Source organism: Promicromonospora noduliphila (genome assembly GCF_056951025.1).
On sequence record NZ_CM167806.1, the window covers coordinates 1,604,319 to 1,717,780 of the forward strand.

Below are 113,462 nucleotides of genomic sequence, written 5' to 3' on the forward strand. Positions count from 1 at the left end.
CCGCACCTTCCACTGCGTCTCCTCCCAGATCTCCCGAGCCACGCATTCCTCGGGCGTCTCGCCGATCTCAATACGCCCGCCAGGCAGCTCCCACTCCTCACGCTCATTCTTCAGGAGCAGCACTCGTTGGGCGGTGTCCACGACAACACCCTTGACTGAGATCGGAAACATGGACGGAGACAGAGACACCAGATCATCCTCTCGTGTGGCTACCGTTCGATCGCAGCGAGCGTAGCAACGGCACGCAGTACTTGATCCCAGATCAGGGTTGACAATCCGTCAGTAGACGCCATTCACCGCAGGCGGTGTAGTTCATGCATCGGAACCTGGAGGTGAACTCATGCACACGGACCTACCTATCCGCAGCAGCTCGGCATCAGCTGATGTGCTCGCGGACATCGCATCGGTTGGTGTGGCGCTGATCGATGACGTGCCCGGACGATCTGCACTCGTCGCGCTCGCCCGCTCGATCGGGACCGTGGTGCCGCACAGAGACAGCGACCCGGACGGCGCCACCGCGATCGAAGACCGCGGCGACCGTGACGCCACCATGGTGGGATTCACTCGCGGACCGCTGGCACCTCACACCGACCGTTCGGGCATCGAGAACCCGCCCGGACTGCTCCTGACGGTCTGCGGCCGCGAGCCAGTCGCCGGCGGCGAGTCGCTGATCGTCGACGGCCAGGCCGTCTACGACGATCTCGCACAGACCATGCCGGACGCGCTCGATGCGCTGTGTGCGCCGCGCTCAGCCCTGTTCGGCGGCGCCGACGGCTACCTCGGATCGGTCTTCACACCCGGACCGGACGGTGTGGTCTCCGTACGACTCAGGCTCGACAGCCTCGTGCGGTTCGCACCGGCCGTCACACCGCACATTCCCGCTCTGCGCGCCGCGATCGATCGACACCTCGTCACGTTGCCCGTCCGCACTGGCGCCGGCTACGTGCTGAACAACCGCCGGTGGCTTCATGGACGCCTCGGCTTCGCCGGACCACGGCTCATGTACCGGGTGACGGCGGATCCGCGCCCTCACACCATGGCTGCGGGCTTCCGGCCGGAAACCACCACGACCGTGGCCCCTGGGGATCACTCATGAGACCGACGACAGCACCGATCCCGACCGCCCCGCCCGCACACCCCGCCGATCCGAACAGGCCGGTGATGATCGCGTTGGATATCGATGGGACCTTGACCACCAGCGGCGGCCTGGTGGTGCCCGCCGAGACTGTCGTGGCCGTGGCTGAGACGCGAGCGGCCGGGCACCACGTCGTCCTTGCCTCGGGCCCATCCCTGGCCGGAGTCATGCCCATCGGCCGGGCACTGGGCCTCGATACCGGCTGGGTCGTCGCCTCCAACGGTGCCGTGATCGCATCCCTGACCCCAGACGGGTACGAGCTGGACGTCAGCACCGACGTCCGGACCATCGACGCCCGCGCCGTGATCACCGCGGCCCTGAACGCCCGGATCGCGGGACTGCGGATCGCCGTCGAAGAGATCGGCATCGGCTACTACGTGGACGCCGTCTTTCCTCCTGGCCTGCTGCGAGGTGAGCAGACCGTGGTCCCCCTGCACGAGCTACAGGCCCTGGCCTCACCACGCATCGTGCTGCGCGCCCCGGACGTACACGCCCTGATCGGCCCGTTGCGGGCGGCCGGGCTGACCGCCACGCCGGGTGCAGAGGCCGACCTGATCGACGTCACCGGACCCGACTTGTCCAAGGCCACCGCCCTGGAGACCGTCCGGCGCCGCCTCGGCGTCCCACCTGAGCGCACCGTGGCCGTGGGCGACTCCACCAACGACATCGAAGCCCTGACCTGGGCCGCCCGCGGCATCGCCATGGGCGATGCGCCCGAACACGTCCGCGCCGCCGCCGACGAAGTGACCGGAACGCTCCACCAGCACGGCGTGGTCGACGTACTGCGCTCCGTGGCGGTCGCGCCGTGAGCCCCGCCGTCGTCGGGCAGCAGGCGCAGGAGGACTTCGCCTCCGAAGCCCTCACCACCGTGACTCCACCGCCGCTTCCATCGGCAACCGAACCCTCGGCGGCACTGGAACCGGCAATATCACCGACCCCGCACGGAATCTGTGTGAACTGCGGGCGCCCGGTCACGCTGCGCCGCGTCGACACCGACCAGACCCGCCACACCTACCAATGGGTACCCGACGACGAACCCGCCCGACCAGGCCGCCACTGCTACGAAGGGTTCCTCCCCGCCTACCACTGGGCCGCTGATGCGACGGCCGCCGTCTACCACCTCGCCACCTGACCCGACGACAGCAAGTCCAACGACAGCAGAGCCGCGGGCGGAAGGTAGGGGCGGCCAGCCGTAAAGCCGTAGCGGAGCGCCCCCTGGGGGCGCGTGAGCGAGGCCGGCCGCCCCTACCTTCCGCCCGCGGCGGCGGAGGAACAGATCAGAACGCCCGAGTGATCATCGCGCGCTTGACCTCCTGGATGGCCTTGGTCACCTCGATGCCGCGCGGGCACGCCTCGGTGCAGTTGAAGGTCGTGCGGCAGCGCCACACGCCCTCCTTGTCGTTGAGGATCTCCAGGCGCTGCGAGCCACCCTCGTCACGGCTGTCGAAGATGAACCGGTGCGCGTTCACGATCGCGGCCGGGCCGAAGTACTGGCCGTCCGTCCAGAACACCGGGCAGGACGACGTGCACGCGGCGCACAGGATGCACTTGGTGGTGTCGTCGAACCGGGCGCGGTCCTCGGGGGACTGGTAGCGCTCCTTGGACGGCTCGTTCCCGGTGGTGATGAGGAACGGCATGATCTCGCGGTAGGACGCGAAGAACGGCTCCATGTCCACGACGAGGTCCTTCACGACCGGCAGGCCCTTGATGGGCTCGACCGTGATGGGCTTGGTCGGGTCGACGTCCTTGAGCAGCGTCTTGCAGGCCAGGCGGTTGCGGCCGTTGATCCGCATGGCGTCCGAGCCGCACACGCCGTGCGCGCAGGACCGGCGGAACGTGAGCGAGCCGTCGATGTCCCACTTGATCTTGTGCAGGGCGTCGAGCACACGGTCGGTGCCGTGCGCCTCGACGGTGAAGTCCTGCCAGGTGGGCTCGTCGGACACCTCGGGGTTGAACCGCCGGATCCGCAGCGTGACCGTGAACGAGGGGATCTCGCCCGCGGCGGGGGACGGTGCGGCGGCTTCGAGTGTGGCAGTCATCAGTACTTACGCTCCATCGGCTCGTACCGGGTCTGGACGACGGGCTTGGAGCCCAGGACGACCTTGTAGCCGTCGAACTCCTCGACGTGGTCGAAGTAGCCCTCGACGTGGCCCTCGGCCTTGTCGGACGCCGCGGTCGGACGGCGGTAGGCCATCGTGTGCAGCATGTAGTGGACGTCGTCGCGCTGCGGGTAGTCCTCGCGGTAGTGGCCGCCGCGCGACTCCTTGCGGTTGATCGCCGCGACCACGGTGACCTCCGCGATGTCGAGCAGGAAGCCCAGCTCGATGGCCTCCAGCAGGTCCGTGTTGAACAGCTTGCCCTTGTCCTGCACCGACGCGTTGCGGTAGCGCTTCTGCAGCTCGCGGATGTCGACAAGGGCCTGGTTCAGCGAGTCGCCGGTACGGAACACCTGGGCATTGAGGTCCATCGTGTCCTGGAGCGCCTTGCGGATGTCCGCGATGCGCTCGCCGTCGGGCCGGTTGCGCATCTCGTCGAGCTGCTCGACGACGCGGGCGGCCGGGTTCTCCGGGAGCTCGTGGAACGACGCCGTCTTGGCGTACGCGGCGGCCGCACGGCCCGAGCGCTTGCCGAAGACGTTGATGTCGAGCAGCGAGTTGGTGCCGAGCCGGTTGGAGCCGTGCACGGACACGCACGCGACCTCGCCGGCGGCATAGAGGCCCTTGACCACGTTGACGCCGTCGCGCAGCACCTCGCCCTGCACGTTGGTCGGCACGCCACCCATCGCGTAGTGCGCCGTCGGGTAGACGGGCACGGGCTCGGTGTAGGGCTCGATGCCGAGGTACGTGCGCGCGAACTCGGTGATGTCCGGGAGCTTGGCGTCGATGTGCGCGGGCTCCAGGTGCGTCAGGTCGAGCAGCACGTAGTCCTTGTTCGGGCCGGCGCCGCGGCCTTCGCGCACCTCGTTGGCCATGGACCGGGCCACGATGTCGCGGGGGGCGAGGTCCTTGATGGTGGGGGCGTACCGCTCCATGAAGCGCTCGCCCTCGGCGTTGCGCAGGATGCCGCCCTCGCCGCGGGCCGCCTCCGACAGGAGGATGCCCAGGCCCGCGAGGCCCGTCGGGTGGAACTGGAAGAACTCCATGTCCTCCAGCGGCAGGCCGCGGCGGTAGGCGAGCGCCATGCCGTCACCGGTCAGGGTGTGCGCGTTCGAGGTGGTCTTGAAGATCTTCCCGGCGCCGCCCGTGGCGAAGATGATCGCCTTGGCCTGGAACACGTGGATCTCGCCGGTCGCCAGGTCGTAGGCGACGACGCCGGTCGCGTTGACCTCCTCGCCGGGCGCGATCTCCTCGGTGGTGAGGTCGTGGTCGGTGATCAGGTCCAGCACGTAGAACTCGTTGAAGAACTCCACCTCCTGCTTGACGCAGTTCTGGTAGAGCGTCTGGAGGATCATGTGGCCGGTGCGGTCGGCGGCGTAGCACGCGCGGCGGACGGCGGACTGGCCGTGCTCGCGGGTGTGCCCGCCGAACCGGCGCTGGTCGATCTTGCCCTCGGGGGTGCGGTTGAACGGGAGGCCCATCCGCTCCAGGTCGAGGACGGACTCGATCGCCTCCTTGGCCAGGATCTCGGCCGCGTCCTGGTCGACGAGGTAGTCACCGCCCTTGACGGTGTCGAACGTGTGCCACTCCCAGTTGTCGTCCTCGACGTTGGCGAGGGCTGCCGCCATGCCGCCCTGGGCGGCACCGGTGTGGGATCGGGTGGGGTACAGCTTGGAGATCACCGCGGTGCGGGCCTCCTTCGACGACTCGAGAGCTGCGCGCATGCCTGCGCCACCCGCGCCGACGATCACGACGTCGTACTGATGGGTCTGCATCGGGCTCGATGCCTCCTGCTGATGAGGTTCGGAGTGTGGGGCTGGGGGGAGATGCCGCCGGCTGGGCCGGGCTCGGCCCGGCGCGGCGGCCGAGCGCGGCTCAGGCCGTGCAGAAGGACGGCAGCAGCTCGGCCGGCGAGCCGGCCGGGCACGGGTCGAACGTGAAGATCACCAGGGTGCCCAGCACGACCACCACGGTGAACGCCAGGTAGAGCAGACCCTTGAGGATGCCGCGCGTCAGGTCCCTCGTGGCGTAGTCGTTGATGATGGTGCGCACGCCGTTGGTGCCGTGGATCATCGCGAGCCAGAGCATGAGCAGGTCCCAGACCTGCCACAGCGGGCTGGCCCACTTGCCGGCGACGAAGCCGAAGTCGATGGCGTGCACGCCGTCGCCCACCATGAGGTTGACGAACAGGTGGCCGAAGATGAGGACGAGCAGCACCACGCCGGAGGCTCGCATGAAGACCCAGGAGTAGAGCTCGTAGTTGCCGCGCGTGGTCCGGCGGCGCACGTACGGGGAACGCGGGGAGTCGACCTTGGCCACCGCTGCGGTTCCGTGTGCCATCAGTGACCCCCGCTGAAGACGTTGATGAGGTGACGCGGCAGGAAGCCCGCCATCGTCACGACGAACAGGCCGACCACCACCCAGAGCATGACCCGCTGGTAGTTGGGCCCCTTGGCCCAGAAGTCCACCAGCAGGATGCGGATGCCGTTGAAGGCGTGGAACACGATCGCCGCCACGAGCCCGGCCTCGCCGAGCCCCATGATCGGGGTCTGGTACGTGCCGATCGCGGCGTTGTACGCCTCGGGGGACACGCGTACCAGCGCTGTGTCGAGCACGTGCACGAGCAAGAAGAAGAAGATCAGCACGCCGGTCACGCGGTGCGCGACCCACGACCACATGCCTTCGCGGCCGCGGTACAACGTGCCTGCTGGTGCGGTGGGCACTTCGGGAGCCTCCTATGGCTTTCCGGCTGGGGGTGGCTGGTCCCCACACTGTAATGACAAAGGGTCGCCTCGATCGCCGCCCGGCAGCCCTCACGGGCATCAAGGCACGGCATTTGTGACTGATCCCACAGGGGAGATGTCGCGGCTTCGGGCACCCGTCAGGTTGCTCGTGCGTTGCTGCCGGACCGGGCCAGAGACCTGGCACCGAACCGGAGCCGGTCCGGCGGGTAATGGCTGCGAGAACGCCGTCCGGCTGACATCCTGCGGGGCATGACTTCGGCCGCGGTCCCATCGTCCCCGATCGACGACTTCTTCGCAGTGGTACCAGCCGGTGGATCCGGCACCAGGCTCTGGCCCCTCTCCCGGGGCGGCGAACCCAAGTTCCTGCACGACCTCGTGGGCACGGGGGAGTCGCTGCTCCAGGCCACCGAGCGCCGCCTGCGCCCGCTCGCCGGGCCGGACGGCGTCATCCTGGTCACCGGTGAGCAGCACGTCGCGGCGTGCCGCGCGCAGCTTCCCCAGCTGTCCGACGGCGCGGTGCTGGCCGAGCCCTCGCCGCGCGAGTCCATGGCGGCGATCGGCCTGGCCGCCGCCGTCCTGGAGAAGCGGCACGGCGACGTCGTGATCGGGTCGTTCGCCGCCGACCACGTGATCAACGGGACGCGGGCGTTCGAGGTGGCGGTCCGCCAGGCCGTCGCGGCGGCGCGCGCCGGCTACGTGACCACCGTCGGGATCGCCGCGTCCCGGCCGTCCGTCGCGTTCGGGTACGTGCGCTCGGGCGATCCCCTCGGCGTGGAGGGCGCCCCCCACGCGCTGCACGCGCGCGGGTTCACGGAGAAGCCGGACGCCGCCACCGCGCGCGCCTACCTCGCCTCGGGCGAGTACCGGTGGAACGCCGGCATGTTCGTCTCGCGCACCTCGGTGCTGCTGGGGCACCTCGCCGAGCAGCGGCCCCAACTGCACGACGGCCTGCGGACCGTCGCCGACGCCTGGGACACCCCGCGGCGCGCGGACGTGCTCGCCGAGGTGTGGCCGGGCCTGGAGAAGATTGCCATCGACCACGCGGTGGCCGAGCCGGTCGCGGCAGCGGGCGGCGTCGCCGTCGTGCCGGGCACGTTCGGCTGGGACGACGTCGGGGACTACAACTCGCTCGCCGTGCTCCTGCCGTCCGACGACGAGCGGGGCGCCAAGGTGCTGGGCGACCCCGCCGACGTGCTGCGCATCGAGAGCGCCGGCTCGGTGGTGGTCCCGGCGTCGGGCCGCCTGGTGACGGTGCTGGGGCTGGACGACGTCGTCGTCGTGGACACGCCCGACGCCCTGCTCGTGACGACGCGCGCGCGGGCGCAGCAGGTCAAGGAGGTCGTTGCCGCGGTCCGCGAGCGGGGGCGCGCCGACCTGCTCTGACAGGGGCCGTCTCGGGCGCGTCCGTATGGTGGGACGGATCCGCCACCACCGTGTCTCGCGGGGCGGACAGCGCTACCGTGGTCCCGTGAACCCGACCCAGCAGCCCGTCAGTCTCGCCGATTTCGATCAGATCGTTTCGAACGATCAGATGCCGGTCGGGGACGTGCCGGGTGGGAACGCGACCGACGTCGTCGCCGGCCTGGCCGCCCGGGTGGGCGAGCTGGCCGACGGCCTGGACGCCGAGCTGATCGCGTTCCGCCGCGACGTGCACAGCCACCCCGAGCTGTCCCGCAAGGAGACGCGCACCACCGCACTGGTGGCCGACCGCCTGCGGGCGGCCGGGCTGGAGCCGCGGCTCCTGCCGATCGGCACGGGGCTGGTCTGCGACATCGGCCCGGACCACGGTCCGGACGGCGAGGGCAGGGTCGGCCTGCGCGCCGACCTCGACGCGCTCCCGCTGCACGACACCAGTGGCGTCGAGTTCGCCTCGACCCAGCCGGGCGCGGCCCACGCGTGCGGGCACGACGTACACACCACGGTGGTGCTCGGCGCGGGCCTCGTGCTCGCGCGGCTGCAGGAGGAGGGGCGGCTGCGCCGGGGCGTCCGGCTGTTCTTCCAGCCCGCCGAGGAGGTCTTCCCCGGCGGTGCGGAGGACATCATCAGCAAGACCTCCGAGCTCGACGGCGTCGACCGCATCGCCGCGCTGCACTGCGACCCGAAGTTCGACGTCGGGCAGGTCGGTACCCGCATCGGGCCCATCACGTCGGCGAGCGACTCCGTGATGGTGACCATCTCGTCGCCGGGCGGCCACACCTCCCGCCCGCACCTGACCGGCGACGTCGTGTTCGCGCTGGGCCAGGTCATCACCCAGACGCCGGCGGTGCTCGGCCGGCGCCTCGATCCGCGCTCGGGCGTGAACCTCACGTGGGGTGCCGTCCAGGCCGGCTCGACGCCCAACGCGATCCCGTCCACCGGCATCCTGAAGGGCACGCTGCGCTGCCTCGACGTGCGCGCGTGGGAGAAGGCGGGCGAGCTGGTGCGCGAGGCGGTGGAGCAGGTGGTCGCCCCGTACCAGGTCGACATCTCGGTGACCGTGACGCACGGCGTGCCGCCGGTCGAGAACGAGGCGGAGGCGACCGGAGACCTCGAGGCGGCGGTCCGGGACGCCGTCGGGCCCGACGCCGTGCAGCTCACCGAGCAGTCGATGGGCGGGGAAGACTTCGCCTGGTACCTGCGCAAGGTGCCCGGCACGATGGCGCGCCTCGGCGTGCGCACGCCCGGCGGCCGCACCTACGACCTGCACCAGGGCGACCTCGTCGTGGACGAGCGCGCGATCGGCGTCGGCGTACGCACCCTGGCCCAGTTCGCGGCGCGCTGACACCGGAACTGTTGCTGTCGATGACGCTTCGGTAACGACTTATGCCGGTTACCGTCTCGAAACGCGAAATGCGGGATGCGCTAGCTACCCTCGGTGCGATATAGGGTCTGCCAGGCCCGGTTGGACCATCGAAGGAGCACCAGTGAAGAAGGTTGTTCGGCTTACCGCCCTTGCGGGAGCAACGGCGCTCGCGCTCGCGGCGTGCGGCGCCCCGCCGGAGGAGGGCACTGGTGGCGAGACCACTGGCGCCGCCAGTGACTTCAAGCCCTGCATCGTGTCGGATGCCGGCGGGTTCGACGACAAGAGCTTCAACCAGCTCAGCTTCGAGGGTGCGACGGCGGCGGCCGAGCAGCTCGGCACCGAGCTGGTCGACGTCCAGTCGGCGTCGGAGAGCGACTACAAGGGCAACGTCGAGTCCCTCGTCGCCGAGGGCTGCAACGCCATCGTCACCGTGGGCTTCGCGCTGTCCGCCACCACCGTCGAGTCGGCGACGGCCAACCCGGACATCGACTACATCCTGGTCGACGACGCCGCGGACGCCGACTTCGACGGCCAGGCCGACGCCGAGAACATCAAGCCGCTGCTGTACGACACGGCGCAGGCCGCGTTCCTCGCGGGTTACCTGGCTGCCGGTTACTCGGAGGCGGGCAAGGTCGGCACCTTCGGCGGCATGGACTTCCCGACGGTCACGATCTTCATGGACGGCTTCAAGCAGGGCGTCGACTACTACAACGAGACCAAGGGCACCAACGTCGAGCTGGTGGGCTGGGACGGCGAGAAGGGCTCCTTCACCGGCGGTTTCGCGGCCGACCCTGCAGCGAAGACCACTGCGCAGAACGTGCTGGACCAGGGGGTTGACGTGATCCTCCCGGTCGGTGGCCCGATCTACCAGTCCGCGATGGACGCGATCGCCGACTCGGGCGAGGACGTCGCCCTGATCGGCGTGGACGCCGACTTCTACGAGACGGACCCGGCCACCCAGGACATCGTCCTCACGTCGATCCTCAAGGGCATGGACGTCTCCACCGAGGAAGCCGTCCTCGCCTCCGGCAACGGCGAGTTCGACCCCACGCCGTACGTCGGTACCCTCGAGAACGGCGGCGTGGACATCGCTCCGCTGCACAACTTCGAGGACAAGGTCGACCCGGCCCTGTGGGAAGAGGTCCAGGCCCTCAGGGAGTCGATCATCGCCGGCGACGTCGAGGTGGAGTCCTACCTGGCCCAGTGACGAGTCGGTCGCCGGGTGAAGAGACGGCGGCGGACCGGTCGACGACCGAGACGTGACGCAAGATGGTCCCGGGGGGTACGGCACGCGCCGTGCGCCCCGGGACCTGTTATGAGCAGGACCCCCGTCGGGAAGGACATCCATGCGGCTCGAGCTGCGCGGCATCACCAAGCGCTTCGGCGCGCTCGTCGCGAACGACCACATCGACCTGGTGGTGCAGCCAGGCGAGATCCACTCGCTGCTGGGCGAGAACGGGGCGGGCAAGTCCACCCTGATGAACGTGCTCTACGGCCTGTACGACGCGGACGAGGGCGAGATCCTGCTGGACGACGAGGTCCAGAGCTTCTCCGGCCCCGGCGACGCGATGGCGGCGGGCATCGGCATGGTGCACCAGCACTTCATGCTCGTGCCCGTCTTCACCGTGGCGGAGAACGTCATGCTCGGCCACGAGCAGACCCGCGGCGGCGGCCGGCTCGACCTGGAGGCGGCGCGCGCCCAGGTGCGGGAGGTCTCGGCGCGGTTCGGGTTCCACGTGGATCCCGACGCCGTGGTCGAGGACCTGCCGGTGGGCGTGCAGCAGCGGGTCGAGATCATCAAGGCGCTCTCCCGGAACGCCGACGTGCTGGTCTTCGACGAGCCGACGGCGGTGCTCACCCCGCAGGAGACCGACGAGCTGATGGCGATCATGCGCCAGCTCCGCGACGAGGGCTCCGCCATCGTGTTCATCACGCACAAGCTGCGCGAGGTGCGCGAGGTGGCGGACCGGATCACCGTGATCCGCCACGGCAAGGTCGTGGGCGAGGCGCTGCCCTCGGCGTCGGACGCCGAGCTCGCCTCGCTGATGGTGGGCCGCTCCGTGGAGCTGACGGTGCACAAGGAGCCGCCCACCCCGCGCGACAACGGGCTCAAGGTCACCGACCTGGTGGTCACCAGCGAGTCCGGCGCCGTGGTGGTGGACGGCGTCAGCTTCGAGGTGCGGGGCGGCGAGGTGCTCGTCGTCGCCGGCGTGCAGGGCAACGGGCAGACCGAGCTGACCGAGGCCCTCCTCGGCCTGGAGCACGACGTGTCCGGGAGCATCACGCTCGACGGCAAGGAGCTGGTCGGCCGCTCGGTGCGCCGGATCCTCTCCGACGGGGTCGGCTTCGTGCCGGAGGACCGGACGCTCGACGGCCTGGTCGGCGAGTTCACGATCGCCGAGAACCTCATGCTCGACCGCTCCGACGGGCCGCCGTTCGTCAAGGCCGGCGCGCTGCAGCTCGCCTTCCGCGACGCGTTCGCCGAGGAGAAGGTCGCCGAGTTCGACGTCCGCACGCAGGGCATCACCACGCCGGTGGGGCGCCTGTCGGGCGGTAACCAGCAGAAGGTCGTGCTCGCGCGCGAGCTGTCGCGCGACCTGCGCCTGTTCGTCGCGGCGCAGCCGACGCGCGGCGTGGACGTGGGCTCCATCGAGTTCATCCACAAGCGCATCGTCGCCACGCGCGACGCCGGCGTGCCGGTCGTGGTGGTCTCCACCGAGCTCGACGAGGCCGTGGCCCTGGCCGACCGCATCATGGTGATGTACCGCGGCACGGTGGTCGGCATCGTGCCTGCGGACACTCCGCGCGACGTGCTGGGCCTGATGATGGCGGGGATCTCCCCGGAGGACGCGAAGGGAGAGGTCGCGTGAGCGCGCCGGAGTCGAGCCAGGGACCGAACCCTGAGCAGGAGCCGGGCCTCGAGCCCGGCGCCGCGGAGGAGCTGGAGCAGGAGCTGGCGCGCCAGGCCGGCGCACCGGTGGGCGACGACGCCGTCGACACCGAGAGCCGCCTGGCCAAGGCCCTGCAGCAGACGATGAGCAGCCCGTGGACCGTGTCGGTGGGCGCCGTGCTGCTCGCCGTCGTGGCGGGCTCGATCATGATCGCCTTCACCGACGAGGAGGTGAAGGCGGCCTCCGCGTACTTCTTCGCACGGCCCGCCGACACCTTCGTGGCGCTGAGCCAGGCGATCGGCGGCGCGTACTCCGCGCTGTTCCGCGGTTCGGTGGTCAACCTCCAGGCGCCGGACTTCGTCACCGCGATCCGGCCCCTCACGGAGACCTTCACCTACGCCACCCCGCTCATCGCGGCGGGCCTCGGCGTGGCGCTCGCGTTCCGCGCCGGCCTGTTCAACATCGGCGGCCAGGGGCAGATGCTCGTCGCGGCAGCGGCGGCCGGCTGGGTCGGCTTCGGCGTCAGCGGCGTGCCCTTCCCGCTGCACCTGCTGCTGGCGCTGGTCGCGGGCATGGCGGCGGGTGCGCTGTGGGCCGGGCTCGCCGGCCTGCTCAAGGCCCGCACCGGCGCCCACGAGGTGATCGTCACGATCATGCTCAACTACGTGGCGTTCTACCTGCTCGCCTATCTCCTGGCGACGCCGGGTCTGCTCCAGGCGCCCGGCTCGTCGAACCCGAAGACCCCGCCGACGCCCGAGTCGGCCCAGCTCCCGCCGCTCCTGGGCGAGCGGTTCAACCTGACCTGGGGCTTCGTGCTGGCGCTGCTCGCCGTCGTCGGCGTGTGGTGGCTGCTCAACCGGTCCGCTGCGGGCTTCTCGTTCCGGGCCGTCGGCGAGAACCCGCGCGCCGCGCGCGTGGCGGGCATCGACACCGGCCGCGCCACCATCAGCTCGATGCTCGTGGCCGGCGGGCTCGTCGGGCTCGCGGGCGCCTCGCAGGTGCTGGGCGGCGTGACCACCGGCTTCAGCTCCGACATCGATGCGGGCATCGGGTTCGACGCCATCACCGTCGCCCTGCTCGGCGGGTCCAGCCCGTGGGGCGTGCTCGCGGCGGGCATCCTGTTCGGCGCGTTCAAGGCGGGCGGCAGCACCATGCAGGCCGCAGAGGGCGTCCCGAGCGACATCGTGCTCGTGGTCCAGTCGCTCATCGTGCTGTTCATCGCGGCGCCGCCGCTGGTCCGGGCCATCTTCCGGCTGCCGGACCCGAACCGCCGTCGGACGGCGCGGAAGCCCAAGGCGACCCGGAAGGAGGCGGCCGCGTGAGCGCCGACCACAAGACCACCCAGCTCGACGTGCCGCTGTCGGAGACGACGCGGACCGTCACGCTCGTGTCGTGGAAGACGGCGGGTGTGCTGCTTACCGTGACCGTGCTGTACGCGCTGCTGCTCGTCGCGGTCCCGCACTCGGGCGACGTGCGGTTCCTGCTGTCGCAGCGCGGCGACTTCTTCCAGGTCCCGGTGATCGTGCTGCCGGCGGCGCCCCTCGCGTGGGCGTGCGGGGCGGTCCTGCTCGTGGTGACGGCGCTCGCGGTCGTCCTCACGGCGCGCGGGACCAGGACGCCGCTGTGGCTCGTCGTGGTGTTCGTCTTCGCGGGCCTGGCCGGCTTCCTGGCCTGGGCCGGTGCGGGCAGCCCGCGCGACCTGTCGGTCGTCGGCCTGCTCGGCGGCGCCGTGCTGTGGTCGGTGCCGTTCGTGTACGGCGCACTGGGCGGCGTGATCGGCGAGCGCGCGGGCGTGGTCAACATCGCCATCGAGGCGCAGCTCCTCGGCGCCGCGTTCACGGCCGCCATCGTCTCCTCGGTCACCAACAGCGCCCTGATCGGCCTGGCCGCCGCCGTCCTGGCGGGCGCGCTCGTGTCGCTCGTGCTCGGCCTGTTCGCCATCACGTACCACGTGAACCAGGTGATCGTCGGTGTGGTGCTCAACGTGCTGGTCGTGGGCCTGACGAGCTTCCTGTACTCCCAGGTGCTCGTGCCCGGCGCGGAGCAGCTCAACGCGACCGCGCGGTTCGCGTCCATCCCGATCCCCGTGCTGTCGGATATCCCGGTCCTCGGGCCCGTGCTGTTCGACCAGCCGCTGCTCATCTACCTGATGTTCCTGGCCGTGCCCGCCGTCTGGTACGCGCTCAACCGGACCCGGTGGGGCCTGCGGCTGCGCGCGGTGGGTGAGCACCCGAAGGCAGCCGACACCGTCGGCATCGACGTCGTGCGCACCCGGTACAACGCCGTGCTCGTCGCGGGCGCGGTGGCGGGGCTCGGCGGCGCGTTCTACACCACCGTCTACCTGAGCCAGTTCGGCGAGAACATGACCGGCGGCGCGGGCTACATCGCGCTCGCCGCCGTGATCTTCGGCAAGTGGGACCCGGTGCGGTCGGCGTTCGCCGGCCTGCTGTTCGGGTTCGCGTCCAACCTGCAGAACGTGCTGTCCGTGGTGGGATCGCCGGTGCCGAGCCAGTTCATGCTCATGGTGCCGTACGTGGTCACCCTGCTCGCCGTCGCGGGCCTGGTCGGGCGGTCGCGCCCGCCGGCCGCGTCGGGCGAGCCGTACGTCAAGGGTTGAGGATGGTGGCCGTGGACTCTCTGGATGCTGTGGACGGCGCGGACCCTGCCGATCCGGCCGGGTCGGTGGACTGGGCGGGCCTGCGGGCGGCGGCCCGGGAGGCGCTCGACAAGGCGTACGCGCCGTACTCGAACTACCCCGTGGGGGCTGCGGCCATCGCTGCCCCGGGGTCCCCGAGGGCTCCCCGGGTGGAGTCGCCGGGGGAGGGCCGCCTGCTCACCGGCGCGAACGTCGAGAACGCCGCGTACGGGGTCACCCTGTGCGCCGAGTGCTCGCTGGTCAGCGCGCTGGTGATGTCGGGCGGCGGGCGGCTGACCGCGTTCACCTGCGTGAACGCGCTCGGCGAGACGATCATGCCCTGCGGCCGGTGCCGCCAGCTCCTCTGGGAGCACGGCGGGCCGGAGCTGCTGGTGGACACCCCGCGGGGCATCGCGCCCATGTCCGAGGTGCTGCCGCAGGCCTTCGGCGCGGGCGACCTGGAGCACGTGCGGGAGGCACGATGACCGAACCCTTCGACGCCGTCGACGTCATCCGCGCCAAGCGCGACAAGGAGCCCCTGACCGATGCGCAGATCGACTGGCTCGTCGACGCCTACACCCGCGGCGTAGTGGCCGACGAGCAGATGTCGGCCATGGCCATGGCGATCCTGCTCAACGGCATGTCGCGCGCCGAGATCTCCCGGTGGACGAGCGCGATGATCGCGTCGGGCGAGCGCATGTCCTTCTCCGGCCTCTCGCGGCCGACGGCGGACAAGCACTCCACCGGCGGCGTCGGCGACAAGATCACCCTGCCGCTGGCCCCGCTGGTCGCGTCGTTCGACGTCGCCGTGCCGCAGCTCTCCGGCCGCGGGCTGGGGCACACGGGCGGCACGCTCGACAAGCTGGAGGCTATCCCGGGCTGGCGGGCCTCGCTGACGAACGACGAGCTGATGTCCCAGCTCGAGTCCGTGGGCGCGGTGGTCTGCGCCGCGGGCGCGGGGCTGGCGCCGGCCGACAAGAAGCTGTACGCGCTGCGCGACGTCACCGGCACGGTCGAGGCGATCCCGCTCATCGCGAGCTCGATCATGTCCAAGAAGATCGCCGAGGGCACCGGCGCGCTGGTGCTCGACGTGAAGGTCGGCTCCGGCGCGTTCATGAAGACCCTGGACAGCGCGCGCGAGCTCGCCCGCACCATGGTCGACCTTGGCACCGACGCCGGCGTGCGCACCGTCGCCCTGGTCACGGACATGTCGGTGCCGCTCGGCCGCACGGCGGGCAACGCCCTGGAGGTCCGCGAGTCGCTGGAGGTGCTCGCGGGCGGCGGGCCGTCCGACGTCGTGGACCTCACCGTCGCGCTCGCCGTGGAGATGCTCGCCGCGGCGGACCGGCCGCGCTCGGCGGACGACGTCCGCGCCGCCCTGGCCGACGGCCGGGCCATGAACAAGTGGCGCGCCATGATCGCGGCGCAGGGCGGCGACGTCGACGCTCCGCTGCCGGTCGCCAAGGAGTCCGAGACCGTGGTTGCCCCGGAGTCCGGCGTGCTGACCTCGCTCGACGCGTACGCGGTGGGCGTGGCGGTCCGGCGCCTGGGCGCGGGCAGGGCGCGCAAGGAGGACGCGGTCCAGGCGGCGGCAGGCATAGAGATCCACGTGAAACCGGGGGAGCGGGTCGCCGCGGGGCAGCCGGTGCTCACCCTGCACACCGACACCCCCGAGCGCTTCGCCCGCGCCCGCGAGGCCCTCGACGGCGCCTGGGCCGTCGAGCCGGCCGAAGGCCCGGCTTCCGACGCCGGGCCGGCGCCCAGCCGACCGGTAGTGCTGGACCGCATAGCCTGAGCTCGGCAGTTTGCAGCGCGAAGTCGGCAGCTTGCATCGAGATCGGTCCAGGCCTGTGCCGATTTCGATGCAAACTGCCGACCGTGTGGGAGCGCCGCCCCAGCGTGGCGGACCGGCGAGTCGGACAAGGGCGGCTTAGCCTGACCAGCGTGCAGCCGACATTGCGCCTTTCGTCCCTGCTCGGCGCCATGCGGGCATTCGCCGGGCCGGTACCGCCGCCGCCACCGCGGGGCCGCTTCGAGCGCCCGGCGGTGCCCGACGACGTCGAACGTCACCTCGAGTCGGTGCCGCCCCGCGCCCGGCGGTCGGTGCTCGACCCGCTGGCGCGTGAGCGCGGCACCGGGACGGTCGGCTTCCCGCGACGGCTGAACCTGCCCTCGCTCGACGGCGCGACCGCCGCGGCCGTCCAGGTGGACGAGACCACGTGCGGCTCCGCGGTGCTGGCGATGCTCGGGCTGGCGGGCGATCCACGGGCCGCCCTGCGGATCGCCACCGACGACCCGGCCGGACGGTTCGCGCGGCTGCAGCACGCCATCCAGGCGGCGACCAACCGCCGTGGGCTGGTCGTGGCGCGCTGGCCGCGCGCCTACGGCACGCCGCCCTGGGGCGCCGCGCGGTTCGCGAGCTACGGCGGCGTGCGCTACACGCACCGCGTGGCCGGCTCGCGCGCGGTGCTGGAGGCCGCCGTCGCCGCCGCCCGCGCGGGCGTCCCCGTGCCCCTGTACACGGGCGGCGACCTCACGGGCGGCTGGGACTCCGCGGTACCGCGTCACGTGGTGCTGCTCACGCTGGCCGACGGCGAGGGTGCCGAGGGCAACGCCGTCCTGTACGAGCCGTCGGGCGCCGGGCTGCACACGGTCCCGGTCGCCGCGCTGCTCGACCCGCCGCCGACCGCCTCGGGGGAGGCCGAGGCGCCCCAGCCTGCGGGTGACCGGACGGCCGCGCGGGTGCGCAAGGCGCTGACGGCGGCGCTCGGCGGCTGGCCGCACGTGGCCTGGGTGCTGCTGCCGGAGCGGGCAGGGCGCTGGCATGCGGGCGGCAGCCGGGCGACGATGGAGGTCTACTGACACCGAGGCCCGCTGACGAGGAGGCCCTGATGAGCACTCTCCCCGGTCCTGACTCCTGGCGTGATGCCGGCCTGGACCCTCCGGAGGACGCGGAGGTCGACACCACGCACGAGCCCGACGAGTACGTGCCGGACGCCCCGCGCCCGGACAACAGCGGCGAGGCGAACGAGGCCGACGTCGTCGAGCAGGCCCTCGAGGCCTCGGCGGACGAGGACGACGAGGTCCCGGAGGCCGGCACCGCCTGAGCGCCGAGTGTCGGTGCCGGACGGTAGGTTGTCACCATGACCACGCAAGACCCGGGGGCACGTCCCGGCGAGGCACTGCTGCGCGCGCTGCCGAAGGTCGTGCTGCACGACCACCTCGACGGCGGCCTGCGGCCGCAGACCGTCCTCGACCTCGCGGACGCCGCGGGGCACGAGCTGCCCGCGCACGACGCGGAGTCGCTCGCCACCTGGTTCCACGACGCCGCCGACTCGGGCTCGCTGGTCCGGTACCTCGAGACCTTCGAGCACACCGTCGCCGTCATGCAGACGGCCGACAACCTGGCCCGGGTCGCCCGGGAGGCCGTGCTGGACCTCGCCGCCGACGGCGTCGTGTACGCCGAGCTGCGGTGGGCGCCCGAGCAGCACCAGGCCGGCGGGTTGTCGCTCGCCGAGGCCGTCGAGGCGGTGCAGGCGGGGATCGACGACGGGATCGCCGCGGCCGCCGCCGACGGCCACCTCATCCGGGTCGGCCAGCTCGTCACCGCGCTGCGGCAGGCGGACCGCTGGTACGAGCTGGCGGAGCTCGCCGTCGCCCACCGGGACCGCGGAGTGGTCGGGTTCGACCTCGCGGGCCCTGAGGCGGGGTACCCGCCGTCGCGCCACCTCGCGGTGTGGCGCTACCTCGCCGAGTACGACATGCCCACGACGATCCACGCGGGCGAGGCCGCGGGCCTCGACTCCATCGCGCAGGCCGTGCACCTGGGGCAGGCGGACCGCCTGGGCCACGGCGCGCGCATCATCGACGACATCGCCTTCGTGCCCGGCGGCGACCCGGCCGGCGGAGACCTCGCGGCCGACGGGCGCGGCGGCGCAGCGGACCTGGGCCGCCTCGCGCACTGGGTGCGCGACCACCAGATCCCCCTCGAACTGTGCCCCGTCTCCAACCTGCAGACGGGGGCCGCCGAGTCGATAGCGCAGCACCCGATCACCCGGCTCAAGGAGCTGGACTTCGCGGTCACGCTCAACACCGACAACCGCCTGATGTCCCGCACGTCGATGACGCACGAGATGAAGCTGCTCGTCGACGAGGCGGGCTGGACGCTCGACGACCTCGCCGACGTGACCGTGACCGCCGCCTGGGGTGCGTTCATGCACCACGACGAGCGGCGCGACCTCGTGGAGCAGGTCATCCTGCCCGGATTCCAGAAAGTGGAAGGTGCCCTCGTATGACCGCGCAGACCCCGGCGGCCCGCCCCGTTCAGCCGCCGCGCGACAAGGCGGCGCTCGCCGCGTTCGTCGACCACACGCTGCTCAAGCCCGAGGCGACGGCGGCAGACATCGCCGCCCTCGTCGAGGAGGGCGCGGAGCTCGGGGTGTTCTCCGTGTGCGTGTCGCCGTCCTTCGTGTCGCTCGCCGTCGAGATGGCGGCCGGCCGGCTCGCCGTCGCGACCGTGTGCGGGTTCCCCTCGGGTAAGCACATGAGCGACGTGAAGGCCTTCGAGGCGGCCCGCTCCGTGGCCGACGACGTCGACGAGGTCGACATGGTGATCGACGTCGGCACGGCGCGCGCCGGCCGGTTCGACGCCGTGCAGGCCGACATCGTGGCCGTCCGCGCCGCCGTGCCCGCCGACCGGGTGCTCAAGGTGATCATCGAGTCGGCGGCCCTCACCGACGAGCAGATCGTCGGCGCGTGCAAGGCGGCCGAGGCCGCGGGCGCCGACTTCGTGAAGACGTCGACGGGCTTCCACCCGGCGGGCGGCGCCTCCGTGCACGCCGTGTCGCTGATGGCGCAGACCGTCGGCGCCGCAGGCGGCGGCAAGCTCGGCGTCAAGGCCTCCGGCGGGATCCGGGACCTGGACACGGCGCTCGCGATGATCGAGGCGGGCGCCACCCGCCTCGGCCTGTCGGGCACGGCGTCGGTGCTGGCCGGGTTCGACGCCGGGACGGCGGCACCCGCCCCGGCGTCGGACACGTACTGACGCCTACGCGCGCCGGCTGACGCCTACCCGCGCCGGGGGGCGAGCCAGGCCTCCGCTGCCGTCCAGTGCTCCTTGAGCAGGACGTACCGGTCGTCGTGCCACGGCTTGACCGGGCCGGCCCAGTGGATCAGGCCCGGCTCGGCGACGATCTCCTGCGTCGGCCACGCGTTCCAGCGTGCGTCGAGCACGCGGTAGCGCGACCCGGCGTAGGCGTTGAGCACGTCCTGGTCGTTGAGCCCGTACCGCTCGGCGTAGGGCACGAACTCGGCGGTGAACCCGTCGGCGCGCATCACGGCCAGGTCGAGCAGCAGGATGCCCGCGTTGAAGCCCTGGTACCCGTGCCGGTGCCGCTGCATCATCGTGCGCAGCAGGTCCCGCGCCGCGTCGGGGGCGTGCCCGAGCAGGCGGGTGGACCGGATGACGTTCCCGACGCCGTGCCGGTAGTTGTACGAGATCGACGGGCGGGCCGCCAGGGGAGCGCCGCCGAGGTCGGTGTCGTACAGCTCGGCGAGGTCCACCACGGACAGCGCGTCCAGGTCGTGGTAGAGCACGCGGTCGAGGTGCGGCAAGAGCTCGGGCAGCAGCAGGCGGTCCATCGTGGCTACCGTGATGTGCTTGAGCATGCCGAGCACGGTCCCGTAGCCGATGCCGTCGCAGGCGTACCACTCGAACGTGACCTCGGGGAACAGCCGCGCCAGCCGCTCGTGGTCGGCGGGCGTGTGGTCCCGCGTGAGCGCGACGACCCGCACCGGCCGGCCGGTGTGCCGCACCACTCCAGCGACGACCACCTCCATCTGGGAGCGCAGGTTCCCGTCGAGGGCGACGGCGACGTTGAGGGGCGCGCCCGACCCGGCCGGGCGGGGTAGGGCCGCCTCCACCAGGACCCGCGTCGCGCGTACCCGCTCCACCACGTCGGCGACCGAGCAGGTGGTGGACGGCGCCGCAGGTACAGGGGCGTCGTGGACGGCCAGCGCCCGCTCCACCTCGTGGGCGACGGTGGCCCGCCAGGTGGCGTAGACCTCGTCCCGCGAGGCCCCGGCGAGGATCCGCGCCATCGCGGGCGCCACGAGGTCTCGGATCCGCTGCTGCATGGCGCGGCGGCCGGCCTCGTCGGCGTCGAGGAGGCCGGCGAACCGGATGTCGGCGGTGTTCCGGGGCCGGAAGTCGACGTCGGCGCCGATGGCCCAGGACGGCAGGAAGGCGTGCAGGCGCGACGTGACGACGCGCGAGAACCGGGTCCGGTAGGCATCCAGCAGGTCGACGGCGGTGCGCACGTTGCGGCCCAGCTCGTGGCGGCGCACCGAGGGGTGCAGGTGGGTGACCAGCTCGCTGCGGGTGTCGTGCTCCGGGACGGGCGTGTCCACGTACACGGCCGGCGCTCCGGCGGGCGCCGGCTCGAAGTCGGGGGGAAAGACCGTGTCGATGGTGGTGGTGAGGCAGCCGCTGAAGAACGCGGGCACTCCCGCGTTGAGCAGCAGGTGCACGGTGGTCCAGTCGCGGCACCCGATCGGCCCGTGGGCCTTGAGGTAGTCGACGGCGGTGGGGGTCAGGATGGCGTGCTTGTTGACGTGGAACGACACGAACAGCGGCTGCAGGTTCTCGTGGAAGGGAAAGTCGAACCGCAGGTCGAACTGGCTGTGCATGTACCAGCCGAACGCGAGCATCCAGGTGTGCTCCGGCACCGCGTCCAGGCGGGACATGTCGCGCTGCACGACCGTCAGGTGCACGTCGGCGCCCGGCCCCGGCACCATGTGGTCGGGCCGCACCCGGCCGGCCAGGAACCGCACGGGCTCGGTGACGGCGTCGTCGCCGTGCAGGCGCAGGCCCTCGTGCCGCAGCAGGTGGCCGAGGCTCGCGATGGTCTGCACGGTGTCGCCGATGTTGCTGGAGGCGACGTTCTCGTCCGGCGCCTTGTAGTCGATGACGGCGAACGACACGTGCCCGGCCGGCACCTTCGCCGGCGCGGCGGGGCGCAGCGCCTTGTCGATCCAGGGCGCCAGGTGGTCGATGGACTCCTGGACCCGTTCGGTCAGGCCGGTGCCGCGCCGGGCGGCGTCGAGCGCCTCGGCCGCCGCGGCGGGCTCGTCGGCGATGAACAGGAGCTTCGCGAGGTCCAGGAGCACGGCGGCGTCGGCCACGACACCGTGCCGCACCCAGGTGAGGGCCGTCCGGGCGACGTCGGGGCTGGCCATGGCGATGCCGGCGCGGAGGTACTCCGCGGGGGCGAGCCGGGCGGCGTCGTCCGGCCCGAGCTGGCGGAGCAGGTCCCAGGCGAGCTCGCGGAGGCCCACGCGCTGCGCGATCAGCGCGGTCCCGGCGACCCCGGCGCGGCGCGTCTCCGGATGCGCCATGAGCGAGTGGCACAGCGACCGCCACAGCGCGGTGTCCAGGCTGCGGGTACCGCGGACGGAGGTGGTGACGGCCTCGTCGAGGGGCAGGCCACGGCGCAGGGCGGCGGTCAGCACGGCGTCGCCCGACGGGGGCTCCGGGCGCTCCTGGAAGGGGCGGTCGGCGGCGCGGTCCGGGGCGGACCACACCTCCAGCGGCTGTCGGTTGGCCTCCTTGGCGGCGGCCCAGGTCTCCTGGTCGGGGGTCGGCAGCGGCCGGGGATCAGGTGCAGGATCCGGCCGGTCGGGATGCGGGTTGTGGAGGGTCTCGGCGGCGGTGAGCAGCGCCTCGGCGATCATCTCGTCAGCGGCCGGGACCTGGTGCGCAGTCTCACCGGACGCGGCGAGACGGCGGCTTGCAGGGGACATGAAGACTCCTCGTGGGGTCGACGGGCAGGTGGGTACCGTCGCCCCGGCGAGCGTTCCTGCGTGCGCGAGCAGCCGACGGTGGCCAGAGCGTAGTGCTGCTGGGTTACGGCCCGACGACGTCTCGGTAGGCTCCTGGACATGTCTGCGCAACAACCTGCTGACCAGGCCTTTTCACTGCCGGCGGACCCGGCCCGCCGTCCGCTCAGCGCGCGCTGAGCACCAGGTCGTCCTGCTCCACCGCTGCCTTCCACTCGGCCTTCTCCGCGCGCCAGTGCTCGTCGTCGCGGCCGCGCCGCCAGTAGCCCGACGCCGAGAGCAGCTCGCGCGGGACACCGAGCGTCCCGCGCGCCCAGCGGCGCAGGTCACGCACGCAGCCGGCCTCGCCGTGCAGGAACGTGTGCGGCACGCCGTCCGGCAGCTCGGCGGCCGGCACGACGTCGGCCAGGCTCGCGCCCGCGGACCGGTGCACCCACGTGAGGTGGAGGTTCGCGGCGCTCGCGATCTCCTGCTCCTCCGACGCGTCGGACACCTCGACAAAGACGTGCGCCACGGCGCCGTCGGGCAGCGCCTCGCAGGCGGCGGCGATGGCGGGCAGGGCGGACTCGTCGCCGGCCAGGAGGTGCCACGGGGCGTCGCCGGACGGCGCGTAGTCGCCGCCCGGGCCGACGAAGTCGACCTCGTCGCCCGGCCTGACCCGCTGCGCCCAGGGGCCGCCGTAGCCGACGTCGCCGTGCGTGACGATGTCGATGTCCCAGCCGGACTCGGTCACGGCGCGGATCGTGTAGGTGCGCAGCACCGGGCGGCCGTCGGGCTCGGCCGGCTCGGCCATGACGAGCTTGAGGTAGCGGTCGGTGAACGGTGTCGGATCGACGTCGGCCAGCGCCCGCCCGCCGATCGTCACCCGGATCATGTGCGGCGTCAGGTGCCGGACTGCGGTCACGGTCGCCGTGGTGCGCCTGCGGGCCTTGCCTGTCGGTGCGTTCGTGGTCTGCGACATGGTGAGGTAAGCCTAACCATGGCGTCGTGCGGTCGCCGGTGTGGCGTGCGTCACTGGCTGGCGGTGGGTTCATCCACAGGCACGCGCCACCGGCACCCCTGGCGCGCCTACCATGGGCGCATCATCGAACTCTTCCCCGAGGGAGTCCCGTCGTGAAGATCGCTGTCGTCGGCACCGGATACGTCGGCCTGTCCAACGCGGTCCTGCTCGCCCAGAACCACGAGGTGTGGGCGCTGGACGTGGACCCGGCCAAGGTGGCGCAGGTGAACGACCGGATCTCGCCGATCGTCGATGCCGAGCTCGAGGAGTACCTCGCCCACAAGGACCTGAACCTGACCGCCACGCTCGACAAGGACGCGGCCTACGCGGGTGCGGGCATGGTGGTCATCGCGACCCCGACGAACTACGACGAGGTCACCAACTTCTTCGACACCTCCTCGGTGGAGACCGTGGTCGGCGACGTGCTGGCCCGGGTGCCCGACGCGACGATCGTCATCAAGTCGACCATCCCCGTCGGGTTCACCGAGCGGATCCGCGCGGAGCACGCGGGCGCCGCGGTCATCTTCTCGCCGGAGTTCCTGCGTGAGGGCCGGGCGCTGTACGACAACCTGCACCCGTCGCGGATCGTCGTGGGCGACCGCTCCGAGCGGGGCAAGCAGTTCGCCGACCTGCTCCTGGAGGGCGCACTCACGAAGGATGCGCCCGTGCTGCTGACCGATCCGACGGAGGCCGAGGCGATCAAGCTCTTCGCCAACACCTACCTCGCCCTGCGGGTCGCGTACTTCAACGAGCTCGACACCTACGCCGCGACGCACGGGCTGGACACGGCGCAGATCATCGAGGGCGTCGGCCTGGACCCGCGCATCGGGTCGCACTACAACAACCCGTCGTTCGGGTACGGCGGGTACTGCCTGCCCAAGGACACCAAGCAGCTCCTGGCCAACTACGCCGACGTGCCGCAGAACCTCATCAACGCCGTCGTCGAGGCCAACACCACCCGCAAGGACTTCGTGGCCGCCGACATCCTGCGCCGCAACCCCAAGACCGTCGGTGTGTACCGGCTGGTGATGAAGGCCGGCTCGGACAACTTCCGGGCCTCCAGCATCCAGGGCATCATGAAGCGCATCAAGGCGAAGGGTGTCGAGGTCATCGTGTACGAGCCCACCCTGGAGGACGACGAGTTCTTCCGCTCCGAGGTGGTCCGGGACCTCGACGAGCTCAAGTCCCGCGCCGACGTCATCATCGCGAACCGCCGCACCGAGGCGCTCGACGACGTCGCCGACAAGGTCTACACGCGCGACATCTACGGCCGCGACTGACCGGCCGCGACGGAGAGGAACCCATGAAGGTCCTTGTCACCGGCGGTGCCGGCTTCATCGGCGCGAACTTCGTGCTCCAGACGGTGCGCGAGCGCCCGGACGCGCGGGTCACCGTGCTCGACGCCCTGACGTACGCGGGCGACCGCACCTCGCTCGACGAGGTGGCGGACCAGATCGAGCTCGTCGAGGGCTCGATCACCGACGCGCCGCTCGTCGACCGGCTCGTGCGGGAGTCCGACCTGGTGGTGCACTTCGCGGCGGAGTCGCACAACGACAACTCGCTCAACGACCCGACGCCGTTCGTACAGACCAACCTGGTGGGCACTTTCACGCTGCTGGAGGCGGTGCGCAGGCACGAGGTACGGTTCCACCACATCTCGACGGACGAGGTCTACGGCGATCTCCCGCTCGACTCCCCGGAACGGTTCACGCCCCAGACCCCGTACAACCCGTCGTCGCCGTACTCCTCCACGAAGGCGGGCTCCGACCTGATGGTCCGGGCCTGGGTGCGGTCCTTCGGCGTGCGGGCGACGATCTCGAACTGCTCCAACAACTACGGGCCGTTCCAGCACATCGAGAAGTTCATCCCCCGGCAGATCACCAACCTGATCGACGGCGTCCGCCCGCGCCTGTATGGCGCGGGCGCGAACGTGCGCGACTGGATCCACGTCGCCGACCACAACGCGGCCGTGTGGACGATCATCGAGAAGGGCAACGTCGGCGAGACGTACCTGATCGGGGCCGACGGCGAGACGAGCAACCTCGAGGTCGTGCGTACGCTGCTGGACATCTTCGGGCGCGATCCCGACGACTTCGACCACGTGACCGACCGGCCGGGGCACGACCTGCGGTACGCGATCGACGCTAGCCGGCTGCGGGACGAGCTGGGCTGGTCGCCGCGGTACACGGACTTCCGGGAGGGGCTGGAGGCTACCGTGCGGTGGTACCGGGAGCACGAGTCCTGGTGGAGGGGGGCGAAGGCTTCTACCGAGGCGAAGTACGCGGCCTCGGGACAGTAGGCCGTTGTGGCTGGGTCCGGTCGGGGGCGAGGGTGGTGGGTGCGCCGCCTCGCTCACGGGCCCCAGGGGGCCCTCCGCTACGGTTTTACGGCGGCGCACCCACCACCCTCGCCCCCGACCTCGCAGTTCGGCGTCTGTCCCGAGGCCGCGTACTTCGCCTCAGTCAGCGCCTGGTCGCCAGGTAGCTGGTGACGTCGGCCAGGGTGGGGAGCAGGCCCTGGTCGCGGGCCTCGGACAGGGTTGGGGCCGACTCGTCCTTCTCCGACAGGAGGGGTTTGAGCGGGCTGCCGTCGCGGGCTGTGGTCGGCCAGTCGATGGCGAGGGCCGGGTCCAGCGGGTGTATGCCGTGTTCGCGGCCTGGGGCATAGCCGGCGGAGCAGAGGTAGAGGACTGTCGAGCCGTCCTCCAGCGACATGAAGGCGTGCCCCAGTCCCTCCGAGAGGTAGATCGCCTTTCGGTCGACGTCGTCCAGCAGGACGGCGTCCCACGTGCCGAAGGTGGGCGAACCGACGCGGATGTCCACGACGACGTCCAGCACGGCGCCCCGCACGCACATGACGTACTTGGCCTGGCTGGGCGGCACGTCGGCGAAGTGGACGCCGCGCAGCACGCCCGCCGCCGACACCGAGCAGTTGGCCTGCGCCAGGTCGAACGGGTGCCCGACGGCGTCCGTGAACGCCTCGGCCTTGAACGCCTCCAGGAAGACGCCGCGGGGGTCGCCGAACTGCTTCGGGGTGATCTCGAACGCGCCGGGCACGGCCAGCTCGCGGTATTCCATGGGGCTCCTGGTGTGGTTCGTGGGTGGCGCTGCGTGGTTCGTCGGTGGCACGGCGTGTGGCACGGCGGCCCTGGCTAGGATCCTAGGGTGACCAGCACACACAGCACGACGCAGCGGTGGGTGGTGTTCGGCGCCGCCGGCATGCTCGGCCAGGACATGACGGCGGCCGCGGAGGCCGCGGGGTACGAGGTGACCGGGCTGGACCGGTCCGCCGTCGACCTCACCGACGCCGACGCGGTGCACCGCGCGGTGACCGGCCACGACGTCGTCGTCAACTGCGCGGGCTGGACCGCCGTCGACGACGCCGAGACGCACGAGGCCGAGGCCTTCGCCGTGAACGCGACGGGCGCCGCGCACCTGGCGCGCGCCGCCGCGTCGTCGGGCGCCCGCCTGGTGCACGTGTCCACCGACTACGTGTTCGACGGCGCCGCCACCCGGCCGTACGCCGAGGACGCGCTGGTCGCGCCCCGCTCCGCCTACGGGCGCACCAAGGCCGCCGGCGAGTGGGCGGTCCGGGCGCTCGCGCCCGACGCCCTGGTGGTGCGCACCGCGTGGCTCTACGGGGCGGGCGGGAAGTGCTTCCCGCGCACCATCGCGCGGGTGGCGGGGGAGCGGGACCGGTTGAGCGTCGTGGCCGACCAGACCGGGCAGCCCACCTGGACCGCCGACCTCGCGGACCTGATCGTCCGGCTCGTGGGCGCAGGGGCGCCGGGCGGGCTGTACCACGGGACGGCGTCGGGCCAGGTGACCTGGCACGGGTTCGCGCGCGAGGTGGTGGCGGCCGCAGGCCGGACGACGCCGGTGGACCCGACCACGAGCGCCGCCTACCGGCTCCCGGCGCCGCGGCCGGCGTACTCCGTGCTGGGCCACGACCGGCTCCGCGCCGTCGGCGTCGAGCCGATCGGCGACTGGGCCGACCGCTGGAAGACGGCGGCGGCGACGGTTCTCGGTGCCTTCTAGAAACGTGCTCACGATTGGCGTAACGTTCATGCAGCGAGGGACAGGAGCCCCGAGAAGTGAGCCCGGTAGCCATCCGGACGGTTGGTGAGCCGGGCTTCGCGCTGCCTATTCCTCCAGCAGGCGCAGCAGGTAGTCGCCGTAGCCCGACTTGGTGAGCTTCTCCGCGCGGGTGCGCAGGTCGTCGTCGGACAGGAAGCCGCGGCGCCAGGCGACCTCCTCCGGGGCGCCGATCTTCAGGCCCTGGCGGCGTTCGATGGTGCGCACGTAGTCGGACGCCTCGAGCAGCGAGTCGAAGGTGCCGGTGTCGAGCCAGGCGGTGCCGCGCGGCAGCACCTCGACCTGGAGCCTGCCCTGGCGCAGGTACTCGGCGTTGACGTCGGTGATCTCGTACTCGCCGCGCGCCGAGGGCTCGAGACCCTTGGCGATGTCGACGACGTCGTTGTCGTAGAAGTACAGCCCGGGCACGGCGTACCGCGACCTGGGCCGCGCCGGCTTCTCCTCCAAGGAGAGCGCCTTGCCGTGCTCGTCGAACTCGACCACCCCGTACGCCGTGGGGTCGGCGACGCGGTAGGCGAAGACCGCGCCGCCGTCGATGCCGGCGAACCGGGTGAGCTGGGCGCCGAGGCCGGGGCCGTAGAAGATGTTGTCGCCCAGCACGAGCGCCACGGAGTCGCCACCGACGAATTCCTCGCCGAGCACGAAGGCCTGCGCGAGGCCGTCGGGGGAGGGCTGCGTCGTGTAGCTGATCGAGATGCCGAACTGCGCGCCGTCGCCCAGCAGCCGCTGGAACTGGTCGGCGTCGTGCGGGGTGGTGATGACCAGCACGTCGCTGATCCCGGCCAGGATCAGGGTCGACAGCGGGTAGTAGATCATCGGCTTGTCGTAGACGGGGACGAGCTGCTTGCTGATGCCCTGCGTGATCGGGTGCAGGCGGGTGCCCGAACCGCCGGCGAGAATGATTCCGCGCATGGGCCGGATCGTCTCACGTCCGCGCACCTCGGGTGCTGGCCGGGCCGCGGGTGAATGAGGGGTGATCTCCTGCCGAGGGTGATGCGGCGCGGACCGTCCGAACTGTAGTCACATGGGTATGCATGGATCTGACGGGATCAGGGACCTCCTCACGGCGCCGAACCCGGCCGACCGCGAGCCGTCTCCCCCGGCGCGCCCCCGCCGCTCCAAGGGGTTCGTGGCGGCGGTCATCGCCGGCGCCCTCGTGCTGGTCACCACCAGCGGGGTCACCGCGTACCTCGCCTACCGGACGTCGCTGGACGAGAGCATCGAGCGCATCGAGGACCCGTTCGCCGACCTCGACCCGGAGACGCGCCCCGCCCCGGCGCCCGAGGAGGGCGCCAACGCGCCCGTGAACATCCTGGCCCTCGGCTCCGACAGCCGGATCTCGGCGGGCGACCCGTCCGCGTGGGAGTTCGGCGCCCAGCGCACCGACGCGATCCTGCTGCTCCACCTGTCCGGCGACCGGAAGTCGGCCGCTGCCATCTCGATCCCGCGCGACTCCTGGGTGCCCATCCCGGACTACGGCGAGGCCAAGATCAACGCCGCGTTCTCCTACGGCGGCCCCGGCCTGATGATCCGGACCGTCGAGGACCTGACGGGCGTCCGCATCGACCACTTCGCCGTGACCGACTTCGAGTCCTTCACGACGCTCACCGACACCCTCGGCGGCGTCGAGATCGCGGTGCCCGACGGCGCGGGTGGTTCCGTGCAGCGCACGATGACCGGCGAGGAGGCGCTCGAGTTCACGCGCGAGCGGTACGCCCTCGCGAACGGCGACTTCGGCCGCGTGCAGCGGCAGCAGGCCTGGATGCGGGCGATCGCCGCCAAGGCGTCGGAGAACCGGGGTGACCTGCTCACGATGTCCCGGTTCCTCGAAGCGGGGGTCAAGTCCGTGGCGGTGGACGAGGGACTCACCATCGACAAGATGCTGGAGCTGGCCGTCAGCGCCAAGGACATCTCGACGAGCGACATCGCGTACCTGACCGTGCCGTACGCGGGTACGGGGCGCAGCGCCGACGGGCAGTCGATCGTGCGGCTCGACCACGCCGAGCTCGACCCGCTCATGCGGGCCGTGGCGGAGGACGAGCTGCCGGCCTACCTGGCCGCACACCCGGACAGCATGGACCGGCTGCCCGAGGTGGTGCAGTAGCGAGGTCGTCCGGACAGGACAATGGCGTGAGAAAGGCACGGCTGATGCCTTCTGCCGGTATGGGGACAATCGCCCGGAATGTACCTGGGTGAACTTCATCGATTTCACCCTCTGATCGATTTCACCCGGTTGATCCATAGTCTTCAGAATGTCACCCGGGTGAACCGAACTGTCTTTCACCCGTAAACGTCACGAGCACGACTTTGCCCGCTTGTAGCATGGGGAAATCAATGGCGCATCTTTTACGTCCGGTCCTGTGTTTTTCGCCCGGTAGGTGCCCTTCCTCGTGACGGCTCTCGGGCAGACAAGGACATTCTCGCGGTGACGGATCGTGCTTCTGGCCGGGTGCGCAGACTCCGCCGCGCCGTATGGCACCTCCGGCACGGCGGCATCTACCAGCTCCGCACCTATCTACGCAGGCAGCGGCTCCCCATGGCCGGGCAGGTGGGCGGTTCGCGGCTGACGAGGACCGGTCTGACGTTCGACCCGTGGCCGGGCCGCCCAGCGTCCGGCCTGGTGGCCCGCGGTACGGCAGCGCGGCGCCACGCCGTCGGTGGGCCGCGTGACCTGCGCGTGGGCGTCATCCTGGACGACTTCTCGCGGCTCGCGTTCGCGCCCGAGTGGGACCAGGTGGCCCTCACTCCTTCGACCTGGCGCGACGAGCTCGCCACGGGTCTGGACCTGCTGTTCGTGGAGTCCGCGTGGAACGGCAACGGCGGCGCGTGGCAGTACCACCTGACCGGGACGTCGGCCCCGCGTCCGGCGTTCGTGGACCTCGTCGGGGCCTGCCGGGCGGCGGACGTGCCCACCGTGTTCTGGAACAAGGAGGACCCGGTCCACTTCGAGGACTTCCTCGGCGCGGCCCGGCTGTTCGACCGCGTGTACACCACCGACGTCGATCGTCTGCCGGCCTACGCCGAGGCGCTCGGGCATGATCGGGTCGGCGTGCTGGAGTTCGCGGCGCAGCCCGCGATCCACAACCCGGTGCGTCTGCACAGCCGAGGACCGGAGCGGGACGTCGCGTTCGCGGGGATGTACTTCGCGCACAAGTACCCGGAGCGGCGCGAGCAGATGGACGTGCTGCTCGGTGCCGCCCTGGACGTGTCGCCCACGATGGAGCACGGCCTGGAGATCTTCAGCCGGTTCCGCGGCAAGGACCAGAAGTACCAGTTCCCGCCGCCGCTGGACGGCCGCGTCGTCGGCTCGCTCGACTACGACCGGATGCTGACCGCCTACCGCGAGTACAAGGTCTTCCTGAACGTGAACTCGGTGGTCGGCTCGCCGTCGATGTGTGCGCGCCGGATCTTCGAGATCACGGCCAGCGGTACCCCCGTCGTGTCCACGCCGAGCGCGGCCGTGGGGAAGTACTTCCCGCCCGACGAGGTCTTCGTCGCGCCGACCCGCGAGGCCGGAGTCCACGCGGTCCGCGCGCTGGTGCGGTCGCCCGAGCTGCGCGACCGCGCGGTGCACAAGGGCCAGCGCCGCATCTGGCGGGAGCACACGTACGCCGCCCGGGTGCAGAGGGTGCTGCACGACGTGGGGCGGGCCGTCTCGCCCGTCGTCGCGCGGCCGACCGTGACCGCCCTGGTCTCCACGAACCGCCCGGCCCAGCTCGACCACGTCCTGGGTGTCCTCGGCGCCCAGGAGGGCGTTGACCTCCAGGTCGCGCTGCTGACGCACGGCTTCGAGGTGGGCGACGCCGAGCTGCGCGCCCGCGCCAAGGAGGCCGGCGTCGCCGCGCTCGAGCTGCTGTCGGCGGGGGCGGACGTGCCGCTGGGCACGTGCCTGAACCTGCTGCTGGAGGCGGCCGACGGCGACGTCGTGGCGAAGATCGACGACGACGACCTGTACGGGACCCGGTACCTGTCCGACCAGCTCTTCGCGCTGGCTTACTCGGGTGCGGACGTGGTGGGCAAGCAGGCCCACTACATGTACCTGGAGGGCACCGACGCCACGATCCTGCGGTTCGCGGACCGGGAGCACAGGTACACCGACCGCGTGATGGGACCCACGATCGTCGCTGCGCGTGAGACCGCTTCCACGGTCCGGTTCCGCCCGCTGGGCCGCGGCGAGGACACGGCGTTCCTGGCCGATCTCGTCGAGGCCGGCGGATTGGTCTACTCCGCCGACCGGTTCAACTTCGTCCAGGTGCGGTCGGCACCGGGCGGGCACTCGTGGCCGGTCAGCGAGGCCGAGCTGCTCGCCAGCGGCGAGGTCAAGCACTACGGACGTGCGGTGACGCACGTCATGTTCTGAACGCAAGAAAGAGAGAACCCATGGGAATCAGCACCGTCGCGGTGGTCGGGCTCGGGTACATCGGCCTGCCGACGGCAGCGATCCTTGCCGCCAACGGGGTTCCGGTGACGGGCGTCGACGTGAGTTCCGCGACGGTGAGCGCGGTCAACCGGGGCCAGGTGCCCTTCGTCGAACCGGGCCTGGCCGGATACGTATCAGACGCCGTGTCCGCCGGCCGACTGCGCGCGGTGTCCGCGCCCGAACCGGCCGACGCGTACATCGTGGCCGTGCCCACGCCGTTCGCGGATGACCACAAGCCGGATCTCTCGTACATCAGGTCGGCTGCCGAGTCGCTCGCGCCGGTGTTGCGCGGCGGCGAGCTGGTCGTCCTCGAGTCCACCTCCCCGCCGGGGACCACGCAGCGCATGGCGGACTGGGTCCTGGACCTCCGGCCCGACCTCAGCCTCGACGGTTCGGGCGGCCGCCCCGCCGTCCACTTCGCGCACTGCCCGGAGCGGGTGCTGCCCGGCCGGGCCATGGTGGAGCTGGTCACGAACGACCGCATCGTGGGCGGGCTCACCCCGGAGGCGGCGCAGCGGGCGCGGGAACTCTACCAGGTGTTCTGCCAGGGCGAGATCCTGCTGACCGACGCCGTGACCGCGGAGACGGCCAAGCTCGCCGAGAACTCGTTCCGCGACGTGAACATCGCGTTCGCGAACGAGCTGTCGCTCGTCGCCGACCGCCTCGACCTCGACGTCTGGGAGCTCATCCGGCTCGCTAACCACCACCCGCGGGTGAACATCCTGCAGCCGGGGCCTGGTGTGGGTGGGCACTGCATCGCCGTCGACCCGTGGTTCATCGTGGACGCGGCGCCCGAGGAGGCGCGGCTGATCCGGACGGCGCGCGAGGTCAACGACGCCAAGCCGCGCTGGGTGCTGCACAAGGTGCTCGACGCCGTGGCCGGTATCGAGTCCCCGGTGATCGCGGCCTACGGGTTGGCGTTCAAGCCGAACATCGACGACCTGCGGGAGTCTCCCGCCGTCGAGGTCGTTCGCGACCTGGCGACGACGTTCCCGCAGGCGAGAGTGATCGCCGTCGAGCCGAACGTCGACGAGCTGCCCCCCGCGCTCGCCGGGCTGCCCAACGTGCACCTCGTCGGCGTGGAGGAGGCGCTCGCCGGAGCCGACGCGTCCGTGCTGCTCGTGGATCACACGGTGTTCCGGCCGGTGGCGGAGCGGCTCGCGGGGAAGAACGTCATCGACACGCGCGGGATGACGGCGAGCGTGCACTGAAGCAGCGGCGCCCCCGACCCGTGAGCGAACCTCGAAAGGAAGCACAGCAATCGTGACCACCCGTGCCGCAGGCTCCGAGCCGGCCCTCTCCGTGGTGATCCCTACCTACAACGTGGAGCCGTGGCTGGACGACTGCTTGAACAGCCTCCTGGCCCAGGATCTCGAACAGGAGATCATCGTGGTCCTCGACGGGCCGACCGACGGTTCGGCGCACATCGCACGAGAGTTCCGGGACCGCTATCCGAGCGTCTCTCTCGTCGAGAACGAGAGCAACCTGGGTCCGGGGGCGGCCCGCAACGCGGGGTTGCGCCGAGCGCGTGGGCGATACATCACGTTCCCCGACAGCGACGACGTGGTGCCCCCGGGGGCGTACCCGGCGATGGTCGCCTCGCTCGAGCGAACGGGTTCGGACTTCGTCACGGCCCGGGCGGACGAGTTCGGCCGGAAGAACGGGCGTACGCGCTACTGGACCCTGCAGCACGACGTCTACGACACGGGCGCCGAGCGCACGACGCTGGCCGAGCATCCCGAGCTGATCTACGACCACACGGTGTGGACAAAGGTCTACCGCACGGACTTCCTGCGCGAGCAGGGGATCACGTGGCCGGAGGGCACCCTGTGCGAGGACGTGGTGCCGTGCACGACGTCGTACACCCGCGCGAGCTCGATCGACGTGCTGCCTCGTACCGTCTACCTCTACCGCCGTAGGCCGGGCTCCATCACGACGACCCTCGACGCGCAGGACGTGCTCGCCGACTGGGCGCGGCAGACGGCCGAGGCGCTCCGGATCGTGCGCGAGTCGGGCAACGTCGCGGCGCTGCAGGTGTTCGTCGAGAAGATCATGGTCTACGAGGTGAGCAACCGGGTCGGCCCGCTGCGGGAGGCGACCGACGGCGCGGTCCGGGAGCTGGCGCTTGCGGTGATCCGCGACGTGGTCGGACTTGCCGAGGCGAGCACCCTGAGGCGGGTTCCCGGCACGATCCTTCAGACGACGTGCCGGGTCCTCGCGGGCGGCGGCGAGGTCGCCGGCGGCGCCGAGGTCGTCGGCGGCGCCGAGGACGAGGCAGGCGACCTCTCGACGGTGCCGGAGGTGCTGCTCCGTGCGCTGGGCCGGCTCGGCGGATCCGCAGAGGCGGCGGGCCGGGAATCGGGTCCCGCACCGGCGCTGTCCGTGATCCTTCCGACGCACGACGTGGCTCCCTGGGTCGACGAGTGCATCCGGTCGGTCCTCGTGCAGGACATGGCTGACTTCGAGCTGATCTGCGTCGACGACCACTCGACGGACGGCACCTGGGAGAAGCTGCGGGCCTGGGCCGCCCGCGACCCTCGCGTGGTCGTCACGCGCAACCCCGGGCAGGGTGGCGCCCAGGCCCGCAACGCAGGCATCGAGCTCGCCACGGGAACCTACCTCGCCTTCTGCGACGGGGACGACCTCGTGCCTCGCGGCGCGTACGGCACCATGCTCGCCACGGCGACGTCGAGCGGCGCGGACGTGACCATCGGCGGCTTCCAGAAGTTCTACGCGTCGACCACCTGGAGCAACCTGCGCGAGTACGGTCTCGACCGGCCGCACCGGCGGACCACCATCGACCTGGTTCCTCGGCTCGTGCGCAACCGGACGTGCTGGAACCGCCTCGTCCGGCGCGACTTCTGGACGCGCCACCGGCTGCACTTCCCCACCACCCCGCGGGGCAACGACATCGCGCCGATGTCGATGGCATTGCGGCGGGCCGGGCACCTGGCGATCACCCCCGAGATCGTCTACCACTATCGCGCTCGTCCCGGCTCGTCGTCGATGACGGCGTCGCTGGGCAGCGTCGCCTCCGCCGTGGGCTATCTCGCCCAGGAGCGGGTGTGCGCCGTCGTGCTGGCAGAGGACCCCGCGTCGGACCTCGCCCGCGAGTACTGGCACATGGCCCTCGGGGTGGACGGCTGGTCGACGGTGGGCAAGCTGCTCGGTGCCGACGTGGATCGCTTCACCCCGCTGGAGCGAGAGGCCGTGGCCTCCGCGATCACCGACCTGCTCGTGCTCGCCCCGCCGCAGGCGCTCCGGCGGATCGGAGCACGCAGGGCGCTGATCTACCACCTGATGTCCCTGGGTGACCTCGAGAGTGCGCGGCGGGTGTGGCTCCGTGAGACCAAGGCCGTCGACAAGCACGCGACGGAGACGATCGCGGGGGTGGTGGCAGCTCTGACGACGGGCCTGGACTCCGCCCTCGACCGCGAGACCGCTGCCCGGGTGTTCCACGCCGATGTGCTGCGTCCGTTCATGGACCGGAGCGTGCCGTGGGAGGACGACCTGGCCGACCTCGTCCTCCGCCTCGTCGTCCGCTCCGGGCTGGGCGTGGCGGACGTGGTGACTCCTGGGGCCAAGGAGGAGCGGGTCTTCCGCGCCATGATGACTGGTGACCGTGACACGCTGTGGCGCCAGGTCACCCACGACTCGTGGCGGTTCCTGCCCCGGTTCAGGGCCGAGGTCACCGGCGTGAAGGGCCGTACCGTCACGCTGCGCGGGGAAGCGGTCCCCGACGAGGTCGTGCTCCACCGGCTCGAGGCCGTGGGCAGGCGGGGGCGGCAGGGCGACCGGCGCGTCCGCGTCATCGGCGACCTGGTGACCGGGGCCCGCGGCTGGCGGATGGACGCGGACCTGTCGCGGCTGGAGGCGGGCTGGGACTGGCAGGCGCGCGTGATTGCGGAGGACGCCCTGGGCCGGGTGGATGTGCCGCTGCACCTCACGTGGTCCTCCGGCTCCGCGACCAGTGCGGTCCGGCCGCTCTCTCCGGACGGCGCCGTCGGTGGGTTCCGGACGTACAAGAGCGGCGTGGCGCGCCTCGCGCGCGCCGTCGAGTGGCGCGTGGAACGGGCACGCAAGGCGGGCTCCAAGGGGGTACGACGGTGACGGTCGAGCAGAGCGCGCCGACCAGGGGTGCGACGACCTTGGTCTCCGGTGTGCCCGTGGTCCACTGGAACCCCGTGCGGGACGGCGCGCCGGTGGCGAACTTCGGCGACCTGCTCGGACCGGCCCTGGTGGCGCGGATCGTCGCGGGCGCCGACCCGCTGCCCGATGGCGAGCCGCCCCGGACGCTGGTCTCCGTCGGATCCATCGCGCACCTGGCGCCGCAGGACTCCGTGATCTGGGGTACCGGCGTGAACGGCAAGGTGCTGCCGGACCGTGGCACGCTCCCCGCGTCGCTCGACGTGCGGTCCGTGCGAGGCCCGTGGACCCGCCGTTATCTGCGCTGGCTCGGCCACGACGTGCCGGAGGTCTACGGCGATCCCGCGCTGCTCGTCGCGTACCTGATGCCGGAGCTGGTCCAGGCCGCTCGGGTGCCGCGACACGATACGCTGTTCGTGCCGAACATCAACGACCTGGACGAGCTCTCGGCACAGGCCCGGACGCTTGGGGTGCTCGTGCAGGAACCGTGCGAGCAGCTCTACTCGGTGCTCGCACGGATCGCGACGAGCCGGTTCGTCATCGGGTCCTCCCTGCACGCGGTGGTCGTCGCCGAGTCGCTGGGTGTCTCGGCACGGTTCGTACGGTCGGTGCACGAGCACCCGTTCAAGTACCGCGACTACCTCGCCGGCACCGGCCGCTGGACCGAGCCCGTGGCGGCGACGGTCGCCGAGGCGCTGGCGATGGGCCCCATGCCGGAGCCCCGGTACGACGCCGAGGCGATCCTGGACGCGTTCCCGTACGACCTCTGGTCACCGAGGCCGGTCGGCGCTGCCCGGCGCGCCGCGGTGCCGGCCGCGCGGCAGGCACCGGACACGGCGCCTGCCGAAGAGGCGTCCCCGGACCGCGGCCTCGGCGACGCCGAGTGGGTCGCGGCGCTCGCCGACGGCGTCACGACGGAGCTGAGAGCCGCCAGGTACGAGACCCACCTGCGGGAGGCGGTCGGCTCGGCTGCGGCCGGCGGTTCGACTGCCGGCGTACGCCGCTTGATCGATCTGCGCCGATGGGTCAGCTCAGAGGTGCGGTCCGAACAGCTCGCTGCCGACGTCCGCGATGCCGACCGGGCCGCGTTCGCCGGCTCCGTCGACCGCTTTCTCGCTGCGTCACGTCGCGCCGGAGAGGGGCTGACGGCTCGGGCCTACGCCGTGTTCCGGCAGCCCAGCTCCTCGGTGGTCAGCCTGGCCGTACGTCTGGTGGACTCGGCCCGCGCCATCGACGAGGTCCGCCTGCTCAACGGCGGCGAGGCCGTCGTCGTCCCCGGTCTGCTCCTGCCGGACGGCGGTGCTCAGATCGACCTCGATGTCGTGGTGCCGGGCGCCTGGGGGGACCCGGCAGCGGCGGACCTCCGGCTCGACGTCGTGTTCGGCGACGGCGCGACGGAGTCGACGAGGCTGAGCTGGGTGGACGAGGTGCCGCGCCTGGGAGCGGTACGAGCGCAGAACACGATCCCCGCCGGCCAGGAAGGTGCCTGATCGATGCCGCAGATCTACCCGTTCCCGTACTGGACGACGAACCCCTACCTCAACATGCTCTACCTGGAGGCACGAGCCACGGGCTGGCAGGTCCGAGGGCGCTGGCGCTACGGCGAGCTGATCGACGACCTGGGAAAGCTCGAACCCGGTGACATCGCCCACGTGCACTGGACGGGGCCCATCTCGGACGGTGTGCGGAACGCCGCCGACTTCCGGGCTCGCATCCGCTCCCTCGACGCGGCGCTCGCCCGGGCTGTCGCGCGCGGTGTGCGCGTCTTCTGGACGGTGCACAACACCGTTGCCCACGATGCCAAGTACCTCGCCGAGGAGGTCGAGCTCGCCGAGGTCCTGGCCCACCGCGCTGAGAAGATCGTCATCCTCAACTCGCAGACGGTGGCCGTGGCGGCCGAGCACTACGCGCTCCCCGTCGAGAAGGTGCATCGCCTCCGCCACGCGAGCTACCAGGGGCTCTATCCGGAAGCAACCGGTCGGCGCGTGGCGCGGCGGGCGCTGGGCATACCGTGGGGAGCCAAGGTCGTCGGTATCGTCGGCGGGCTGCGTCCCTACAAGGGCGTCGGCACGCTGCTCCGCGCGGCAGACCTGCTCGCCGCGCGGCACGCGCAGGTGGCGGTGCTCCTGGCGGGCAAGACGGAACCCGCCGCGATGCGCGAGATCGAGGGTGCGCTTCCGAGGGAGGTCGCCGTGTACCGCCGGCACACCGAGCTCAGCGACGCCGAGGTGGTGCAGTGGTCGTCCGCGTGCGACGTCCTCGCCTTCCCCTACACCCGCATCCTCAACTCGGGCAGCATGCTGCTCGCGTCGACGGTCGGTGTGCCGAGCGTCGTGCCTGCCGAGCCCCACCTCGTGGCCGACTACGGGGACCAGGCGTGGGTCGAGTTCTTCGAGCCCGACGCCGAGGACCGGCCGGCAGCGCTGGCCGAGGCGATCGAGCGGTCCTTCGACGGGGACGGCGGAGCCCGGGCGCGGGCGGCACGGGAGTACGCGGAGTCCTACACGATGTACGACATGGCCTCGGACTTCGTCGACCTGCTCGCCTCCTGAGCCGCCCGGCGGACGCCGTCGTCCGGTCACCGTGCCGGCGGGCCGCCGTCCTCAGCGGTGTCCACCGCGACGGGTCCGTCGTCGGCGGGCGCCTCCAGCGGGAGCTCGCGGACCACTCTCGCCGGCACGCCGGCGACGACGGTGTTCGCTGGCACGTCCTTGGTGACGACCGAACCGGCGGCGACCACGGCGCCGTCCCCGATGGTGACGCCCGCGAGGATGGTCACCGACGCGCCGATCCAGCACCCGGAACCGATGGTGATCCCGTCCCAGCGCACGGGTCCGGCTCGGCGCCACGCCGGGCCGATCGAGTGGGTGTCGGACACGATGCGGGTGAACGGGCCGATGGCGGTCCGGGGTCCGATCACCGTGTTCGGGCGGATGTACACGCCGCGGTTGAGGTAGACGTCATGGCCGATCGTCACCGGGCCGGTGATGTCCACGTCCCTGGTGATACGGGTCATCGCCCCCACGGTGATGGTGCGCTCACCGGAGTGCGCGAGGGTGGCGGAACCGTCGATCTTGACGTCGTTCCCGAGGACGAGTGCCATGTCAGGCGAACGCCCGCGCCGCGCCGGGCCGGAGGAAGGCCGCCGGCGTGAGCTGGTCGAGAGGCGGCCTGCCCTCCTGCTCGATCGCCCGCCGCGCCTTCTGGATCGCGGTTACCAGCTTCTTGATCACGGTGTCGTCGACCACCTCGTCGACCATTCCCGCACGGGTGTAGAACACCCGGTCGGCCTTGTCGGGGATCTCCTTGAACGGGATGTCTCCCGCTGCCAGCAGCGCCCTGAGGTAGGGCAGGTACTGACTGTCCCGCACGACGAGGTTCACCTCGCACGTGTTGTTCCTGGCGTAGATGTCGAAGCCGAAGGTGATGCCCTGCGCGACGAAGTCGTGGGCAGAGGTGTAGTTCCGCCAGACCGCATGCTTCGTCCACCCGCCGGGAAGCTCCGTGCGGAGCGCCGCGCACACGGCCGCGAGCTGGTTCGCCCGCAGCTTGTCCAAGGGAACGCCATCACGGGACGCCGCCTGGCTGCCGGCCGCCTGCGCGGGCAGGTCTGCCGTACGCGTCCGGGTCGCACCGGCGCCCCAGACCACCCGCCCCTCGCTGCCGGTCAGGCGCCGCACCACCTCCAGGTACACCTTCTCCGCGTAGTGGAACGGGGCGTCCCCCCACGGGTGGTGCGGTCCGGAGACGACCTCGGACGGCTCCATCGAGACGACGTGCGCGCCCAGCGCCTGCGCGGCCACCTGGACGTAGGGCCGGAAGACCGAGTTGGCGTCCGCTGCCCGCATCCCGAAGCTGTCCGGCGTCTGCGCGCCGCTCTCCGACCACTCGGCCCACGCGATGTCGAGCAGCACGGTCGTGGCCTGTGGCGCGTAGTGCTGGATGCGCTCGCCGATGTACTTCACCGCGGTGCTCCAGTACTCGAAGTGCTGCTGGGTGCCGAACGCGATGTGCTGGGTGCCCTGGGGCAGGTACTGCTCCGCACCGGACTCGATGAGCTCCACCGAGCGGGTCACCATGGAGCCGTCAGGCAGCAGGTACACCCCGAGCCGCTCGTCCGTCAGGTCCACGAGCACCAGGTCCGTGGCCGAGCCGTGCGTCGCCAGCAGCGAGCGGAGGCTGGACGAGAAGTCGCCGGCCACCATCCGCTGCTGGAACCGGGACTCCAGCGTGGGCGGGGCCACCAGCTCCACCGGTTTCGTGTACGCGCTGAGCACGGACTGCCGGGCCACGTACTCGACCAGCTCGAACTCCTCGGGACCGAAGTGCTCGAACGTGTCCCGCGACACGCACGAACCGTAGATAAACACCCTGGTCTTGCTCATGCTCCACCCTCTGCCGTCACGGCGGTCAGTTCTTCGTCCAGGTCGAGGTCCGGCAGCATGCCGGCCACCTCGAGCGCCAGCAGACGCGCCGTCGCGTCCAGCACCCGGCCCGCGCTGCGTCCGTCGCCGTACGGGTTGACGGCCTGCGCCATGGCTGCGTAGGCCGCTTCGTTGGTCAGGAGCCGGTTCACCTCGGCGACTATGCGGTCCTCGTCCGTGCCGATCAGCCGGGCGGTGCCGGCCTCGACCGCCTCGGGACGCTCGGTGTTCTCGCGCATGACGAGCACGGGCTTGCCCAGGCTCGGCGCCTCCTCCTGGAGCCCGCCCGAGTCGGTGAGCACCAGCGTGGACAGCGACAGCAGGTGCGTGAACTCGCCGTAGCCGAGCGGCTCGGTCACCGTCACGTTCGCCAGCCCGTCGAGGTACGGCAGAACGGCGTCGCGCACCACGGGGTTCCGGTGCACCGGCAGCACGACCTCGACGTCGGGGAACCGCCGGGCGATCCGTGCCACGGCACGGCCCACGCGCTCCGTCGCGGCACCCCAGTTCTCCCGGCGGTGGGTGGTGACCAGCAGGGTGCGGCGCCCCGACGCCGCGACCCGCTCGACGGCGGGGTCGGTGAACGCCGTGCGGCGCTCGACGGCGAGGTGCAGGGCGTCGATCACGGTGTTCCCGGTGACGACGATGTTCTCCAGCGGCACGCCCTCCGCCACCAGGTTGGCCAGGCTGCGCAGGGTTGGCGCGAGGTGCAGCGCGGCGATCTGCGAGGTGATCTTGCGGTTCGCCTCCTCAGGGAACGGCGACGTGATGTCGCCGCTGCGCAGCCCAGCCTCCAGGTGCACCACCGGGATCCGCCGGAAGAACGCGGCCAGGGCGGCGGCAGTCGACGTCGAGGTGTCACCCTGCACGATGACGACGTCCGGCCGGCGCGCCTCCAGGATCGGGTCGAGCCGGGACATGACCCGCGCGAAGATCTGACCGAGCGTCTGGCCGGGGCTCATCACGTCGAGGTCGTGGTCCGGCACGATCCCGAAGACCTCGTTGACCTGGTCCAGCATCTCCCGGTGCTGGCCGGTCACCACGGTCACGGACTCGAACCGGTCGTCGGCCTCCAGCGCCGTGATGACGGGCGCCACCTTGACGGCCTCGGGGCGTGTCCCGTAGACCGTCATGACGAGCGGGCGGCTCACAGGTCGCCCCGTTCCGCGCGCAGGGCCGCTGCTCGCGCCGCGGCGGCCCTGGCCTGCCTGGCGTCGCGCCCTGTCGGCCGCGCATGCCGCTCCCGCACGCGCCCCTTGGCGGGTTCGGGCGCGTCGAACCGCACCTGCGTCTCCCGGCGCTCCGCGAACGCTTCCTCCAGGACCCGCCTGGCCTCGTCGGGCTTGTCCTTGGCGAAGGCCCAGGCCCACTTGCGGTAGCGGACGGCGACGTCCTGCGCCTCGCCGTCGAGCACCAGGCGGCCGTGGTGCAGCCAGAGGGCGCGGGTGCAGGACTCCTCGATGGTCTGGGCGGCGTGGCTCACCAGGAACACCGTTCCGGCCTGCTCGCGCAGCCTGGCCATCCGCGCCTCGCTGCGCTCCTTGAAGGCGGCGTCGCCGGTCGCCAGGGCCTCGTCGATGAGCAGGATGTGCGGGCGTGCCGCCGTCGCGATGGCGAAGCGCAGGCGCGCCGCCATGCCCGAGGAGTAGGTGCGCATGGGCAGGTAGATCGACTTGCCCAGGCCCGCCAGCTCGATGACGTCGGGGATCGCGGCCTGTGCCTCGGCGGGGGACAGCCCCATGGCCAGGCAGCCGAGGCGCACGTTCTCCTCGCCGGGCAGGTCGGGGACCAGGGCGGCGTTCACGCCGATGAGCACGGGGGTGCTCTCGGCCAGCACCTGGCCCTTGGTGGGCTTCTCCAGGCCGGCGATGATCCGCAGGAGCGTGCTCTTGCCGGAGCCGTTCTGGCCCACGAGGCCGATCTGCTCGCCGGAGTGGGCGACGAACGAGATGTCCGTGAGCGCGCGGACCGTCACCTTGGGCTCCTGACCCAGGACATTGAGCGCCGCGCGCCTCACCTTGGCGCGGCGGCCGCTGGCCGTGTCCGTCGACGGCGTCCGGTAGAACATCCGCAGGTCCTGGACGGCCACGGTGGGCCACAGCACGGGGGTGCCCCCGGACCGCGGTGCGACGGCGGTGAGCTGGCCGGTGTGCGGCGGCGCCTGCACCGACATGGGGATCGCCCCGGAGACGGGACCCTGGGCGGGCAGCGGGGCGGACGTGGGGCGGCTGGGACCGAGCGACGAGGGCGGCATGGGGTAGTCGAGGTCAGCGGCCATAGCTCTCCTCCGCCCGCCAGAAGACGACGAACCCGACCAGCAGCGTGCCGACGGCCCAGCCGCCGAGCACCGCCCAGCGCGCCGGGTCGGGTGTGTTCGCGTACAGGACGCAGTCCCGCACGATGTCGAGCACGATGAACATCGGGTTCGACTCGAGCCAGACCTGCAGCTCGGGGTTGTCGGCCAGCAGATGGTCGAACGAGAAGAAGACCGCCGACCCGTACAGCCAGACCCGCATCGCCATGCCGATGAGGTTGGTGATGTCCGGCAGCGCCGCGGCCCAGCGGGCCACCAGGAGCGCGAGGCCCGTGGTGAACATGACCTGGAGCGCCAGGGCGGCCACCACGAGTGCGATGCGCCAGGTGTACTCCTCGGCCGGCGGCACGAGGTAGATCAGCGCGGCGAGCGTCAGCAGCGTGGGGCCGAGGTTGAGGAGGTTGCGCAGCACCACGGAGATCGGCAGCGCAGCGCGCGGGAACGTGAACGCCCGGATCAGGTTCTTGCCCTGCTGCACGGAGCGTGCGCCGCCGTTGATCGACTGGGTGGTGAACTGGAACAGGAACACGCCGATCAGCAGGTATCCGACGAAGTTGTCGACGCTGCGCTCGTTCTTCATGAGCAGCCCGAACACCAGGTAGTAGACGGCGCCGTCGATCAGGGGGTTCAGCACCAGCCAGGCCTTGCCCAGCAGGCTCTGCCGCGTCCCGCTGGCCACCTTGGCGCGCGCGTCCGCCCACAGGAAGTGCCGGCGTGCCCACAGGAGCCGCACGTACTGCCCCAGCGGCGGCCGTGCTCCCACGCGCGACAGGTTGCCGAGCGTCACCAGCTTGGTCGTCGTCGGCGAGGCGTCGAACAGGGCCGCGTACGAACCGGTCTCCGGTCCCGCGCTCATGCCGTCACCCCCAGGCACTTCCGGTAGACGCCCAGGTAGATCTCCGCGTTGCGCACCCATGTCCTCTCGGTAGCCACCCCGTGGCCGAGCGTCACCAGATCGGTCCGTCGGCCGACGTCGGCCAGGAGAGCGCCGACGGTGTCGGCCCAGCCCTCCAGGTCGTCGGCCTCGACGTGCAGTCCCGCACCACCCGCCGCCTCGACGAGCGCGGGCAGCGCGCTCGCGACCACCGGCCGGCCCACCGCCATCGCCTCGACGGGCTTCAGGGGCGTCACCAGCCGCGTCACCTCGTGGTCGCGCCGGGGCACCAGCACGACGTCGAGGGCGGCCAGCCAGGTCAGTGCGACGTCGGGCGGCACCCGGCCGGGGAGTACCACGTGGTCGGCAACGCCTAGCTCGCGGGCGAGCCGGGCCAGGCCCGGCCGCGAGACGCCGTCGCCCACCAGGAGCCCCGTCACGTCGTGACCGCGCGCACGGAGCGTGGCGACCGTGCGGACCACGGTCTCCAGGCCCTCGTAGTCGACGAGGCTGCTCACGGTCCCGATGGCGGGGCCGGAGGGCAGACCCAGGGCCGCGCGCGCCGCCTCTGGCGTGGGGTGGTGCGCCGTGAGCAGGGCGTCCGGCACGGCGTTCGGTACCACGGTGATGTGCCCGGCGGGCACGCCGCGCGCCACGAGCGCGTCGCGCATGGTGCCGCTGAGCGTCACCACCGCGTCGGCGGTCAGCGCCAGCTCGGTCTCCTTCGCCTGCATCAGGGTCCGACGGCGGGACGCCGCCGCCCGCGCCCGCGCCTCCGCCGTACCGTGCGCGGCGACCCAGGTCTCCTCCGGCAGCCCGCGGACCTCGTAGACCCACGGGATCCCGGCGCGCCGTGCCGCCGCCCGGGCCAGCGACCCGACCGCGGACGGCGTGGTGGTGTGCAGCACGTCCGCCCCGGCCTCGCGCGCGGCCTCGACCAGGAGGTCGGTCTCCTGCACGGCGCGGCGTGCGGCGTCCCGCTCCGCGCGCGCCGGCACCAGGCGGCGGTAGGCGATGCCGTCCACGACGTCAGTACCGCGCGCCGCGAGCGACCCGATGGTCAGCGGGTAGCCGGGTCGCGTCGTCGCAGACACGGTTAGGCCGCCGGCGCGCTGCGCCACGAGGATCGCGTGCGAGCGCAGCGTGTAGCCGCTCTGCGTGTGCGGCAGCGAGTTGGTCAGGTGGTGCAGCACGGTGACGACGCCGGCGCGGCCACCTGCGGGAGCGTTCCCATCGCCGGGCCGTGCCCGGTCGCCGGCCGTGGTGTCGCGGCCGGCGGCCTGCCGGGGAGGTGTGTCCCGGCTGTCCGGCCGCAGCTCGGCCACCTGGGCGCGGAGCCCGGCCGGAGCGTCCGGCCCGATCGCGTCGACGTCGCCGAGCAGCCAGGCGGCGCGGTCGCGCGCCGGACCGGCCCCCGCGGCGCCGTCGACCAGCTCGGGGCGGCTCACCGCCACGGCGACCTCGGCCGCCAGGCGACGGCCGCGGCCGTCGGAACGGGCCAGGAGCTGTTCGGCCTCGCGTGCCGCGCCCGCGGTGTCGCCCGCGAGCATTCGACCGAGCGCATGTCCCGCCGACGGTGCCGGTGCGAGGCCCAGCGCCCCGACCAGCGGCCGGCGGAGGCGCTCCGGAGCCCGCCGGGCGGCCTGCACGGCGAGCCACAGCGGATCCTCGACGGCGGTGCGGGCCACGAACGACGTGGTGTAGCGAAGGTTGCGCGCGAGCTCGCCCGCGCGCTGGAACGGACGTGCCATCAGTACCGCGCCCCCGGGTCGGCGGCCTCGGGCAGCAGCGGGTGGGGGAGCAGCTCGTCGAGCAGCCCGGCGTAGCGGTGGCCCAGGACGTCGTCGCTCGCATGCTCCGCCACCCAGGCGGCGGCGTCGGGAGAGGCGGCGGGCACCACGCCGTCGGACAGCCAGCCGCACCACAGGTCGGCGAGGCCGTCGACGTCGCCGGGGCGGACGACGGCGCCCGCGCCGTTCGCCGAGACGAGGCTGGCCGCCTCGCCCGCGAGGCATGCTGAGGCGACCACGCCGGAGGCCATGACCTCGTACAGCTTGGACGGCACGGTCCACCTGAACGGGGCCCAGTCGCGCAGCGAGACGATCACAGTGTCGGCCCAGGCGTAGAGGTCGCGCACCTGTGTGGACGGGACGGACGGCTCGACCCGGACCGGCGCGCCGAGCTCGGCCGCCAGGTCCCGGAGCGGGGCCAGCTCGTTGCCGTGACCCACGATCCGCACGTCGATCGCGTGCCCGCGCTCCTGCACCAGCGCGGCGGCACGGACCACGACGTCCAGGCCCTGCGACCGGCCGACGGTGCCCGCGTACACGACGCGCAGCGGACGATCGCCCAGGACGACCGGACCGTGCTCGCGGACCGGCTCGAATGCCGTGCCGTTACGTACCACCGCGACATTCCGGACGCCGCGTGAGCGGAGCACCTCCGCGAAGGCGGCTGTGGTCGTGACCACGAGGTCGGCCCGAGCCTGCAGCCGCGTGACGGTGCGGTGGACCGTGCGGGCGGCGAGGTCGCGGAGCACACGGCGTACGCCGCCCGCGCGGCCCCGGCGCAGGAGGATGCCGCTGGGCTCGATGAGATCGGGCCAGGCGTCCCGCATCTCCACGACCAGCCGGGCGTGGTGCCAGCGGGCCAGCGCCCAGCCGGCGACGATGCTCGGGATCCCGGGGACGGTGGCGATCACGACGGCGGGCTGGCCGGCCGACGGCCGCGCGCCGCGCAGCACCGAGCTCACCGCGGCGACCACCTGGTCGGAGACGCGGGAACCGAGCGCGTGAGAATGCTCTCGGAAGTTCACCCGGATGATCTTTTCTCCATGGTCCCCCCGAGTCACCGAACCGGGCAGGAAATGGGGTGAATAATGGGTGATCTTTCCCGATGGGTAGTGCGGTGGAGGGGCGAGCACCGTGAGGGGATAACCGGCGGGTACGAGGTGCCCGGCCAGAGCGGACCACCGCCTCTGCGGGGCTCCCGTCTCGGGTGCGTAGTGGTGTGTCACGAGGAGAATCGCGCGGTTCTGCTGCCGTCTGACGCGTGCGACCACGCTGACTCCCCTCTCTGTTCGGCTGTTGGCCGAGGCATATCGAAATTCACCCGGAAGGCCATTCTCCGGTTGCGGTGCATCCATAAGAGTAGTAGTCGAAATCGATACTAAGATCACCGGCCATGGCCGCACCCGACCGAATGAACGACTTTCTCTCCGCCGCCAATCCCGTGGACGGAGGCCTCCGCCACGCGCGACGTGGCAGGCGGAGCAAGGGATTTGTCGCGGCGCTCGTCGTCGGAGCGCTCCTGCTGGTCGGCGGCGGGGGGACCGCTGCGTACTTCGGCTACCGGGCGTCGCTCGACGACAACCTGGAGCGGCTCGACGCGTTCGAGGGGATCGACCCCGCGACGCGCCCCAGTGCGGCCCCCGGAGGGCCCACCGCACCCGTGAACATCCTGGTGCTCGGCTCCGACAGCCGGATCTCCGCCGGCGACCCGTCAGCCTGGGAGGCCGGTGCGCAGCGTACCGACGCGATCATGCTGGTGCACCTGTCCGCCGACCGGCAGACGGCGGCCGCGATCTCCATCCCGCGCGACTCGTGGGTGCCGATCCCCGGCTACGGCGAGGCCAAGATCAACGCCGCGTTCTCCTACGGCGGCCCGAGCCTCATGATCCAGACGGTGGAGGACCTCACCGGGGTCCGGATCGACCACTTCGCGGTGACTGACTTCGAGTCCTTCACGAGCCTCACCGACGCCCTCGACGGCGTCCAGATCACGATGTCCGACGGCGCCGGGGGCTCCGTGCGCCAGGTGATGACGGGCGAGGAGGCTCTCGCCTTCACCCGGGAGCGTCATGCCCTGGTCAACGGCGACTTCGGCCGCGTGCAGCGACAGCAGGCGTGGATGCGGGCGATCGTCGCGAAGGTCAACAACAGCCGGCGGGACCCGGTGCTGATGACGCGCTTCTTCGAGGCCGTGACCAGCTCGGTGGCGGTGGACGAGGGGTTGACGCTTGACCGGATGCAGGAGCTGTTCGACAGCGCGCGGGACATCTCGACGAACGACATCACGTTCATGACCGCCCCCTACACGGGCACGGGACGGAGCGCCGACGGGCAGTCGATCGTCGTGCTCGACCGCGCGACGTTCGACCCGCTCATGCGGGCCGTCGCGGCGGACGGGCTGCCGGACTTCCTGGCCGCCAACGAGGGGGCCATGGACGTCCTGCCCGCTGTGGTGAAGTAGCCGGTCAGAGCCCCAGCACCGCGCGGAGGTCCGCCTGCACGTGGCCCAGCCGCTCGCGCGCGGCCACCCGGGCTGCGGACAGCGCACCGGCGGAGGCGTCCGGGTCGACCGGCGCCATCACCTCGATGTAGCACTTGACCTTGGGCTCCGTGCCGCTGGGCCGCACGATCACCCGGGTGTCGTCGGCCGTGAGCAGCACCACACCGTCGGTCGGCGGCAGGCCGTCCATGCCCTCGGCGAGGTCGCGCACCGAGTCCACGGGCGAGCCAGCGAGGACCGACGGCGGCGCCTTGCGCAGCCACGCCATGATCGACTCGATCCGGCTGAGGTCGTCGAACCGCGCGGCCACCTGGCCCGTGACGTGCAGCCCGCAGGCGCGCGCGATGTCGTCGAGCTGGTCCAGCAGCGTGCGGCCGTCCGCGGCGAGCCGGCTCGCGAGCTGCGCGACGGCGACCGCCGCCGACAGGCCGTCCTTGTCCCGCACGTGCCCAGGGTCCACGCAGTAGCCGAGCGCCTCCTCGTACCCGAACACCAGGCCGGGCGTCCGGGAGATCCACTTGAACCCGGTGAGGGTGGTGGCGTGGTCCAGCCCGTGTCGCGTCGCGATGGCGGCCAGCGCGCGCGACGACACGACCGAGCAGGCCAGCGTGCCGCCGGTGCCCGCGCGCGCGGCACGCTCCGCGGCGTCCCAGCCGAGCAGCACGCCCACCTCGTCGCCGTGCAGCATGCGCCAGCCCTGCGACAGCGCCGTCTCGGCGCCCTGGTACGTCCCGTACTGCGGGTCGAAGACGGCCACGGCGCAGCGGTCGGCGTCCGGATCGTTGGCGATCACGAGGTTCGCGTGCGCGTCCTGCGCCAAGGCGAGCGCCATGTCGATCGCCCCCGGCTCCTCCGGGTTGGGGAAGGCCACGGTGGGGAAGTCCGGGTCGGGGTCCGCCTGCTCCTCCACCGGTACGACGTCGGTGAAGCCGGCCTCGGCCAGCACGCGCGCGACGGCGGCGCCGCCCACCCCGTGCAGCGAGGTGGTGACGATGCGCAGCCGGTGGCGCGGCTCGCCGTCGTGCAGCGTGGCCACTGCGGCGTGGTAGGCGTCGGTGATCTCCGGGCCGAGGACGGTCCAGCCGGACTCGGCGCGCGGCACGTCCTTCGCGGAGCGCACGAGGGCGATCTGGCCGGCGATCAGGGCGTCGTACGGCGGGACGATCTGCGCGCCCTGCCCCGCGTCGGTAACGATGCGCCCGCCGAGGTACACCTTGTAGCCGTTGTCGGCCGCCGGGTTGTGGCTCGCGGTGACCATGACGCCGGCGTCGGCGGACAGGTGGCGCACCGCGAAGGCGAGCACGGGTGTGGGGCCCGGGGCGGGCATGAGCAGCACCTCGGCCCCGGCCGCGACCAGGACGGCGGCCGTGTCGCGCGCGAAGGCGGCAGACCGGTGGCGGGCGTCGAAGCCGACCACGACGCGCGGGGTGCCCGCGCCGATCTCGGCGGTGAGGAACGCCCCGAGCCCGGCCGCGGCGGCGATCACGACGGCCCGGTTCATCCGGTTCGGCCCCGCCGCCATGGCGCCGCGCAGGCCGGCCGTGCCGAACTGGAGCGTGCCGGCGAACCGGTCGGCGAGCTCGGCGACGGCCAGGTCGGCCAGCACAGAGTCGTCCGTCCGGGCGACGAGTCTGCGCAGGTCCGCGATGTCGGCCTCGTCGACGTCGGCGGCGATCCAGGCCTCGGCGCGCGCGACGAGGTCGGGGACCGAGGGGGCACCCGTCGCGGCCGGCAGGTTGGCGGTCATCAGAGCTGCTTGATCACCCGGGCGAGCAGGTCGCTGATCCGCGGCCCGGCCTTCCGGCCCGCCTCCAGCACCTCCTCGTGGGAGAGCGGGTTGGGGCTGATCCCGGCGGCCAGGTTGGTGACCAGCGAGATGCCGAGCACGTCCATGCGGCAGTGCCGCGCGGCGATGGCCTCCAGCGCCGTCGACATGCCGACCAGGTCGGCGCCCATCAGGCCGGCCATCTTCACCTCGGCCGGCGTCTCGTACTGCGGGCCGTGGAACTGCGCGTACACGCCCTCGGGCAGGTCCGGGTCCACGCTCCGGGCGATCTCGCGCAGGCGGGGTGTGTAGATGTTCGTCATGTCGGCGAACTTGGCGCCCTCGAGCGGGGTCTTCCCGGTGAAGTTCAGGTGGTCCTTGAGCAGCACTGTCTGGCCGGGACGCCAGCCGATGTGCACGCTGCCGCAGCCGTTCGTGAGGATGGCGGTCTCGCAGCCGGCGGCCGCGGCGGTGCGGATGCCGTGGGCCACGCGCCGCACGCCGAGGCCCTCGTAGAGGTGCGTGCGGGAGCCGAGGACCAGTGCGTGCCGCACCGAGCCGTCGGGCCGCTCGACGCGGATCGAGCGGGTGGTGGACCGGTGGCCCTCGACGGCAGGCTTGACGAAGCCGGGGATCTCGGCGGTGGGGATCTCCGCGACGACGTCGCCGATCAGCTCGGCCGCGCCGCCCCACCCGGAGCCGAGGACGAGCGCGATGTCGTGCCCGGGCACCCCGGTCTTGGCCGCGATGTACTCCGCTGCGGCGGCGGCGACGTCGAACGGGTCGGTCGTCGGGTCGTCGAGATCTGGCTCCGTACTCATGGTCCGAGGTTATCGCCACTTTCCGCCTGGCACGCGCCCACGAGGGCACCGGCTTCGGGACGCTCCCCGACGATGCGAGAATGGACCCGTGACCCCCCTCGACCCCCCAGCAGTCCCGCCCCATGTCGTCGTCGTCGGCGGCGGCCCCGGCGGCTACGAGGCGGCCCTCGTGGCCCGCAGCCTCGGCGCTCAGGTCACCGTGGTGGAGCAGCAGGGGCTGGGCGGTGCGGCGGTCCTGACCGACGTCGTCCCCTCCAAGACGCTCATCGCCACCGCCGAGTGGATGACCATCGCCGACCGCGCCCCCGAGCTCGGCATCCGGATGCCCGACGACGACGTGGACCCGCTGTCCGAGGCCGACGTCTCGCTGGCGACCGGCGGCATCCCCGTCGTCCGCCCGTACGCGGCGCCCGGGCTGAACGGTGCGGGCGTGCAGGCAGCGGCCTCCGCCGCGGGGACCGGGGAGAAGCGCAAGCACTTCGTGGACCTGCTGGCCGTGAACAAGCGTGTGCTCGCGCTCGCGCGGGCGCAGAGTGCAGACATCCGCGGCCGCCTGGAGCGCGAGGGCATCCGGATCGTCGCGGGCAAGGGGCGCCTGGACGGCCCCACGCGCGTGGTCGCGGAGCTGGCCGACGGCGCGACGGAGGTGCTGCGCGCCGACTCCGTCCTGCTCGCGCTCGGTGCGACCCCCCGCACGCTGCCCAGCGCGCTGCCCGACGGCGAGCGCATCCTCACCTGGACGCAGATGTACAACCTGCGCGAGCTGCCCGAGCGACTCATCGTCGTGGGCTCCGGCGTCACCGGCGCCGAGTTCGCGGGCGCGTACAACGCCCTGGGGTCTGACGTCGTGCTCGTCTCCAGCCGTGACCGCGTGCTGCCCGGCGAGGACGAGGACGCCGCAGAGCTCCTGGAGGGCGTCTTCCGCTCGCGCGGCATGACCGTGCTGTCCCGCTCGCGCGCGGCGTCCGCCGTCCGCACCGACGGCGGCGTCGAGGTGACCCTGTCCGACGGGCACGTGGTGCACGGCTCGCACGTGCTCGTCGCGGTCGGCGGCGTGCCCGCGACGTCGGGCATCGGGCTGGAGGAGGCGGGGGTGCGTCTGTCCGAGACGGGGCACGTCGTGGTGGACCGCGTCTCGCGCACCTCGGTGCGCGGCGTGTACGCGGCCGGCGACTGCACGGGCGTGCTGCCGCTCGCATCGGTGGCCGCGATGCAGGGCCGGATCGCGATGGCGCACGCGCTGGGCGACTCCGTCCAGCCGCTCGCGCTGCGGACCGTCGCCTCGAACATCTTCACGGCGCCCGAGATCGCCACCGTCGGCTACAGCGAGGAGAAGCTGCGCGCGCAGAACTCCCGCTTCATCACGACGACGCTGCCGCTCGCGCGCAACCCGCGCGCCAAGATGCTCGGCGTCAAGGACGGGTTCGTGAAGCTCTTCGCGCACCCGGAGGCGGGTGTGGTGCTCGGCGGCGTGGTGGTCGCGCCGCGTGCGTCGGAGCTGATCTTCCCGATCACGCTGGCGGTGCAGCACCGGCTCACGGTGGAGAACGTGGCGTCGGCGTTCACGATCTACCCGTCGCTGTCGGGCTCGATCGCCGAGGGCGCGCGCGTCCTGGACGCCCGCGTGGGCAAGTAGCTACGCGACCGACGCGTCCAGCACGATCTCGCCGCCCGTCACCTTCGCGCCGACGACGGTGACGCCGGGGACCTTGGCCTCCAGCAGCCGCTCGACGTCGACGGCGATCCGCGCGTCCGGCTGCACGTCCACGACGCCCGGCGGCAGGCCCTGCTTCGCGACCTCCTGCTCGATCGGCGCGGCCGCGAGGCTGAGCAGCCGGTGCGCCGGGAGCCCCGCGGCGTTCACCTCGACCGACAGCGTGGCCACACCGCGCTCGAACGAGGCGAGCTTCACGTCGGCCCGCACGATCGGGGCGATCTTCACGGCCAGCTTGAGCGGGCCGGGCAGGGTCTCCAGCCGGCGCAGGTCCGCGACCACGCGGATCACGTCCCCGTCGCCGACGACGGAGCTGATGACGGGCGGGGCCTGCTGGGCGATCCTGGCCAGGCCGAGTACCTCTTCGGGTGCGATCCGGATATGCACGATTCGACCCTAACCCAGCAGCGCGAGCAGGCGGGGGAGGGCCTCGCCGAACGCGGGCAGCAGGGTGAGGTCGTCGAGGTCGCGGAGGCTCACCCAGCGCACCTCCAGGCTCTCCGGGTCGGCGGCGCGCGGCTCGACGACGTGCCCGGCGGCGACGTCCGCCACCACCGTCGTGTACGACCAGACCGGGTGCTCCAGCACGTGCGTGGCCACGACGTGCACAGCCGCCGGGTCGATCGCCGCCTCCTCCGCGGCCTCGCGCAGGGCGCCGGCCTCCGGCTTCTCGTCGGGGGCGAGCGCGCCGCCCGGAATGCCCCAGGTGCCGCCCATGTGCGACCACAGGGCGCGGTGCTGGAGCACCGCGTGCGACGGCTCGCCGTCGGCGTCGCGGCGGACGAGCAGCAGCCCGGCCGCGCCGAACAGGCCCCAGTGCCGGTGGTCCCCGCAGGTCACCCAGCCGTCACCGCCGTGCCGGTGCAGGTGGGCGAGGGGCGCGGTCGGGTTCGGCACGGCGTCAGTCTGTCAGGTCAGGGCGCGGGCTGTCAGCGAGCGGCGCGCTCAGGCCTCGGCGGAGACACCCTCGACGACCACCTTGCCGTGCTCGAACCGGAAGTCGGTCACCTCGGCGAACCTCCCGCGCATCAGGGCGCGCACGTCGAGCGAGACGGTACCGTCCTTGCGGAGCTGGACGGCGTTCTCGGGCAGCCCGCTCTTGCGGGCCATCTTGTCGATCGTGCCCGCGGCGAGCGGGAGCAGCTTGGTGGCGGGCAGGCCCGCGGCGTCGGCCTCGACCTGGAGCACCGCGATGTTCTGCCACACCGACGTGATGCGCGCGGACGCGTGCATGACCGGGACGGCCTTGGCCGCGATCTTGACGGGCAGCGGGGCATAGGTGAGGCGGCGCAGGTCCGCCGTCACGGCGATGACGCCGTCGTCACAGGTCAGCTCGCTGACGAACGACGGAAGGGTCTTGCGAGGACGAACCAGGGCGATGGCCTCTTCGGGGCTGAGAACTACGACATGTGTCACGTCGCAGAACCTAGCCGATCAGATGCAGGCCAATGGGGGCGAATGGCTCTGATCAGGGCTCATCGAGCCCTTTTCACCCTTGTTGATAGCGGAAATCACCCAGGGGTTTTGCTGCCCGGCGTGCTCGACCGGCCGGCCCGCCTCAGTCGACGATCTCGCACAGCACGGCGCCCGCCGTCACGCCGGCACCCGGCTCGGCCGTCAGGGAGCGCACGGTGCCCGACCGGTGGGCGAGGATCGGCTGTTCCATCTTCATGGCCTCCAGCACGACGACGAGGTCGCCCTCGGCCACCTGCGCGCCCTCCTCGACCGCCACCTTGACGATGGTGCCTTGCATGGGCGAGGCCAGCGTGCTCCCGGCCGACCCGCCAGAGGACTTGGTCCCGGCCGCACGCCGCGGACGGCGGGCCGCGTTCGCCGAGCGTGCGCGGCCGGCCGCCACGCCGAGGCCCGCGGGCAGCACGACCTCCAGCCGCCGTCCGCCCACCTCGACGACGACGCGCTCGGCCATGACCTCCTCGGCCTCCGGCTCGGCGGGCGCGGGCGCCGTCTGGGCCAGGGCGGTGAGGGTCTCGGTGAACTCGGTCTCGATCCACCGGGTGTGCACGCGGAACGGCGAGCCGTCGGCCGGGACGAACGCGTCGGCGTCGAGCACCGCCTGGTGGAACGGGACCACCGTCGGGATGCCCTCGACCACGAGCTCGCGCAGCGCGCGGCGGGCCCGCTCGACCGCCTGGGTTCGCGTGGCGCCCGTGACGATCAGCTTGGCGATCATGGAGTCGAAGGCGCCGGAGACCGGGTCGCCGGCGACCACGCCGGTGTCGACGCGCACGCCGGGCCCCGACGGCCACACGACCGTGTTCAGGCGCCCCGGGGCGGGGAGGAAGCCCGCGGCCGGGTCCTCGCCGTTGATGCGGAACTCGATGGAGTGCCCGCGCACGGGCGGGGAGTGGTAGCCGAGCGCCTCACCCGCGGCGATGCGGAGCTGCTCCCGGACCAGGTCGATGCCCGTGACCTCCTCGGTCACCGGGTGCTCCACCTGGAGCCGGGTGTTCACCTCGAGGAAGGAGATGGTGCCGTCGGCGCCCACCAGGAACTCGCAGGTGCCGGCGCCCACGTACCCGGCCTCGCGCAGGATGGCCTCCGACGCCGCGTACAGCGACTTCTCCTGCTCGGGCGTGAGGAACGGCGCGGGCGCCTCCTCGACCAGCTTCTGGTGCCGCCGCTGCAGGGAGCAGTCCCTGGTCGAGACCACGACGACGTTGCCGTGGGTGTCCGCGAGGCACTGGGTCTCCACGTGCCGTGGCTTGTCCAGGTAGCGCTCCACGAAGCACTCGCCGCGGCCGAACGCCGCCGTCGCCTCGCGGACCGCCGACTCGTAGAGCTCGTCGATCTCCTCGAACGTGCGCGCGACCTTCAGGCCGCGCCCGCCGCCGCCGAACGCGGCTTTGATGGCGATGGGCAGCCCGTGCTCCTGCGCGAAGGCGCGCACCTCGCCGCTGTCCTGGACCGGGTCGGGCGTGCCGGGCACCAGGGGAGCGCCCGCGCGCTGCGCGATGTGCCGCGCGCTCACCTTGTCACCCAGCGCCTCGATGGCCGACGGCGGGGGGCCGATCCAGGTCAGCCCTGCGTCGATCACCGCCTGCGCGAACTGGGCGTTCTCCGACAGGAAGCCGTAGCCGGGGTGCACGGCGTCGGCGCCGGAGCGGCGGGCGACGTCGAGCAGCTTGGCCGGGTCCAGGTAGGTGTCGGCGGCGCGGGCGCCGCCGAGCGCGAAGGCCTCGTCGGCCAGCCGGACGTGCAGGGCCTCGCGGTCCTGGTCGGCGTAGACCGCAACGGACGCCAGCCCCGCGTCGGCGCATGCACGGGCCACGCGGACGGCGATCTCACCGCGGTTGGCGATGAGCACCTTCGACAGGGTTCTGGGCAGGCTCGAACTAGGCACGGCTCACCGTAACCCGACCGTACGCGGCCGACGTACTGCCTCCCCGCCCGACGGAGAAAGTCTGGAGAGCAGACCAACCCCGGCGCGAGCCGTTTGGAGGGTTCGGACATGGCGGCGACGCTGGGCAGCCGAATGCGGGTCCCGCGCTTGTGCACATCCGGCAGACGGCCGTGCCGCGGGCCCCGCACCACGGTCCGGGGCGACAGCCGGGCAGGATCGCCGCCGCCCGTGGCCGGAGTGACGTGGGTCACGTCGCGCGGATCTCGCATTTCTCTGTTTCGCCCGGCCGCTTACTCGTTACTGTGTCGCGCGTGCCACGCCTGGTCCTCGCCTCACAGTCTCCCGCCCGCCTCGCGACGCTGACCTCCGCCGGAGTCACCCCGGACGTCGTGGTCTCCGGCGTGGACGAGGACAAGGTCCTCGCCGACGCCGCCGACCGGTTCGGCGAGCTCGACCCCACCGACGCCGTGCTCGTCCTGGCCCAGGCCAAGGCCGAGGAGGTGGCGGCCCGCCTGGAGGAGGCGCGCGACGAGGCCGAGACGCCCGACGGACCGCTGGCCGCCCAGGCGCCGGCCGACCTCATCGTCGTCGGCTGCGACTCCATGCTCGAGGTCGATGGCACCGTCGTGGGCAAGCCCGCCGACGCCGACGTCGCGCGCGAGCGCTGGCGGTCTATGCGCGGCGGCAAGGGCGTGCTGCACACGGGCCACTGGGTGGTCGACCTGCGCGACGACGCCTCCGGCGGCACGGGCGGCACCATCGGGTCGACCAGCTCCACCACCGTCTGGTTCGCCGACATCGACGACGACGAGATCGACGCCTACGTCGCCACCGGCGAGCCGCTGCACGTCGCGGGCGCCTTCACGATCGACGGCCTGGGCGGCCCGTACGTCGAACGCATCGAGGGCGACCACCACGGCGTCGTCGGCATCAGCCTCCCGCTCCTGCGTGAGCTGCTCGCCGACCTGGGCGTGGCCTGGCGGGACCTCCGCACCACCTGAGCGGCGCCCGCCAGGCCGGGCCCGTCAGGCCAGCGCCTCGCGAAGGGTGTCCAGGCCCACCGAACCCAGGTTGAGCGCCCGCGCGTGGAACGCCTTGGCGTCGAACCCCTCGCCGCGGCCGGCGGCGGCCGCCCGGGCGCCGTCCCGCGTCTGCTCCCAGAGGCGCTGCCCCACCTTGTACGACGGCGCCTGCCCCGGCCAGCCGAGGTACCGGTTGAACTCGAACCGGACGAACGGCTCCGGCATGTTCACGTTGGCCTTGAGGAACGGCCAGGCCTTCTCCGCGGTCCAGGTGCCGCCGCCCCACTCCTCGGGCGCCCGCAGGCCCAGGTGCATGCCGATGTCGAACACCACGCGGGCCGCGCGCAGGCGCTGCGCGTCGAGCATGCCGAGGCGGTCGCCCGGGTCGTCCAGGTAGCCGAGGTCGGCCATGAGGCGCTCGGCGTACAGGGCCCAGCCCTCGCCGTGGCCCGACACCCAGCAGGCCAGCCGGCGCCAGGTGTTGAGCGTGTCGCGCGCGAACACGGCCTGGCCGCACTGCAGGTGGTGGCCCGGAACGCCCTCGTGGTAGACGGTCGTCTTCTCGCGCCAGGTGTTGAACTCGGTGACGCCGGCGGGCACGGCCCACCACATGCGGCCGGGCCGCGACCAGTCGTCGCTCGGCGGGGTGTAGTAGATGCCGCCCGACTGGGTCGGCGCGATCATGCACTCCAGGTCCAGCACGGGTTCCGGCACGTCGAAGTGGGTGCCGTTCAGCGCGGCGATCGCGGCGTCGGACGTCTCCTGCATCCAGGCCTTGAGCGCGTCGGGGCCGAGGAGCCTGCGCGCGGGGTCGGCGTCGAGGGCGGCCACCGCCTCCTCGACCGTTGCGCCGGGGCCCGCGATGGTCGCTGCCACCGCCTCCTGCTCCGCGACGATGCGGGCCAGCTCCTCCAGGCCCCACGCGTAGGTCTCGTCGAGGTCCACGGTGGCGCCGAGGAAGTACCGCGAGAACAGCGTGTACCGGTCGCGGCCGACGGCGTCGGCCTCGGGGGCCCGGGGCGCGAGATCCTGCTCCAGGAAGTCCGCGAGCTTCGCGTAGGCCGCGTGGGCCGCCGTCGCGCCGTGCTCCAGCTCCTTGCGGACCAGGCTGCAGGCCGCGGACTCGTCCAGCACCGCGTCGACGGCCGGGCCCCGCGTGAACGACGTGAAGAAGGAGTCCGCGCCGGCCAGCTCGCGCGCCTGCTCGATGCACTCGCGCACCTGGCGGATCGCCGCGACGTTCCCCTGCGCGGCCGCTGCGGTGAGCGACTCGATGTACCCGTCGACGGCGCCGGGGAGGCCGTTGAGCCGAGAGGCGATGTTCTCCCAGGCCTCCACCGAGTCGGTGGCCATGATGTCGAACACGTCGCGGAGCTGCTGCACCGGCGACTCGATGTTGTTGAGGCTGCGCAGGTTCTCGCCGGCCTCGTGCAGCTCCAGGTCCAGCCCGATGCGCTCGCGCATCGCGGACAGCGTGACCCGGTCGACGTCGTCCGCAGGCTCCACGCCGTCGAGCTTCGCCAGGACGTCGCGCCCGGCCTGGGCGACGGCGTCGTGTCCGGCCGGCGAGAGATCGCCGATCTCGTGATCGTGTCCGGGCAGGCCCATGGCCGTGGCGGACAGCGGGACGAGCTCGGTGAGGCGGGTGACGTAGGCGTCGGCCACGGCGTCGATCGGCGTGGGCGTGCGTGTGGGGCTGACCATGGCCGGAGCCTACGGTGCGGAGTCCGGGGCGCGCAGGTGGTTTCCCGCACCGCCCGGCCCGGCGGTCAGGACCGCAGGCTCCACCGCCACGCGTCGGCGTTGTGCCGCCCCGCGCGTCCGCCGAAGTTCTTGGCCGTGGCCGCTCCGTTCCCGCGCAGCACGCGTGCGCGGTTGGTCCACTCGTCGAGCGGCGCTGCGTCCTCGGGCTCGGAGCCGGCCGCCGCGACCGCCGCGAGGCCCGCGACCAGGGCGGCCACCTCGACGTCGTCCGGCTCGCCGCGGACGACGCGCACCTGGGGGCTCACTCGCCGTCCTCCTCGTAGAAGCCGAAGCCGGGCGCCTCGCCGCGCGAGGCCGCCCACTCGGCGATGTCGTAGCCGCCCTCGGAGAGCTGCGTCGCCACGGACTCGCCGGCGGCGTCGAGCAGGTCGATCACCCCGTCGAGGGAGGCGTCGCCGCCCCGCGCGCCGACGACGAAGCCCAGGTAGAACGACTCGCCGTCCTCCGGCTGGCCGGAGTCGTCGACGTCGTCGGCCTCACCCTCGCCGTCCGGCTCCCACACGGACGAGGTGAGGTCGGGGTGCATGCCCAGCGAGCCGTGCAGCGCGTCGAACAGGGCGGCGTTCAGGTGCCCCACCTTCGACTCCAGGGCGAGCACCCGCGGGTCCTCGTCCGCCTCCGCCGCACCGAACTCGGCGCGAACGCCCACGGCCGTCCCCACGTAGTCGTGCAGCGCGGCCGCCAGTGCGTCGACGGCGCGGTGCATCGGCTCGGGGTCGACGCGGCCCATCGGCGCCGGGCCGTGGGTGGCGTCCTCGTGGCTCATCTGTTCCTCCGTCTTCCCGCCGGTCAGAGCGGGATGTTGCCGTGCTTCTTCGGAGGAAGCGTAGATCGCTTGGTGCGCAGCGCGCGAAGCGCACGCACCACTTGCACTCGGGTCTCGGACGGGCGGATGACCGCGTCGACGTACCCGCGCTCCGCGGCGTCCCACGGGTTGACGATGGCGTCCTCGTACTCGGCCGTCAGCCGGGCGCGCTCGGCCTCGACGTCGCCGCCCGCCTCCTGGACCGTCTTCAGCGCGCCGCGCTGCAGGATGTTCACGGCGCCGCTCGCGCCCATGACGGCGATCTGGGCGGTCGGCCAGGCCAGGTTGACATCCGCGCCGAGCTGCTTGGAGCCCATGACGATGTACGCGCCGCCGTAGGCCTTGCGCGTGATGATCGTGACCAGCGGCACCGTGGCCTCCGCGTACGCGTAGATCAGCTTGGCGCCGCGCCGGATGATGCCCTGGTGCTCCTGCCCGACGCCGGGGAGGAAGCCCGGCACGTCGACGAACGTCAGCACCGGGATGTTGAACGCGTCGCAGGTGCGCACGAACCGCGCGGCCTTCTCGGCGGCGTCGATGTCGAGCGTGCCGGCCATCGACTGCGGCTGGTTGGCGATGATGCCGACCGACTGGCCCTCGACGTGCCCGAACCCGATCAGCACGTTGGTCGCGAACATCGGCTGGACCTCCAGGAACGACTCCGGGTCCAGGACCGCCTCGACGGCCTCGCGCATGTCGTAGGGCTGGTTGTCGCTGTCGGGGATCAGCTCGTCCAGCGCCTCGTCCTCGGGCGTGACCTCGAGTGGTGTATCGGAGTCCGGCGGGAACGCGGGCGCGTCCGAGAGGTTGTTCTGCGGCAGGTAGCTCACCAGGTGGCGCACGTAGTCGAGGGCGTCGTCCTCGTCGTGGCCCATGTAGTGCGCGACTCCCGACTTCGAGTTGTGCGTGCGGGCGCCGCCCAGCGTCTCGAAGTCGACGTCCTCGCCCGTCACCGTGCGGATCACGTCCGGGCCGGTGATGAACATGTTGGAGGTCTGGTCGGCCATCACGATGAAGTCCGTCAGGGCGGGGGAGTACACCGCACCGCCCGCGCTCGGGCCGAGGATCAGCGAGATCTGCGGGATCACGCCCGACGCCGCCACGTTGCGGCGGAACATCTCCGCGAACTGCGTCAGGGCCGCGACACCCTCCTGGATGCGGGCGCCGCCGCCGTCGCTGATGCCGATGAGCGGCACGCCCGTGCGCAGCGCGAGGTCCTGCACCTTGGTGATCTTCTGGCCGTGCACCTCGCCGAGGCTCCCGCCGAACACCGTGAAGTCCTGGGAGTAGACGCAGACCTGGCGGCCGTCGATCGTCCCGTAGCCGGTCACGACGCCGTCGCCCGCTATCCGCTTCTTGTCCAGGCCGAAGTTGCGGCTGCGGTGCTTGGCCAGCGCGTCCAGCTCGGTGAAGCTGCCCTCGTCGAGCAGCGCCTCGATGCGCTCGCGGGCCGTCTTCTTGCCCCGCTTGTGCTGCTTCTCCTTGGCCGTCTCCTCTGGCGTGTCGACGGCGGCGGCCCGGCGGGCGTCGAGGTCGTCGAGCTTGGCGCGCGTGCCGGAGAGGGTGGTGGTGGCGTCGTTCACGTCTCCGAGCGTAGTTGTCGGATGCCTCCGGCTCGATGCGGGAGGGTCCAGCGGGTCGCGCCGCAGCCTTGTGGGTTTCCTCCAAGGGCAGGCGGAGGCGTGAGGAGAGAGGATGAGGTGTGCACCAGTCCCTCTACCTGGACCGGCTGTCCGTCCCCGGGTTCGCCCGGGTCGAGGTGGTCGAGACCTCGCCGTCGACCAACGCGGAGCTCGCCGCCGCCGTCCAGTCCGATCCGGACGCCTGGCCGTCGCCGTCGGCCCTGATCGCCGAGGAGCAGACCGCCGGCCGCGGCCGCGCCGGGCGGTCCTGGCAGACGCCGCCGCGCGCCGGGCTCACCGTGTCCGTACTGCTGCGGCCCCGGGTCCCGGCGACGGCGCTCGGCTGGCTCCCGCTGCTGGCGGGCCTTGCGGTGGTGCGCACGGTGTCCGACGACGGCGTGCGCGCCGCCGTGAAGTGGCCCAACGATGTGCTGCTGCCCGCCGCCGACCCCGTGGCGGGGCTCGGGCGGCACCGCAAGGTCGCCGGGATCCTCGCCGAGGTGGTGCCGGAGGCGCCGGGCACGGCCTTGGGCGCGGCGGCCGTCGTGCTCGGGATCGGGCTCAACGTGGCCCAGTCCGCCGACGAACTGCCGGTGCCGACGGCGACGTCGCTGGCGCTCGCCGGGCACCCGCGGCCCGACCGGACCGACGTGCTGGTGCGGCTGCTGGGCGAGGTGCACGCTGTCGTGCGGCGCTGGGAGCGGGCGGACGGCGACGCGGCGGCGGCCGGCCTGCTGGACGAGTACACGGCGGTGTCCGCGACGCTCGGGACCCGGGTGCGCGCCGAGCTCGCCGGGGGTGCGGGCGTGCTGGAAGGCGAGGCTGTCGGCCTGGACGGGTCGGGGGCGCTGGTGGTGCGCACCGAGGCGGGCCAGGAGCGCGCGGTGACCGCCGGCGACGTCTGGCACCTGCGGTGACGCCCGGCTGGTGACGCCCGCGGGCGGAGCCGGCGCCCCGCCGGGTGAACTCGTGCGCCGTCCGGGGTGAACTCGGTGGCAGCCCCTGCCGCGAGCCGCGTGACCTGCGGTAATCTCTGCCCACGCGACGACAGGCAAGTGTGGGGACACGAGCAGGGAGACGCCGATGGAGGCAGGCCGGGCAGCGGTCGGAGTGGCCAAGGCGGTCGTGTGCGCGGCCGCGGTGGTCACGGTGTACCTGATCAGCACGGTCCGGCTGGACCGCGGCATCGTGCAGACGGACGGGACCCCGACGGCCGGCCTGATCGCCGCGGGGATCGCCTGGCTCATGGTGGTCTGGGTCCTGCTCTACCGTGACGACGGCGTGCGCGGCGTGCGGCTGGGCCTGTGGACCGTCGTGACCGTGGTCGGGATGCTGCTCGTGCTCATGGGCATCCCCCTCGTGCTGACGTTCTGGGCCTGAGCGCCCGCCTACAGTGGTGACGTGCTCCACAACTCCGAGACGTCCAACACCCACCACGACGCGCCGGGCGCCGACACCGCCGCCCGGCTCGACGAGACGCTGCTGGGTGGCGCCCGCCGGTACACGCTGTCGCAGGTGGTGGAGCTCACGGGGCTCGACAAGCAGTTCGTGACCCGGTACTGGCGCTGGATCGGCCTGCCCGTCACGCACCCGACCGAGACCTGGTTCACCGACGCCGACGTCGAGGCGCTCAAGGACGCCGCCGAGCTGTTCGAGGCGGAGCAGATGGACGAGCGCGCCCAGATGACGTTCATCCGGTCCGTCGGCCACACCACGGAACGGCTGGCGCTGTGGCAGGTCGAGGCGCTCGTCGAGCATCTGGCGACGCGCTACGAGCTCGACGAGACGTCGGCCCGGCTGCTCGCGCTGGACCGGCTCCCGGAGATGTCGGAGATGCTCAGCCGCCAGCTTGAGCACGCCTGGCGGCGCCAGCTCGCCGCGCTCACCGGGCGGACGGCCATCGAGTTCGCCGGCTCGCGGGGCGACGACCGCAGCGACTCCCACCAGCTCCCGCTGCTGCGTGCGGTCGGGTTCGCGGACATCGTGTCGTTCACCAAGCGCACGGCGGGCCTCGGCTCGCACGAGCTCGCGGAGTTCGTGCAGCGGTTCGAGGCGGGTGCGCGCGACGTGATCGTGAACGGGGGCGGGCGCGTGGTGAAGACGATCGGCGACGCCGTCCTGTTCGTGGCCGACGACGTCTCGACGGGCGCCGAGGTGGCTCTGGGCCTGGCCGAGACCTCGGGCGAGGCGCTCGGGACTGCGGCACCCGGCGATCCAGAGATCCCGGTGCGCGTCGGGCTGGTCTGGGGGCGGGTGCTGTCCCGGTTCGGCGACATCTTCGGCCCGACCGTCAACCTGGCCTCGCGCCTGACCGAGCAGTCCGACCCGTCGACTGTCCTGGTCGACAAGGACACCGCGGCGCTGCTCGCCACGAGCTCGCGCTACGCGCTCACCGCGCAGCCCGCTCGCGACATCCCCGGCATCGGCCCGCTGGCTCCGGTGCGCCTGCAGCGCGCCTACCGGGGCTGACTCAGCGCCCGCAGCGCGCCGGGCAGCAGCCGGAGCTGTGCCCACCGCTCCGCCGCGAACGTGCGCCGGTCGCCGGCCGACCACCACCCGTCGAACAGCCGCTTCGCCGCGGTCACCGCCGCCGGGCGCTGTGCGGCGATCCGGCGGGCCAGCGCGAACGCCTCGTCCAGCGGCTCCTCGGTGACGGTGCCGGCCAGGCCCAGCCGTCCGGCGTCGGCCCCGGTGAACTCCTCGGCCGTGAAGGTGAGGCGCTTGGCCGTCTCGATGCCCACGAGCTGGGCGAGCGTGCGGATCCCCGTCATGTCGGGGACCAGGCCCCGGTCGACCTCCTTGACGGACCAGCGCGCATCGGGCGTGGTCAGGCGCAGGTCGGCCGCGAGCGCGAGCTGCAGGCCCGCGCCGATCACGTGGCCGTGCACGGCGGCGACCACGGGGACCGGCAGGCGCCGCCATGCCCAGCACGCCTCCTGGAACAGGTTCGTGCCCCGGGGCGTCGGCACGAACGCCCTGGCAACGGCGGCCGGTTTGCGGGCGGCCGCGCCCAGGTCGAGCCCGGCGCAGAACGACCGGCCGGTGCCCGAGACGACCACCGCGCGCAGCCCCGGCTCGCGGCGCAAGCGGTGCGCGGTGGCCCTGAGCTCGCGGAGCATGTCGAGCGTCAGCGCGTTGAGCTTGTCCGGCCGGTCGAGGCGGACGTCGGCGATCCCGTCCGAGAGGGTGCAGGTGATGCGGCTCCCGGACGGGACCTCCGACGTCGTCGTGCTGCTGGCGCTCATGGAGCGCAGCCTATGGCGTCACCCGACGGGCTGGTTCCCGGTCTCCGTGTCGACCCCCTGGTAGGGCGGGACGGTCACGGTGCGGTGGCCGGGCCGCCCGCCGAGGACGACGGTCCGGTGGCTGACGTTGTTGTCCATCGTGCTCTCGTGCAGGTTGCCGTTCGGGTTCACGGTGATCTTGATCCGGTACCTGCCGTTGGGCACCCCCGTCAGGTCGAACGCCTGGGTCTGGGACTGGTTGTACGTGTCGCCCCAGCCGACGGGCAGGACCTCGCGCAGCCACAGGGCGGACCGGTCGCCGCAGGTGCTGTCGAGGCCGGTGGCCTCGGGGCGCCAGGTGGCACCGGGCACCGAGAGGTCGACGGGGTCGGTGGGCGCGAGGCACCACGACTGCTTGCCGCTCGTGGTCACCAGGGAACCGTCGAACTTCACGAGCTCGTAGCTCGCGAAGTCCAGGAAGTGCCAGTGGTCGTGCTCGGGAGCGGCGTGGTACTTCATCGTGCCGGTCCTGGTGCTGCCGACCTCCTTGCCGTCCCGGTAGAAGAACTGGTAGGCGTCCATGACCTCACCGGCGCCCCTGCGGTAGCCCTCGACGACCAGCGGAGCCGGCCCGGCGTTCCACTCGTGGGCGTTGAAGGCGAGCCGGTCCTTGCCTCCGGACCGCTCGACCCCGATCTGCCACGCCGGCATGGACCGGAGGTCGGGCAGCGTGTCCTCGGCCGGCGTCTCGTTCGAGGGCGTCGACCCCGCCTGGCCGAGCGCGGGGTGGTCGCCGCCGTGCTCCTGGCCCTCGTCCACCAGGGTGAAGAGGTTCGCGCGGTGCGTGGACCCGGTGCCGTCACCGTGGTCGGCGTGGGCGCCGAGGGTCTGTGCCCGCACGTGCTCGGCGTGCTGGGACGCCGCGTCGCCCTCTGCGAGGGTGCTGAAGCCCTCCTGGGGCTCGCCCACGAGCGCCTCCGGGAACTGGTCGCAGGCGAGCTCCGCGCACTCGTCGATCACCTTGACCCGCTGCGACACCGACCGGCCGTTGGCGGGCAGGCCGAGGAAGTCCGCGACGGGATCGCTGATGGTCACGGTCATCCGGAGGTTCTTGCGCGCGGTCTCGATCTCGAAGAAGGTGTCCAGCCGGCCCGCCCAGCCCTGCTCGATCCCGAACACCGTGGACTTGGTGAACCAGTTGCCGCCGCAGAACGAGGGGTAGATCGGCTCCGTGTGACCGGTCGGCTCGACGCGCTGGCGGTCCGAGGCGCCCAGGCACAGGCTCCGGGACCGCTTGACCAGGACCTTGCCCGTCGAGTCGACGATCTGGACCGTGAGCCCCTTCTTGAAGCCGTTCATGCCGTCGACGATCGCGGCGGGGGCCGTGGTGGTGGTGCGCTCGTCGCCGCGGATCACGGTCTTGGTGAGCGTGACCGGGTCGGACGCCTTGGCACGCTGGGCCCGGAACTCGTAGCTCTCTCCGTAGGCGGCCATCCAGACGGCCGAGTCGAAGTACACCCAGCCGTCATAGCCGTAGGCCTCGACGACGCTCGACGCCGGGGCGAAGCGAAGGCCGGGCGGCTGTTCTGTCGGCGCGGGCGCCGCTGGCGCGGTCGTGGCGGCGGAGGCGGACGCGACGTCGGCCGCACCGCCTTCTCCGAGCAGTCCGAGTGCCAGCACGGCGGCGACGCCCATCGTGAGCACGCGCGGTGACGGACGGGACAAGCTGCGAACGGTCATTGATCCTCCAGGGTGAGGACAGAAGTAATCTGTCACTGGTAGGGACGCTCCGACCTGCTAAAACGTTGGCCTCACGGCGAAGTTCACCCGCTGTTTTTCTCGGGACGCGTACGGTGGCCGGACGGCGTGCATCTCGCCGTCGGCCAGATTCCGCGCGGGCCGGGGCCGGTGCGGTGGCCGGACGGTGTGCGGCGCGCGTCGCTGCTGTCCACCGTGATTGCGCCCCGGGCGGGGCGCCCGCGGCGTGTGACACGATGCGGACGTGCTGAAAGTCGTTCTCTTCGATCTCGACGACACGCTCGTGGACCAGGAGGGCGCTTCCCGCGTGGCGCTCCTGGACTGGCTGCCGGAGCTGGGTCTGGACCTCGACGACCCGGACGAGCTGGTCACGGCGTGGGGCACGATCGCGGCGGAGGCCTACGGCCGCTACCAGCGGCGCGAGCTCACCTTCGCGGAGCAGCGCCGCGTTCGAGTGCGCGAGTTCCTGGGCGCCGACGCCTCCGACGACGAGGCGGACGAGCTCTTCTCCGGCTACCTGACCCGCTACGAGCAGGCCTGGACGGCGTTCGACGACGCCGTGCCCGCCCTGCGCCGGGTGCGCGAGGCGGGCCTCGTCGTCGCGCTGCTCACCAACGGCGACTCCGCCCACCAGCGGCTCAAGCTGGACCGCACGGGCCTGGCCGAGCACCTCGACGTGGTCGTCTCCTCCGACGACCTCCCGGCGGGCAAGCCCGACCCGCGCGCGTACGCCGCCGCGTGCGAGATCCTGGGCGTCGCGCCGGGCGACGTGCTCATGGTGGGCAACGACGTCGAGAAGGACTTCCGCGGCCCGCTCGACGCCGGGCTGGGGGCGGTGCTGCTGGACCGGGCCGACCGTCACCCGGAGGTCGCGGACCGGATCCGGACCCTGGACGAGTTGCCGCTGACGGTGTAGCGCGTTTGCGCAGGGTCGGTAGGCCGCACGTCACAGGAGACTGCCGACTCCGTTGGTCGTGGCCTTGTGGGCCTGGATCTCCTCTTCGATGACAGCTTCGAGCTCGCCAGGGTTGGGGAGTTCGGCGCGCTCCTGTGGCGTCAAGCCCTCATAGAGGGCCACCGCGACCGGGGAGGCGGTGCTTGCGAGCGCGTAGTCGAGCGTGGCGTCGTTGCGCTCGGTGCACAGCAGGATCCCAACCGTCTTCGCGTGCACGGCCGGATTCCGGACCTCGCCGTCGACCATCGCGACGTAGGTCCCGATCTGGCCCATGTGGGCGGGCTGGAACTTACCGACCTTCAGCTCGACGACGACGTATCGCAACTGGGTGACGTGGAAGAACAGCAGGTCGACGAAGAACTCGTCACCGCCGACCTCGACCCGGTACTGGCGTCCGACGAAGGCCATGTCGCGACCGAGCTCCAGGAGAGTGTCCTGGATGCGGTCGATGAGTGCGCGCTCACGGTCGCGTTCGGCAAGGTGTTCTTCCGGGTCCAGATGCTCGAAGACGTAGGAATCCTTGACAGCCTGCTGAACGAGGTCGGAGTCGACGCCGTCAAACGTTGCAGAGAAGTTGGACGGGGCTGAGCCCAGGCGGCTCTTGAGGTCCGTCTTGATCTCGAACTCGAGGCTCGCACGGGACCAACCACCTTCGACTGCCTTGGCGGCGTACCAGTCGCGGTCCTCTGGCGTGTTGAGTCTGTCGAGGAGAACCATCAGGTGGCCCCACGGCAATTGTGCAGCAGCCTGCTGCACAGATCCGGACTCGGTCGGCCAAGCGTCGGCGAGTTTGCGCATGTACTTGAGGCTCCGCGTTGACCAACCACGCTGACCTGGGAACTCTCGCAGCATGTCTGCTGAGATCTGGTCCACCACCTTGGCGCCCCAGCCTTCGGCCCGATGGCGATCGAGGATGTCGCGGCCCACCGACCAGTACAGCCGCAGGACCTCGGTGTTGGCCGCTCGCACCGCGCGAAACTGAGTGGTGCGGACCCTCCGCTTCAGGTCTGCGATGAACTCCTTGTAGCCCTTGGGTGTGGAAGCGCCGCTGGCATCAATCGTCATGGTGCAAGCGTGTGTAGAGGAACGACAGCATCCGCCAGTCGAGTTGCGTATACGCAATGATCTGCCATCCGGTCGGATCAAAGGATGACCGGCTCCGGGTCCCGCGGCTCCGGGTCCGCCTCGATGAGCTCCGGCCCGTCGTTCTGCACCGAGCCGACCGCGTCGCCCACCGGGAGCGTCGTCAGGGGCAGGTTGCCGATCTGCAAGAGGTCCGAGGCATCGCGGACGGCCGGGTCCAGCCACCGGCTCCAGGCCTCCGGTGGCAGCACGAGCGGCATCCGGTCGTGGATCGCGGCCATCTCGTCCGACGCCGGACGGGTCACCACCGTGGCCGACACCAGCCAGCGCGTCGGGTCGCTCTCGCTCGCCGCCGGGTTGCGCCAGAACTCGTACAGGCCGGCGAAGGCGGCGACGCCGGAGCCGGCCGGGTGGATCCAGTAGGGCTGCTTCGGGGCCTTCTTGGAGCCGCCGGCCGGCAGCGACAGCTTGCGCCACTCGTAGTAGCCGTCGGCGAGCACCAGGCAGCGCCGCGCCGCGAAGGGCTTGGCGAACGCCGGCTTGTCGAGCAGCGTCTCGGAGCGCGCGTTGATCATCCGGGCGCCGACGCCGGGATCCTTGGCCCAGGACGGCACGAGCCCCCAGCGGGCCAGCTCCATCGACCGTCGCACGTCCCCGGAACCCTTGGCCGCGCGCTCGAGGACGATCCGTACCGGGTCGGTGGGCGCCACGTTCCACGACGGCGGCAGCCGCTGGGCATCCTCGGCGAGCTCGGCGATGGCGAGCTCCTCGGCGAGGTCCTGGCTGTCCTTGAAGGAGGCGAAGCGTCCGCACATGGGACCAGCATGCCCCGAGCCACTGACACTCGCGGGCGACGGAACCACGGGCCACCGACGCCCGGAGACAGAAATCACTCTGTTCACCCTCGTATCGATTCGATAGCATCGTGGACATGCCATCCGCTGCGCCGTCGGGCGTCTCCCCAGCCATGCCCGTGCGCCGCGCGTCGTCCCGGTCCACCGTCAAGTGGGTCCTCATGCTCGGGGCGCTCTCCGCCCTGCCCGCGTTCACCGTCGACATGTACCTCCCCGCGCTGCCGCAGGTGGCCGACGACCTGCGCTCCACGGAGGCGATGGCACAGCTCACGGTGTCCTGCATGCTGATCGGCGGCGGCGTCGGCCAGCTCGTGATCGGCCCGCTGTCCGACCGGTTCGGCCGCCGCGCCCCGCTCCTGGTCGGCCTGGTGCTGCACGTCGTCATCTCGCTGCTGTGCGCGGTGGTCACGAACATGCCGGTGCTGATCGGCCTGCGGCTCGCGCAGGGCTTCTTCAACGCGGCCGCCGGCGTGGCCTCGGTCGCCGTGGTGCGCGACCGGTTCGTGGGCGCCGAGGCGGCCCGCATCCTGTCCCGCCTCATGCTCGTGATCGGCGTGGCGCCCATGTTCGCGCCCACGCTCGGCACCTTCGTGCTCGCGCACGCGAGCTGGCGCTGGGTGTTCGCGGTGCTGGCCACCATGGGCGCGGTGCTCGCCGTCGTGGTGCTGGTGTGGATGCCCGAGACCCACCCGCCCCTCAAGCGGCTGACCGGCGGCCTCCGGACCGTGGCCGGCGGCTACGGCCGCCTGCTGCGGGACCGGCAGTTCCTCGCCCTCGCCGTGATCCCCGGGCTGGGCTTCGGCGTGCTGATGAGCTACGTGGTGGGCTCGCCGATCATCTTCCAGCAGGAGTTCGGGCTCAGCGAGGGGCAGTTCGCCCTGCTGTTCGCCGTCAACGGCGTGGGGCTGGTGCTGTCCGCCCAGGTCAACGCGGCGCTGGTGCGCAGGGTCGCGCCGGTCCGGCTGCTCCGGCTCGGTGTGGTCGCGCAGGCGGTGCTGGTCGTCGTGCTCCTTGTCGTGGTCCTGACCGGTGCGGGCGGGCTGATCGGCCTGCTGGTGGCGCTGTGGTGCGTGCTCGCGTTCCAGGGGTTCGTCCCGGCCAACGCGTCCGCGATGGCGCTGTCGCGGCACGGCGAGATCGCCGGGACTGCTGCCGCGATGATCGGCGCCATCCAGTCGCTGGTGGCGGGCGCCGTGAGCTCGCTCGGCGGGTTCCTCGGCGGGGACGCCGTCGCCATGGCGCTGGTGATGCTGGCGGCGGTGCTGCTCGCGATCGGCGTGCTCGCGACCGCCACCCCGGCGTTCCGGCGCGGGGGCTGGCACATGCCCGTGTGAGAGTTCATGTGCCGGTCGCGCCGGATTCACCGCGATTTCCGGTGCGCCCACTTGGCTCACCACCATGAGCACACCCATGCGTACCCGCGCAGCGCGCGTGGTGGCCGCCGCTGCGGCCACGTCGCTGCTGCTGCCGGCTGCCGTCGCTGTCGCCGGGCCCCAGCCGGGCTCGCGGTCCGAGCACCACGGCGGTTCCCATCTCGCCGCCACCCTGGCCGGCCGCGCCACGCTGTCGGCCGACTACCTGGCCGAAGGCCCGGCGTCGGGCGCCGCCGCCAACCCGGCCAACGGGCGCCAGGGCCCGTGGGACGGCCAGGTGATCCCCGGCTTCTCGGCGATGATCGACAACCACGACGGCACGTTCTGGGCCCAGCCGGACAACGGTTTCGGCGCCAAGGGCAACTCGGCGGACTTCCTGCTGCGCAACTACCTCGTGCGCCCCGACTGGGACACGAACCGCCGCGGCTCGGGCGACGGCGAGATCGAGGTCCTCGACTTCATCGAGTACAACGACCGCAACGACGTGCTCGATTTCGAGATCGTCAACGAGGACACCGACGACCGGCTGCTGACCGGCGGGGACTTCGACATCGAGTCCGTGGTGCGCGCCGCCGACGGCACGCTGTGGGTGGGCGAGGAGTTCGGCCCGTTCCTGCTGCACTTCGCCGCCGACGGCACGCTGCTGGAGGCCCCGTACGAGTTCCCCGACGGCAAGTCGCCCGGCAACCCGTACCTGGAGCCCGGCGAGACGCCCAACGTCGCCAGCAGCCGCGGCTTCGAGGCGATGGCCGGCAGCGGCCGCTACCTCTACCCGGTGGTCGAGGGCAAGCTGGCCGACGACGCCGACGCCCGCCGCCGCTGGATCTACGAGTTCGACACCCGGCGCGGCGAGTACACGGGCAAGCGCTGGGCCTACCAGACGGACCAGGAGGCCGACGTCATCGGCGACGCCTTCGCGACGGGCCGCCACGAGATGCTGCTCATCGAGCGCGACGACTTCGACGGCGACCAGTCGGTCACCAAGCGTGTGTACGAGATCGACCTCGACCGCACGGACCGCGACGGCTACGTCCGCAAGGAGCTCGTGCTCGACGCCCTGCGGATCGACAACCCGCGCGGCATCGACGCCGGCGAGGGCTACGGCCTCGGCGAGACCTTCAGCCTGCCGGTCCAGTCCTTCGAGACCGTCCTGTTCGTGGACCGCGACACGCTGCTGATCGGCAACGACAACAACTACCCCGGCAACGACGCGCGCGTCACCGGCACGCCGGACGACACCGAGATGGCTCTCGTCGACCTCAAGCGGAAGCGCGTGACCGACGACGGCGTCACCGTCGTCGGGCACCGGGGGGCCTCCGGCTACCGGCCGGAGCACACGCTCGCGGCGTACGAGACCGCCATCAACCAGTGCGCCGACTACATCGAGCCCGACGTGGTCTCCACGAAGGACGGCGTGCTGGTCGCCCGGCACGAGAACGAGATCAGCGGCACCACCGACGTCGCGAACCACCCGGAGTTCGCCGACCGCCGCACCACCAAGGTCATCGACGACGTCGAGCTGACCGGCTGGTTCACCGAGGACTTCACGCTCGCCGAGCTGCGCACCCTGCGCGCCAAGGAGCGCCTGCCCCAGGTACGCCCGCAGAACACCCCGTTCGATGGGCTCTACCTGATCCCGACCCTCGACGAGGTGCTCGACCTGGCCCGCAACAGCCGCACCTGTGACGGTGCGCCCGTCGGCGTCTACCCGGAGACCAAGCACCCCACCTACTTCGACACGGAGGGCCTGTCCCTGGAGGAGCCCCTGGTGCGCGAGCTGCGCCGCAACGGCTTCGACCACGCGGGCGCCCCGGTCATCATCCAGTCCTTCGAGGTGGGCAACCTGCAGGACCTCGACGGCATGACCGACGTCGCCCTCGGCCAGCTCATCAGCAGCAGCGGCGCACCCTACGACTTCGTGGCCGACGGCGACCCGCGCACCTACGCGGACATGGTCACCCGCACGGGGCTGCGGGAGATCGCTACCTACGCCGACGGCATCGGCGCGGAGAAGAACGTGCTGATCCCGCGCAACGCCGACAACACGCTCGCCGAGCCCTCCAGCGTGATCCGCGACGCCCACCGCGTGGGCCTCGACGTGCACACCTGGACGTTCCGCCGGGAGAACCAGTTCATGCCCGCCGAGTTCCGCTCGTCGGCCGACCCGAACGGGATCGGTGACCTGGTGGGTGAGATCCGGGTCTTCCTGGAGGCGGGCCTGGACGGGTTCTTCACGGACAACCCGGACCTGGGCGCGACAGCGGTGAGCTGACCAGCCACTACTTAACAGGCCTGGTGCCGGGGTACCTGCTTATGCTCCGTGGGTGCCCCGGCATCTAGGTATCCAGCCCAGTCACCGCTTCGCGCGCGGCGCGGCGCTGTTTGTCGTGGGCGTGCTCGCCTTCCTGGCCGTCGGTGGCGCCGTCGCCTACCTCGACCTGAAGCAGCAGATCGGCGTCAGCGACGTGTCGGGCCTGGTCGAGGGGCCGACGCCGGACCCAGACGACCCGTTCACCGGCCGCAGCCTCAACCTCCTGGTCATGGGCACCGACCTGCGCGGCGGCGAGAACACCGAGATCGCGGGCGCCGGCGACGGCGGGATGCGGTCGGACACCACGATGCTGGTGCACATCTCCCACGACCGGTCCCGCATCGAGGTGGTCTCCATCCCGCGTGACTCGCTCGTCGACATCCCGTCGTGCAAGCTGCCCGACGGCACCGAGTCTGCCGCCACCTACGGGATGTTCAACAGCGCGTTCACGATCGGCGGCGGCGCGGAGGAAGACCTCACGCACGCCGCCGCCTGCACGATCTCCACGGTGCAGACCCTGACCGGCATCCCCGTCACCAACCACATGGTCGTCAAGATGGACGGCGTGGTCGACGTCGTCGACGCGCTCGGCGGGGTGCGCATGTGCCTGCCCGAGCCACTGGTCCAGGACCCCGCCTACGGACGCTTCGAGCTGCCCGCCGGCGAGCAGACCCTCGACGGGCTCCAGGCGATCGGCTACCTCCGCGCACGGCACGGTACGGGCCTCGGCCTCGAGCAGGGCAGCGACCTCAGCCGGATCGAGCGCCAGCAGGCGTTCGTCGACGCGCTGGTGCGCCAGGTGCTGAACCAGAACATCGTGACGGACTCGCCCCGGCTGTACCGCACGATTCAGGCGGTGCTGCGCGCCATCTCCGCCGACCCCGGCCTGGCGGACCCGGCGGCGCTTGCTGGCCTCGCCTACAGCATCCGGGACATCGACCCGGCCGAGATCGTGTTCACCGAGCTGCCCGTGGTGGCGGCGCCGACCGATCCCAACCGTGTGGTCTGGACCGAGGAGGCCGCGGCGATCTGGGAGCGCATCGCCGCCGACGAGCCGCCGCCGGGGCACGAGACGCCGTCGCCCTCGACGAGCGCGGGAACGGGCGGCGGGAGCTCAGGGGGAGGGACGACGCCGTCCGGCGAGAAGACCGGGGCGACGCCGTCCGGCGAGCCCAGCCCGTCGCCCTCGGCCTCGCTGCTGCCGGGGGTCTGCGCGGACTGAACCACGGCGCGGACGGGTGATACTGGCTGGATGCCGGCTGGGAACGGACGGGCTTTTTTACACGATTGTTGCACTGAGGCCCTACTCTCCGATGCGTGGCAAGTGACTTCTGGACAGCAGTGCGACCTCTTGGGGAGATAATTCCAGGGGTGCCCCGCCATGCCCGGACCGGCGAGCGCCAGCCTCGCCATGTGCGCAGTTGGCGCAAGATGGTCGTCTTCCGCGGGGCCACGATGGGCGTGGTGGGCGTGCTGGCGTTCGGGTCGGCGGCGGTCGCGACGGCGTATCACAACGCGATCTCGCAGATCGAGATCCAGGACCTGGACGGCCTGGTGACGGAGCAGGTCGAGCCGAAGGACCCGTCCGACCCGTTCAAGGGCACGCCGGTCAACCTGCTCCTCATGGGCACGGACATCCGGGACGGGTCGAACGCCAAGATCGGCGGCGAGGTCAGCGGCATGCGGTCGGACACGACGATGCTGGTGCACATCTCGGCGGACCGGGAGTGGATAGAGATCGTGTCGTTGCCACGCGACACCTTCGTGGACATCCCGTCCTGCCAGCTCCCGGACGGCAGCGAGTCCCTGCCGTACCGCGACAAGTTCAACGCGTCGTTCGAGGTGGGCAGCGGCGACACGTCGCTCAAGCATGCCGCCGCCTGCACGATCAACACGGTCAACGCGATGACGGGTGTCACCGTGACCAACCACGCGGTGGTCAAGATGAACGGCGTGATCGACGTGGTCGACGCCATCGGCGGCGTGAAGATGTGCCTGCCCGAGCCGTTGCACGGCGACCCGCGGTCGGCGCGCATCGACCTGCCGGCGGGTGAGAACCGGCTCGACGGCGAGACGGCCATCCAGTTCCTCCGCGTGCGCAAGGGCACCGGCATGGGCCTGGAGCTCGGCAGCGACCTCACCCGGATCGAGCGCCAGCAGGCGTTCATCAACGCGACGCTGCGGCAGATCCTGTCCGCCGAGACGCTCGCCGACCCGACCAAGACGTTCCGCCTGATCAACGCGGCCCTCGGCTCGCTGAGCGCCGACCCCGACATCGCCGATCCGGGCAAGGTCGCCGGCCTCGCCTGGTCGCTGCGGGAGATCGAGAAGCGCAACATCATCATGACGAAGATCCCGGTGTACGACACGGAGGAGGGCGGCGTCGGTGGCCTGGGCTGGGCCCCTGAGGCCACCGAGATCTTCGAGCGCATGGCCGCCGACGTGCCGCCGGACGAGGTCGTGCTGCCCGACGCCGAGCCGTCCGGCTCGCCCAGCCCGAGCGGCGGAGCGGGCTCCGGGGGCGGCGCGGACGCCGGGACCGGGGAGGGCGCGGAGACCGAGACGGACACCGGCGACACCGCCGGATCCGGCGAGCCGGCCGAGGGGGAGACCGACCAGGCCGACACCGGCACGGCGGAGCAGCCGGCGTCCCCCAAGCCCAGCCCGAGTCCGGAGGTGCTGCTGGACGGAGTCTGCGCCTGACGAGGTGCTCGGCCGCGTCAGGCGCCGAGGACGAGCGATGCCGCCACGACCACCATGGTCACCGCGACGACGCTGTCCAGGACGCGCCAGGCCCCGGGCTTCTCCAGGATCGGCGCGAGGTAGCGCGCCCCGTAGCCGAGCGCGACGAACCACGCCGTGCTGGCGAGGCAGGCGCCCAGCCCGAACCACCAGCGGTCGTCGCCGTGCGTGGCGGCGAGGCCGCCCACGAGCACCACGGTGTCGAGGTAGACGTGGGGGTTCAGCCAGGTCAGGGCAAGGGTGGTGGCGACGGCGGCGCCCACCGTCCGCGTGGTCATGCTGTGCCGCCCCATGACCACCTGCTGGCCCTTCCACGCGCGGCGGGCCGCCATGCCGCCGTAGACCAGCACGACCACGGCGCCCGCCCAGCGGGCGAACCCGACCACGAACGGCGCGCTCTGGATCAGGCTGCCCAGCCCGCCCACCCCGGCCGAGATGAGCACGAAGTCGCTGGCCGCGCAGATGCCCGCCACGAGGCCCACATGCTCCCGGCGCAGCCCCTGACGCAGGACGAAGATGTTCTGTGCCCCGACGGCGACGATGAGCGAGAGGCCGAAGGCCATCCCGGCGAGGGCTGAAAGCATGCCTGAACCGTAGGAAGTCGGACAGCGGCTGTCGGTTCATGATTCGGAAGTGCGGAACGCCGGAAACCGGGTCAATAATGCAGTACGTCCAGATTTCACGGCCGGAGCAGCTTGCGTGTCGCTTCTTTTCGCAGGGCGGCGGTGACCCGGTCCAGCACGGCGGAGCGCAGCTTCCACTGCTGGAGGTACAGCGGGATGTCGAGGACGGCGTCGGGCTCCAGGGTCGTGATGGCGTCCCGGTCCAGGAGCCCGCCGATGGAGGGCCGGTCCAGCAGCATCCCCCAGCCCAGGCCGAGCCGGATGGTCTCCTCGTACTCGACGGTGCTCGGCACGTGGTGCCGTGGCGGCGTGGCACCCGGCGCGTGCTCGCGCAGGTAGGTGTCCTGCAGGTCGTCGGTCCGGTCGAAGACGACGACGGGCGCGGAGCCGAGCGCCTCCGGCGTCGGACCGTGGGGGAACCAGCGCTCCGCGAAGGCGCGGGTGGCGGCCGGCCGGTAGCGCATGATCCCGAGCGGCGTGCTGCGGCAGCCCTGCACCTGGGCCGTCTGCGAGGTCACCGCCGCCATGACCACGCCCTCGCGCAGCAGGTCGGCGGTGCGGCTGTCGTCGGCGCGGTGCAGGTCGAAGGTGACGCCGTCCACCTGCGCGAGGGCGGGCATCACCCAGGTGGCCAGCGAGTCGGCGCTCACCGCGAGGGGCACGGTCACGAAACCGTCAGGGCCGTCGGCGCGGTTCCCGGCGTCGTCGGCGCCGAGCTCCGCCGCCACCTCGGCGCCGAGCAGCTCGGTCTGCCGGGCGAGCCGCAGCAGGGCCTGGCCCGACGCCGTCGCGACCACCGGCCGGGCGCGCCGCACGAGCACGCTCCCCGCCGTGTTTTCGAGCGCGCGGATGCGCTGGCTCACGGCCGACGGCGTGACGTGCAGGGCGCGGGCCGCCGCGTCGAACGAACCCTCGGCGACCACGGCGGCCAGCGCTTCGAGCTGGCGGGAGTCCCATCGCATGGTCCCAGTGTGGCCCATCTTCAGATCTGCTTATGCACCCTCAGAAACTTGAACTGGTCTTCAGGGGATCGGGCTGCCTAGCGTGAGGTCATGTTCACCCTGCTCGCCGGACTCGGCTTCGGCTTCTCGCTCATCGTCGCCATCGGAGCCCAGAACGCGTTCGTGCTGCGCCAGGGGCTGCGCCGCGAGCACGTGGGCGTCGTCGCGGCGATCTGCGCGGCCTCGGACGTCGCGCTCTATGCGGCGGGTGCCGCCGGGTTCGGGCCGCTCGTCGAGCGGTGGCCCGACGCCGTCGTGGTGGTGCGCTGGCTGGGCGCCGCCGTCGTGCTCGGGTACGGGGCCATGGCCGCCTGGCGGGCGGTCAAGGGCGACACCTCGCTCGCCGCCGCCGAGGACGGCGCGCTGGGCGACAAGCCCGGCCGGCGCCTCAGGCCCGTTGTCCTCACCGCGCTGGCGCTGACCTGGCTGAACCCGCACGTCTACCTGGACACGGTGGTGCTGCAGGGCTCGGTCGCCGCCACCTACGGCGACGCCCGGTGGTGGTTCAGCGTGGGCGCGATGGTGTCCAGCGTCGCCTGGTTCGCCGGGCTCGGCTACGGCGCGCGGCTGCTCGCGCCGGTGCTGCAGCGTCCGGTCGCGTGGCGTGTGCTCGACGGCGTGATCGCGCTCATCATGCTGGCCGTCGCGGTCTCGCTGCTCGCGGGGTAGCTGTTCGGCGACGCCGAACCAGGCGCTCACGGTGTTCGGGTGTGCCGAATTGTCGGCCCGGCCACGTTGGCGGGACCGGCCCGGGCTAGGCCGGCGGGACCACCAGCCCGGCCAGGCGGGTCGCGGCCTCGCGCAGCACCTCGTCTCGCTTCACGAAGGTAAATCTCACGTGCGACGCGAGAGCCTTCGCGGTCGGGGAGCCCGGTCGGCAGAACGCCGTCGCCGGGATGGCCACGACACCCGCGAGCTCCGGCAGCCGCCGGCACAGGTCTACGCCGTCCCGCAGGCGGAGCGGGCCCAGCAGGTCTGCGGCGTCGGCCATCACGAAGTACGTGCCGGCCGGCCGCGTGACGGTGAAGCCGGCGGCCTCCAGGCCGGCGCACAGGAGGTCCCTGCGGGCGGCGAGGGAGGCGGCCAGCGCGCGCGGGGTGTCGTCGTCGGCCAGGGCCTGCGCTATGGCGGGCTGGAACGGCGCACCCGACGTGTAGGTGAGGAACTGCTTGACCGTGCGCACGGCCGTGACCAGGTGCGACGGCCCGTGCAGCCAGCCTACCTTCCAGCCGGTGAACGAGAACGTCTTGCCCGACGACGAGATGGTCAGCGTCCGTTCGGCCATCCCCGGCAAGGTCGCGATCGGGATGTGCTCCGCGCCGAACGTGAGGTGCTCGTAGACCTCGTCGGTCACGACTATCGCGTCCCGTTCCCGCGCGACGGCGGCGACGGCGGCCAGCTCGTCCCGCGTGAGCACGGTGCCCGTCGGGTTGTGCGGGGAGTTCAGCACGATCATCCGCAGGCTCGGCGAGGCGGCCGCGTGGAGCGCCTCGACGTCGAGCCGGAAGCCGTCCGGCCCGGGGAGCAACGGGGCCGTGACGTGCGTGGCGCCGGACATGCCGATCGCGGCGGCGTGCGAGTCGTAGAAGGGTTCGAGCGTGAGCACCTCGTCGCCCGGCCGGGTCAGCGCGAGGATCGAGGCGGTGAGCGCCTCGGTGGCGCCGGTGGTCACCAGCACCTCGGTGTCGGGGTCGACGTCGAGCCCGTAGTGCCGCTTCTGGTGCTCGGCGACGGCGCGGCGCAGCTCCGGCACGCCGTCGCCGGGCGCGTACTGGTTGCGCCCCTCCTCGATCGCCCGGACGGCGGCCCGCTTGACGTACTCGGGCCCGTCGACGTCGGGGAAGCCCTGGCCGAGGTTGATCGCGCCGGTGCGGACGGCCAGCGCCGACATCTCGGCGAAGATCGTGACGGCGACGCTGCCGTCGTCGGCCAGGAGTCCGGCGGCGCGCGCGGTGTCCTGCCAGCGGTCGCCGGCCCGCGCGGACGAGCCGTCGCTCGCCCGCGCGGGCGAGCCCTGGCCAGATGAATGGTCGGTGTTCATGGGGCCGACGATATCCACCGCCTGTCCACCGTGAGTTCATGTCTCGGCATCCCAGACAACCCGCTTTACCTGCACCTTTGTGGACAAGGCTGTGGATACGGTGGATAACTCCGGGTCTTGGGGAAAGTTATCCACAGGGGCGGTCTGCGGAGATGAACGTTTGGCTCTAGCGTGCTGGCCATGGGTGAAGAGGGGGCGCGGATCCTCGAGAACGAGGTACGCGAGCTGGTGCGGCGCAGGGGGCTCGACCCGATCGGTGACCGGGCGGGGTTGTCGAGCCTGGTCACGGACGCGGTGGGCGACTACACGACGCGGGCGAGCGTCGGAGTGGTGCCGCCGCTCGCCGATCCGGAGGCTGCTGCACAGGCCGTGACCGACGCCGTCGGCGGGTTCGGTCCGCTGCAGCCCTACCTCGACGACCCGGAGATCGAGGAGGTCTGGCTGAACGCCCCGACCCACGTGTACGTCGCGCGGCGCGGGGTGTCCGAGCTGACCAGCACGGTCCTGACCACCGAGCAGGTGCGCGACCTCGTGGAGCGGATGCTCAAGACGTCCGGGCGCCGCCTCGACCTGAGCAGCCCGTTCGTCGACGCCCGCCTGCCGGGCGGGGAGCGGCTGCACGTGGTGCTCCCAGAGCTCACCGGCGCCGAGATGGCCGTGAACATCCGCAAGCACGTGGTGCGGGCGCGCTCGCTGGCGGACATGGTGCGGCTCGGTTCGCTGACCGCCCAGGCAGCGACGTTTCTCGACGCCGCGGTGCGGGCCGGGCTGAACGTCCTGGTGTCGGGCCAGACCCAGGCCGGAAAGACCACGATGCTCAATGCCTTGGCCGGCTCGATCCCCGGGTCCGAGCGCGTCATCTCGGCCGAGGAGGTGTGGGAGCTGCGCCTCCCGGTGCGCGACCACGTGGCGCTGCAGACCCGCCCCGCCAGCCTCGAGGGCACCGGCGAGGTGGCGCTGCGGCGTCTGGTCAAGGAGGCCCTGCGGATGCGCCCCGACCGGCTGGTGATCGGCGAGGTCCGGGAGGCGGAGGCGTTCGACCTGCTCATCGCCCTGAACAGCGGCATACCGGGCATGTGCACGCTGCACGCCAACACCGCCCGCGAGGCGGTGGGCAAGATGACGACGCTTCCGCTGCTCGCGGGGGAGAACGTGTCCGACCGGTTCGTGGTGCCCACCGTTGCGTCGGCCGTGGACCTTGTCGTGCACCTCGGCCTGCACCGGGCGCCGGACGGCGTCGTCCGGCGCCAGGTGCGGGAGATCGTCGCCGTGACGGGCCGGATCGAGGAGGGCCGCATCGAGACGGCGGGGATCTTCGACCGGGACGCCGACGGCGACCTGCGGCGCGGCGACGGGATGCCGCCCGGCGAGGACCGGTTCGAGCGGGCGGGGTTCGACGTGCGGGCGCTGCTCGCCGACCCACGCGTCGCGCCGGCCGCCGCGCGCCCGGCGGCGAGCACCGGCGTCGGACCCTGGGCGGTGCGCTGATGGGCGTGGTCGTCGGCCTCCTCCTGGGCGCAGGGGCGTTCTGCGTGTGGTGGTCGTTCTGGACCCCGACACCGCGTCCGGCGGGTCGGGTGACCTGGCAGCTGCGGACCCGCGACCTGCTGACCCAGGCCGGGGCGCCGTCCGTCACCCCGGCGATGCTCGTGTGGTCCTGCGTCGCGCTCGGCCTCGTGACCCTGCTGGCGGCGTTCGCCCTGACCCGCTCGCCCGTCATCGCCGGGTGCTTCGCGGTCCTGGCGGCGCCCGGCCCGGTAGCGCTGGTCCGCGCGCGGGCACGCCGTCGCCGTCGGGCGCTGCGGGACGTCTGGCCCGAGGTCGTGGACCACCTCGCCTCGGGGGTCCGGGCCGGGCTGTCGCTGCCCGAGGCGGTGGCCCAGCTCGGGCAGCGCGGCCCGGTCGAGCTGCGCGAGCCGTTCGGCCGCTTCGCCCACGACTACCGGGCCGGCGGCCGGTTCGGGGACGCGCTCGACGCGCTCAAGGAGCGCCTCGCCGACCCGGTGGCCGACCGCATCGTCGAGGCCCTGCGCCTGACCCGGGAGGTCGGCGGCCAGGACCTCGGGCGGCTCCTGCGCACGCTCAGCGGGTTCCTGCGTGAGGACGCGGCGACCCGCGGCGAGCTCGAGGCGCGGCAGAGCTGGACCGTCAACGGCGCCCGCGTCGCCGTCGCCGGGCCGTGGGTGGTGCTCGCGCTGCTTTCCACACGGCCGGAGACGGCACGGGCCTACGACTCACCCGCCGGGGTGGCGGTGCTGGTCACCGGCGGGCTGTGCGCCCTGATCGCCTACCAGGTGATGCTGCGGATCGGGCGCCTGCCCGCCGAGCGCAGGGTGCTGCGATGACGGGCTGGGCGGCGGGCGCGCTCGCGGGCCTCGGCCTCGCGCTGGGCGTCCTGATCGTGCTGTCCCGCCTCCGGGCGCGCGCCGTGACCCTCGACGAGCGGCTCGCGCCCTACCTGCGCCCGCGCTCGGCCACCTCGACGCTCCTGCGCGAGGTCAGCCGCACCTCGGCCGTCGTCCGCCTCCTCGGCCTGCGCGACGTCGGCGCGCGCCTCGAGCGGTTCGGCTCACCGCGCGAGGAGGTGCGCAGGCGCCTCGACCGCGCCGGGTCCGCCGAGTCCGTGGACCACTTCAGGGCCCGGCAGGTCGTGTGGACCGTCGCGGGACTGGCGGTCGGCCTCGCGCTCGCGCTGCTGCTGGCGGCGACCCGCGGCGCCGCGGTCGTACCGCTGGCCGCCCTGGTCGTCGTCGCGGGTGGGTGCGGTTACGTGGCGTGCGACCAGGCCCTCACCCTGCGCGTCCGGCGGCGCGAGGAGCGGCTGCTCGCCGAGCTGCCGACCGTCGCCGAGCTGCTCGCCCTGGCCGTGGCCGCGGGGGAGAGCCCGCCCGCCGCCCTCGAACGCGTGGCGTCGACGGCGCGCGGCGAGCTGGCCGCCGAGATCCGGCGCATGGTCGCAGAGGTACGGGCCGGCGCGCCCGTGACCGCCGCCCTCACGGCGCTCGCGGACAGGTCCGGGCTGCCGCCGCTGTCGCGGTTCGCCGAGGGCATCGTGATCGCGCTGGAGCGGGGCACGCCCCTGGCCGACGTGCTCCGCGCGCAGGCGCACGACGTGCGCGAGGCCGGGCGGCGGTCGCTCCTGGAGGTCGGCGGCCGCAAGGAGGTCCTGATGATGGTCCCCGTGGTGTTCCTGGTGCTGCCGGTGACCGTCGTCTTCGCAGTTTTCCCCAGCCTGGCCACCCTGCGGATCGGGCTCTGACCGGACCCCCCCGAACGGGTCCCGACGAAAGGAAGCACGATGCGCGACGGACGTGAGCTGGACCGTGGGCTCGACCATGAGCGGGGTGACGTGCCGGGCTGGGTCTTGGTCACGCTGATGACCGCCGGCCTCGTGGTGGCACTCTGGGCGGTGGCAGGCCCGCTGCTGGAGGACGCCTTCCGCCAGGCGATCAGCAGCGTCACGGGTCAGGGGTGAGCCTCGCGCGACCGGATCCGCGCCCGCGTCCGTGCCAGTCCCGGCGCTCGCGGACGGCGCTCGACCGGGCGGGGCGCGGCCCGGCGGACCGCGGCTCCGCCGCCGTCGAGTTCCTCCTGGTGTCCGTGCTGGTCCTCGCGCTGCTGCTCGGCGTGGTCCAGGTGGCGCTCGCCGTCCACGTGCGGTCCCTCGCGACCGACGCGGCGGCTGAGGGCGCCCGCGTCGCAGCCCGCGCCGACCGCACCCCGGCCGACGGCGTCGCCCGCACCCGTGCGCTCCTGTCCGGCGCCCTGACCGGCGACTACGCCCGCGACGTCACCGCGGGCTGGACGATGCTCGACGGCGTGCCCGTGACCGAGGTGACCGTGCGGACGCCGCTACCCGTGGTCGGTCTGCTGGGACCGAGCGGGACGCTCATCGTGCGCGGCCATGCGCTGGTGGAGCGATGAGCGTCGAGGACCGGGAGCGCGGCTCCGCCATGGTCGAATTCCTCGGCGTCGCGCTGATCCTGCTGGTCCCGCTCGTCTACCTCGTGGTGACGCTGGGGCGCGTGCAGGCCGGCGCCTTTGCCGCCGAGGGCGCGGCACGGGAGGCGGTGCGCGCCATGGTCACCGCCGAGTCGGCGGCGGCCGGTGCGGCCCGCGCCGACGCCGCCGTCGGAATAGCCCTCGCCGACCAGGGCTTCGCGCGCGCCGCCGCCGATCTCACCCTGGAGTGCTCCGCCGACCCGTGCCTGACGCCGGGCGGCTCCGTGGGCGCCGTCGTGCGGGTCGAGGTGCCGCTGCCCCTGGTGCCCGACGCCGTACGCGGCTGGGTGCCGCTGGCCGTCCCCGTCGAAGCGGCCCGCACCGGAACGGTGGACGAGTACGCCGAGGCCCGGCCGTGAGGTGCGCCCGGACGCCGCCCACCCGAGGCGGGTGCACGGCGTCCGGACGCGTCCGGGCCTATCGCTGGAGGGTGAGCAGGCCCGGTCGGTACGGCAGCAGGCCGTAGTCCGTGCCGTCCGAGCTGGGGGAGCGGCCCTGGTACAGGAACCGCAGGTTGCAGGGATCGATCGTCATGGTCTGATCAGCGCTGGTGCGGAGGAGCTCACCGTGGCTGATGTCGTTGGTCCAGGTGGCGCCGCTGTTGGCCTTGCCGGCGAACGGGTTGCTCTCCGTCGCCGCCTCCGGCGTCCACGAACCGGAGAGGCTGGTCGCCGTGAACGAGCGGAAGTACCGCCCGTTGGCGCCGATCGCCTCCACGATCATGAGGTACTTGTTCTGGTCCTTGAGCTTGTACACCTGCGGAGCCTCGAACAGGTTGTTCCTCGAGTCGGTCATGATGGTCTGGTAGGAGCTGCCGAAGTTCCCCGGGAAGTTCCCGATCGGCATGCTGGCCCGGTAGATGCGGCCGTTGTCCCCGGCGAAGAACAGGTACATGTTCTGGCCGTCACCGATGATCGTCTGGTCGATGGGGCCGGTGCCGGAGTCGGAGATCGACCCGGTGAACAGCGGGCTTGCGGCCGACCAGCCGTTCGGGTTGGTCGGGTCGCTGGAGGTCCGGTACATGAACGGCGACGGGCCCCACTGGTAGGTGAGCACCCAGATGTTGCGCGGCGCGAAGTAGAAGAGCGACGGGGCGACCGTCGAGGACGACATCGCGTTCTGCGTGGCGCTCCCCATCTGCGAATAATCGGAGAAGAGGCTGAAGTTCATCGAGCCCCAGGACGTGCCGAAGTCGTGGGTCGTCGCGTAGACGAGCTGCTGACCGTTGTACGGGGCCACGGTGAAGTCCTTGAGCGAGACCCAGCCGGACCTCGGGTTCGCCAGCACGCCGGTGGACGACCAGCGGTAGGTCGACGGTAGGTCGCAGGCCGCCGTCGAGTTGCTCACGAGGGAGGCGTCGTCGATGTAGAGACCGTCGGTGCCCGCCGCCGTCTCGACGTAGAACGTGGCGGACGACAGCGTGCCGGACCAGGACGCCGTCGCCGTGCCGGTGAGCTGCGTCCAGCCGGAGGAGTTCACGGCCCCCTGCGCCAGGTTGATGTAGTTCGTCGTGCCGCCGGCGGTCACCGCCAGCGTGACGCGGCCCGTCGGGGTCCCGCTCTGCGACCGCACCCACACGCTCGCCGTATAGCTGGTGTTGTTCGTCAGCGCGGAGGTCACGGTCTGGGCGGGGCCGTTCCACGCGGCGGTGCGACCCGTCCGCAGGAGGGCACGGCTGCCGCCGTGGACCGGGCTCGTGACAGAGGTCAGCGACCCGGCACCGAAGGCGGACCAGCCGGTCGTGCCGTTCTCCAGGTCGGCGTTCGTCAAGAGGTTGGCGCTCGCCGCCGCGGCCGGTGCGGCGTGGATCTGTGGTGTCGCCACCACGACCGAGGCCAGCGCCAGGGCCGCCGCGACCCCCAGCGCCTGGATGATGGTGTACCTGCGTCTGTTCATGCTGCGCTCCTGTTCCGTCCGGACTGTCCGTTGCTGCGCCGTTGCAGCCCTGATCACGACACCGAGCAGGTCGCGGTCGGGGTAGTCGTCGTGCCGTTCTTGTAGACGGTGATCCCGAAGTTGTTGCCCGACCCGTTCGGGGTCGCCGTGAGCGTGCCGGACGTGCCGGAGACCGTGGCGTTCCACGAGTTCTGCAGGCTCTGCGCGCCCTGCAGCCGGATGGAGACGCGCCAGGTCGAGCTGCCGGAGACGGCGAACGAGACGTTGAACCGGTCGCCCCACTCGGTGGACCTCGTGACGCTGACCGTGCAGCTACCCGGCTGCGGGTTGCTGGAGCCGCCGTTCAGCGTGTCGAGCACGGCGGTGTAGGCGGGCTTCTTGTTGCCGTTGCCGTCGAACAGGAGCGGGGTGCCGCCGGCACGCCACGAGTCGGTGTCACGGACACCCCACACGGAGATGCCGGTGCAGCGGGACACGGCCATGCAGGCCTGGACCACCCTGCGGTAGTTGTCGGCCTGCGCGGTACCGGAGCCCTCGATGTCGAGCTCGGTGATCTGGACGTCGACGCCCAGCGCCGCGAAGCTCGACAGCGTGGTCTGGTAGTTGCTCGGCACGGGGCTCTGCGGGTTGAAGTGGGACTGCAGGCCCACGCAGTCGATCGGCACGCCGCGGGCCTTGAAGTCGCGGACCAGGTTGTACACGGCCTGCGTCTTCGCGTGCGTCCAGTCGTCGGTGTTGTAGTCGTTGTAGCAGAGCTTGGCGTTCGGGTCGGCGGCCCGGGCGGCGCGGAACGCCGCCTCGATCCAGTCGTTCCCGGTGCGCTGCAGGTTGGAGTCGCGACGAGCGCCCGAGGAGCCGTCCTGGAACGCCTCGTTCACCACGTCCCACGAGTGGATCTGGCCGCGGTAGTGGGTGGCGACCTGGGTGATGTGGTTGAGCATCGCGTTGCGCAGGGCCGTGCCGCTCAGGTTCTGCATCCAGCCCGGCTGCTGCGAGTGCCAGGCCAGCGTGTGGCCGCGGACCTGCTTGCCGTTGCTGCGTGCCCAGTTCACGATGCGGTCGCCGTTCGTGTAGTTGAACTGGTTCTGGTTCGGCTCGGTCGCGTCGATCTTCATCTCGTTCTCGGCGGTGATCATGTTGAACTCGCGGTTCGCGATGGTCGTGTACGCCGTGTCGGAGAGCTTCTGCGCCGCGATCGCGGTGCCGAAGTACCGGCCCGACTCCGCGGCGGCGGCCTGCAGCGTACTGCCGGCGGCCTGTGCGGAGGTGGCCGCAACGCCGGCCGTGAGGACCACGGCGGTGAGCGTCGCGAGCGAGATGGCTCGCAACCTGCGGTGGGGCTGTGACGAGGTGCGCGTTCGGGTCATCGTCGATCCCTTCACTGCTGGACGTGCCGTCGTTGGCCCGTCGATGTGGAAAAGGATTTCGATGCCGTACAGCGGCTGTCAAGGGTTCTCGCTAAACGTTTTCTGCCGTCGTGCGGATCGAAACGTTGAGATCCGTCCGGCGGCTGTCGGTCGAGCCGGGCCGGCTCATCACCGGTCGCCCGAGCGGGCTGCCCGGGCCCACGACACAATGAGCGGATGCGCCCTGCGGACCAGGCCGACGCGCCCGGGCACGATGCCGGGGAGAGCGGCCGCATCATGCTGCTGACCTCAGCGTTCGTCGCGTTCGCGCTGCTGCTCGTCGCCGTCGTCGCCTCCGCGAGCGCGGTCCACCTGGACCGCAAGGAGGTCTACGACGTCGCCGACCTCGCGGCCGCCGACGCCGCCGACGCGATGTCCCCCGACGCCTTCTACACCGGCGCCGGCGCGCCCGCCGAGGGCGCCCCGCTCACCCTGTCCGACGCCGACGTGCGCGCCGCCGTCGAGCGGTACCTGGCCGAGCACCCGCCGAGCGTGCCGGTCGTGGTGACCGAGGCGTCGTCGCCGGACGGGCGTTCGGCCAGGGTGGCGCTGACGGGCGTGTCCCGGCCGCCGCTGCTGCGCTGGTTCACCGACGCGTTCGGCGGCGGGATCGCGGTGCGGGCGTCGTCGACCGCACGAGCGTGGTGAGGCGGCGCTAGGTTGGGCCCATGAGCGAGTCGCACGTGAACGAGCAGGGCCCGAACGACCAGACCGGTGTGCGGCTCGAGCCGCAGCAGGTGTTCGACCTCGCCCGGGAGGGCGGCGACGTGCTGCTGGACCTGGTGGACGCGGGCCTGCCGGTGGACATGGCCGACGAGTCGGGCAACACGCTTCTGATGCTCGCCGCCTACCACGGGCACGCGGACCTCACGGCAGGCCTCGCCGAGCGCGGAGCGGACGTGAACCGGCTGAACAGCAGGAACCAGGCGCCGCTCGCGGGGGCGGTCTTCAAGAACGAGGCCGGCGTGATCCGGGTGCTGATCGAGCACGGCGCCGACGTCGACGCGGGTGACCCGAGCGCCCGCGCGACGGCGGAGATGTTCGGCCGCGAGCTCCCGGAGCCTGGGACGGGCGCGGCGGGCGCCTGACCGGCTGCGGCGTCGGACACCGGAATGCGCGGGTAACCTAGAACATCGTGGCAACCAACGACTTCCCCGCAGAGATCAAGGCGCTTCGCACCACCCTCGAGTCGATCGAGGCCGTGAGCGACCCCACAGCGCTGGAGGCGAAGATCGCCGAGCTGTCGGAGCAGGCGTCGGCGCCCAACCTGTGGGACGACCCGGAGCAGGGCCAGAAGGTCACCTCCGCACTGTCGGCCGCCCAGGCCGAGCTGAGCCGCGTCGAGAAGCTCGCGGCCCGCATCGACGACGTCGAGACCCTCGTCGAGCTGGGCCAGGAGATGGACGACGCCGACTCGCTCGCCGAGGCCGAGGAGGAGGTCGAGAAGATCCGCAAGGATCTCGCCGCCCTCGAGGTACGCACGCTGCTGAACGGAGAGTACGACGCACGCGAGGCCGTCGTGACGATCCGCGCGGGTGCGGGCGGCGTCGACGCCGCCGACTTCGCCGAGATGCTGATGCGCATGTACCTGCGCTGGGCCGAGCGGCACGGCTACCCGACCAAGGTCGGCGACACGTCCTACGCCGAGGAGGCGGGCCTCAAGTCCGCGACCTTCGAGGTGAACGTGCCCTACGCGTTCGGCAACCTGTCCGTCGAGGCGGGCACGCACCGCCTGGTGCGCATCTCGCCGTTCGACAACCAGGGCCGCAGGCAGACGTCGTTCGCGGCGGTCGAGGTGATCCCGCTCATCGAGCAGACCGACCACATCGACATCCCGGAGTCGGAGCTCAAGATCGACGTGTACCGGTCGTCGGGCCCGGGCGGTCAGTCCGTGAACACCACGGACTCCGCCGTGCGCATGACGCACATCCCCACGGGCGTGGTCGTGTCGATGCAGAACGAGAAGTCGCAGATCCAGAACCGCGCCGCCGCCTACCGCGTGCTCCAGTCGCGCCTGCTCCTGCTGCGCCAGGCGGAGGAGGCCGCCAAGAAGAAGGAGATGGCGGGCGACATCAAGGCGAGCTGGGGCGACCAGATGCGGTCCTACGTGCTGCAGCCGTACCAGATGGTCAAGGACCTGCGCACGGAGCACGAGTCGGGCAACCCGCAGGCGGTGTTCGACGGCGCGATCGACGACTTCATCGAGGCCGGCATCCGCTGGCGCCGGGGTGCGTCGGCGAGCTGAGCGGGCCTCCGGCGTCCGCCGCGCGAAATACGACATGCGTGCAGGTATGCCCGGAATTGCCGTGCGGCAACGCGTGACCGGGTGAGTGCCCTCGGCGTGTCTGCGCGACACGCCACCCGATGTCCCACCTAGGGTCGGGCTCGTGATCAGGTTCGAGAACGTGTCGAAGGTCTACGCGCGCGGCGCACGGCCTGCCCTCGACCAGGTCTCCGTGGACGTCGAGCGTGGCGAGTTCGTGTTCCTGGTGGGGGCCTCGGGCTCGGGCAAGTCGACCTTCCTGTCGCTCGTGCTGCGCGAGCAGCGGCCCACGCGCGGCCGCGTCTACGTGGCCGGCCGGGACGTCGCGAACCTCTCGGGGTGGCGCGTGCCCACGCTGCGCCGGCAGCTCGGTGTGGTGTTCCAGGACTTCCGGCTGCTGCAGAACAAGACGGTGTACGAGAACGTGGCGTTCGCGCTGCAGGTGATCGGCAAGCCGCGGCACGTCATCCGCGACACCGTGCCGGAGGTGCTGGACATGGTGGGCCTGGCCGGCAAGGGCAAGCGGATGCCCACCGAGCTCTCGGGCGGCGAGCAGCAGCGCGCCGCCATCGCGCGCGCCATCGTGAACCGGCCGCAGATCCTCCTGGCCGACGAGCCGACGGGCAACCTCGACCCCACCACCTCGCTCGGCATCATGCGCCTGCTGGACCGCATCAACCGCACCGGCACCACCGTGGTCATGGCCACGCACGACGACGAGATCGTCAACGAGATGCGCCGCCGCGTCGTCGAGCTGTCCGACGGCGTCGTCGTGCGCGACGAGGCGCGCGGCGGCTACGGCGAGCGCGAGGCGATCCTGCCCGACGTCGGCGCGTCGCCGGTGCTCGACGCCCCGGGCAGCGGCACGCGCGCCCCGGCGCAGACGGTGCGGGGGTCCTGACCGTGCGCCTCCAGTTCGTGCTCGGCGAGGTCTTCTCCGGCCTGCGCCGCAACACCACCATGGTCGTCGCCGTGGTGCTCGTGACGTTCGTGTCGCTCACGTTCGTGGGCTCGGCCGCGCTGCTGCAGGCGCAGATCGGCAAGCTCAAGGACGACTGGTACGACCTCGTCGAGGTGTCCGTGTTCCTGTGCCCCCAGGGATCCAAGGTGCCCACCTGCGCGGCGGGCGAGGCCACCGACGAGCAGATCGACAAGCTGCGGCAGGTCATCGACACCGAGCTGTCGGACGAGGTCAGCAAGGTCTACTTCGAGTCGAAGAACGACGCCTTCGACGCGTTCAGCGAGCGCTACCCGGACGGCTACCAGGGCACGCAGCTCACCGCCGAGGACATGCAGGCCTCGCTGCGCCTCAAGCTGGCCGACGCCGAGCAGTTCGCCGTCGTGAGCGACGTGCTGTCCGGACGCGACGGCGTGGAGATCGTCGAGGACCAGCGGGCCGTCTTCGAGCCGCTGTTCCGCACGCTCAACGTCGCCACGCTGCTGGCGGCGGGGCTGGCCGGCGTCATGCTGCTCGCCGCCGTGCTGCTGATCACCACGACGATCCGGCTGAGCGCCGTCTCGCGGCGCAAGGAGACCGAGATCATGCGCCTGGTGGGCGCGTCCAACCTGTTCATCCAGCTCCCCTTCCTGCTGGAGGGCGCCCTGGCGGCCGTGCTGGGCTCGCTGCTCGCCGGCGGCGGGCTGTGGCTCGCCGTGCGGTTCATGGTCAGCGACTGGCTCGAACGGTCGGTCGACTGGGTGGCCTACGTGTCGGAGGTCGACGTGCTCCGCGTTGCCCCGCTGCTCGTGGTCATGGCCGTCGCCCTGGCCGCCGTCTCGTCCTTCTTCACCCTGAACCGGTACACGAGGATCTGATGTCCACCGTCCGAAGCTCTCCGGCCCGTCGTCGCCACCGCGGGCGTCGCGCGTTCGCGGCCGCGTTCGCCGTCGTGCTGCTGCTCAGCGGTGCGACGGCCGTCCAGGCGGACGACCTCGACGACCGCCGTGCCGCCGCCGAGCGGCAGCAGGACGCGAAGGAGCGCGAGCGCGAGAGCCTGGAGGCGGAGCTGGAGCACACCGACACCCAGCTCGCCGACGCCGTCCTGGAGCTGAACCAGGTGGAGGGCCGCCTGCCGGTCGCGGAGGCCGAGCTCGCCGTCGCCGAGGCCGAGCTGGAGCGGGCCGAGCGGGAGGCGGCGATCCTGGCCCAGCGGCTCGCCGACGCGCAGCTCGAGGAGGCCCAGGTCTCCCAGCAGCTCCAGGACGGTGCGGGCAAGGTGGACGGCGCGCGCGAGGACATCGCGCAGATGGCCCGCGAGGAGTTCCGCGGTGCGGGCAACGCCTCGACCATCGGCCTCGTGACCGGCGCCCAGAGCACCGAGGAGTTCATCGACGGGTACTCCGTGTCGTCGTCCGCCGCCCGGATCCGGGCGCGCACGCTCGCCGAGCTGCAGGACGCCGAGGCGACGGCGCGCAACCTCCAGGCGCGGCTGTCCGCGATCCGCGAGGTGGTCACGGAGCTCAAGCGCCTGGCCGACGAGAACGTGCGGTCGAAGGAGCAGGCCAGGCAGGCGGCGGCGCAGCGCAAGGCCGAGATCGAGCGCCTGATCGCGGAGCAGGAGCGCCTCAAGGCCCGCATCGAGCAGCGCAAGGACGTCGCGCTGCAGAACATGCGGGACAACGAGCAGGAGCTGAGCTCCATCGAGGCGGACCTCAAGGAGATCATCCGCAAGCAGCGCGAGCGGGACGAGCGGCTGGCCAGGCAGCAGGCGAAGGAGGAGGCCGCCTCCGGCGGCGGGTCGTCCTCGGATGGCGGGTCCTCGGACGGCGGCGGTCCCGAGAGCCTGTCCTTCCTCAGCTATCCGACGGCGAACCCCGTGGTCACCTCCTCGTACGGCATGCGGTTCCACCCGGTGCTGCAGTACTACCGCCTGCACGCTGGCACCGACTTCCGGGCGTACTGCGGCACGCCGATCCTGGCCCCGGCGGACGGCACCGTGCTGTACGCGCGCTACCTGGAGGGCCTGGGTAACCAGGTGCTGATCGACCACGGCTACTCCGCGAGCGGCAGCAGCGTGATGACCAGCGCGAACCACCTCACGTCGTTCGCCGTCTCGTCCGGGCAGCAGGTCTCGCGCGGGCAGGTGATCGGCTACTCCGGTACCACAGGGACGTCCACGGCCTGCCACCTGCACTTCGAGGTGTACGTCGACGGCTCGACCGTCGACCCGATGACGTGGCTGTGAGGGCACTTGACTCGGCGGGGACGGCCCTGCTTCGCTGAGCCGTCCCCGCCGAAGAGGAGCCTCCTTGACCACCCTGCGCAGCATCAGCTCGGACGAGAAAGACCTGCTCAGCCAGGGCGAGACCGGGGAGAAGGCCGCCAGCCTGCGGGCGTACGTGGACAGCCAGCTCGACGCCGGCAGCTTCCGGCCCGAGTGGTGCTTCGTCGCGGAGGACGGCGGCAGGCAGATCGGCCGGGCCGCGCTCTACGCCCTGCCCGGCGCGGGCGTACCGGCGTCGATCGCGCTGCTCGAGACGCCCTGGGACGAGCCGGCCGCCGGGCCGGAGGTGCTCGGGCTGGTGGCCGCGAAGGCCCGTGAGCTGGGCGCCACCGAGCTCGAGTACGCGCTGGACACGCCGCCGAGCGCACCGCGGTTCCAGTACCACCCGGCCGAGCAGGAGGCGGCACTGCGCGCCGCCGGCTTCCGGCTCCTGCGGGACGGGATGCGCTGGCGGTGGACCACGGGTTCGCCGGTGGTCCCGCAGGACGACCGGCTGACCTTCCGGCCCCTCCCGGAGATCGGCCGCGAGACCTTCGTTGACGTGCTGGGCCGCACGATGGAGGGCACCGCCGACACCGACCTCGCCGACGGCGTCGCCAGGTACGGCGCGCGGGGCGCCGGCGAATGGATCTTCGACCTGATGGCGAAGTTCGACCACCGTGCGGAGTGGTACGAGATCGGCTTCGCCCCCGACGACAGCCCCGCCGTCGTCAGCATGCCGGCACGCAATCCCAGCGCGGCCGTCATCGGGCACGTCGGCGTGGTCCCCGAACACCGCCGCCGCGGCTACGCCACCGCCGCCGTCGCGCGCGGCGTCGCCGTGCTCGCCGCGGCCGGCGCCACCTCCGTCGTCGGCGACTGCGATGCCGCGAACACCGGCATCGCCCGCGCCTTTGCCGCGAACGGCTTCGACAACTTCGTCAACCGCCGCGAGTTCGGCCTGTCCCTCGTATAGCCGGCCTCTCGCCCGCGGCCGTGCCGGCTCCCGCGGCCGTGCCGGCTCCCGCGGTCGGACGGCGTCTGCCGTGGTGCGGGTCTACGCTCGGCGGATCCGGCTCGTGGCGAACCGGGCGGTAATAGCCTGGTCCGCCCGGGTCCGACGCGTAAACTGGGACGTCGCGCTGCCCGCACGGGGTGGGCAAGACCAGCAGATCCCCGGAGGGAGACCATGGCCAAGAAGGACGACCCGCGCAAGATCGTGGCGAACAACAAGAAGGCGCGTCACGACTACGTGATCGAGGACGTCTTCGAGGCCGGGCTCGTGCTGTCGGGTACGGAGGTCAAGGCGCTGCGGATGGGGCGGGCGTCCCTCACGGACGGCTACGCCAGCATCGACCGCGGCGAGGCGTGGCTCGAGAACGTGCACATCCCCGCGTACTTCCAGGGCACGTGGAACAACCACGCGCCCCGACGCCGGCGCAAGCTGCTGCTGCACCGCGAGGAGATCCTCCGGCTGGAGTCGAAGTCGCGGGAGAAGGGGCACACCCTCGTCCCGCTGTCGCTGTACTTCCTGGACGGGCGCGCCAAGGTCGAGATCGCGCTCGCGCGCGGCAAGAAGGAGTACGACAAGCGCCAGGCCCTGCGTGAGCAGCAGGACATGCGCGAGGCGCAGCGGGCGATGCGGCATCGGGAGATGCTGGGCTGACGGCGGGCTCGGCGTCGGCGCCGCCGGCGTCGGACGGGCTGACTGTTACCGGAATAACGTTCCCGCCAGGGCGTTGATCAACTAGACTGTACGTGTTCCGGACGGGTGTAGCTCGTACGGGGCAGTTGACAACACCATAGGGGCTGATCGGTTTCGACGGTGGTCGTGCTTCGAGGAGAAGCGGGCCGAGGATGCAGGCTTATCTCGTAAACGATGCCTGTCAACACATAGTTGCCGATAACTCGCGCAACGAGTTCGCCCTCGCCGCCTGAGCGAGCCCGAACTCCGTCGGCCTGGGATCCGCTTCCGTCCCAGCAGCCGGCGTCATCTAGGAAGCCACTGCTCGTAGCCCTCGTCATCGGGGCTGCGGGAACACTCAGGTGACTGGGCCTGTCCGTGAACGTGTCTGCGCGAGCACGGGGGCCGAGAAAATCCATAGCAGACTGCGCCCGGAGAAGTCCTGGAAAAGCGCCACCGGACCGGGGTTCGATTCCCCGCAGCTCCACCTGTGTGAAGGGCGAGGTGCGCCCGGCTGAGGCCGGGGGCGCCTCGCCCTTGTCATGTCTTATGGGCCGCAGCACCCCGTCCGGGTGACTCTGCTCCCTGCGTGGGTGAGGTTGCACGGATAACGCTCCCTCTCATGTCGGAATCCAGGTACGTTTGCGACATGTCGGACCCTGAGCTGAAGCTGCAGGAACGGTCGGCGCTCCTCGCGCTGATGACGCTGACTCGAGAGGTGTCCAACCCCGAGCTTGTCGACGAACTGGGCATCACGATCGAGAAGAGGGAGCGGGAGCGCCTGGTCGAGCTGGGTTACATCAAGGCATGGCGGACGGGCCGGTACCGGACATGGACGCACGAGCTCACGGACGAGGGGTGGCGGCGCTGTGAGGACGAGCTGGGCAGCCCTACTCCGCCGCGTGCAGCGAAAGCCACGCGGCTGCAGTACGCGCTGACCCGGCGGTTCGCGGCCTTCATGGCACGGAGGGATCTGCGGGTCGCGGACATCTTTGTCCTGGATGACGAGCCGGTCGTGCCGGATAGCGGGCCGGTCCTGGCTGCCGTCGACGTCGCGGATCGGATCCGTGCGGCGTATGCCGAGCTGGCTGCCGAGCCCGGGGCCTGGGTGAGCCTCACGCGGCTGCGGAACGCCGTCGCCGATGTACCGCGTGGTGACCTGGACGCCGCATTGTTGCGGATGGTCCGGGAACCGCAGGTGCGGCTCAATCCCGAGTTCAACCAGAAGACGCTGACGTCAGCGGACAGAGCAGCCGCGCTGCGCATGGGTGGCGCGGACGTCCACCTGATGTCCATCGGGCGGCCATGAAGGAGATCGAACGCAATGCCTTGACCGAACTGACCAGGGTCACCTGGGCGCTCAGCAGGGAGAGCGTGTGGGAGGACCCAAAGCCGCACATCGCCGGCCTCAACGCTCAGGCGCTACGCACCGTGATGGACGGTTTCCACGAGGCCAAGGCCAGCGCCGCCGGGAGTCCGCTGGGTGTGGCCGTCGTCGGACAGCCTGGTTCGGGCAAGACTCATCTCGTCGCGACCGTGCGTTCGCAGGTCATCGCGGCGGGCGGCTACTTCTTTCTGCTTGATCTGCGCCACGAGCGGGTGTTCTGGCGGAAAATGGTAGATGATGTGCTCAATTGCTTGCTTCAGCCCGTCCGGGGTGGACGCACGCAGCGGGAGACGTTGCGGTTGGGATTGTCTCGGGTGCTCGATCTTCCCGATCCGCTCCACCGGCAACTTGTGGGACTCGACAAGCTGACCCGGTCCGGGCTGGACGGGATCGTCGAGGCGCTCGACCACTTCGACCAGCAGCTTGCCTTCGAATGCGGGCACACTCTGCGAGCCTTGGCATTGTTGCTGGCCGACGGTTCGGTTGCGATCAAGGAGGTCGCCCGTGCCTATCTGGCGTCCGACGACGAGTTGGTGGTTGGCGAGCGGGCTGAATGGGGAATCCGCCCCGCATCGAAGTCCGCGCACGAAACCGTCAGTGAACTCTTCAAGCTGATCGCGCTCACCGGGCCGAGCGTGATCGCACTTGATCAGATTGACACGCTGATCCAGCAGACGGATCGGGCGACTGACAGTGCTGGGTTCGAGCCGCCGTCCGGGGACCGTGAAGCCGAACCCGATTCGATGAGGTCGCTCCGGAAGGAGGCGTTCGAACAGGTTGGCAGCGGGCTCATGGAGCTGCGCGAGGCCACGCGTCGGTCCGTGGTTCTGGTTGCCTGCATGGATTCGGTCTGGGACGGAATCCGGAGGCATGCGCCGGGCTCCGTCGAGCAACGGTTCCGCCGCGCCGAGCAGTTGGATACCCTTCCGTCGGCGGAGATCGGGCGGACGCTCATCGCAAGGCGGTTCGCGCTCAAGTTCGGCCCGATCGGCTTCACCCCGCCCTACCCGACGTGGCCGGTACGGTCCGAGGCGTTCGCCGACGCGGACCTGTTCACCGCTCGCAACCTCATCCGCCGGATCGATACCCACCTCCGAGCGTGCCTGGACGCGAACGAGGTCACCGAACTGACCAGTCTCGCTGAGCCGAGCAGCGCTGACATACCAGCGTTGCGGTCGGGACCTGCGCTGTTGTCGGCGGACGAGGGTGCGTTCACCGAGATCGACGGGCGGTTGGCCGCACTGGTGAACGACGCGGGTGTGATCGCGGACAGTGCCAGGGCGCTGGACCCGCGCCAGGAAGATCAATACATGCCGGCCCTCCTGCGTTCCGCTCTGACATGGTGGGCTGCCGAACAGGGCGCCGCACGCTCCCGGTACATGCTGGCTCCGGCGACGATGGCTCCCGGGAATCCGACCCTGCATGCCGAACTGCATGAGATCCTGGACGAAGACACCGAGGACAAGATCTATTGGTCGTTCCGGGCGATCGGATCGTCGAACGGGAAGGCGGTCATCAGTCGGATTGACCGGTTCCTGAGCGCCACGGGGCTGGACCCGGTGGTACAGAAGCGCAAGGCCTTCTTGCTCCGCACCGGTGAGTGGCCGGACCACCAGAGGACTCGGACGCGCCAGAAGGTCCAGGAGTTCAAGGCGGTCGGCGGGGCCGTGATCGACTTGCCCAGGGAAACGCTGGAGACCGAACTCCGCACGTTCGCGGCCTTGGAGCGGCTCGCCGGCTCCCAGCCATCAGCCCGGTTCGAAGCGTGGTTGCTCAGTCGCCGTCCCGCCGGCCGCACCGCGCTCCTGCGTGCGGTGTTCGGTGACCCGCGCGCCGACATGGAACCGCCACGTCCCGAACCGGAACCGGCCCCGATACCGCCCTCGGCCGATGCGCCGTCGCCGATATCCAACTCCGATGCCACCGACCCGGTCGTGGCGGCTCCGGGCCAGGCGACGGCGGACCCGGCGACGACGCTGCAGGTGGGCGAGAGGATCGACACCGGTGCGCCGGTGACGATCGCCCTGGAGTCGCTGCGGAAGCACACGGCGATCTTCGCCGGGTCCGGATCGGGGAAGACGGTGCTGATCCGCCGGCTGGTCGAGGAGTGCGCGCTGCGCGGCGTGTCCGCGATCGTGCTCGACCCCAACAACGACCTGGCGCGGCTCGGCGACCCGTGGCCCCAGGCCCCGGATGCCTGGGGGCCCGACGACGCCGCGCGCGCCGACGACTACCTGAGCAACACCGATGTCGTGGTCTGGACGCCCCGCCGGGAATCGGGCCGGCCGCTGACCTTCCGCCCACTGCCTGACTTCGCCGCGGTCGCCGACGACCCGGACGAGTTCCGCCAGGCCATCGACACGGCCGTCGCCGCGCTCGCACCACGGGCCCGGGCCGACGGCGGGACCGCGAAGGCCGAGCAGTCCCGCGCCGTCCTCAACCAGGCGCTGCAGTACTTCGCGCGCGAGACCGGCGGGGACCTCAGCGACTTCCTGGATCTCCTCGGTGACCTGCCTGACGGCGTGGCCCCGCTGGCCAGGGCGCGCGAGATGGCCGCGGACATGGCGCAGACCCTGCGGGCAGCCATGATCAACGACCCATTGTTCGGCGGCGTCGGTGAGCCGGTGGATCCCGGCGTGCTGCTCACCCCGGCGGCCGGCAAGCGCGCCCGGATCTCGGTGATCAGCCTGATCGGCCTGCCCACCGAGGAGCAGCGGCAGGGCTTCGTCAACCAGCTCCAGATGGCTCTGTTCGCGTGGATCAAGCGCCACCCCGCGGGCGACCGGCCACTCGGCGGGCTGCTGGTCATGGACGAGGCGCAGACCATCGCTCCGTCCGGTTCGCTGACCGCCAGTACGCACAGCACCCTCGCGCTGGCCTCGCAGGCCCGCAAGTACGGGCTCGGCCTGGTGTTCGCCACCCAGGCGCCGCGCGGCATCCACAACCGGATCTCCGGCAACGCCGCCACGCAGTTCTTCGGGTTTCTCAACAGCCCGCCGCAGATCGCCGCCGCCAGGGAGATGGCGGCCGCGAAGTCCAGCGCGGTGCCCGACATCTCCCGGCTGGGCGCCGGGCAGTTCTACGCCGTCGCCGAGGGCCTGGCCTTCCAGAAGGTCCGCACCCCGATCTGCCTGAGCTACCACCCGCCGAGCCCGCTGACCGTCGAGGAAGTCATCGCCCGCGCTCGGCAGGCGTGACGCCCGCGCACAAGGGGCGAGAAGGGGACCCGCCGTGGAGAGAGTGATCCAGAGCCTGCTCGAGGCCTTCCAGCAGGACCATGACCTGGCCGAGCTGCCGGAGCCCGAAGCGTTCGAGGCGTTCGCCGCCTTCTGCGTGCTCAACTCGTACTACAACGAGCCGTTCAACCCCGATACCTACCGCACGGGCGGGGGCAACGACCTCGGCATCGACGCCTACGCCGTCCTGATCGACGGGCAGCTGTACCGGGACCCGACCGACGTCCGGACGGCGATGCAGGAACGCAGGCGGCCCCACGTGCAGGTGGTGGTCATCCAGGCCAAGACCAGCAGCAGGTTCGAGACCAAGGTGATCTCCGACCTCGCGGAGAATCTCGGCCACCTGTGCGGGGCCGACGAGATCCCGTACGAGGTGTCGGACGACGTGAAGAGCCTGCGCCAATGCCTGGACGCCGTGTACGAGGAGCCTGCCCGGCTGGCCGGCCGGCTTCCGGACCTGCATGTCCATTACGTGACCACCGGCGATCAGATCGCGCAGATGGTCCACAGCAAGGCGCGATCGGCCGAGAGACTTCTCGGCAGGCTCAACCGGTTCGAGACGGTCGAGGTGCGCTGCGTGAACCGGCCGGAACTGCGCGCGCTGTACGACCGGGCGATCAGCACCGTCGAGGTCACCGTGCCGGTGCCGAAGCAGTTCGCGATGCCGGCGGCCCCAGGTGTCGAGCAGTCGTTCGTAGGTCTGGTCGCCGCCTCGGAGCTGATCCGCACCATGCTGGACGACGGCTCGGGAAAACTGCGGGAGAACCTCTTCGAGAGCAACGTGCGCGCCTTCCAGGGATACAACGCCGTCAACACGGGTATCCGGGACACGCTGCGAGACCCGGTCAAGCGGGAGAGATTCGCGGTGATGAACAACGGCATCACCATCGTGACGCGGAAGATGGACCGGGTCGGCGACAACTTCGTCCTGGACGACTTCCAGATCGTCAACGGATGCCAGACCTGCCACGTGTTGTTCCACGAACGCGAACAGCTCACCGACCAGGTGTTCGTCAGCGTGCATATCGTGCACTCGACGGACGAGGACGTGATCCAGGGCATCGTGGCGGCGACCAACCAGCAGACCCCGGTCAGCGCCGAGGACCTGGCCGCGCGGCAGGACTACCACAAGCAGCTGGAGGACTTCTTCACCCTCGGCCGGGACAAGCCGCAGCAGCTTTTCTACGAACGTCGCGCCAAGCAGTACTCCGAGCGCAAGGACGTGGAGAAGACCCGGGTCATCAGCCGCGCCCAGCTCAGCCGCGCGTACCTGGCGATGTTCCTGAACGAACCGTCACGGGTGGGCCGTTACCAGGAGCTGATGAAGGCGCGCGGTGAGGAGTTGTACACCGCCGACCAGCAGCCGATCCTCTACTACACGGCCGCGGCGACGTGGTACCGGCTGGAGTGGCTGATCCGGAATCAGCGCATCAATCGCGGCTACCGGCCCACCCAGTACCACCTGATGGCGCTGATCCGACAGAAGCTGCTCGGACCTGGGGTCATGCCGACCCACGAGAAGGCGGTCACGAAGGCGTGCACCCGGATTCTCGACGTGATCTGGGACGCGGAGGCCGCCGAGAAACTGGTCGTCCACGAGCTGCTGCCAGCGATCCAGCGGGTCATCGACGCCGAGAAGCAGGCCGGGGTGCCGTTGGGCGAGGCAGTGCGCAACGAGCGGTTCGCCGATCGGGCCCGCAAGGAGCTGGCCGGTAGCACCGGTCGCTGAGGGTGTGCCTGGCTGATGCCGGGCTGCCTGGCCTTGGTCGTGCTCGGGGGGTGCCCGGCCTACTCGATGTCGCGCAGCGCCGACACGACGGCGACCGTGTCGGCACCGTACCTGTCGTCGGCGTAACGCTGGATGCTGCCGTCGTCGTAGACGACCGTCACCCAGACGTAACCGTTCTCGATCCAGCCGCTGAGGCCGTCGAGATGATCGAACACCTCGTTCTGCAGCTCTTCGGCCCCGGACTCCGGCCCGACCGTCCCGGCGTTGTCGGGATCGAGCCGGGGGTCCTCCGGGAGCTCGGGCCGCTCGGCCGGGGCCGGGGCGGCCTCGGTGAGGCGGAACGTCTCGCCGTCCCAGGTGCCCTCGACCGCGTACTCGCCCCAGGTGGTGCCTTGTGCGGAATCGGCCTCGACGGTGTCCCAGTCCCACCCGGCGATCTCGGGGCCGCCGCACTGCGGCGGGAGCGATTCGGCCACCCCACCCAGGCAGAGCTCAGGTGGTCCGTCGCCCTCCTGGAGGACGGTCGCGATGGTGGTCACCGGGCCCGACGCCGACGGCGCGGGCGGTGCGGTCGCCGCCGGTGCGTCGTCCGGCTCGTTCCCGCTCGAGGCGGGACCGGCGGGTGAGGCGGGACCGGCGGGGTCGGCGCAGGCACCGAGGAGCAGGACGCTGGCCAGCCCGACAACGAGACGTCGGCGTGGTGCTCGGAGCGGGTTCATGCTCGGCATATGTCGTCACGACGACGGCGCTTGCGCGCGGCGGGTTGGTGTCTGGGGACGGGGTTTCTGCTGTCGGCAGATGGGACCGGTTCGACGAGCAGTACGAACGTGTGTGCGATAGATTGATGTCATGACGCGAACCGGTAAGGCATTCACCAGGGCAGGCGACCCGCCTGCTCAGCCGGTGCTGCCCCGGAGCGGCACAAGGCTTCCTACGGTCGCCAATGTCGTTGATGTGGCGGGTGTGCGGGCTATGCGTGAGCGGTTGGCGGGCATGATTTTGCCGGGTGCCTCTGACATCGGTGCTGATGGTGTGCCGGACACTGCTTCCACTGCTTCCACTGCTTCCATGGGTCCGGCGGTGTCGCGGGAGGTGCAGGCGGAGTGGGTGGACCTGTTGGGTGAGCTGGAGGCGGTGAAGAACGCGGTGACGGCGACGCAGGCGAGGTTGGCTGTGGCGCTGGAGGAGGCGACGCGTGCTGAGGAGGCTCGGCAGGGTGTCCGGGCGGAGCGGCGTGGTCGTGGTGTGCCGAACCAGGTGGGTGCCGCGTTGCGGTGCAGCCCGCACGCCGGCGCCTCGTTTCTGAGCACGGCCCGGGTATGGGTCACCGGTATGCCACACACGTTCGAGGCGTTGCGGGCGGGTGTGCTCTCGCAGTGGCGGGCGACGTTGTTGGTGCGGGAGACGTCGCACCTGTCGGTCGAGCACCGCGCCCAGATCGACGAGCAGGTGTGTGGTCCGGCGAACCTGGGGGCGCTGGCGCGGATGGGGACCAGGCGCCTGGTGGCCCGGGTCAAGGAACTGGCGGCACAGTTGGATGTGCGCGCGTGTGTGAACCGGAACGCCAAGGCCGTCTCGGAGCGTGGGGTGTCGGTGCGTCCGGCTCCGGATCTGATGGTGTATCTGACCGCTCTGGTGCCGATGCAGCAAGGGGTCCAGGCTTACGCGCAGCTCAAAGCCCACGCTGAGACGCTGAAGGCTGCGGGTGATGGGCGGGGGACCGGGCAGATCATGGCCGACACGTTGGTCGAGCGCGTCACCGGACGCCAGCCCGGACAGGCGGACGGGGTGCCGGTCACGATCAATCTGCTGGTCTCCGACCAGACCCTCCTCGCCGGTAGTGACCACCAGCCCATCGACCGGCCCGGGGAGGACCGGCCCGGGGAGGACCGGTTAGGTAGCTGCCAGCCTGGTGGTGACCGGCCTGGTGGTGAGGAGCCGGGTGTGGTGGTGGAAGGCACCCCGGCGGGTGCGGGTGTCGTGCCAGCCCCGGTGGCTCGGAACCTGGTTGCGCATGCGATCGATGCGGATGCGGCGTGGTTGCGGTCGATCTACGTCGACCCCCGTGGTCGCCTGCTGGCCACGACCTCCACGTCACGGTTCCACCCACAAGGCTTGGCAGCGTTGTTGCGCGCCCGCGAGCAGGGGATCTGTGCCACCCCGTGGTGTGACGCCCCGGTCCGGCACCTGGACCACATCACCCCACACGCGCAGGGTGGGGTGACGAGCCTGGACAACGGGCAAGGGTTGTGTGCCCGGTGCAACCATGCCAAGCAGGCACCCGGCTGGTCGCAGAAGACGACCCAGGTAGGCGGCCGGCACGCGGTCGAGACGATCACCCCGACGGGGCACACGTATGCCTTCGTCGCGCCCACACCACCCGCACCGGTAAGGGTCGGTGACGTGACACCGTTCGGGAGCGGTGGCACGACCGCTGACCGTCACATTGGTCCGGTCCGTGACCGTGCCGCCGCACCGACCCAGAACACCGCCCCGGCAACCGAGGACACCGCCCCGGCGACCCCGGGTTGGACCCCGGCGGTCGGCATGAGCGGACCCCGCAACGGACGCATCCCACGTAGCCGCTACTCCATCGGCTGCCACACCCACCGCGACCGGGGCACCATCGCCTACCGGCCGAACCAGAGTCGACCGAATCGGAGCCCGAGACGGAGGGGCCGAACGCCCCGTAGAACCCACAGGGCCGACCTCTCCTGGACGCACCCGGCCTGACCCCAACCGCAGCCGGGTGCCGCACGGCTCCGATCAGGCCGGCTCAATCACCCGGCTGACGATCCACGCGTGCTTGCCGACCTGGCGTACCCGGCGGAAGCCGAACTGCTCGAAGAGCTCCACGGTCGCGCTGTACAGGAATCGTCCGTGCGCGGTGCGGCCGGTCGTCACCTCGGGGATCGCCTCGACAAGGCCACCGCCCGCCTCGGCGATCAGACCGATCGCACCCTCGAGTCCGGCCCGTGCGATGCCCTGACCGCGGTGCTTGGTGTCGACGTAGAAGCAGGTGATGCGCCAGTCGGGCACGGGCGGCGCGTCCTTCTCGTACTGGACCCGGTGCTTGATGCGCGTGAGCTCCGCCGGGCTGCCGTACTGGCACCAGCCCTGCGCCGCGCCGTCGTCGTCGAAGACCAGGGCGGCGTGGGCGCGGCCGGTGCGCACGCGCTCCTCCTTCGCCGCGCGGTGGTCGAGTCCGCGCTGACCACCCTCGGGATGGAAGCCGATGCACCAGCATCCGCCGAAGACCCCGTTGTTGCGCTCCATCAGCTCGGCGAAGGCGTCCCACGTCGAGGCATCGAGCGGTCTGCTGGTGTACGGCATCGGTCCTCCCAACGATCCGTCCTGTCGCCCCACCGTAGGACCGGTTCCGGACGATCGGCGTCCGGAACTGTCCCGGATCCCGAGCCGCCCGCGACGAGGTGCCAGCCGCCCGGAACCTCCTGAAGAACGCCCGCTCGCCACTCGCAGCCGACGGCGTCGCAGGGGCGTCAACATTCACGGGGAACTAACCGAGCCCAAGGCACCCGCAGCGAAGGTGGAGCCGCCGCGAGTTCACCCGCCCGAGCCGCGCCATCCCCTGTCCTCGCCCGTCGCCGCGCCTCTAGCCTTGTTGTATGGCCTGGTGGGAGGCGTTCCTGAGCGAAGTCTCCGCGTTCCTGGGCGGGTTCGGGCTGGACGTGCCGGTGTCGGTCCTGTGGGCCGTCCTCGTCGTGGTCGCCGCCGTGGTCCTGTTCCGGGTGGTGCGGTCGGTCGTCGGCGTGCTCGACGGCGCCGTCGACTGGGTGCGCACCCAGATCCGCGAGCGCACCTGGCGCGACGCCGGCCGGCTGAGCACCTTCGTCTCGCTGGTGCTCCTGATCCTGGCGTACGGCCTGTTTCCAGGCGGGCAGCCGGTGGCGCCGGCCGAGCAGGCCGAACGCTTCGTGGGTGACCTGCTCGGCAGTATCGCCCCCGCCGCGATCCTGACCCAGGCCCTGGTACTCGGGGTGAGCTGGCTCGTGCTGGGCGGCCTGGCTGGCCTGCGCACGCGTGAGCTCGTGGAGCCGTTCACCACGGTGGTCAGCGGGACGGCGATGTTCGCGGTCCTGTTCCTCCTGTCGGTCGTGCCGTTCGCCGTGACCGGCGGCGACGCCGAGGCGTTGGGCGCGGTCAACGCCGTCTTCTTCGGCGCGCTGGTGCTGCTGGTCCCGGCCCTGGTCTGGGCCATGCAGGGGGTGACTCGCCGCCAGGGCGTCGCCACGGCGACGGCGTCCGAGCCGATGCCGGGCACCACGGCGCGCGGTGCGAGCGGCAGCGGCAGGTCAGGATGGACCGCGGTCGCGGGCATCGCCGCCCTCGCGCTGCTCGCCGCGATGATCGCCCTCCCCACGGCCTGGATCTACGCGGAGGTCGCTCCCGACCCGTCGGTAGAGGGTCTGGTCGGCGTCGACCTCGCGATCGCGAGCGTCGTCTTCCTGTTCAGCTGCTTCATGTTCCGCAGCTACCTCGCGGAGGTGACCGGCGCCCCGCCCGTCGTCGGCCACCTGATCGACCTGTGCCTTGCGGTCTCGGCGGCGGCGATCGCGCTGACGGGGTCACCCGCGCTGGAGGTGGCGCTCGGCACGGTGCCCGCGATCGTCGTCGGCGCGCTGCCCGGGCTCGTCGTCGCGGTCATGATCGCCCTGACCCACCTGCGCCGCGTCCGCTCGCCGCGCCTGGCGGCGAGCGTCGCGGCGGCGGTCGCGCTGGGACTGCTGGTGGCACCCCTGCGCGAGGTCCTCGGGGCCTGGGACCTGGCGTCCTGGCTCCCGCTCGCGGCCGGCTGACCGGCCCCGACGTCAGGGCACCAGGACAATCCGGCCGAACACCGTCCCCGCGTCCATCTGCCGGTGCGCCTCGGCGGCACGGTCCAGGGGCAGGACGTCGTGCACGACGGCGTGCAGGTCGCCGCGCGCCGCGGCGGCGAGCAGCTCGGCCCGGACGGCGTTCCTGGCCGGCACGGGGACGGTGTCGAGGCTGAACGTGCCGACCGAGCGGGACTGCTGGAACGCGCTCAGGAGGCGCACGCCGAAGTCCGTCGGCGGCATCCCGGCGACCGCGCCGATGAGGACCAGCCGCCCGTTCGGCGCGAGGCGGTCCACGAACTCGGGGGTGTCCGCTCCGGCGACGATGTCTACGATCACGTCGTAGGACGCCGGGTCGTCCGGCTCGCCGCCGCCGGAGCGGTCGAGCACGTGCGTCGCGCCAAGGGCGCGGAGCCGGTCGCCCCGTTCCGGCGACGACGTCGTCACCGCCACCGCGCTCGCGCCACCGCGGGCCGCGAGCTCGACGGTCGCGATGCCGATGCTGCCCGCCGCGCCCCGGACGAGCACCGACTCCCCGGGCGCGAAGTGCGCCTGGGCGAGCGCGAAGTGCGCGACGGGCGCCGAGTTGCCGAGCGTCACCGCGTCGACCGGCGACAGCCCCTCGGGGAGCGCGGTGACGTCGTCGAGCGTGGCGAGCGCCTGCTCGACGTAGCCGCCGCCCAGGCCCGTGAACGCCCATACCCGGCGGCCCACCCAGGAGTCGTCGACGTCCGCGCCGACCGCCGTCACCGTGCCGGCGACCTCGCTGCCGGCGACCAGCCCAGGGGCGAAGCCCAACCCGCTGAGCGTCCCGCGGCGGACGACGCCGTCGACCCCGCCCACCCCGATCGCCTCGGTCTCGATCAGCAGCTGCCCCGGTCCGGGGGCCGGCGCGGGCGCGTCGCCCACCACCAGGCCGCTCGGGTCGCCGAATCGCTCGATAGTCACTGCTCGCATGGTCGTCTCCGTCGTGCTGTTGGTTCGCGTTACGGTGGGGACGTTAACGGACGCCTGCGTCCACTTCAGGGAAGTGAGAGTGATGAGCGAACCATTGCCCCACATGCTCCGCGCCGACGCGCGGGACAACCGCGACCGGATCCTCGAGGCCGCCCGGGAGCTGTTCTCCGCGGGCGGCCTCGACGTCACGATGCGCGAGGTCGCCCGGCGTGCCCAGGTGGGGCCGGCCACCCTGTACCGCCGGTTCCCGACCCGGCAGATCCTCCTCGAGGCGGTCTTCGACGACGAGCTGCGGGCATGCGGGCGCATCGTGGACGACGGCGCCGCCGATCCCGACCCGTGGCGGGGATTCTGCTCGATCATCGAGCGGATCAGCGTGCTCAACGTCCACAACCAGGGATTCGTCGACGCCTTCCTGTCGGAGAGCTCGGAGGGCCCTGACTTCGCCGCCTACCGTGCCGCGATGCTCCGCAAGCTCGCGGCGCTGGCCCGGCGCGCCCAGGCCGCCGGCGGGCTGCGCAGCGACTTCGTGCTCGACGACGTCGTGCTCGTCCTGCTGGCCGGGCGCGGGCTCGCCGCGACGCCCTCGGCCCGCACGACCGCGGCCGCGCGGCGGTTCGCGGCGCTGGCCGTCGAGGCGTTCCGGGCGTCCGACACGAACCAGCCCCTGCCGCGCAGGGCGGCGCTCACCCCGAGCCTGCTGCGCGGCACGGGAAATCGCTGACTATAGTCAGAGATATGAGCCTCGTCGACACGGTCCGCCGCTTCAACCGCAGCTACACCCAGCGCATCGGGGCGCTGGACGAGTCGTTCCTCGGGACGGGGCGGCCGCTCGGCGCGTCCCGCCTCCTCTTCGAGGTGGGACCCGCCGGCGCGACCGTCCGCGACCTGCGCGAACGCCTGGACCTCGACTCGGGCTACCTGACCCGGCTCCTGGCGAGGCTGGCCGACGACGGGCTCGTCGAGATGCGGCCCGACCCAGCCGACCGGCGCCGTCGGACGGTGACGCTCACCGCCGTCGGGCGGAGTGCCTACCGCGAGCTGGACGAGCGTTCCGAGCGCAAGGCGCGCGGGCTGCTGGAACCGCTCACCGAACGGCAGCGTGCCCGGCTCGACGAGGCGCTCGGCACCGCCGACCTGCTGATCCGCGCGGCGACCGTGCACCTGCACGTCGTCGACCCGGTGGGCGGCCCGGCCACGGCGGCGCTGGGGGAGTACTACGGGGAGCTCGACCGGCGCTTTCCCGGCGGGTTCGTGCCGGACCCGCCGAGCAAGGGCGCCGACGCGTTCCGCGCGCCGAACGGCGCGTTCGTCGTGGCGACCAGCGACGGCGCCCCCGTCGCGTGCGGAGGCGTACGCCGGCTCGACGGTGCGACGGCCGAGATCAAGCGGATGTGGGTCGCGGCGTCGTGGCGCGGCGCCGGCCTCGGCGCCCGGCTGCTGCGGCGGCTGGAGGGCGAGGCGCACGGCCTGGGCTGCGCGCGCGTCGTGCTGGACACCAACCGGGTGCTGGCCGAGGCGGTCGCGATGTACGGGCGCGCGGGCTACCGGGAGATCGAGCCGTACAGCCAGGACAACCCGTACGCGGACGCGTTCTTCGAGAAGACGCTGGGCTGAGCCGGCCCAAGGCCGCTCAGCGCGCCGGGGTGCGCCATCCCGCGAGCACCCCGGCCAGGAGCACGATCAGCACGCCGGCGATGGGCACGATGAGCAGGCCGTAGCGGAGCTCCGCGCTGTCGGCGATGAGCCCGACCAGCGGCGGGGAGGCCAGGAAGCCGACCCGCATGAGCCAGGACACGATGGTCAGGCCCGTGCCGGCCCGCAGGCCCGGCAGCTCGTCGGCCTCGTGCATGGCCGCAGGCACCAGCGTCGCGCTGCCCAGGCCGATCGCGGCGAACCCGGCGATCGTGCCGGGCACGGTCGGGAAGGCGAGCGCCAGCCCCATGCCGAGCGCGATGACCGCGCCGCCGGCCCGGGCGACGGTGCGCTGGCCGAACCGGTCGACCAGGCCGTCGCCCAGCAGGCGCCCCACGAACTGGGTGCCGACGAGCGCGACGAAGCCGCTCGCGGCCAGCGCGGCGGGCGCCCCGAGGGAGCCGGAGAGGTAGAGGGTGGCCCACGAGCTGCCGGCGTCCTCCACGAAGGCCCCGCCGATGGCGATGAGCACCAGCGCGGTCAGGGTCAGCACCGTACGGGTGCTCGGACCGGCCCCGCGCACGGGTGCGGTGCCCTGGGCGACGGCGCCGTCGGCCACGTCGCCGTCGCGCCCGGGAAGGCGGAACCGGAGCGCGACGAGCGCGACGACCGAGAAGACCGCCGACGAGATGCCGAGGTGCACGGGCAGCGGCAGGCCGAGCGCGATGGCGCCGGCACCCATGGCCCCGCCCAGCACGGCGCCGACCGACCACACCGCGTGGAAGCCGTTGATGATCGACCGGCCGTACCGGCGCTGCACGCGCAGGCCGTGGGCGTTCTGGGCGACGTCGGTGAGCGCGTCCATGGCCCCGCCGAGGAACAGCGCCAGCACGAGGATCGCCAGCGACGGCGCGACCGAGGCGGCGAGCACGCCGAGGCCGGTGAGGATGGTGCCGACCACCGCCACCTGCGCCGACCCGAACCGGCGCACCATGAGGCCGGCCCCCAGCCCGGCGACGATCGCCCCGGTCGGGAACGCCGCGACGGCCAGCCCGTAGAGCGTGTTGTCGAGGTCGAGCGCGGCCTTGATCTCCGGGTAGCGGGGCACGAGGTTGGCGAACAGGGCGCCGTTGGTCAGGAACAGGGCGGCGACGGCGGCGCGGGCGCGCCGGTCTTCGGGCTGCGGACCTGGGGCCGTGGAGGACGACATGCGCTCGATCGTATCGAATCGATGCGATCGACGGGGACGGCGGCGGTGCGGCACCCGGCAGGTTGAGCCTGGTCACACCCGGAAACATCCGCGTGGTGATCGTGTTGTCCCTGGTGTGAGCGACCTCCTGAGCCGGGCGACCGTCGTGGTGATCGGGGCGGGGCAGGCCGGGCTGTCGGCCGCGTACCACCTGCAGCGCAGGGGGTTCGTGAGCGCCGTCGACCAGCCGGACAACGAGCGCACCTTCGTCGTCCTGGACGCCAACCCCGCGCCGGGCGGCGCGTGGCAGCACCGCTGGGAGTCGCTGCGGATGGCCACCGTGAACGGCATCTTCGACCTGCCGGGGCTGGCCCAGCCCGCCGTCGACGCCACGGAGGCGAGTCGGGACGCCGTCCCGCGGTACTTCGCCGGCTTCGAGCGGACGTTCGCGCTCCCCGTCCTGCGCCCGGTCCGGGTGGTCGCCGTGCGGCGCGCCGACGACGATCCGGACGGCGAGCTCGTCGTGACGAGCGACCGTGGCTCCTGGGCCACCAGGGCCGTCATCAACGCGACCGGCACCTGGACCAACCCCGTGCTGCCCCGGTACCCCGGGCAGGAGACCTTCCGCGGACGCCAGCTCCATACCCGCGACTACGTGCGGGCCGAGGACCTCGCCGGACGCCGCGTCGCCGTCGTCGGCGGAGGGATCTCGGCGATCCAGCTCCTGGAGGAGATCTCCCGCGTGGCCACCACCTTCTGGTACACGCGCAGGGAGCCGGTCTTCCGGGACGGCGAGTTCCGCCCGGAGGAGGCCGGCCGCGAGACCATCGCCAAGGTCATGGCCGACGTCGAGGCGGGCCGGCCCACCGGAAGCGTCGTGTCCTACACCGGCCTCATCTGGACGCCGTACGCGCTGGCCGCCAAGGCGCGCGGGGCGCTGGAGCGGCGCCCGATGTTCACGGCGGTCGAACCCCTCGGCCTGCGCGAGGCCGACGGTTCCTTCACGCCCGTCGACACCATCCTGTGGGCCACCGGCTTCAAGGCCGACCTGACCCACCTGGCCCCGCTGCGCCTGCGCAACGAGCTGGGCGGCATCGCGATGCGCGGCACCCAGGTGGCCGACGAGCCGCGCGTACACCTCATCGGGTTCGGGCCGTCGCAGTCGACGGTCGGCGCCAACCGGGCCGGCCGGGCGGCGGTCGCCGCTGTGGTGCGGCGGCTCTCGGTGGGCGTGCCCTGAAGGCCCGTCAGGCGAGCGCCTTCGCCTTCAGCCGCTCGAACTCGGCCGGGGCGATCGTCCCGGAGTCGAGGAGCGCCTTGGCGCTCGCGATCTGGTCGGCGGGGGACGGCGTCGCCGCCACCTGGCGGATGTAGCCCTCGGCCTCGCGCCGGGCCTCGGCCATGTCCTCGCTGTGCCGCCGCGCCATCCCGCGTCCGCGGGCGATGAGGTACACGAGCGCGGTGAGGACCGGCAGGAAGATGAGGAACACGATCCACAGGGCCTTCCACCAGCCGTTGAGCTCCCGGTCGCGAAAGAGGTCGGTGATGATCTGGAACAGGACCATCAGGTAGGCCACGAAGAAGAAGCCGTAGACGATCAACGAGAAGAAATCCCAGTAGTCCATGACTCGCCTCGATCTCGACGGTTTCGAAAGGGACTCTCGTCTCAAAGTAGCCGCGCCCACTCCTTGGCGCCCGCCGAGGAGCTGCCATTTCATCACCGTGAAATGACGCCGATTCTTCACTCGCTACGTGTTGGCCAGCCCCGCCACGAGGTTGATCAGCAGCGCCACCACGACCGTCCCGAAGAGATACGCGAGCAGCGCGTGGACCTGCGCGATGCGGCGCATGACCGACGAGCCCAGGTCCGTGTCCGAGACGGCGAAGCTCATCCCGACCGTGATCGCCAGGTAGGTGAAGTCGGTGTACCGCGGCGGCTCGGTCTGGTGGAAGTCGATCCCGCCCGCCGGGGTCGTGTAGTACACGCGGGCGTAGTGCAGCGCGAACACCGTGTGCACGCAGGCCCAGGAGACGACGACGGAGGCGAGTACGGCCGCGATCGTGATGTCGCCCGTGCCGGGCCCGCCGCCCGCGAGCGCGACGGCGACACCCGCGAGGCTGGCGACGGCGGCGAACAGCACGATCAGGTTCGCGACGGCGCGGGTGGGCTCCTCGCGCACCGCGTGCTCGCTGGTGGCCTCCGGGTCCATGGGGACGATCACCAGGGCGGTCCAGACCACGAACACGAGGCCCGCGCCGGCCCAGCCGCCCAGGACGGCGGCCGCCACGGAGTCCCACGACAGCAGCCAGCCCATCAGCGCGCCGACGAGCAGGGCCACGCCGATCCGCATCCCGTGCGGGCTGTCCAGCACCCGGCTCAGCCGCCGCATCCGCTCACCCGGCCGGTCGGGTGACGGGGACGAGCGTGATGATGTGGTCGAGGCCCTTGTAATCGTCAGGGTTCGACGTGTACAGCGGAAGGCCCTCGGCCGCTGCGGTGGCTGCGATCATGAGGTCGACAGCACGACGACGCGGCGTCCGCCCGATGGCTATGACGCCGGCGGTGATCCGGCCATAGATGCGGGCTGCGCCGTCGTCGAACGGAATGGGGTCGAATTCGTTCTCAACACGCTGCAGGACGTCGATGCGGCGTGCTCGTTCAGCATGCTCGTCGTACTCGGCGCTGTCGGGGCGGACCAGGTGGGGCCCTGCAGAGAGCTCTGCGAGAGTGATGGCACTGACGGCCATCTCGTCGGGCAGTTCGGCAATGTCAATCCTGTCGCGCAGGATCAGGATGTTCGTGTCGACAAGGCCCTGCGTGAGTTCAGCGCTCATAGGGGTCGGAGACCTCGTCGTCGACTGCCGCTTCCTGATCGGCCCGGAACGCCTCCAGTGACATGTGCGGGCCCGCTTGGGACATGGCTGCAAACTCCGCCCGCGGGACGAAGCGTCGTCGGCGCCGCAACGGGACGAGCTCACCGATCTGGTGCCCGTCGCGCGTGACGGTGAACGACCGCCCGGATTGGACGGCGTCCATGATCTCCTTCGATCGCGAGCGCAGGTCGCGCTGGGTGATCTCTGGCTGGCTACTCATGGGACGAGGGTAGCACTAGGTGCTACCTCGTGCCACGGCGTGTTGCGCAGATCCTGCGGAAGAATGGCCGAGGTGACCACGCATGACGAATGGTCGCCGACCAGGTACGCCCGCAACGGCGACGTCGAGATCGCCTACGACCGGCTGGGGCAGGACGGGGGCGTCCCCCTCCTGCTCATGATGGGCCTTGCGATCTCCCGGTTCTGGTGGCCGGACGGGCTGTGCCGGGCGTTCGCGGCCGAGGGCTTCGACGTCGCCCGCTACGACCAGCGCGACGCCGGCGCGTCCACGCGGTTCGGCCGGACCACGACGCGGCGCAGCCTGCCGGCCGCACTGCTCCGGCGGGACACGGTCGCCTACACGGCGGAGGACATGGTCGACGACGCCGTCGCCGTGCTCGACGCCGCCGGCTGGGACCGCGCGGTGGTGTTCGGGCACTCGCTCGGCGGCATCACGGGGCAGCGCCTCGCGCTGCGCCATCCGCACCGGGTGCTCGGCCTGGTTTCCAGCGCCGCGCCGCCGAGCGACGCGTCCGGGCTCGAGGTGCTGCGCTACCTGCGCTACGGGCTGCTCGCCCGGCTCGGCGCGGCGAGATACCCCGAGGGGCGCGACGGCGACATCGCCGCCGCGATCGCCGTCGCCAGGGGTATGGCATCGCCGGCCAACCCCGCCGACCTGGCCGCGGCCCGCACCCGGATCGAGCGCGGGCTCGAGACCGGGCCGCGCGACATGACGGCGCTGGGCCGCCAGCTCCGCGCCCCGTGGCACGGACCGCGGCTGCGCGACGTCGAGGTGCCCACCCTCGTGCTGCACGGGGAGGACGACCCCGTCATCAAGCCGTCGGCCGCCCGGGCCACGGCGCGCAGGATCCCTGGAGCCCGGCTGCTGATCCTCTCCGGCGTCGGCCACGACCTGCCGCCCGCGTCCTGGGCCACGATCGCGGAGCGGACCCGGAGCCTGGTCGGGGCGTGACCTGGGCGCCGGGCCAGGACGTGAGGTTGCACCGCGTCGCGCGGTGCGGTTATGCATGACAGATGTGTGACTCTCGGCGGAGCGACCAGGCCGCCTGAGCGTGGGAGTCGCCCTCGCCCTCCTGTCGGCCCTGGCCTACGGGGTCTCCGACGTCCTCGGAGGCCTGGCCGCGCGCCGTCTCCCGCCGCTGCGCGTCGCCCTGATCGGGCAGGTGGCCGGCCTGTGCGTGACCGCGATGGCGATGCTGTTCGCGCCCGGTGCGCCACCGGGCGTGGCCGACCTGGCGTGGGGTGCGGCCTCCGGCGTCGGCACGGGTCTGGCCATGGCGTTCCTGTTCCGGGGGCTGAGCCGCGGCGAGATGTCGGTGGTCGTGCCGCTCAGCGCCGTCGGAGGCGTGGCGCTGCCCGTGCTGGTCGGCGCCGCCGTGCTCGGGGAGCGGCCGCCCGGCCTGGCCTGGGCCGGGGTGGTGATCGCCCTGCCCGCGCTGTGGCTGATCAGCCGGAGCCCCGGCGGATCCGTCCCGCCGTCCCGCGCGTCCGTCGTCGACGGCCTCGCGGCGAGCGGCGGCATCGCCCTGCAGTACCTGTGCCTTGCGCAGGCCGACGCCGCCACCGCCGGCCTGTGGCCGATCCTGAGCGGGCGGGTCGCCGCGATCGTGACCGTGCTGGTCGCCGGGGCGACGCTGCTGCGCGAGCCGGCGGCCGCGCGGCCCTCCGCCCGGGTCCTCGGACTGAGCGTCGGAGCCGGAGCCCTGGCCGCGACCGCACTGGCCGCCTACCTGTTCGCGCTGCGCACCGAGTTCGTCACCGTTGCCGTGGTGCTCTCCTCCCTCTATCCCGTGGTCCCGGTCCTGGTCGGGCTGGTGCTGCTCGGTGAGCGGCTCGGGCGCACCCAGGTGCTCGGGCTCGTGGCCGCGCTGGGAGCCACCGTCCTCATCGCCACGGCGTGAGGACGGCGCCCGCCGTCCGCCCACCTACCAGGGCAGCTCCCCGTTCTCGTCCCGGAACGTCCCGGTCGGACCGTCCGTGTCGAGCGTCGCCAGCCGCACGACCTGCCTGGCGCTCTCCTCGGGCGGCCGTCCGATGCCGAGGGCGGCGGTCATGTCGGTGGCGGTGGTGCCGGGTTCGAGCGCGTTGAACTTGATGCCCGGATGGGACTTGGCGTACTGGACCGTCAGCATGGTGGCCGCCGCCTTGGACGCCGAGTAGAGCGCGTACGACAGGTGGAACTCCGGCCGGTCGGGGTTGTTCACGGCCCAGAACGACCCTGCGCTGCTCGACAGGGTGACCACGGTCGGGTTCGCGGACTCGCGCAGCAGGGGGAGTGCGGCCTCGGTCACACGCACGATCCCGACCGCGTTGGTGTCGAACACCCGCAGGGCCGTCGGACCGTCGGCGGTCTCGCCGCCGAGGAGGCCCGCGTTGTGCACCAGGACGTCGAGCCGGCCCTCGGCG

104 protein-coding genes and 1 other RNA gene (2 of these 105 cut by a window edge) are annotated in these 113,462 nt (G+C 71.9%); 61 read left to right on the plus strand and 44 right to left on the minus strand.

What is annotated here, in order from left to right; all coding sequences use genetic code 11:
• Positions 1 to 141, minus strand: partial view of an NUDIX hydrolase gene (locus AC0QU1_RS06950; RefSeq protein WP_483616423.1) — the start only. The gene continues 231 nt to the left of window position 1, outside the view; 141 of the gene's 372 nt are visible here — the first part of the coding sequence; it begins with the start codon at positions 139 to 141; the stop codon falls past the left edge of the window.
• Positions 142 to 340: 199 nt separating this feature from the next.
• On the opposite strand from AC0QU1_RS06950, the gene AC0QU1_RS06955 reads away from it, so the two are divergent.
• The 3 genes from AC0QU1_RS06955 (at position 341) to AC0QU1_RS06965 (ending at position 2,267) form a co-directional block, all read left to right on the plus strand.
• Entirely contained in the window at positions 341 to 1,096 is a 756-nt protein-coding gene (locus AC0QU1_RS06955) for a TauD/TfdA family dioxygenase (RefSeq protein WP_483575416.1), read from the plus strand.
• Entirely contained in the window at positions 1,093 to 1,944 is an 852-nt protein-coding gene (locus tag AC0QU1_RS06960) for an HAD family hydrolase (protein WP_483575417.1), read from the plus strand. The genes AC0QU1_RS06955 and AC0QU1_RS06960 overlap by 4 nt, the downstream gene beginning before the upstream one ends.
• 143 nt (positions 1,945 to 2,087) lie before the next feature.
• Complete coding sequence (locus AC0QU1_RS06965) at positions 2,088 to 2,267, plus strand: hypothetical protein (protein ID WP_483575419.1); 180 nt, start codon at positions 2,088 to 2,090, stop codon at positions 2,265 to 2,267.
• A 145-nt stretch (positions 2,268 to 2,412) separates the two neighbouring features.
• Here AC0QU1_RS06965 and AC0QU1_RS06970 read toward each other — a convergent pair whose 3' ends face one another.
• The 4 genes from AC0QU1_RS06970 to sdhC all read right to left on the minus strand — a co-directional run bounded on the left by AC0QU1_RS06970 (position 2,413) and on the right by sdhC (position 5,909).
• Positions 2,413 to 3,174, minus strand: coding sequence for a succinate dehydrogenase iron-sulfur subunit (locus AC0QU1_RS06970; protein WP_483575421.1), 762 nt, complete (start codon positions 3,172 to 3,174; stop codon positions 2,413 to 2,415).
• Positions 3,174 to 5,006: a succinate dehydrogenase flavoprotein subunit gene (sdhA, locus tag AC0QU1_RS06975; RefSeq protein ID WP_483575422.1), complete on the minus strand. Its 1,833-nt coding sequence runs from the start codon at positions 5,004 to 5,006 to the stop codon at positions 3,174 to 3,176. The genes AC0QU1_RS06970 and sdhA overlap by 1 nt, the downstream gene beginning before the upstream one ends.
• Before the next feature lie 100 nt (positions 5,007 to 5,106).
• Positions 5,107 to 5,571, minus strand: coding sequence for a succinate dehydrogenase hydrophobic membrane anchor subunit (locus AC0QU1_RS06980; protein WP_483575424.1), 465 nt, complete (start codon positions 5,569 to 5,571; stop codon positions 5,107 to 5,109).
• Positions 5,571 to 5,909 (minus strand): succinate dehydrogenase, cytochrome b556 subunit, encoded by a 339-nt coding sequence (gene sdhC, locus AC0QU1_RS06985; RefSeq protein WP_483616537.1) that lies wholly within the window; start codon positions 5,907 to 5,909, stop codon positions 5,571 to 5,573. Before sdhC ends, AC0QU1_RS06980 begins: the two co-directional genes overlap by 1 nt.
• Positions 5,910 to 6,224: 315 nt before the next feature.
• Here sdhC and AC0QU1_RS06990 point away from each other — a divergent pair, with 315 nt between their 5' ends.
• From AC0QU1_RS06990 to deoC, 12 genes are all read left to right on the plus strand, one after another.
• On the plus strand, positions 6,225 to 7,358 hold the full coding sequence (locus tag AC0QU1_RS06990) for a mannose-1-phosphate guanylyltransferase (protein WP_483575427.1): 1,134 nt from the start codon (positions 6,225 to 6,227) through the stop codon (positions 7,356 to 7,358).
• Positions 7,359 to 7,506: 148 nt separating this feature from the next.
• The gene (locus tag AC0QU1_RS06995; RefSeq protein WP_483575428.1) at positions 7,507 to 8,736 is read left to right on the plus strand and encodes an amidohydrolase; all 1,230 of its coding nucleotides are present in this window, start codon (positions 7,507 to 7,509) and stop codon (positions 8,734 to 8,736) included.
• 142 nt (positions 8,737 to 8,878) lie between these two features.
• Complete coding sequence (locus AC0QU1_RS07000) at positions 8,879 to 9,964, plus strand: BMP family lipoprotein (RefSeq protein ID WP_483575430.1); 1,086 nt, start codon at positions 8,879 to 8,881, stop codon at positions 9,962 to 9,964.
• Between the two features lie 139 nt (positions 9,965 to 10,103).
• On the plus strand, positions 10,104 to 11,627 hold the full coding sequence (locus AC0QU1_RS07005; RefSeq protein WP_483575431.1) for an ABC transporter ATP-binding protein: 1,524 nt from the start codon (positions 10,104 to 10,106) through the stop codon (positions 11,625 to 11,627).
• On the plus strand, positions 11,624 to 12,970 hold the full coding sequence (locus AC0QU1_RS07010; protein WP_483575432.1) for an ABC transporter permease: 1,347 nt from the start codon (positions 11,624 to 11,626) through the stop codon (positions 12,968 to 12,970). The genes AC0QU1_RS07005 and AC0QU1_RS07010 overlap by 4 nt, the downstream gene beginning before the upstream one ends.
• Positions 12,967 to 14,265: an ABC transporter permease gene (locus tag AC0QU1_RS07015; protein WP_483575434.1), complete on the plus strand. Its 1,299-nt coding sequence runs from the start codon at positions 12,967 to 12,969 to the stop codon at positions 14,263 to 14,265. Before AC0QU1_RS07010 ends, AC0QU1_RS07015 begins: the two co-directional genes overlap by 4 nt.
• Positions 14,266 to 14,267: 2 nt before the next feature.
• On the plus strand, positions 14,268 to 14,768 hold the full coding sequence (locus AC0QU1_RS07020; RefSeq protein ID WP_483575436.1) for a cytidine deaminase: 501 nt from the start codon (positions 14,268 to 14,270) through the stop codon (positions 14,766 to 14,768).
• Positions 14,765 to 16,078, plus strand: coding sequence for a thymidine phosphorylase (locus AC0QU1_RS07025; protein ID WP_483575438.1), 1,314 nt, complete (start codon positions 14,765 to 14,767; stop codon positions 16,076 to 16,078). The genes AC0QU1_RS07020 and AC0QU1_RS07025 overlap by 4 nt, the downstream gene beginning before the upstream one ends.
• A gap of 149 nt (positions 16,079 to 16,227) precedes the next feature.
• Entirely contained in the window at positions 16,228 to 17,145 is a 918-nt protein-coding gene (locus AC0QU1_RS07030; RefSeq protein WP_483575440.1) for a hypothetical protein, read from the plus strand.
• A gap of 29 nt (positions 17,146 to 17,174) precedes the next feature.
• Positions 17,175 to 17,390 (plus strand): hypothetical protein, encoded by a 216-nt coding sequence (locus tag AC0QU1_RS07035; RefSeq protein ID WP_483575441.1) that lies wholly within the window; start codon positions 17,175 to 17,177, stop codon positions 17,388 to 17,390.
• 36 nt (positions 17,391 to 17,426) lie between these two features.
• On the plus strand, positions 17,427 to 18,578 hold the full coding sequence (locus AC0QU1_RS07040) for an adenosine deaminase (protein ID WP_483575443.1): 1,152 nt from the start codon (positions 17,427 to 17,429) through the stop codon (positions 18,576 to 18,578).
• Positions 18,575 to 19,327, plus strand: a complete 753-nt coding sequence (gene deoC, locus AC0QU1_RS07045; RefSeq protein ID WP_483575444.1) for a deoxyribose-phosphate aldolase — start codon at positions 18,575 to 18,577, stop codon at positions 19,325 to 19,327. Before AC0QU1_RS07040 ends, deoC begins: the two co-directional genes overlap by 4 nt.
• Before the next feature lie 23 nt (positions 19,328 to 19,350).
• Here deoC and AC0QU1_RS07050 read toward each other — a convergent pair whose 3' ends face one another.
• The gene (locus AC0QU1_RS07050; protein ID WP_483575446.1) at positions 19,351 to 22,083 is read right to left on the minus strand and encodes a glycosyltransferase; all 2,733 of its coding nucleotides are present in this window, start codon (positions 22,081 to 22,083) and stop codon (positions 19,351 to 19,353) included.
• Positions 22,084 to 22,285: 202 nt separating this feature from the next.
• Positions 22,286 to 23,080, minus strand: coding sequence for a siderophore-interacting protein (locus AC0QU1_RS07055; protein ID WP_483575447.1), 795 nt, complete (start codon positions 23,078 to 23,080; stop codon positions 22,286 to 22,288).
• A 152-nt stretch (positions 23,081 to 23,232) separates the two neighbouring features.
• On the opposite strand from AC0QU1_RS07055, the gene AC0QU1_RS07060 reads away from it, so the two are divergent.
• Positions 23,233 to 24,399: a nucleotide sugar dehydrogenase gene (locus AC0QU1_RS07060; RefSeq protein ID WP_483575448.1), complete on the plus strand. Its 1,167-nt coding sequence runs from the start codon at positions 23,233 to 23,235 to the stop codon at positions 24,397 to 24,399.
• 23 nt (positions 24,400 to 24,422) lie between these two features.
• Positions 24,423 to 25,418 (plus strand): dTDP-glucose 4,6-dehydratase, encoded by a 996-nt coding sequence (gene rfbB / locus AC0QU1_RS07065; protein WP_483575449.1) that lies wholly within the window; start codon positions 24,423 to 24,425, stop codon positions 25,416 to 25,418.
• Between the two features lie 163 nt (positions 25,419 to 25,581).
• On the opposite strand, the gene rfbC is transcribed toward rfbB, so the two are convergent.
• Positions 25,582 to 26,196, minus strand: a complete 615-nt coding sequence (rfbC, locus tag AC0QU1_RS07070) for a dTDP-4-dehydrorhamnose 3,5-epimerase (RefSeq protein WP_483575451.1) — start codon at positions 26,194 to 26,196, stop codon at positions 25,582 to 25,584.
• 87 nt (positions 26,197 to 26,283) lie between these two features.
• Between rfbC and rfbD the strand changes: the two genes are divergently transcribed.
• Positions 26,284 to 27,156, plus strand: a complete 873-nt coding sequence (gene rfbD, locus AC0QU1_RS07075) for a dTDP-4-dehydrorhamnose reductase (RefSeq protein ID WP_483575452.1) — start codon at positions 26,284 to 26,286, stop codon at positions 27,154 to 27,156.
• Between the two features lie 105 nt (positions 27,157 to 27,261).
• Here the strand turns inward: rfbD and rfbA are convergent, their stop codons facing one another.
• On the minus strand, positions 27,262 to 28,125 hold the full coding sequence (gene rfbA / locus AC0QU1_RS07080) for a glucose-1-phosphate thymidylyltransferase RfbA (protein WP_483575454.1): 864 nt from the start codon (positions 28,123 to 28,125) through the stop codon (positions 27,262 to 27,264).
• A gap of 118 nt (positions 28,126 to 28,243) precedes the next feature.
• On the opposite strand from rfbA, the gene AC0QU1_RS07085 reads away from it, so the two are divergent.
• The 6 genes from AC0QU1_RS07085 (at position 28,244) to AC0QU1_RS07110 (ending at position 38,331) form a co-directional block, all read left to right on the plus strand.
• On the plus strand, positions 28,244 to 29,317 hold the full coding sequence (locus AC0QU1_RS07085; protein WP_483575456.1) for an LCP family protein: 1,074 nt from the start codon (positions 28,244 to 28,246) through the stop codon (positions 29,315 to 29,317).
• Between the two features lie 345 nt (positions 29,318 to 29,662).
• Positions 29,663 to 31,573: a glycosyltransferase family protein gene (locus AC0QU1_RS07090; RefSeq protein ID WP_483575457.1), complete on the plus strand. Its 1,911-nt coding sequence runs from the start codon at positions 29,663 to 29,665 to the stop codon at positions 31,571 to 31,573.
• 20 nt (positions 31,574 to 31,593) lie between these two features.
• Positions 31,594 to 32,844, plus strand: coding sequence for a UDP-N-acetyl-D-mannosamine dehydrogenase (gene wecC, locus AC0QU1_RS07095; RefSeq protein ID WP_483575458.1), 1,251 nt, complete (start codon positions 31,594 to 31,596; stop codon positions 32,842 to 32,844).
• Between the two features lie 52 nt (positions 32,845 to 32,896).
• A complete protein-coding gene (locus AC0QU1_RS07100; protein ID WP_483575460.1) occupies positions 32,897 to 35,743 on the plus strand; it encodes a glycosyltransferase family 2 protein in 2,847 nt (948 codons plus the stop codon).
• Positions 35,740 to 37,269 carry a polysaccharide pyruvyl transferase family protein gene (locus AC0QU1_RS07105; RefSeq protein ID WP_483575461.1) on the plus strand — a complete coding sequence of 510 codons (1,530 nt, stop codon included), beginning with the start codon at positions 35,740 to 35,742 and terminating at the stop codon, positions 37,267 to 37,269. The genes AC0QU1_RS07100 and AC0QU1_RS07105 overlap by 4 nt, the downstream gene beginning before the upstream one ends.
• Before the next feature lie 3 nt (positions 37,270 to 37,272).
• Positions 37,273 to 38,331 (plus strand): glycosyltransferase, encoded by a 1,059-nt coding sequence (locus AC0QU1_RS07110; RefSeq protein WP_483575463.1) that lies wholly within the window; start codon positions 37,273 to 37,275, stop codon positions 38,329 to 38,331.
• Positions 38,332 to 38,357: 26 nt separating this feature from the next.
• On the opposite strand, the gene AC0QU1_RS07115 is transcribed toward AC0QU1_RS07110, so the two are convergent.
• The 7 genes from AC0QU1_RS07115 to AC0QU1_RS07145 are packed head-to-tail and all read right to left on the minus strand — an operon-like array spanning position 38,358 to position 46,206.
• Positions 38,358 to 38,882: an acyltransferase gene (locus AC0QU1_RS07115; RefSeq protein ID WP_483575464.1), complete on the minus strand. Its 525-nt coding sequence runs from the start codon at positions 38,880 to 38,882 to the stop codon at positions 38,358 to 38,360.
• 1 nt (position 38,883) lies between these two features.
• Complete coding sequence (locus AC0QU1_RS07120; RefSeq protein ID WP_483616425.1) at positions 38,884 to 40,128, minus strand: DUF6270 domain-containing protein; 1,245 nt, start codon at positions 40,126 to 40,128, stop codon at positions 38,884 to 38,886.
• Positions 40,129 to 40,160: 32 nt separating this feature from the next.
• On the minus strand, positions 40,161 to 41,336 hold the full coding sequence (gene wecB / locus AC0QU1_RS07125; RefSeq protein WP_483576645.1) for a non-hydrolyzing UDP-N-acetylglucosamine 2-epimerase: 1,176 nt from the start codon (positions 41,334 to 41,336) through the stop codon (positions 40,161 to 40,163).
• 14 nt (positions 41,337 to 41,350) lie between these two features.
• Positions 41,351 to 42,481, minus strand: a complete 1,131-nt coding sequence (locus AC0QU1_RS07130) for an ABC transporter ATP-binding protein (RefSeq protein WP_483575468.1) — start codon at positions 42,479 to 42,481, stop codon at positions 41,351 to 41,353.
• Positions 42,471 to 43,373, minus strand: a complete 903-nt coding sequence (locus tag AC0QU1_RS07135; RefSeq protein WP_483575470.1) for an ABC transporter permease — start codon at positions 43,371 to 43,373, stop codon at positions 42,471 to 42,473. Before AC0QU1_RS07135 ends, AC0QU1_RS07130 begins: the two co-directional genes overlap by 11 nt.
• Positions 43,370 to 45,142, minus strand: a complete 1,773-nt coding sequence (locus tag AC0QU1_RS07140) for a glycosyltransferase (RefSeq protein WP_483575471.1) — start codon at positions 45,140 to 45,142, stop codon at positions 43,370 to 43,372. The genes AC0QU1_RS07135 and AC0QU1_RS07140 overlap by 4 nt, the downstream gene beginning before the upstream one ends.
• A complete protein-coding gene (locus AC0QU1_RS07145; protein WP_483575473.1) occupies positions 45,142 to 46,206 on the minus strand; it encodes a glycosyltransferase family 4 protein in 1,065 nt (354 codons plus the stop codon). Before AC0QU1_RS07145 ends, AC0QU1_RS07140 begins: the two co-directional genes overlap by 1 nt.
• 368 nt (positions 46,207 to 46,574) lie before the next feature.
• Between AC0QU1_RS07145 and AC0QU1_RS07150 the strand changes: the two genes are divergently transcribed.
• Complete coding sequence (locus AC0QU1_RS07150; protein WP_483575474.1) at positions 46,575 to 47,642, plus strand: LCP family protein; 1,068 nt, start codon at positions 46,575 to 46,577, stop codon at positions 47,640 to 47,642.
• Between the two features lie 4 nt (positions 47,643 to 47,646).
• On the opposite strand, the gene AC0QU1_RS07155 is transcribed toward AC0QU1_RS07150, so the two are convergent.
• Both AC0QU1_RS07155 and AC0QU1_RS07160 read right to left on the minus strand, forming a co-directional pair.
• Positions 47,647 to 49,428 (minus strand): phospho-sugar mutase, encoded by a 1,782-nt coding sequence (locus AC0QU1_RS07155; protein ID WP_483575475.1) that lies wholly within the window; start codon positions 49,426 to 49,428, stop codon positions 47,647 to 47,649.
• Entirely contained in the window at positions 49,428 to 50,267 is an 840-nt protein-coding gene (locus AC0QU1_RS07160; RefSeq protein ID WP_483575476.1) for a purine-nucleoside phosphorylase, read from the minus strand. Before AC0QU1_RS07160 ends, AC0QU1_RS07155 begins: the two co-directional genes overlap by 1 nt.
• A gap of 88 nt (positions 50,268 to 50,355) precedes the next feature.
• Here AC0QU1_RS07160 and AC0QU1_RS07165 point away from each other — a divergent pair, with 88 nt between their 5' ends.
• The gene (locus tag AC0QU1_RS07165; RefSeq protein WP_483575478.1) at positions 50,356 to 51,903 is read left to right on the plus strand and encodes an NAD(P)H-quinone dehydrogenase; all 1,548 of its coding nucleotides are present in this window, start codon (positions 50,356 to 50,358) and stop codon (positions 51,901 to 51,903) included.
• Here AC0QU1_RS07165 and AC0QU1_RS07170 read toward each other — a convergent pair whose 3' ends face one another.
• The 4 genes from AC0QU1_RS07170 to AC0QU1_RS07185 all read right to left on the minus strand — a co-directional run bounded on the left by AC0QU1_RS07170 (position 51,904) and on the right by AC0QU1_RS07185 (position 55,342).
• Positions 51,904 to 52,368, minus strand: a complete 465-nt coding sequence (locus AC0QU1_RS07170) for a hypothetical protein (protein WP_483575480.1) — start codon at positions 52,366 to 52,368, stop codon at positions 51,904 to 51,906.
• Positions 52,369 to 52,377: 9 nt separating this feature from the next.
• Entirely contained in the window at positions 52,378 to 52,878 is a 501-nt protein-coding gene (locus tag AC0QU1_RS07175; RefSeq protein ID WP_483575482.1) for an NUDIX domain-containing protein, read from the minus strand.
• A 48-nt stretch (positions 52,879 to 52,926) separates the two neighbouring features.
• Positions 52,927 to 53,397 (minus strand): hypothetical protein, encoded by a 471-nt coding sequence (locus AC0QU1_RS07180; protein ID WP_483575484.1) that lies wholly within the window; start codon positions 53,395 to 53,397, stop codon positions 52,927 to 52,929.
• Positions 53,398 to 53,539: 142 nt separating this feature from the next.
• A complete protein-coding gene (locus tag AC0QU1_RS07185) occupies positions 53,540 to 55,342 on the minus strand; it encodes an acetyl/propionyl/methylcrotonyl-CoA carboxylase subunit alpha (RefSeq protein WP_483575486.1) in 1,803 nt (600 codons plus the stop codon).
• Between the two features lie 311 nt (positions 55,343 to 55,653).
• Between AC0QU1_RS07185 and AC0QU1_RS07190 the strand changes: the two genes are divergently transcribed.
• On the plus strand, positions 55,654 to 56,343 hold the full coding sequence (locus AC0QU1_RS07190; protein ID WP_483575488.1) for a Maf family protein: 690 nt from the start codon (positions 55,654 to 55,656) through the stop codon (positions 56,341 to 56,343).
• Positions 56,344 to 56,367: 24 nt separating this feature from the next.
• On the opposite strand, the gene AC0QU1_RS07195 is transcribed toward AC0QU1_RS07190, so the two are convergent.
• From AC0QU1_RS07195 to AC0QU1_RS07210, 4 genes are all read right to left on the minus strand, one after another.
• Positions 56,368 to 58,068 carry a DUF885 domain-containing protein gene (locus AC0QU1_RS07195; RefSeq protein WP_483575490.1) on the minus strand — a complete coding sequence of 567 codons (1,701 nt, stop codon included), beginning with the start codon at positions 58,066 to 58,068 and terminating at the stop codon, positions 56,368 to 56,370.
• Positions 58,069 to 58,133: 65 nt separating this feature from the next.
• Entirely contained in the window at positions 58,134 to 58,373 is a 240-nt protein-coding gene (locus tag AC0QU1_RS07200; RefSeq protein WP_483575492.1) for an acyl-CoA carboxylase epsilon subunit, read from the minus strand.
• Complete coding sequence (locus AC0QU1_RS07205; protein ID WP_483575494.1) at positions 58,370 to 58,894, minus strand: hypothetical protein; 525 nt, start codon at positions 58,892 to 58,894, stop codon at positions 58,370 to 58,372. The genes AC0QU1_RS07200 and AC0QU1_RS07205 overlap by 4 nt, the downstream gene beginning before the upstream one ends.
• Before the next feature lie 23 nt (positions 58,895 to 58,917).
• A complete protein-coding gene (locus tag AC0QU1_RS07210) occupies positions 58,918 to 60,516 on the minus strand; it encodes an acyl-CoA carboxylase subunit beta (RefSeq protein WP_483575496.1) in 1,599 nt (532 codons plus the stop codon).
• Between the two features lie 119 nt (positions 60,517 to 60,635).
• Between AC0QU1_RS07210 and AC0QU1_RS07215 the strand changes: the two genes are divergently transcribed.
• The 3 genes from AC0QU1_RS07215 (at position 60,636) to AC0QU1_RS07225 (ending at position 63,024) form a co-directional block, all read left to right on the plus strand.
• A complete protein-coding gene (locus tag AC0QU1_RS07215; protein ID WP_483575498.1) occupies positions 60,636 to 61,472 on the plus strand; it encodes a biotin--[acetyl-CoA-carboxylase] ligase in 837 nt (278 codons plus the stop codon).
• A gap of 166 nt (positions 61,473 to 61,638) precedes the next feature.
• Positions 61,639 to 61,935 (plus strand): hypothetical protein, encoded by a 297-nt coding sequence (locus AC0QU1_RS07220; protein ID WP_483575500.1) that lies wholly within the window; start codon positions 61,639 to 61,641, stop codon positions 61,933 to 61,935.
• 21 nt (positions 61,936 to 61,956) lie between these two features.
• On the plus strand, positions 61,957 to 63,024 hold the full coding sequence (locus tag AC0QU1_RS07225; RefSeq protein ID WP_483575502.1) for an adenylate/guanylate cyclase domain-containing protein: 1,068 nt from the start codon (positions 61,957 to 61,959) through the stop codon (positions 63,022 to 63,024).
• On the opposite strand, the gene AC0QU1_RS07230 is transcribed toward AC0QU1_RS07225, so the two are convergent.
• Positions 63,012 to 63,800, minus strand: a complete 789-nt coding sequence (locus AC0QU1_RS07230; protein WP_483575504.1) for a crotonase/enoyl-CoA hydratase family protein — start codon at positions 63,798 to 63,800, stop codon at positions 63,012 to 63,014. The two genes, AC0QU1_RS07225 and AC0QU1_RS07230, sit on opposite strands and share 13 nt — an antisense overlap.
• 18 nt (positions 63,801 to 63,818) lie before the next feature.
• Positions 63,819 to 65,504 carry a lysyl oxidase family protein gene (locus tag AC0QU1_RS07235; protein ID WP_483575506.1) on the minus strand — a complete coding sequence of 562 codons (1,686 nt, stop codon included), beginning with the start codon at positions 65,502 to 65,504 and terminating at the stop codon, positions 63,819 to 63,821.
• 277 nt (positions 65,505 to 65,781) lie between these two features.
• On the opposite strand from AC0QU1_RS07235, the gene AC0QU1_RS07240 reads away from it, so the two are divergent.
• On the plus strand, positions 65,782 to 66,453 hold the full coding sequence (locus tag AC0QU1_RS07240) for an HAD family hydrolase (RefSeq protein ID WP_483575508.1): 672 nt from the start codon (positions 65,782 to 65,784) through the stop codon (positions 66,451 to 66,453).
• A gap of 30 nt (positions 66,454 to 66,483) precedes the next feature.
• Here the strand turns inward: AC0QU1_RS07240 and AC0QU1_RS07245 are convergent, their stop codons facing one another.
• Both AC0QU1_RS07245 and AC0QU1_RS07250 read right to left on the minus strand, forming a co-directional pair.
• On the minus strand, positions 66,484 to 67,557 hold the full coding sequence (locus AC0QU1_RS07245; RefSeq protein ID WP_483575510.1) for a PDDEXK nuclease domain-containing protein: 1,074 nt from the start codon (positions 67,555 to 67,557) through the stop codon (positions 66,484 to 66,486).
• Between the two features lie 77 nt (positions 67,558 to 67,634).
• Entirely contained in the window at positions 67,635 to 68,390 is a 756-nt protein-coding gene (locus AC0QU1_RS07250; protein ID WP_483575512.1) for an SOS response-associated peptidase, read from the minus strand.
• A gap of 116 nt (positions 68,391 to 68,506) precedes the next feature.
• Between AC0QU1_RS07250 and AC0QU1_RS07255 the strand changes: the two genes are divergently transcribed.
• The 4 genes from AC0QU1_RS07255 to AC0QU1_RS07270 all read left to right on the plus strand — a co-directional run bounded on the left by AC0QU1_RS07255 (position 68,507) and on the right by AC0QU1_RS07270 (position 74,816).
• A complete protein-coding gene (locus AC0QU1_RS07255; RefSeq protein ID WP_483575514.1) occupies positions 68,507 to 69,763 on the plus strand; it encodes a multidrug effflux MFS transporter in 1,257 nt (418 codons plus the stop codon).
• A gap of 64 nt (positions 69,764 to 69,827) precedes the next feature.
• Complete coding sequence (locus AC0QU1_RS07260; RefSeq protein WP_483575516.1) at positions 69,828 to 72,074, plus strand: esterase-like activity of phytase family protein; 2,247 nt, start codon at positions 69,828 to 69,830, stop codon at positions 72,072 to 72,074.
• Between the two features lie 52 nt (positions 72,075 to 72,126).
• Positions 72,127 to 73,335: an LCP family protein gene (locus tag AC0QU1_RS07265; RefSeq protein ID WP_483575518.1), complete on the plus strand. Its 1,209-nt coding sequence runs from the start codon at positions 72,127 to 72,129 to the stop codon at positions 73,333 to 73,335.
• Positions 73,336 to 73,526: 191 nt separating this feature from the next.
• The gene (locus tag AC0QU1_RS07270; protein WP_483575520.1) at positions 73,527 to 74,816 is read left to right on the plus strand and encodes an LCP family protein; all 1,290 of its coding nucleotides are present in this window, start codon (positions 73,527 to 73,529) and stop codon (positions 74,814 to 74,816) included.
• 17 nt (positions 74,817 to 74,833) lie between these two features.
• Here AC0QU1_RS07270 and AC0QU1_RS07275 read toward each other — a convergent pair whose 3' ends face one another.
• Together AC0QU1_RS07275 and AC0QU1_RS07280 are read right to left on the minus strand one after the other, a co-directional pair.
• Entirely contained in the window at positions 74,834 to 75,439 is a 606-nt protein-coding gene (locus AC0QU1_RS07275) for a LysE/ArgO family amino acid transporter (RefSeq protein ID WP_483575522.1), read from the minus strand.
• Between the two features lie 95 nt (positions 75,440 to 75,534).
• On the minus strand, positions 75,535 to 76,440 hold the full coding sequence (locus AC0QU1_RS07280; RefSeq protein WP_483575524.1) for a LysR family transcriptional regulator ArgP: 906 nt from the start codon (positions 76,438 to 76,440) through the stop codon (positions 75,535 to 75,537).
• A gap of 90 nt (positions 76,441 to 76,530) precedes the next feature.
• On the opposite strand from AC0QU1_RS07280, the gene AC0QU1_RS07285 reads away from it, so the two are divergent.
• Positions 76,531 to 77,148 carry a LysE/ArgO family amino acid transporter gene (locus AC0QU1_RS07285; protein WP_483575526.1) on the plus strand — a complete coding sequence of 206 codons (618 nt, stop codon included), beginning with the start codon at positions 76,531 to 76,533 and terminating at the stop codon, positions 77,146 to 77,148.
• A gap of 85 nt (positions 77,149 to 77,233) precedes the next feature.
• Here AC0QU1_RS07285 and AC0QU1_RS07290 read toward each other — a convergent pair whose 3' ends face one another.
• The gene (locus tag AC0QU1_RS07290) at positions 77,234 to 78,520 is read right to left on the minus strand and encodes an aminotransferase class I/II-fold pyridoxal phosphate-dependent enzyme (RefSeq protein ID WP_483575528.1); all 1,287 of its coding nucleotides are present in this window, start codon (positions 78,518 to 78,520) and stop codon (positions 77,234 to 77,236) included.
• 180 nt (positions 78,521 to 78,700) lie between these two features.
• On the opposite strand from AC0QU1_RS07290, the gene AC0QU1_RS07295 reads away from it, so the two are divergent.
• Genes AC0QU1_RS07295 through AC0QU1_RS07320 form a run of 6 tightly spaced genes read left to right on the plus strand, consistent with a single transcriptional unit; the run spans position 78,701 to position 82,881 of the window.
• Positions 78,701 to 80,008: a TadA family conjugal transfer-associated ATPase gene (locus tag AC0QU1_RS07295; RefSeq protein ID WP_483575530.1), complete on the plus strand. Its 1,308-nt coding sequence runs from the start codon at positions 78,701 to 78,703 to the stop codon at positions 80,006 to 80,008.
• Entirely contained in the window at positions 80,008 to 80,865 is an 858-nt protein-coding gene (locus AC0QU1_RS07300) for a type II secretion system F family protein (protein ID WP_483575532.1), read from the plus strand. The genes AC0QU1_RS07295 and AC0QU1_RS07300 overlap by 1 nt, the downstream gene beginning before the upstream one ends.
• On the plus strand, positions 80,862 to 81,779 hold the full coding sequence (locus AC0QU1_RS07305) for a type II secretion system F family protein (RefSeq protein WP_483575533.1): 918 nt from the start codon (positions 80,862 to 80,864) through the stop codon (positions 81,777 to 81,779). Before AC0QU1_RS07300 ends, AC0QU1_RS07305 begins: the two co-directional genes overlap by 4 nt.
• 39 nt (positions 81,780 to 81,818) lie before the next feature.
• Positions 81,819 to 81,995: a hypothetical protein gene (locus AC0QU1_RS07310; protein WP_483575535.1), complete on the plus strand. Its 177-nt coding sequence runs from the start codon at positions 81,819 to 81,821 to the stop codon at positions 81,993 to 81,995.
• Positions 81,992 to 82,444 carry a TadE/TadG family type IV pilus assembly protein gene (locus AC0QU1_RS07315; RefSeq protein ID WP_483575537.1) on the plus strand — a complete coding sequence of 151 codons (453 nt, stop codon included), beginning with the start codon at positions 81,992 to 81,994 and terminating at the stop codon, positions 82,442 to 82,444. The genes AC0QU1_RS07310 and AC0QU1_RS07315 overlap by 4 nt, the downstream gene beginning before the upstream one ends.
• Positions 82,441 to 82,881 (plus strand): pilus assembly protein, encoded by a 441-nt coding sequence (locus AC0QU1_RS07320; protein WP_483575539.1) that lies wholly within the window; start codon positions 82,441 to 82,443, stop codon positions 82,879 to 82,881. The genes AC0QU1_RS07315 and AC0QU1_RS07320 overlap by 4 nt, the downstream gene beginning before the upstream one ends.
• 58 nt (positions 82,882 to 82,939) lie before the next feature.
• Here the strand turns inward: AC0QU1_RS07320 and AC0QU1_RS07325 are convergent, their stop codons facing one another.
• The gene (locus AC0QU1_RS07325; protein ID WP_483575541.1) at positions 82,940 to 84,418 is read right to left on the minus strand and encodes a non-reducing end alpha-L-arabinofuranosidase family hydrolase; all 1,479 of its coding nucleotides are present in this window, start codon (positions 84,416 to 84,418) and stop codon (positions 82,940 to 82,942) included.
• 53 nt (positions 84,419 to 84,471) lie between these two features.
• Entirely contained in the window at positions 84,472 to 85,785 is a 1,314-nt protein-coding gene (locus tag AC0QU1_RS07330; RefSeq protein ID WP_483575543.1) for an endo-1,4-beta-xylanase, read from the minus strand.
• Positions 85,786 to 86,001: 216 nt separating this feature from the next.
• Here AC0QU1_RS07330 and AC0QU1_RS07335 point away from each other — a divergent pair, with 216 nt between their 5' ends.
• From AC0QU1_RS07335 to AC0QU1_RS07390, 12 genes are all read left to right on the plus strand, one after another.
• The gene (locus tag AC0QU1_RS07335) at positions 86,002 to 86,472 is read left to right on the plus strand and encodes a hypothetical protein (protein WP_483575544.1); all 471 of its coding nucleotides are present in this window, start codon (positions 86,002 to 86,004) and stop codon (positions 86,470 to 86,472) included.
• 20 nt (positions 86,473 to 86,492) lie between these two features.
• Positions 86,493 to 86,912 carry an ankyrin repeat domain-containing protein gene (locus AC0QU1_RS07340; RefSeq protein WP_483575545.1) on the plus strand — a complete coding sequence of 140 codons (420 nt, stop codon included), beginning with the start codon at positions 86,493 to 86,495 and terminating at the stop codon, positions 86,910 to 86,912.
• A 47-nt stretch (positions 86,913 to 86,959) separates the two neighbouring features.
• Positions 86,960 to 88,069, plus strand: a complete 1,110-nt coding sequence (gene prfB, locus AC0QU1_RS07345; protein ID WP_483575547.1) for a peptide chain release factor 2 — start codon at positions 86,960 to 86,962, stop codon at positions 88,067 to 88,069.
• Between the two features lie 142 nt (positions 88,070 to 88,211).
• Complete coding sequence (gene ftsE, locus AC0QU1_RS07350; protein WP_483575549.1) at positions 88,212 to 88,988, plus strand: cell division ATP-binding protein FtsE; 777 nt, start codon at positions 88,212 to 88,214, stop codon at positions 88,986 to 88,988.
• A gap of 2 nt (positions 88,989 to 88,990) precedes the next feature.
• Positions 88,991 to 89,902 carry a permease-like cell division protein FtsX gene (ftsX, locus tag AC0QU1_RS07355; RefSeq protein ID WP_483575550.1) on the plus strand — a complete coding sequence of 304 codons (912 nt, stop codon included), beginning with the start codon at positions 88,991 to 88,993 and terminating at the stop codon, positions 89,900 to 89,902.
• The gene (locus AC0QU1_RS07360) at positions 89,902 to 91,272 is read left to right on the plus strand and encodes a peptidoglycan DD-metalloendopeptidase family protein (RefSeq protein ID WP_483575552.1); all 1,371 of its coding nucleotides are present in this window, start codon (positions 89,902 to 89,904) and stop codon (positions 91,270 to 91,272) included. Before ftsX ends, AC0QU1_RS07360 begins: the two co-directional genes overlap by 1 nt.
• A gap of 64 nt (positions 91,273 to 91,336) precedes the next feature.
• On the plus strand, positions 91,337 to 92,266 hold the full coding sequence (locus tag AC0QU1_RS07365) for a GNAT family N-acetyltransferase (RefSeq protein ID WP_483575553.1): 930 nt from the start codon (positions 91,337 to 91,339) through the stop codon (positions 92,264 to 92,266).
• Positions 92,267 to 92,479: 213 nt separating this feature from the next.
• Positions 92,480 to 92,956, plus strand: a complete 477-nt coding sequence (smpB, locus tag AC0QU1_RS07370) for an SsrA-binding protein SmpB (RefSeq protein ID WP_483575555.1) — start codon at positions 92,480 to 92,482, stop codon at positions 92,954 to 92,956.
• A gap of 139 nt (positions 92,957 to 93,095) precedes the next feature.
• Positions 93,096 to 93,464, plus strand: a transfer-messenger RNA (tmRNA) gene (gene ssrA, locus AC0QU1_RS07375).
• Between the two features lie 159 nt (positions 93,465 to 93,623).
• Positions 93,624 to 94,283: a hypothetical protein gene (locus tag AC0QU1_RS07380; RefSeq protein WP_483575557.1), complete on the plus strand. Its 660-nt coding sequence runs from the start codon at positions 93,624 to 93,626 to the stop codon at positions 94,281 to 94,283.
• Positions 94,280 to 97,558 (plus strand): ATP-binding protein, encoded by a 3,279-nt coding sequence (locus AC0QU1_RS07385; RefSeq protein ID WP_483575559.1) that lies wholly within the window; start codon positions 94,280 to 94,282, stop codon positions 97,556 to 97,558. Before AC0QU1_RS07380 ends, AC0QU1_RS07385 begins: the two co-directional genes overlap by 4 nt.
• Positions 97,559 to 97,592: 34 nt before the next feature.
• On the plus strand, positions 97,593 to 99,326 hold the full coding sequence (locus tag AC0QU1_RS07390; RefSeq protein ID WP_483575561.1) for an AIPR family protein: 1,734 nt from the start codon (positions 97,593 to 97,595) through the stop codon (positions 99,324 to 99,326).
• 59 nt (positions 99,327 to 99,385) lie between these two features.
• Here AC0QU1_RS07390 and AC0QU1_RS07395 read toward each other — a convergent pair whose 3' ends face one another.
• Entirely contained in the window at positions 99,386 to 100,045 is a 660-nt protein-coding gene (locus tag AC0QU1_RS07395) for a hypothetical protein (RefSeq protein ID WP_483575562.1), read from the minus strand.
• Positions 100,046 to 100,319: 274 nt separating this feature from the next.
• On the opposite strand from AC0QU1_RS07395, the gene AC0QU1_RS07400 reads away from it, so the two are divergent.
• Entirely contained in the window at positions 100,320 to 102,059 is a 1,740-nt protein-coding gene (locus AC0QU1_RS07400) for an HNH endonuclease (protein ID WP_483576646.1), read from the plus strand.
• Positions 102,060 to 102,092: 33 nt separating this feature from the next.
• On the opposite strand, the gene AC0QU1_RS07405 is transcribed toward AC0QU1_RS07400, so the two are convergent.
• Positions 102,093 to 102,659 carry a GNAT family N-acetyltransferase gene (locus AC0QU1_RS07405; protein ID WP_483575563.1) on the minus strand — a complete coding sequence of 189 codons (567 nt, stop codon included), beginning with the start codon at positions 102,657 to 102,659 and terminating at the stop codon, positions 102,093 to 102,095.
• A 293-nt stretch (positions 102,660 to 102,952) separates the two neighbouring features.
• Between AC0QU1_RS07405 and AC0QU1_RS07410 the strand changes: the two genes are divergently transcribed.
• Complete coding sequence (locus tag AC0QU1_RS07410; RefSeq protein ID WP_483575564.1) at positions 102,953 to 104,143, plus strand: hypothetical protein; 1,191 nt, start codon at positions 102,953 to 102,955, stop codon at positions 104,141 to 104,143.
• Between the two features lie 12 nt (positions 104,144 to 104,155).
• On the opposite strand, the gene AC0QU1_RS07415 is transcribed toward AC0QU1_RS07410, so the two are convergent.
• Positions 104,156 to 105,118 (minus strand): zinc-binding dehydrogenase, encoded by a 963-nt coding sequence (locus AC0QU1_RS07415; protein WP_483575566.1) that lies wholly within the window; start codon positions 105,116 to 105,118, stop codon positions 104,156 to 104,158.
• Positions 105,119 to 105,200: 82 nt separating this feature from the next.
• Here AC0QU1_RS07415 and AC0QU1_RS07420 point away from each other — a divergent pair, with 82 nt between their 5' ends.
• Together AC0QU1_RS07420 and AC0QU1_RS07425 are read left to right on the plus strand one after the other, a co-directional pair.
• Entirely contained in the window at positions 105,201 to 105,842 is a 642-nt protein-coding gene (locus AC0QU1_RS07420; protein WP_483575568.1) for a TetR/AcrR family transcriptional regulator, read from the plus strand.
• Positions 105,843 to 105,856: 14 nt separating this feature from the next.
• On the plus strand, positions 105,857 to 106,735 hold the full coding sequence (locus tag AC0QU1_RS07425) for a bifunctional helix-turn-helix transcriptional regulator/GNAT family N-acetyltransferase (RefSeq protein ID WP_483575570.1): 879 nt from the start codon (positions 105,857 to 105,859) through the stop codon (positions 106,733 to 106,735).
• Between the two features lie 16 nt (positions 106,736 to 106,751).
• Here AC0QU1_RS07425 and AC0QU1_RS07430 read toward each other — a convergent pair whose 3' ends face one another.
• Entirely contained in the window at positions 106,752 to 107,963 is a 1,212-nt protein-coding gene (locus AC0QU1_RS07430) for an MFS transporter (protein ID WP_483575572.1), read from the minus strand.
• Between the two features lie 115 nt (positions 107,964 to 108,078).
• Here AC0QU1_RS07430 and AC0QU1_RS07435 point away from each other — a divergent pair, with 115 nt between their 5' ends.
• Entirely contained in the window at positions 108,079 to 109,182 is a 1,104-nt protein-coding gene (locus tag AC0QU1_RS07435) for an NAD(P)-binding domain-containing protein (protein ID WP_483575574.1), read from the plus strand.
• A 7-nt stretch (positions 109,183 to 109,189) separates the two neighbouring features.
• Here AC0QU1_RS07435 and AC0QU1_RS07440 read toward each other — a convergent pair whose 3' ends face one another.
• The 4 genes from AC0QU1_RS07440 to AC0QU1_RS07455 all read right to left on the minus strand — a co-directional run bounded on the left by AC0QU1_RS07440 (position 109,190) and on the right by AC0QU1_RS07455 (position 111,036).
• A complete protein-coding gene (locus tag AC0QU1_RS07440) occupies positions 109,190 to 109,567 on the minus strand; it encodes a PLDc N-terminal domain-containing protein (protein WP_483575576.1) in 378 nt (125 codons plus the stop codon).
• 123 nt (positions 109,568 to 109,690) lie between these two features.
• A complete protein-coding gene (locus AC0QU1_RS07445) occupies positions 109,691 to 110,332 on the minus strand; it encodes a DUF1345 domain-containing protein (RefSeq protein WP_483575577.1) in 642 nt (213 codons plus the stop codon).
• A 4-nt stretch (positions 110,333 to 110,336) separates the two neighbouring features.
• The gene (locus AC0QU1_RS07450; RefSeq protein ID WP_483575579.1) at positions 110,337 to 110,777 is read right to left on the minus strand and encodes a type II toxin-antitoxin system VapC family toxin; all 441 of its coding nucleotides are present in this window, start codon (positions 110,775 to 110,777) and stop codon (positions 110,337 to 110,339) included.
• Entirely contained in the window at positions 110,767 to 111,036 is a 270-nt protein-coding gene (locus tag AC0QU1_RS07455; RefSeq protein WP_483575581.1) for a prevent-host-death protein, read from the minus strand. The genes AC0QU1_RS07450 and AC0QU1_RS07455 overlap by 11 nt, the downstream gene beginning before the upstream one ends.
• Before the next feature lie 72 nt (positions 111,037 to 111,108).
• On the opposite strand from AC0QU1_RS07455, the gene AC0QU1_RS07460 reads away from it, so the two are divergent.
• Both AC0QU1_RS07460 and AC0QU1_RS07465 read left to right on the plus strand, forming a co-directional pair.
• On the plus strand, positions 111,109 to 112,008 hold the full coding sequence (locus AC0QU1_RS07460) for an alpha/beta fold hydrolase (RefSeq protein ID WP_483575583.1): 900 nt from the start codon (positions 111,109 to 111,111) through the stop codon (positions 112,006 to 112,008).
• A gap of 100 nt (positions 112,009 to 112,108) precedes the next feature.
• Complete coding sequence (locus tag AC0QU1_RS07465; RefSeq protein WP_483575585.1) at positions 112,109 to 112,957, plus strand: EamA family transporter; 849 nt, start codon at positions 112,109 to 112,111, stop codon at positions 112,955 to 112,957.
• A 24-nt stretch (positions 112,958 to 112,981) separates the two neighbouring features.
• On the opposite strand, the gene AC0QU1_RS07470 is transcribed toward AC0QU1_RS07465, so the two are convergent.
• Positions 112,982 to 113,462 carry the 3' portion of an SDR family NAD(P)-dependent oxidoreductase gene (locus tag AC0QU1_RS07470; protein WP_483575587.1) on the minus strand. 206 nt of this gene lie beyond the right edge of the window, so only the last 481 of its 687 coding nucleotides appear in the window; the start codon falls outside the window, past its right edge; its stop codon occupies positions 112,982 to 112,984.

Coding starts and splice junctions, on each gene's coding strand:
- AC0QU1_RS07450 (WP_483575579.1), bottom strand. CDS start 110,777: ATGAGCGCTGAACTCACGCAGGGCCTTGTCGACACGAACATCCTGATC.
- AC0QU1_RS07445 (WP_483575577.1), bottom strand. CDS start 110,332: ATGCGGCGGCTGAGCCGGGTGCTGGACAGCCCGCACGGGATGCGGATC.
- AC0QU1_RS07405 (WP_483575563.1), bottom strand. CDS start 102,659: ATGCCGTACACCAGCAGACCGCTCGATGCCTCGACGTGGGACGCCTTC.
- AC0QU1_RS07020 (WP_483575436.1), top strand. CDS start 14,268: ATGGTGGCCGTGGACTCTCTGGATGCTGTGGACGGCGCGGACCCTGCC.
- AC0QU1_RS07155 (WP_483575475.1), bottom strand. CDS start 49,428: ATGACCGCCAACCTGCCGGCCGCGACGGGTGCCCCCTCGGTCCCCGAC.
- AC0QU1_RS07305 (WP_483575533.1), top strand. CDS start 80,862: ATGACGGGCTGGGCGGCGGGCGCGCTCGCGGGCCTCGGCCTCGCGCTG.
- AC0QU1_RS07260 (WP_483575516.1), top strand. CDS start 69,828: ATGAGCACACCCATGCGTACCCGCGCAGCGCGCGTGGTGGCCGCCGCT.
- AC0QU1_RS07380 (WP_483575557.1), top strand. CDS start 93,624: ATGTCGGACCCTGAGCTGAAGCTGCAGGAACGGTCGGCGCTCCTCGCG.
- AC0QU1_RS07410 (WP_483575564.1), top strand. CDS start 102,953: ATGGCCTGGTGGGAGGCGTTCCTGAGCGAAGTCTCCGCGTTCCTGGGC.
- AC0QU1_RS07385 (WP_483575559.1), top strand. CDS start 94,280: ATGAAGGAGATCGAACGCAATGCCTTGACCGAACTGACCAGGGTCACC.
- AC0QU1_RS07400 (WP_483576646.1), top strand. CDS start 100,320: ATGATTTTGCCGGGTGCCTCTGACATCGGTGCTGATGGTGTGCCGGAC.
- AC0QU1_RS06990 (WP_483575427.1), top strand. CDS start 6,225: ATGACTTCGGCCGCGGTCCCATCGTCCCCGATCGACGACTTCTTCGCA.
- AC0QU1_RS07255 (WP_483575514.1), top strand. CDS start 68,507: ATGCCATCCGCTGCGCCGTCGGGCGTCTCCCCAGCCATGCCCGTGCGC.
- AC0QU1_RS07275 (WP_483575522.1), bottom strand. CDS start 75,439: ATGCTTTCAGCCCTCGCCGGGATGGCCTTCGGCCTCTCGCTCATCGTC.
- AC0QU1_RS07280 (WP_483575524.1), bottom strand. CDS start 76,440: ATGCGATGGGACTCCCGCCAGCTCGAAGCGCTGGCCGCCGTGGTCGCC.
- AC0QU1_RS07055 (WP_483575447.1), bottom strand. CDS start 23,080: ATGTCGCAGACCACGAACGCACCGACAGGCAAGGCCCGCAGGCGCACC.
- AC0QU1_RS07430 (WP_483575572.1), bottom strand. CDS start 107,963: ATGTCGTCCTCCACGGCCCCAGGTCCGCAGCCCGAAGACCGGCGCGCC.
- AC0QU1_RS07130 (WP_483575468.1), bottom strand. CDS start 42,481: ATGGCCGCTGACCTCGACTACCCCATGCCGCCCTCGTCGCTCGGTCCC.
- AC0QU1_RS07050 (WP_483575446.1), bottom strand. CDS start 22,083: ATGTCCCCTGCAAGCCGCCGTCTCGCCGCGTCCGGTGAGACTGCGCAC.
- AC0QU1_RS06970 (WP_483575421.1), bottom strand. CDS start 3,174: ATGACTGCCACACTCGAAGCCGCCGCACCGTCCCCCGCCGCGGGCGAG.
- rfbB (WP_483575449.1), top strand. CDS start 24,423: ATGAAGGTCCTTGTCACCGGCGGTGCCGGCTTCATCGGCGCGAACTTC.
- wecB (WP_483576645.1), bottom strand. CDS start 41,336: ATGACGGTCTACGGGACACGCCCCGAGGCCGTCAAGGTGGCGCCCGTC.
- AC0QU1_RS07160 (WP_483575476.1), bottom strand. CDS start 50,267: ATGAGTACGGAGCCAGATCTCGACGACCCGACGACCGACCCGTTCGAC.
- AC0QU1_RS07395 (WP_483575562.1), bottom strand. CDS start 100,045: ATGAACCCGCTCCGAGCACCACGCCGACGTCTCGTTGTCGGGCTGGCC.
- AC0QU1_RS07245 (WP_483575510.1), bottom strand. CDS start 67,557: ATGACGATTGATGCCAGCGGCGCTTCCACACCCAAGGGCTACAAGGAG.
- AC0QU1_RS06960 (WP_483575417.1), top strand. CDS start 1,093: ATGAGACCGACGACAGCACCGATCCCGACCGCCCCGCCCGCACACCCC.
- AC0QU1_RS07135 (WP_483575470.1), bottom strand. CDS start 43,373: ATGAGCGCGGGACCGGAGACCGGTTCGTACGCGGCCCTGTTCGACGCC.
- AC0QU1_RS07340 (WP_483575545.1), top strand. CDS start 86,493: ATGAGCGAGTCGCACGTGAACGAGCAGGGCCCGAACGACCAGACCGGT.
- AC0QU1_RS07360 (WP_483575552.1), top strand. CDS start 89,902: ATGTCCACCGTCCGAAGCTCTCCGGCCCGTCGTCGCCACCGCGGGCGT.
- AC0QU1_RS06995 (WP_483575428.1), top strand. CDS start 7,507: ATGCCGGTCGGGGACGTGCCGGGTGGGAACGCGACCGACGTCGTCGCC.
- AC0QU1_RS06980 (WP_483575424.1), bottom strand. CDS start 5,571: ATGGCACACGGAACCGCAGCGGTGGCCAAGGTCGACTCCCCGCGTTCC.
- AC0QU1_RS07310 (WP_483575535.1), top strand. CDS start 81,819: ATGCGCGACGGACGTGAGCTGGACCGTGGGCTCGACCATGAGCGGGGT.
- AC0QU1_RS07290 (WP_483575528.1), bottom strand. CDS start 78,520: ATGAACACCGACCATTCATCTGGCCAGGGCTCGCCCGCGCGGGCGAGC.
- AC0QU1_RS07330 (WP_483575543.1), bottom strand. CDS start 85,785: ATGACCCGAACGCGCACCTCGTCACAGCCCCACCGCAGGTTGCGAGCC.
- AC0QU1_RS07425 (WP_483575570.1), top strand. CDS start 105,857: ATGAGCCTCGTCGACACGGTCCGCCGCTTCAACCGCAGCTACACCCAG.
- AC0QU1_RS07285 (WP_483575526.1), top strand. CDS start 76,531: ATGTTCACCCTGCTCGCCGGACTCGGCTTCGGCTTCTCGCTCATCGTC.
- AC0QU1_RS07455 (WP_483575581.1), bottom strand. CDS start 111,036: ATGAGTAGCCAGCCAGAGATCACCCAGCGCGACCTGCGCTCGCGATCG.
- AC0QU1_RS07205 (WP_483575494.1), bottom strand. CDS start 58,894: ATGAGCCACGAGGACGCCACCCACGGCCCGGCGCCGATGGGCCGCGTC.
- AC0QU1_RS07140 (WP_483575471.1), bottom strand. CDS start 45,142: ATGGCACGTCCGTTCCAGCGCGCGGGCGAGCTCGCGCGCAACCTTCGC.
- AC0QU1_RS07300 (WP_483575532.1), top strand. CDS start 80,008: ATGGGCGTGGTCGTCGGCCTCCTCCTGGGCGCAGGGGCGTTCTGCGTG.
- AC0QU1_RS07035 (WP_483575441.1), top strand. CDS start 17,175: ATGAGCACTCTCCCCGGTCCTGACTCCTGGCGTGATGCCGGCCTGGAC.
- AC0QU1_RS07040 (WP_483575443.1), top strand. CDS start 17,427: ATGACCACGCAAGACCCGGGGGCACGTCCCGGCGAGGCACTGCTGCGC.
- AC0QU1_RS07110 (WP_483575463.1), top strand. CDS start 37,273: ATGCCGCAGATCTACCCGTTCCCGTACTGGACGACGAACCCCTACCTC.
- AC0QU1_RS07295 (WP_483575530.1), top strand. CDS start 78,701: ATGGGTGAAGAGGGGGCGCGGATCCTCGAGAACGAGGTACGCGAGCTG.
- AC0QU1_RS07325 (WP_483575541.1), bottom strand. CDS start 84,418: ATGAACAGACGCAGGTACACCATCATCCAGGCGCTGGGGGTCGCGGCG.
- sdhC (WP_483616537.1), bottom strand. CDS start 5,909: ATGTGGTCGTGGGTCGCGCACCGCGTGACCGGCGTGCTGATCTTCTTC.
- AC0QU1_RS07195 (WP_483575490.1), bottom strand. CDS start 58,068: ATGGTCAGCCCCACACGCACGCCCACGCCGATCGACGCCGTGGCCGAC.
- AC0QU1_RS07115 (WP_483575464.1), bottom strand. CDS start 38,882: ATGGCACTCGTCCTCGGGAACGACGTCAAGATCGACGGTTCCGCCACC.
- AC0QU1_RS07415 (WP_483575566.1), bottom strand. CDS start 105,118: ATGCGAGCAGTGACTATCGAGCGATTCGGCGACCCGAGCGGCCTGGTG.
- AC0QU1_RS07420 (WP_483575568.1), top strand. CDS start 105,201: ATGAGCGAACCATTGCCCCACATGCTCCGCGCCGACGCGCGGGACAAC.
- sdhA (WP_483575422.1), bottom strand. CDS start 5,006: ATGCAGACCCATCAGTACGACGTCGTGATCGTCGGCGCGGGTGGCGCA.
- rfbC (WP_483575451.1), bottom strand. CDS start 26,196: ATGGAATACCGCGAGCTGGCCGTGCCCGGCGCGTTCGAGATCACCCCG.
- deoC (WP_483575444.1), top strand. CDS start 18,575: ATGACCGCGCAGACCCCGGCGGCCCGCCCCGTTCAGCCGCCGCGCGAC.
- AC0QU1_RS06955 (WP_483575416.1), top strand. CDS start 341: ATGCACACGGACCTACCTATCCGCAGCAGCTCGGCATCAGCTGATGTG.
- AC0QU1_RS07150 (WP_483575474.1), top strand. CDS start 46,575: ATGGCCGCACCCGACCGAATGAACGACTTTCTCTCCGCCGCCAATCCC.
- AC0QU1_RS07335 (WP_483575544.1), top strand. CDS start 86,002: ATGCGCCCTGCGGACCAGGCCGACGCGCCCGGGCACGATGCCGGGGAG.
- AC0QU1_RS07025 (WP_483575438.1), top strand. CDS start 14,765: ATGACCGAACCCTTCGACGCCGTCGACGTCATCCGCGCCAAGCGCGAC.
- smpB (WP_483575555.1), top strand. CDS start 92,480: ATGGCCAAGAAGGACGACCCGCGCAAGATCGTGGCGAACAACAAGAAG.
- AC0QU1_RS07230 (WP_483575504.1), bottom strand. CDS start 63,800: ATGAGCGCCAGCAGCACGACGACGTCGGAGGTCCCGTCCGGGAGCCGC.
- AC0QU1_RS07085 (WP_483575456.1), top strand. CDS start 28,244: ATGCATGGATCTGACGGGATCAGGGACCTCCTCACGGCGCCGAACCCG.
- rfbA (WP_483575454.1), bottom strand. CDS start 28,125: ATGCGCGGAATCATTCTCGCCGGCGGTTCGGGCACCCGCCTGCACCCG.
- AC0QU1_RS07250 (WP_483575512.1), bottom strand. CDS start 68,390: ATGTGCGGACGCTTCGCCTCCTTCAAGGACAGCCAGGACCTCGCCGAG.
- AC0QU1_RS07220 (WP_483575500.1), top strand. CDS start 61,639: ATGGAGGCAGGCCGGGCAGCGGTCGGAGTGGCCAAGGCGGTCGTGTGC.
- wecC (WP_483575458.1), top strand. CDS start 31,594: ATGGGAATCAGCACCGTCGCGGTGGTCGGGCTCGGGTACATCGGCCTG.
- AC0QU1_RS07440 (WP_483575576.1), bottom strand. CDS start 109,567: ATGGACTACTGGGATTTCTTCTCGTTGATCGTCTACGGCTTCTTCTTC.
- AC0QU1_RS07005 (WP_483575431.1), top strand. CDS start 10,104: ATGCGGCTCGAGCTGCGCGGCATCACCAAGCGCTTCGGCGCGCTCGTC.
- AC0QU1_RS07320 (WP_483575539.1), top strand. CDS start 82,441: ATGAGCGTCGAGGACCGGGAGCGCGGCTCCGCCATGGTCGAATTCCTC.